The sequence below is a fragment of the Actinomyces respiraculi genome, from assembly GCF_014595995.2.
GTDB lineage: Bacteria > Actinomycetota > Actinomycetes > Actinomycetales > Actinomycetaceae > Actinomyces > Actinomyces respiraculi.
In genome coordinates this window covers 575201-690543 of sequence record NZ_CP063989.1, presented here as the reverse complement: position 1 = coordinate 690543, position 115343 = coordinate 575201, and the positions used below count along the sequence as shown (strand labels likewise).

The 115343-nt window shown below is 70.5% G+C and carries 92 protein-coding genes, 1 tRNA gene and 5 pseudogenes (1 of these 98 cut by a window edge); 59 read left to right on the top strand and 39 right to left on the bottom strand.

Going from position 1 to position 115343, the window contains the following annotated elements:
* Nucleotides 1-350: 350 nt before the first annotated feature.
* From ID810_RS02845 to ID810_RS02830, 4 genes are all read right to left on the bottom strand, one after another.
* Nucleotides 351-1622: an anaerobic sulfatase maturase gene (locus ID810_RS02845; RefSeq protein ID WP_235931580.1), complete on the bottom strand. Its 1272-nt coding sequence runs from the start codon at nt 1620-1622 to the stop codon at nt 351-353.
* A gap of 14 nt (nt 1623-1636) precedes the next feature.
* Nucleotides 1637-3148 carry a sulfatase family protein gene (locus ID810_RS02840; RefSeq protein WP_166855246.1) on the bottom strand — a complete coding sequence of 504 codons (1512 nt, stop codon included), beginning with the start codon at nt 3146-3148 and terminating at the stop codon, nt 1637-1639.
* An 80-nt stretch (nt 3149-3228) separates the two neighbouring features.
* Nucleotides 3229-4290 carry a LacI family DNA-binding transcriptional regulator gene (locus ID810_RS02835; RefSeq protein WP_166855247.1) on the bottom strand — a complete coding sequence of 354 codons (1062 nt, stop codon included), beginning with the start codon at nt 4288-4290 and terminating at the stop codon, nt 3229-3231.
* 57 nt (nt 4291-4347) lie between these two features.
* Nucleotides 4348-5790, bottom strand: coding sequence for an MFS transporter (locus tag ID810_RS02830; protein WP_166855248.1), 1443 nt, complete (start codon nt 5788-5790; stop codon nt 4348-4350).
* A gap of 198 nt (nt 5791-5988) precedes the next feature.
* On the opposite strand from ID810_RS02830, the gene ID810_RS02825 reads away from it, so the two are divergent.
* Together ID810_RS02825 and ID810_RS02820 are read left to right on the top strand one after the other, a co-directional pair.
* Nucleotides 5989-6064 (top strand) — tRNA-Arg (locus ID810_RS02825).
* A 1041-nt stretch (nt 6065-7105) separates the two neighbouring features.
* Nucleotides 7106-7348, top strand: coding sequence for a helix-turn-helix domain-containing protein (locus ID810_RS02820; RefSeq protein WP_166855249.1), 243 nt, complete (start codon nt 7106-7108; stop codon nt 7346-7348).
* A 17-nt stretch (nt 7349-7365) separates the two neighbouring features.
* Here ID810_RS02820 and ID810_RS02815 read toward each other — a convergent pair whose 3' ends face one another.
* Complete coding sequence (locus tag ID810_RS02815; protein WP_166855250.1) at nt 7366-7950, bottom strand: NYN domain-containing protein; 585 nt, start codon at nt 7948-7950, stop codon at nt 7366-7368.
* A gap of 143 nt (nt 7951-8093) precedes the next feature.
* Between ID810_RS02815 and ID810_RS12360 the strand changes: the two are divergent.
* The 3 pseudogenes from ID810_RS12360 to ID810_RS02795 all read left to right on the top strand — a co-directional run.
* Nucleotides 8094-8654, top strand: a pseudogene (locus ID810_RS12360) (transposase); the annotation flags it as partial.
* Between the two features lie 35 nt (nt 8655-8689).
* Nucleotides 8690-9575, top strand: a pseudogene (locus tag ID810_RS02800) (IS1634 family transposase); the annotation flags it as partial.
* 109 nt (nt 9576-9684) lie between these two features.
* Nucleotides 9685-10520, top strand: a pseudogene (locus tag ID810_RS02795) (IS5 family transposase).
* A gap of 317 nt (nt 10521-10837) precedes the next feature.
* On the opposite strand, the gene ID810_RS02790 reads toward ID810_RS02795, so the two are convergent.
* The 5 genes from ID810_RS02790 to ID810_RS02770 all read right to left on the bottom strand — a co-directional run bounded on the left by ID810_RS02790 (nt 10838) and on the right by ID810_RS02770 (nt 15853).
* The gene (locus ID810_RS02790; RefSeq protein WP_166855254.1) at nt 10838-11833 is read right to left on the bottom strand and encodes a zinc-binding dehydrogenase; all 996 of its coding nucleotides are present in this window, start codon (nt 11831-11833) and stop codon (nt 10838-10840) included.
* On the bottom strand, nt 11830-12645 hold the full coding sequence (locus ID810_RS02785; protein WP_166855255.1) for a carbohydrate ABC transporter permease: 816 nt from the start codon (nt 12643-12645) through the stop codon (nt 11830-11832). Before ID810_RS02785 ends, ID810_RS02790 begins: the two co-directional genes overlap by 4 nt.
* 34 nt (nt 12646-12679) lie before the next feature.
* Nucleotides 12680-13552 carry a carbohydrate ABC transporter permease gene (locus tag ID810_RS02780; RefSeq protein WP_166855257.1) on the bottom strand — a complete coding sequence of 291 codons (873 nt, stop codon included), beginning with the start codon at nt 13550-13552 and terminating at the stop codon, nt 12680-12682.
* Nucleotides 13553-13613: 61 nt separating this feature from the next.
* The gene (locus tag ID810_RS02775) at nt 13614-14894 is read right to left on the bottom strand and encodes an ABC transporter substrate-binding protein (RefSeq protein ID WP_166855260.1); all 1281 of its coding nucleotides are present in this window, start codon (nt 14892-14894) and stop codon (nt 13614-13616) included.
* A gap of 26 nt (nt 14895-14920) precedes the next feature.
* Nucleotides 14921-15853, bottom strand: coding sequence for a dihydrodipicolinate synthase family protein (locus ID810_RS02770; protein WP_166855262.1), 933 nt, complete (start codon nt 15851-15853; stop codon nt 14921-14923).
* Between the two features lie 305 nt (nt 15854-16158).
* Between ID810_RS02770 and ID810_RS02765 the strand changes: the two genes are divergently transcribed.
* Nucleotides 16159-16938 (top strand): GntR family transcriptional regulator, encoded by a 780-nt coding sequence (locus ID810_RS02765; protein ID WP_166855264.1) that lies wholly within the window; start codon nt 16159-16161, stop codon nt 16936-16938.
* Between the two features lie 921 nt (nt 16939-17859).
* On the opposite strand, the gene ID810_RS12355 is transcribed toward ID810_RS02765, so the two are convergent.
* From ID810_RS12355 to ID810_RS02740, 5 genes are all read right to left on the bottom strand, one after another.
* Nucleotides 17860-19650: a carboxylesterase/lipase family protein gene (locus ID810_RS12355; RefSeq protein WP_235931725.1), complete on the bottom strand. Its 1791-nt coding sequence runs from the start codon at nt 19648-19650 to the stop codon at nt 17860-17862.
* 67 nt (nt 19651-19717) lie between these two features.
* Nucleotides 19718-20554, bottom strand: a complete 837-nt coding sequence (locus tag ID810_RS02755) for a glycerophosphodiester phosphodiesterase family protein (protein ID WP_166855266.1) — start codon at nt 20552-20554, stop codon at nt 19718-19720.
* Between the two features lie 24 nt (nt 20555-20578).
* Nucleotides 20579-21583, bottom strand: coding sequence for a M23 family metallopeptidase (locus ID810_RS02750; protein WP_243856511.1), 1005 nt, complete (start codon nt 21581-21583; stop codon nt 20579-20581).
* A 130-nt stretch (nt 21584-21713) separates the two neighbouring features.
* On the bottom strand, nt 21714-22781 hold the full coding sequence (locus tag ID810_RS02745) for a hemolysin family protein (RefSeq protein WP_166855268.1): 1068 nt from the start codon (nt 22779-22781) through the stop codon (nt 21714-21716).
* Complete coding sequence (locus ID810_RS02740; RefSeq protein ID WP_166855270.1) at nt 22778-24106, bottom strand: hemolysin family protein; 1329 nt, start codon at nt 24104-24106, stop codon at nt 22778-22780. The genes ID810_RS02745 and ID810_RS02740 overlap by 4 nt, the downstream gene beginning before the upstream one ends.
* 328 nt (nt 24107-24434) lie before the next feature.
* Here ID810_RS02740 and ID810_RS02735 point away from each other — a divergent pair, with 328 nt between their 5' ends.
* Together ID810_RS02735 and ID810_RS02730 are read left to right on the top strand one after the other, a co-directional pair.
* On the top strand, nt 24435-28238 hold the full coding sequence (locus tag ID810_RS02735; RefSeq protein ID WP_279586924.1) for a multifunctional oxoglutarate decarboxylase/oxoglutarate dehydrogenase thiamine pyrophosphate-binding subunit/dihydrolipoyllysine-residue succinyltransferase subunit: 3804 nt from the start codon (nt 24435-24437) through the stop codon (nt 28236-28238).
* 155 nt (nt 28239-28393) lie between these two features.
* Nucleotides 28394-28984, top strand: coding sequence for a GDSL-type esterase/lipase family protein (locus ID810_RS02730; protein WP_166855274.1), 591 nt, complete (start codon nt 28394-28396; stop codon nt 28982-28984).
* Between the two features lie 157 nt (nt 28985-29141).
* On the opposite strand, the gene ID810_RS12765 is transcribed toward ID810_RS02730, so the two are convergent.
* The 3 genes from ID810_RS12765 to ID810_RS02720 all read right to left on the bottom strand — a co-directional run bounded on the left by ID810_RS12765 (nt 29142) and on the right by ID810_RS02720 (nt 31218).
* Complete coding sequence (locus ID810_RS12765; protein WP_396121345.1) at nt 29142-29216, bottom strand: 50S ribosomal protein bL37; 75 nt, start codon at nt 29214-29216, stop codon at nt 29142-29144.
* Nucleotides 29217-30172: 956 nt separating this feature from the next.
* Nucleotides 30173-30529 (bottom strand): mycothiol system anti-sigma-R factor, encoded by a 357-nt coding sequence (rsrA, locus tag ID810_RS02725; RefSeq protein WP_166855276.1) that lies wholly within the window; start codon nt 30527-30529, stop codon nt 30173-30175.
* The gene (locus ID810_RS02720; RefSeq protein ID WP_196781532.1) at nt 30529-31218 is read right to left on the bottom strand and encodes a sigma-70 family RNA polymerase sigma factor; all 690 of its coding nucleotides are present in this window, start codon (nt 31216-31218) and stop codon (nt 30529-30531) included. The genes rsrA and ID810_RS02720 overlap by 1 nt, the downstream gene beginning before the upstream one ends.
* Nucleotides 31219-31463: 245 nt before the next feature.
* Between ID810_RS02720 and ID810_RS02715 the strand changes: the two genes are divergently transcribed.
* The 6 genes from ID810_RS02715 to ID810_RS02690 all read left to right on the top strand — a co-directional run bounded on the left by ID810_RS02715 (nt 31464) and on the right by ID810_RS02690 (nt 38239).
* Nucleotides 31464-31871: a DoxX family membrane protein gene (locus ID810_RS02715; protein ID WP_166855278.1), complete on the top strand. Its 408-nt coding sequence runs from the start codon at nt 31464-31466 to the stop codon at nt 31869-31871.
* Between the two features lie 98 nt (nt 31872-31969).
* A complete protein-coding gene (locus ID810_RS02710; RefSeq protein WP_188232575.1) occupies nt 31970-34195 on the top strand; it encodes an NADP-dependent isocitrate dehydrogenase in 2226 nt (741 codons plus the stop codon).
* Nucleotides 34196-34206: 11 nt separating this feature from the next.
* Nucleotides 34207-35673, top strand: coding sequence for a 3-phosphoshikimate 1-carboxyvinyltransferase (locus tag ID810_RS02705; RefSeq protein WP_166855281.1), 1467 nt, complete (start codon nt 34207-34209; stop codon nt 35671-35673).
* Nucleotides 35673-36785, top strand: a complete 1113-nt coding sequence (gene rsgA / locus ID810_RS02700; RefSeq protein ID WP_166855283.1) for a ribosome small subunit-dependent GTPase A — start codon at nt 35673-35675, stop codon at nt 36783-36785. Before ID810_RS02705 ends, rsgA begins: the two co-directional genes overlap by 1 nt.
* Entirely contained in the window at nt 36782-37480 is a 699-nt protein-coding gene (locus ID810_RS02695) for a GNAT family N-acetyltransferase (protein WP_235931723.1), read from the top strand. The genes rsgA and ID810_RS02695 overlap by 4 nt, the downstream gene beginning before the upstream one ends.
* Nucleotides 37481-37489: 9 nt before the next feature.
* Nucleotides 37490-38239, top strand: a complete 750-nt coding sequence (locus ID810_RS02690; protein ID WP_235931721.1) for a helix-turn-helix transcriptional regulator — start codon at nt 37490-37492, stop codon at nt 38237-38239.
* 123 nt (nt 38240-38362) lie between these two features.
* Here ID810_RS02690 and ID810_RS02685 read toward each other — a convergent pair whose 3' ends face one another.
* Nucleotides 38363-39889 carry a multicopper oxidase domain-containing protein gene (locus ID810_RS02685; protein ID WP_166855285.1) on the bottom strand — a complete coding sequence of 509 codons (1527 nt, stop codon included), beginning with the start codon at nt 39887-39889 and terminating at the stop codon, nt 38363-38365.
* Nucleotides 39882-41300 (bottom strand): hypothetical protein, encoded by a 1419-nt coding sequence (locus ID810_RS02680; protein ID WP_166855287.1) that lies wholly within the window; start codon nt 41298-41300, stop codon nt 39882-39884. Before ID810_RS02680 ends, ID810_RS02685 begins: the two co-directional genes overlap by 8 nt.
* A gap of 96 nt (nt 41301-41396) precedes the next feature.
* Here ID810_RS02680 and ID810_RS02675 point away from each other — a divergent pair, with 96 nt between their 5' ends.
* The 3 genes from ID810_RS02675 (at nt 41397) to ID810_RS02665 (ending at nt 43302) form a co-directional block, all read left to right on the top strand.
* On the top strand, nt 41397-41720 hold the full coding sequence (locus ID810_RS02675; RefSeq protein ID WP_166855289.1) for a DUF2249 domain-containing protein: 324 nt from the start codon (nt 41397-41399) through the stop codon (nt 41718-41720).
* A gap of 112 nt (nt 41721-41832) precedes the next feature.
* Nucleotides 41833-42984, top strand: a complete 1152-nt coding sequence (gene moaA / locus ID810_RS02670) for a GTP 3',8-cyclase MoaA (protein ID WP_166855291.1) — start codon at nt 41833-41835, stop codon at nt 42982-42984.
* A gap of 48 nt (nt 42985-43032) precedes the next feature.
* Entirely contained in the window at nt 43033-43302 is a 270-nt protein-coding gene (locus ID810_RS02665) for a MoaD/ThiS family protein (protein ID WP_166855293.1), read from the top strand.
* 207 nt (nt 43303-43509) lie between these two features.
* Here ID810_RS02665 and ID810_RS02660 read toward each other — a convergent pair whose 3' ends face one another.
* Nucleotides 43510-43950 carry a molybdenum cofactor biosynthesis protein MoaE gene (locus ID810_RS02660; RefSeq protein WP_166855295.1) on the bottom strand — a complete coding sequence of 147 codons (441 nt, stop codon included), beginning with the start codon at nt 43948-43950 and terminating at the stop codon, nt 43510-43512.
* 159 nt (nt 43951-44109) lie between these two features.
* Between ID810_RS02660 and ID810_RS02655 the strand changes: the two genes are divergently transcribed.
* Genes ID810_RS02655 through mobA form a run of 3 tightly spaced genes read left to right on the top strand, consistent with a single transcriptional unit; the run spans nt 44110 to nt 46638 of the window.
* Nucleotides 44110-45471 (top strand): molybdopterin molybdotransferase MoeA, encoded by a 1362-nt coding sequence (locus ID810_RS02655; protein WP_166855297.1) that lies wholly within the window; start codon nt 44110-44112, stop codon nt 45469-45471.
* Entirely contained in the window at nt 45468-45968 is a 501-nt protein-coding gene (moaC, locus tag ID810_RS02650; RefSeq protein WP_268916232.1) for a cyclic pyranopterin monophosphate synthase MoaC, read from the top strand. The genes ID810_RS02655 and moaC overlap by 4 nt, the downstream gene beginning before the upstream one ends.
* A 4-nt stretch (nt 45969-45972) precedes the next feature.
* Nucleotides 45973-46638, top strand: a complete 666-nt coding sequence (gene mobA, locus ID810_RS02645; RefSeq protein WP_166855299.1) for a molybdenum cofactor guanylyltransferase — start codon at nt 45973-45975, stop codon at nt 46636-46638.
* 8 nt (nt 46639-46646) lie between these two features.
* Here mobA and ID810_RS02640 read toward each other — a convergent pair whose 3' ends face one another.
* Nucleotides 46647-47147 (bottom strand): MogA/MoaB family molybdenum cofactor biosynthesis protein, encoded by a 501-nt coding sequence (locus tag ID810_RS02640; protein WP_235931729.1) that lies wholly within the window; start codon nt 47145-47147, stop codon nt 46647-46649.
* Nucleotides 47148-47515: 368 nt separating this feature from the next.
* Here ID810_RS02640 and ID810_RS02635 point away from each other — a divergent pair, with 368 nt between their 5' ends.
* The 12 genes from ID810_RS02635 to ID810_RS02580 all read left to right on the top strand — a co-directional run bounded on the left by ID810_RS02635 (nt 47516) and on the right by ID810_RS02580 (nt 64042).
* Nucleotides 47516-48868: an MFS transporter gene (locus ID810_RS02635; RefSeq protein ID WP_166855303.1), complete on the top strand. Its 1353-nt coding sequence runs from the start codon at nt 47516-47518 to the stop codon at nt 48866-48868.
* A gap of 44 nt (nt 48869-48912) precedes the next feature.
* The gene (locus tag ID810_RS02630) at nt 48913-52674 is read left to right on the top strand and encodes a nitrate reductase subunit alpha (RefSeq protein WP_166855305.1); all 3762 of its coding nucleotides are present in this window, start codon (nt 48913-48915) and stop codon (nt 52672-52674) included.
* Nucleotides 52674-54239: a nitrate reductase subunit beta gene (gene narH / locus ID810_RS02625; protein WP_166855307.1), complete on the top strand. Its 1566-nt coding sequence runs from the start codon at nt 52674-52676 to the stop codon at nt 54237-54239. Before ID810_RS02630 ends, narH begins: the two co-directional genes overlap by 1 nt.
* Before the next feature lie 27 nt (nt 54240-54266).
* A complete protein-coding gene (gene narJ, locus ID810_RS02620; protein ID WP_166855309.1) occupies nt 54267-55013 on the top strand; it encodes a nitrate reductase molybdenum cofactor assembly chaperone in 747 nt (248 codons plus the stop codon).
* Nucleotides 55010-55801, top strand: coding sequence for a respiratory nitrate reductase subunit gamma (narI, locus tag ID810_RS02615; protein ID WP_166855311.1), 792 nt, complete (start codon nt 55010-55012; stop codon nt 55799-55801). The genes narJ and narI overlap by 4 nt, the downstream gene beginning before the upstream one ends.
* 28 nt (nt 55802-55829) lie before the next feature.
* Nucleotides 55830-56639, top strand: a complete 810-nt coding sequence (gene modA / locus ID810_RS02610; protein WP_166855313.1) for a molybdate ABC transporter substrate-binding protein — start codon at nt 55830-55832, stop codon at nt 56637-56639.
* Nucleotides 56636-58687 carry a molybdate ABC transporter permease subunit gene (modB, locus tag ID810_RS02605; RefSeq protein ID WP_166855315.1) on the top strand — a complete coding sequence of 684 codons (2052 nt, stop codon included), beginning with the start codon at nt 56636-56638 and terminating at the stop codon, nt 58685-58687. The genes modA and modB overlap by 4 nt, the downstream gene beginning before the upstream one ends.
* The gene (locus ID810_RS02600; protein ID WP_166855317.1) at nt 58684-59508 is read left to right on the top strand and encodes a HesA/MoeB/ThiF family protein; all 825 of its coding nucleotides are present in this window, start codon (nt 58684-58686) and stop codon (nt 59506-59508) included. The genes modB and ID810_RS02600 overlap by 4 nt, the downstream gene beginning before the upstream one ends.
* A gap of 109 nt (nt 59509-59617) precedes the next feature.
* On the top strand, nt 59618-60661 hold the full coding sequence (locus tag ID810_RS02595) for a zinc-binding dehydrogenase (protein ID WP_166855319.1): 1044 nt from the start codon (nt 59618-59620) through the stop codon (nt 60659-60661).
* Between the two features lie 92 nt (nt 60662-60753).
* Nucleotides 60754-62397: an HsdM family class I SAM-dependent methyltransferase gene (locus tag ID810_RS02590; protein ID WP_166855321.1), complete on the top strand. Its 1644-nt coding sequence runs from the start codon at nt 60754-60756 to the stop codon at nt 62395-62397.
* Nucleotides 62397-63203, top strand: coding sequence for a hypothetical protein (locus tag ID810_RS02585; RefSeq protein WP_166855323.1), 807 nt, complete (start codon nt 62397-62399; stop codon nt 63201-63203). The genes ID810_RS02590 and ID810_RS02585 overlap by 1 nt, the downstream gene beginning before the upstream one ends.
* Nucleotides 63204-63742: 539 nt before the next feature.
* Nucleotides 63743-64042, top strand: coding sequence for an ATP-binding cassette domain-containing protein (locus tag ID810_RS02580; protein ID WP_195858797.1), 300 nt, complete (start codon nt 63743-63745; stop codon nt 64040-64042).
* Nucleotides 64043-64054: 12 nt separating this feature from the next.
* On the opposite strand, the gene ID810_RS02575 is transcribed toward ID810_RS02580, so the two are convergent.
* A complete protein-coding gene (locus ID810_RS02575; protein WP_166858839.1) occupies nt 64055-65656 on the bottom strand; it encodes an IS1634 family transposase in 1602 nt (533 codons plus the stop codon).
* 115 nt (nt 65657-65771) lie between these two features.
* Here ID810_RS02575 and ID810_RS02570 point away from each other — a divergent pair.
* From ID810_RS02570 to ID810_RS12750, 8 genes and pseudogenes are all read left to right on the top strand, one after another.
* Nucleotides 65772-66269: pseudogene (locus ID810_RS02570) on the top strand (ABC transporter ATP-binding protein); the annotation flags it as partial.
* The gene (locus tag ID810_RS02565; RefSeq protein WP_166858826.1) at nt 66269-68737 is read left to right on the top strand and encodes an FtsX-like permease family protein; all 2469 of its coding nucleotides are present in this window, start codon (nt 66269-66271) and stop codon (nt 68735-68737) included. The pseudogene ID810_RS02570 and the gene ID810_RS02565, both read left to right, overlap by 1 nt.
* Before the next feature lie 513 nt (nt 68738-69250).
* Entirely contained in the window at nt 69251-69646 is a 396-nt protein-coding gene (locus ID810_RS12350) for a hypothetical protein (RefSeq protein WP_235931773.1), read from the top strand.
* Nucleotides 69647-69734: 88 nt separating this feature from the next.
* Complete coding sequence (locus ID810_RS12345; protein WP_235931771.1) at nt 69735-69959, top strand: hypothetical protein; 225 nt, start codon at nt 69735-69737, stop codon at nt 69957-69959.
* Nucleotides 69960-69976: 17 nt separating this feature from the next.
* The gene (locus ID810_RS12340; protein WP_235931769.1) at nt 69977-70309 is read left to right on the top strand and encodes a hypothetical protein; all 333 of its coding nucleotides are present in this window, start codon (nt 69977-69979) and stop codon (nt 70307-70309) included.
* 394 nt (nt 70310-70703) lie between these two features.
* A complete protein-coding gene (locus tag ID810_RS12760; RefSeq protein ID WP_413227909.1) occupies nt 70704-70877 on the top strand; it encodes a hypothetical protein in 174 nt (57 codons plus the stop codon).
* A gap of 119 nt (nt 70878-70996) precedes the next feature.
* Complete coding sequence (locus ID810_RS12755; protein ID WP_413227908.1) at nt 70997-71251, top strand: transposase; 255 nt, start codon at nt 70997-70999, stop codon at nt 71249-71251.
* Nucleotides 71252-71274: 23 nt separating this feature from the next.
* Nucleotides 71275-71706 (top strand): transposase, encoded by a 432-nt coding sequence (locus tag ID810_RS12750; protein WP_413227907.1) that lies wholly within the window; start codon nt 71275-71277, stop codon nt 71704-71706.
* A gap of 9 nt (nt 71707-71715) precedes the next feature.
* Here the strand turns inward: ID810_RS12750 and ID810_RS02550 are convergent, their stop codons facing one another.
* Nucleotides 71716-72927: a sensor histidine kinase gene (locus ID810_RS02550; protein WP_195858796.1), complete on the bottom strand. Its 1212-nt coding sequence runs from the start codon at nt 72925-72927 to the stop codon at nt 71716-71718.
* Between the two features lie 45 nt (nt 72928-72972).
* Between ID810_RS02550 and ID810_RS02545 the strand changes: the two genes are divergently transcribed.
* Nucleotides 72973-73653, top strand: coding sequence for a response regulator (locus ID810_RS02545; RefSeq protein ID WP_166858830.1), 681 nt, complete (start codon nt 72973-72975; stop codon nt 73651-73653).
* 139 nt (nt 73654-73792) lie between these two features.
* Nucleotides 73793-74825: pseudogene (locus ID810_RS02540) on the top strand (IS481 family transposase).
* A gap of 36 nt (nt 74826-74861) precedes the next feature.
* Here the strand turns inward: ID810_RS02540 and ID810_RS02535 are convergent.
* Together ID810_RS02535 and ID810_RS02530 are read right to left on the bottom strand one after the other, a co-directional pair.
* Complete coding sequence (locus ID810_RS02535; protein WP_166858832.1) at nt 74862-77354, bottom strand: FtsX-like permease family protein; 2493 nt, start codon at nt 77352-77354, stop codon at nt 74862-74864.
* Complete coding sequence (locus tag ID810_RS02530) at nt 77354-78142, bottom strand: ABC transporter ATP-binding protein (protein WP_195858795.1); 789 nt, start codon at nt 78140-78142, stop codon at nt 77354-77356. The genes ID810_RS02535 and ID810_RS02530 overlap by 1 nt, the downstream gene beginning before the upstream one ends.
* Before the next feature lie 344 nt (nt 78143-78486).
* On the opposite strand from ID810_RS02530, the gene hisN reads away from it, so the two are divergent.
* From hisN to ID810_RS02510, 4 genes are all read left to right on the top strand, one after another.
* Entirely contained in the window at nt 78487-79299 is an 813-nt protein-coding gene (hisN, locus tag ID810_RS02525; RefSeq protein ID WP_166858808.1) for a histidinol-phosphatase, read from the top strand.
* A gap of 156 nt (nt 79300-79455) precedes the next feature.
* Nucleotides 79456-80292, top strand: a complete 837-nt coding sequence (locus tag ID810_RS02520) for an undecaprenyl-diphosphate phosphatase (RefSeq protein ID WP_166858807.1) — start codon at nt 79456-79458, stop codon at nt 80290-80292.
* A gap of 182 nt (nt 80293-80474) precedes the next feature.
* Nucleotides 80475-81788, top strand: coding sequence for an exonuclease SbcCD subunit D (locus tag ID810_RS02515; protein ID WP_166858805.1), 1314 nt, complete (start codon nt 80475-80477; stop codon nt 81786-81788).
* Complete coding sequence (locus ID810_RS02510) at nt 81788-85165, top strand: AAA family ATPase (protein ID WP_166858803.1); 3378 nt, start codon at nt 81788-81790, stop codon at nt 85163-85165. The genes ID810_RS02515 and ID810_RS02510 overlap by 1 nt, the downstream gene beginning before the upstream one ends.
* Nucleotides 85166-85188: 23 nt before the next feature.
* Here ID810_RS02510 and ID810_RS02505 read toward each other — a convergent pair whose 3' ends face one another.
* The 3 genes from ID810_RS02505 to ID810_RS02495 all read right to left on the bottom strand — a co-directional run bounded on the left by ID810_RS02505 (nt 85189) and on the right by ID810_RS02495 (nt 88154).
* Nucleotides 85189-85656, bottom strand: a complete 468-nt coding sequence (locus ID810_RS02505; RefSeq protein ID WP_166858800.1) for a DUF6912 family protein — start codon at nt 85654-85656, stop codon at nt 85189-85191.
* 231 nt (nt 85657-85887) lie between these two features.
* Nucleotides 85888-87489, bottom strand: coding sequence for a CpaE/TadZ family protein (locus ID810_RS02500; protein ID WP_166858798.1), 1602 nt, complete (start codon nt 87487-87489; stop codon nt 85888-85890).
* The gene (locus ID810_RS02495) at nt 87486-88154 is read right to left on the bottom strand and encodes a hypothetical protein (RefSeq protein ID WP_166858796.1); all 669 of its coding nucleotides are present in this window, start codon (nt 88152-88154) and stop codon (nt 87486-87488) included. Before ID810_RS02495 ends, ID810_RS02500 begins: the two co-directional genes overlap by 4 nt.
* Nucleotides 88155-88259: 105 nt before the next feature.
* Here ID810_RS02495 and ID810_RS02490 point away from each other — a divergent pair, with 105 nt between their 5' ends.
* Nucleotides 88260-88481 (top strand): helix-turn-helix domain-containing protein, encoded by a 222-nt coding sequence (locus ID810_RS02490; protein ID WP_166858794.1) that lies wholly within the window; start codon nt 88260-88262, stop codon nt 88479-88481.
* A 100-nt stretch (nt 88482-88581) separates the two neighbouring features.
* Here the strand turns inward: ID810_RS02490 and ID810_RS02485 are convergent, their stop codons facing one another.
* The gene (locus ID810_RS02485; protein ID WP_166858792.1) at nt 88582-89100 is read right to left on the bottom strand and encodes a Fis family transcriptional regulator; all 519 of its coding nucleotides are present in this window, start codon (nt 89098-89100) and stop codon (nt 88582-88584) included.
* Between the two features lie 135 nt (nt 89101-89235).
* On the opposite strand from ID810_RS02485, the gene ID810_RS02480 reads away from it, so the two are divergent.
* The gene (locus tag ID810_RS02480; protein WP_166858790.1) at nt 89236-90129 is read left to right on the top strand and encodes a LysM peptidoglycan-binding domain-containing protein; all 894 of its coding nucleotides are present in this window, start codon (nt 89236-89238) and stop codon (nt 90127-90129) included.
* A gap of 37 nt (nt 90130-90166) precedes the next feature.
* Complete coding sequence (locus ID810_RS12335) at nt 90167-90910, top strand: Rv3235 family protein (RefSeq protein WP_235931764.1); 744 nt, start codon at nt 90167-90169, stop codon at nt 90908-90910.
* Between the two features lie 2195 nt (nt 90911-93105).
* On the opposite strand, the gene secA is transcribed toward ID810_RS12335, so the two are convergent.
* Nucleotides 93106-95919 (bottom strand): preprotein translocase subunit SecA, encoded by a 2814-nt coding sequence (gene secA, locus ID810_RS02470; RefSeq protein ID WP_166856174.1) that lies wholly within the window; start codon nt 95917-95919, stop codon nt 93106-93108.
* 337 nt (nt 95920-96256) lie between these two features.
* Between secA and ID810_RS02465 the strand changes: the two genes are divergently transcribed.
* Nucleotides 96257-97069, top strand: a complete 813-nt coding sequence (locus ID810_RS02465; protein WP_166856176.1) for a ComF family protein — start codon at nt 96257-96259, stop codon at nt 97067-97069.
* Between the two features lie 180 nt (nt 97070-97249).
* Nucleotides 97250-97891: a ribosome hibernation-promoting factor, HPF/YfiA family gene (hpf, locus tag ID810_RS02460; protein ID WP_166856178.1), complete on the top strand. Its 642-nt coding sequence runs from the start codon at nt 97250-97252 to the stop codon at nt 97889-97891.
* Between the two features lie 104 nt (nt 97892-97995).
* On the opposite strand, the gene mtrA is transcribed toward hpf, so the two are convergent.
* A complete protein-coding gene (gene mtrA, locus ID810_RS02455) occupies nt 97996-98676 on the bottom strand; it encodes an MtrAB system response regulator MtrA (protein WP_166856180.1) in 681 nt (226 codons plus the stop codon).
* A 167-nt stretch (nt 98677-98843) separates the two neighbouring features.
* On the opposite strand from mtrA, the gene ID810_RS02450 reads away from it, so the two are divergent.
* The 5 genes from ID810_RS02450 to ID810_RS02430 all read left to right on the top strand — a co-directional run bounded on the left by ID810_RS02450 (nt 98844) and on the right by ID810_RS02430 (nt 104269).
* Complete coding sequence (locus ID810_RS02450) at nt 98844-100040, top strand: DUF7847 domain-containing protein (RefSeq protein WP_166856182.1); 1197 nt, start codon at nt 98844-98846, stop codon at nt 100038-100040.
* 19 nt (nt 100041-100059) lie between these two features.
* Nucleotides 100060-100755, top strand: coding sequence for a DUF4129 domain-containing protein (locus ID810_RS02445; protein WP_166856184.1), 696 nt, complete (start codon nt 100060-100062; stop codon nt 100753-100755).
* Entirely contained in the window at nt 100752-101924 is a 1173-nt protein-coding gene (locus ID810_RS02440) for a DUF4350 domain-containing protein (protein ID WP_188232561.1), read from the top strand. Before ID810_RS02445 ends, ID810_RS02440 begins: the two co-directional genes overlap by 4 nt.
* Nucleotides 101921-102898, top strand: a complete 978-nt coding sequence (locus ID810_RS02435) for an AAA family ATPase (protein ID WP_166856186.1) — start codon at nt 101921-101923, stop codon at nt 102896-102898. The genes ID810_RS02440 and ID810_RS02435 overlap by 4 nt, the downstream gene beginning before the upstream one ends.
* Before the next feature lie 78 nt (nt 102899-102976).
* Complete coding sequence (locus ID810_RS02430; protein ID WP_166856188.1) at nt 102977-104269, top strand: DUF58 domain-containing protein; 1293 nt, start codon at nt 102977-102979, stop codon at nt 104267-104269.
* Nucleotides 104270-104394: 125 nt separating this feature from the next.
* On the opposite strand, the gene ID810_RS02425 is transcribed toward ID810_RS02430, so the two are convergent.
* On the bottom strand, nt 104395-105390 hold the full coding sequence (locus ID810_RS02425) for a stage II sporulation protein M (protein ID WP_166856190.1): 996 nt from the start codon (nt 105388-105390) through the stop codon (nt 104395-104397).
* A 14-nt stretch (nt 105391-105404) separates the two neighbouring features.
* On the opposite strand from ID810_RS02425, the gene ID810_RS02420 reads away from it, so the two are divergent.
* On the top strand, nt 105405-106277 hold the full coding sequence (locus ID810_RS02420; protein ID WP_166856193.1) for an RDD family protein: 873 nt from the start codon (nt 105405-105407) through the stop codon (nt 106275-106277).
* A gap of 110 nt (nt 106278-106387) precedes the next feature.
* On the opposite strand, the gene ID810_RS02415 is transcribed toward ID810_RS02420, so the two are convergent.
* Together ID810_RS02415 and ID810_RS02410 are read right to left on the bottom strand one after the other, a co-directional pair.
* Nucleotides 106388-106627: a Trm112 family protein gene (locus ID810_RS02415; protein WP_166856195.1), complete on the bottom strand. Its 240-nt coding sequence runs from the start codon at nt 106625-106627 to the stop codon at nt 106388-106390.
* 1 nt (nt 106628) lies between these two features.
* On the bottom strand, nt 106629-107069 hold the full coding sequence (locus ID810_RS02410) for a DUF3499 domain-containing protein (protein ID WP_166856197.1): 441 nt from the start codon (nt 107067-107069) through the stop codon (nt 106629-106631).
* Between the two features lie 67 nt (nt 107070-107136).
* On the opposite strand from ID810_RS02410, the gene ID810_RS02405 reads away from it, so the two are divergent.
* Nucleotides 107137-107589 carry a metallopeptidase family protein gene (locus tag ID810_RS02405; protein WP_235931556.1) on the top strand — a complete coding sequence of 151 codons (453 nt, stop codon included), beginning with the start codon at nt 107137-107139 and terminating at the stop codon, nt 107587-107589.
* Between the two features lie 37 nt (nt 107590-107626).
* Here the strand turns inward: ID810_RS02405 and ID810_RS02400 are convergent, their stop codons facing one another.
* From ID810_RS02400 to ID810_RS02390, 3 genes are read right to left on the bottom strand one after another with little or no spacing between them, the layout of a single operon-like run.
* On the bottom strand, nt 107627-109141 hold the full coding sequence (locus ID810_RS02400) for a DUF5719 family protein (RefSeq protein ID WP_166856201.1): 1515 nt from the start codon (nt 109139-109141) through the stop codon (nt 107627-107629).
* Nucleotides 109138-113013 carry a glycosyltransferase gene (locus ID810_RS02395; RefSeq protein WP_166856203.1) on the bottom strand — a complete coding sequence of 1292 codons (3876 nt, stop codon included), beginning with the start codon at nt 113011-113013 and terminating at the stop codon, nt 109138-109140. Before ID810_RS02395 ends, ID810_RS02400 begins: the two co-directional genes overlap by 4 nt.
* 26 nt (nt 113014-113039) lie before the next feature.
* Nucleotides 113040-113294: a WhiB family transcriptional regulator gene (locus tag ID810_RS02390; RefSeq protein WP_279586936.1), complete on the bottom strand. Its 255-nt coding sequence runs from the start codon at nt 113292-113294 to the stop codon at nt 113040-113042.
* Nucleotides 113295-113562: 268 nt separating this feature from the next.
* Between ID810_RS02390 and ID810_RS02385 the strand changes: the two genes are divergently transcribed.
* Nucleotides 113563-114303, top strand: a complete 741-nt coding sequence (locus tag ID810_RS02385; protein WP_166856208.1) for a TIGR03089 family protein — start codon at nt 113563-113565, stop codon at nt 114301-114303.
* Here ID810_RS02385 and manA read toward each other — a convergent pair.
* Nucleotides 114281-115343, bottom strand: partial view of a mannose-6-phosphate isomerase, class I gene (gene manA, locus ID810_RS02380; RefSeq protein WP_166856210.1) — the 3' portion only. The gene runs 128 nt beyond the window's last position; the window shows 1063 of its 1191 coding nt (coding positions 129-1191); its start codon lies beyond the right edge, outside the window; the stop codon is at nt 114281-114283. The genes ID810_RS02385 and manA overlap by 23 nt on opposite strands.

Below are 115343 nucleotides of genomic sequence, written 5' to 3'. Positions count from 1 at the left end.
GCGCTGGCCCGCCGTCGTCCCTGCAGGTGACCGGCTCGGCCGTAGGGTGCCTCGCCGCTGGTCCCCGGCCGACCACCGGTGAGCGGCCCCTCGGGCCCGGCCCCGCTCCCCACCCCGATCCGGATCCCCAGCCCCGCTCACCGTGCGAACGTCTGAACGAGGGTGAAGGCCGCCACAGCCAGAAGCAGCACTCCGAAGACCGTCGTCAGCGCCCACAGGCGCGCCCGGGTCGACAGCGGCCCGCCGACCACTCCCCCGGCTCCAGGGCCCCGACGACGAGCCCAACCGCCGTCCCGATGACCAGCGCCAGGCCGACGGCCTCCATCTTCTCCTCTTCCCAGGTTCGGGGCTCAGGCGTCGTCGGCCCCGAGCGCGTCCGTCACCGGCAATCCCCGTTGCACCGCCTCCGCCATCCGCAGCACCGTGGGGGCGGCGTGCGTGAAGAAGGCGTAGTAGCCGGCGCACAGGTGGTTGAGACCGCCCTGCCCGTCGCGCGTGACGTCGAAACGGTCCTTGGGGCAGCCGCCGTGGCAGGCCCAGCGCACGGGGCAGCGCAGGCACTGGCCCGGCAGTGCGCTGCGCTTGGCGGCGCCGAAGGCCCGCTGCCGGGGTGAGGAGAGCATCGCCTGAAAGTCGTCGGACAGGACGGAGCCCAGCCGGTAGCCCGGCTCGACGAAATGGTCGCAGGAGTAGACATCGCCATTGTGCTCCATCGCGGGGGCGTCACCGCACTCGGGTGCGTGGACGCATAGGCTGTAGCGGCCCAGTGCCGCGCCGAGCATGACCTCGGCGTGCTGAATGAACACCCGGCCGACGTCGTGGGCGAACCACTCGTCGAAGACCTCGATGAGGAAACGGCCCCAGGCCTCGGGCAGCACCGAGCGGCTCGTCGTGCCCGAGCCCTCCTGGCGGTAGAGGACGCGGCGCCCCTCGTCGTCGCGCCAGCCGGCCTCGGCAACCGCCTCCTCGCCGGTGCTCACGCGCTCGACGATCGGGATGAACTGGATGAAGGAGGCGTCCAACTCGTCGCGCAGGTGCCGGTAGACGCGCAGCGGTTCCTCGACGTTGCCCGCGTTGACGGTGCACAGGAGGTTGACGTCGACGTCGTGCGCCTGGAGCGTGCGCAGGCCCCGCACGACCTGCCGGTAGGTCCCGCGCCCAGCCCGGTTGACGCGGTACCGGTCGTGCAGGTCCGCCGGCCCGTCAACGGACACCCCGACGAGGAAGCGGTTGTCCGCCAGGAAGTCCGCCCACTGCTCGTCGATGAGCGTGGCGTTGGTCTGGACGGCGTGACGTACCCGCTGGCGGGGCCGACGCATCTCCTCCACAAGGGCGACGGCGGTGCGGAAGAAGTCCAGGCCCCGCATCGTCGGCTCACCACCCTGCCAGGCGATCTCGACCTCGCCGTCGGGCTGGGCGGCCAGGTAGCGTTCGATGAAGCGGCGCAGGACCGGCTCGCTCATGCGCTGTCCCCGCGGGTCCCACAGGGCCTCCTTGGACAGGAAGAAGCAGTAGGAGCAGTCGAGGTTGCAGGCAGCACCCGTCGGCTTGGCCACCAGGTGGAAAGGCCGACGCCGCAGCCCGGCGGGCGGCCGGACCGGGGCGAGGCCGAGGGCCGGCACCGTCCCCGCCCCGTTCAGGACGTCGCCTCGAGATTGGCGACGTAGGCGTTGATCCACTCGATGACGCCGGGGTCGTAGGGAGACCACTGCGGGTGCGGCGTACCGGGGCCCCGGTAGGGCTCGTCACGGTAGTACTCCTGCATCTGGGCCATCTTCGCCTCCAGGTCGGCCCGGATACCCGCGTAGGCGGGGTCATCGGCCACGTTGTCGACCTCCGTCGGGTCGGCATTGAGGTCATAGAGCTCCCACTCGGGCTCGTACAGCCGATCCGACGCCCCGGGTACCCCCAGGCCCGCCCCGTAGTAGTAGATGAGCTTGTAGTCCGCGGTGCGGATACCGTAGTGGCCGGGCGCGTGGTGGATGGGGTCGTCGTGCTCCCAGTAGCGGTAGTACACGGCGTCCGGCCAGTCCTCCACCTGCTCGCCGCGCAGGATGGGCAGGAAGCTGCGGCCCTGGTTGGTGGGCAGGACCTCGGCTGCGTCGAGGCCGCAGATGTCGAGGAAGGTCGCGGCGAAGTCGACGTTCGTGATGATCGCCTCGCAGGTGGAGCCGGCCTCAATGACGGCGGGCCAGCGGATGAGCATCGGCATCTGGAGCGACTGGTCGAACATGAGGCGCTTGTCGAACCATCCGTGATCACCCAGGAAGAAGCCCTGGTCGGAGGTGTAGACGACCATCGTGCTCTCACCCAGGCCGTGCTCATCGAGGTAGTCCAGCAGCCTGCCGACGTTGTCGTCGATGGACTGCACGACCTGGAGGTAGTCACGCATGTAGCGCTGGTACTTCCACCGCATGCGCTCAGTGCGGTGCTCGGCCCCCTTGACCTCCTCGGGGACCGGCTCCTTGAGGTCCTCGGCGGCGAGGTCGTCGGCGATGGTCATGCGGACGTTGCGCACGGCCCGCGAGCGCGTGGCGTAGTCGTCGAAGAAGGTCTCCGGCTCGGGGATGTCGAGGTCCGCGTACAGGTCCTTGTGCTTGTCGTCGGGCACCCAGGGCCGGTGGGGCGCCTTGTGGTGCACCATCATGACGAAGGGCCGCTCCCGGTCCCGGTTCTTAAGAAACTCCAGGGACAGGTCGGTGACGATGTCGGTGGCGTACCCCGGCACCCGGTGGGTGCCGGTGGCGTCGATCATCTCCGGGTCGATGTACTCGCCCTGGCCGGGGAAGACCTTCCAGCAGTCGAAGGAGCGGGGGGCGGCCTCCGGCCGCTCGCCCAGGTGCCACTTGCCGAACATCGCCGTCTGGTAGCCGTTGTCGTGAAGGACGTCAATGAAGGTCGGCACGCGGTAGTCCATCTCGGTCCAGATGGACGAGCAGCCGTTGACGTGGCTGTAGGTGCCGGTGAGGATCGTCGCCCGCGAGGGGGCGCACACGGAGTTCGTGCAGTAGACGCGGTCCAGGCGCATGCCTTCCTTGGCGATGCGGTCCATGTGGGGGGTCCGGTTGACCCTGCTGCCGTAGGCGGAGATCGCGTGGGCTGCGTGGTCGTCGGACATGATGAAGATGATGTTCGTCTTCTCAGTCATCGGGGTGTTCCTTTCGGGTCGGACGGAGGTCGGTGGGGTGCAGTGGTCGACGGTGGCCGGGGCGTGCGCCGTCGAGATACTCACAGCAGCGGGTCGCTCGCCCGCAGCACGGGGACGAGGACCTCGTGACGGTGGGTCGGTGGCTCGCGCAGCTCACCGACGACCGCCTCGGCACACAGGGCTCCCGCCTCACGCAGGGGGAGCACCGAGTGCACGAGGTTGGGCCACAGCGACTGCTCTAGGGGCCCTTGGGCGAGGCCGGCGACAAGCAGGTCGGGCGAGATACGGTGGGCGATCCACACGACGATCTCGAGGTCGGTGCCCCAGCTGCAGATGACGGCGGTGGTCGCTGCCTGCTCGCGCAGCGCACCCAAGACTTGGCCAAGGTCCGCGACGAAGCGAGGGCGGTCGAGCGGGAGGCTCGTGCCGTCCAGCTGGTCAGAGCGCATGAGGAGCTCGTCGTCGATGCCGTTGCGGACCACCTGGAGGGTGAGCCCGCTGTAGCCGGAGACGACGCGCAGGAGCTCGGCCTGGCGCTCGCGCTCGGCGCGGGCGTCGGCGGTCGGGCGCACGTGGACCAGGTGGGTGATCCCCCGGTCGTGCAGGTGGCCGACGAGCTCGCGCACTCCGCGGGCGTAGTCGAATTCGATCGTGGAGAATGGGGCGGCGCCCGCGCCGCAGTCCAGGGCGACGAACGGCAGCGAGTAGCGGGCCACCGCCTCGTCGATCACCTGGGAGGTCGCCACGTCGTCGTGCCCGACGACGACGAGGCCGTCTACCCGGCCGGCGCGGTAGTCCTCCACGGCGGAGTGCTCCACCTCGCCGCCGCGCGAGTCCATGAGGACGAGCCGGATGTCGTTCTCCCTCAGGACCCGCCGCATCCCCTCGAGGATCGTCGCGTAGCGCGGCAGGGTGAGCGGCTTGTCCAGGAGCACCCCGACGGCGCCCGAGGACCTGGACTGCAGTGCCTTGGCCCAGGAGTTGGGCACATAGCCGATCTCTTTGGCGATGCGGCGCACTCGGGCGCGGGTATCGGGCGACAGGGAGAGCGTCGAGGAGTCGTTAAGGGCGTAGGAGACCGTCGAGACGGACACGTGGGCCCGTTCGGCGATGTCCCTCATCGTCACGCGGCGCGCTGCCATGCGTGCTCCCTCCTCAGCTCGGTGTCGGTGCGTCCAGCGCGACGGCGCGATGGCCTCTCAGGCCTCGCCCGCCCGGTCGGCGTGGCGCCCGGCCAAGACAGTGGCATTGTCCTCCACGCGCCTGCGGCTGAGCGGGAAGGCGAAAAGGAGGAAGGCACCGACGACGAGGTAGAGCACCCCGGGCACGAGGGTGGCGAAAGCGTAGATGCCGTCGATGGTCTGCCCGGACTGGGTCTCCTGACCGGCCTGGAAGCCGACCCAGCCGAGAGCGTAGCCGCCCACGCCGCCGGCGATCGCCTGGCTCAGCTTGCGCGCCCAGGTGTTCATCGCGTATATCGTGCCGTCGTCGCGCTCGCCGGAGCGGATCTCCTCATCGTCGATGACGTCGGTGACCATGGCCCACACGAGCATCGTGTAGAGGGCGACGCCGAAGCCCGCGACTGTCATGAGCGCGAGGTAGACCCACGGGTTGCTCACGTGCAGGAGGTAGGCGGCGATGTAGAGGGCCCCGGCGACTGCGATGCCTGCACCGATGAGCTCCTTCTTGCCGATCCTCCTGGCCAGGACGGCGGCGAAGGGGACCAGGACGAAGATCGGCACCTGGGCGATGACCCCGTTGATGGAGGAGAGCTGTCCGTCGTTGAAGTGGTACAGCCACACGTAGGGGAGCATGGTGTTGTTGAGCATCGTGGCGAGGAACAGCACGATGTTGGAGGCGATGAGCACCAGCAGCGCCCGGTTGGACAGCAGGGACAGCAGGAGGGTGCCGAAGCCGCGCGAGGGCGAGGTGTCGGTGGCGGGCGTGGGCTTGCGGATGCGCTCGGTCGTCAGCCGGTAGCACATGACGTAGCAGGCGACGGCGCACACGCCGACGGCGATGGCGCCCCACAGGACGTTGTGGGGGACGACCTGGCTCACGCCGTCGACCTTGCGGTAGAGCAGGAGCGGTGGCACGCCAGTGACGATGATCGCGCCGAGCGCGGCGCCGAAGGCGCGGAACACGGACAGCTCGGAGCGCTGCCCCGGGTCCGCGGTGATGACGGAGGCCATCGACCCGTAGGGGATGTTGACGGAGGTGTAGAAGATCGACCCCCACACGAGGTAGGTGACCGCGGCGTAGGACAGCCGGGCGCCGTAGGACCAGTCGGCGATCGTGAAGAGGTACATGAGGGAGCTGGAGACGGCCACGGGCAGCGCCATGCGGAGGATCCACGGGCGGAAGCGGCCGGCGGCCGAGGGCGTCATCCGGTCGAGCAGACGGCCCCAGCCGACGTCGGTGAAGGCGTCGACGAGCCTGGCCACGAGGAAGAGGGTGCCCACGTGCGCCGGGTTGAGGCCGGCGACGTTGGTGTAGAAGACCATGAGGTAGGTCGAGGCGAAGATGAAGGTGAAGTCGTTGCCCCAGTCACCGAAGAGGTAACCGATCTTGTCCCGCAGGCCGAAGGGGGGTGCGGGGGCCGACGGCGTGGGGCCGCCGCCGGACTCAGTCGCGCTGCTCATGGGGGTTCCTGTTCTGCGTCTTTGCGTGCCTCGCGTCGACGGTGACGGGGCTCCCCCACAGTAGAAGTACTCAAACGATTGAACGAGGGGCTCAAACCCGTGAGCAGAGCAGCCTCGGTGCCGGGGCAGCGGGCCGTGCGGCGCCAGCGCCCCGCCCGTTTCCGCCCCGCCCCCGACGCTGGTAGAGTCGCGCCCCGGGCCCCGGTAGCTCAGTGGATAGAGCGTCTGCCTCCGGAGCAGAAGGTCGCAGGTTCGAATCCTGTCCGGGGCACCACCGAGCCCCCGTCCGGCGCACCGTCGGCGGGGGCGGAGTCGTCGGCGACCTTGCGAGGAAGCAGGTCGGCCACCTCCACGCCGAGGAACTCGGCCGTACGAATGAGGTCACCCACGCTCCAGGCCGTCGTGCCACGCAGCTTGCGACCCGCGGCCGGACCGGTGATCCCAAGGTGGTCACCGAGGCTCTTGCGGGTCTCATGCAACACAAACAGGGCCTGGTTCACGGTCACGCCGATGGCCTCATCGACGGTGTAGAGGTCACTGTCGGGTACCTGAACTGCACTCATGCACACAGTGTGACATCAGTACCAACACGCACGCAAACGACATTGACAACCGATCGGAACCAGACAACACGTCCGTCATGGCCGATACTTCTAACACCGATGGTGATGGCAGCGTTCAGTACCTGTACCGACGAGAGTCAGCACAACTGGTGTGCCTACCGGGCGTGACAGCCCGCACCCTGAGGGCATGGGCGGAGCAGGGGAAGTTGCCTGCGGTGGTGCTGCCCTCGGGGCGGACGCCTGGCCAAGCTCCAGCGGATGGGACTTTTGTCCGTGGAGCACAGGTCGCCGACGGGCGGTCGGCGGTCGAACCGGTACCGGCTGCACATCGGGGCCCAGGTCGACAGATCGTTGGAATCTCGGCAAGAGGACACCGTTGTCCGGTTGCTCCCAATATGGGAACCACTATTAGAACCACCAGACCAGACCGGACCTGAGCGTGAGGCGCCCGGCGCGTACGACGACGTCGTCGATGGTCGGGTCGGGTCGGGGCCGGCGAGGCCGCAGACGTCGGGACGACGATCCCAGGCTGTGCCGGCTGTGTCGCAGGCGGGTCGGCTGCTGGTGGCTGAGTGTCTGTCGGTTCACCTGCGGGCGCTGGACGCGGCTGGTGCGCGGCGGGTGGTGGGCCTGCTGGAGGAGCGGGTGTCGGCGGGGTGGTCGCCGGTCCAGATCCGGTTGGTGATGGACCAGCCCCTGTCGGCGAGGGTGGGCGGCTGTCCTCGCTGGTGGCCAGGCGGTTGGAGCTCAACGTGGACCCAGCGACGGCACCGCTGGCCGGGGCAGACCGGCAGCGGCTGAGCGAGCGGGAGCGCCAGGCCGAGGGCATCGCCGCCGTCAGGGCCCGCGACGTCTACCGCGGCCGCGCCCGCGCCCTGACCGACACCGACGTCGCCCAGGCCAGGGAGCGCGTGGCCGCAGGCGTGCCCAAGGCCGCCGTCGCCCGCGACCTGGGCGTGCACCGCTCCACCCTCCACCGAGCACTCGGCCGATGAGGCGTGGGAGTGAGGCGTCAGATGCTGGGGAGGTTCCGGTCCGCGTAATCGGTGGGGTCCTGGACGTGGAGGAAGTCGGCCTCGGTGAGGAAGTGGCACCAGGGGGTCTGGGTGCCGTCGATGCGGAGGCGACGGCCGCCGCTCCAGCAGGCGATCTCGACGTGGCAGGGGGTCTCGTTGTAGACGAGCTCGATCGCGGGGAGGATGTCCTTGTCGCTGGTAAAGACGATGGCAGCGTCGATGCTGCCCTTCATGGCGTGCTTGACGAGGTCGACGGCGAGGGCGACGTCGATGCCCTTCTCGGAGGCGGGCACGTCGGGCCACTGGGGCGGATACTGAAGGTTGCGTCGGATGACGGTGACGCCGGTTGCTTCCCAGTCGGCTGTCTGGCGGTCGTTGGCTCGGGCAGAGAGGGCCTGGCGGTTGGGGTTGGGGCGGCCGCGGTAGACGCGCGTGTCGACGAGCTGGCTGGGTCTGCGGCGGCGGCTGACGAGGAGGTCGGCGGTGGCCTTTGGCCAGATGTGGCCCTCGGCGGTGTTGAAGCAGCGCTTCGCCCAGCCGACGACGTTCTGGTAGTCGAAGAAGACGGCGACGCATTCCATGACGGGTACCTCACTCGGCCAAAAAAAACCCCGCCAATCCCGGAGGATGGCGGGGCGGAATGAGGCATACCGTATCGCGTCCGGGCGACAGCCGCAACGGTGCATGGGCGTGACGGCGTGCGTGGTATCGGCTGTCACTGGGCTCGATGGAGGCGACCTGGCCGCAGGCCACCGTCCAGACCTGCGTGGTGCACCATCCGGGCCGCCACAAGGCTCGTGTCCCACAAGGACCGCAAAGCCGTGTGCGCCGCGCTGCGGCCGGTCTACCAGGCCGCCAACGAGGAGGCCGCCACAAAGGCCCTGGCTGCCTTCGAGGCCAGCGAGCTCGGACAGCGCCACCCGGCGGCTCCCAGGACCCTCACCGACGCCTGGGAGCGTTTCACGCCGTTCCTGGCGTTCGCCGATGCTGCGCCGGGTCATCTGCACCACCAACAGTATCGAGTCGCTGAGCTACCAGCTGCGCAAGGTGTCGAAGAACCGGGGCCGGCTCCCCTCCGACGCCACCGCCATCACGCTGCTGTGGCTGGCCATCCGCAACATTGAGGACAAGCGCGCCAGACAGCGCGAGAAGGGACAGGAACCTACCCGCCAGCACACGCAAGGCCAAGGGCCGGCTCGTGGAGGCAGCGGTGGCCACCAACTGGAAACAACCCCTCCAGCAACTGGCCCTGGCCTACCCGGAACGAATCAACCCCCACCTATGACACAAACCACTTACACAAACACATCGACAGGCTCCGACCGGGCCGAGACCACCACGATTATCCCCGTCGTCGGGGCCTTGCAGGCCGCCCAGGCAGTCGAGGGGCTCGTCATCGTCGCTTGCGCCGGCATGCTCTTGGCAGCCAGCCTGACAGCCTTGGACAAGGCGCACCTGCGCTTCGTCGTCGGCGCCCGCCAGGTCCGCGCCCCAGGCGACCTTGGGGCCCACCTGCGCTGGGAGGGCGAGGCCTTCACCGACGGTCAGCCCATCGGCACCACCACCCCCAAGAAGGGGCTCCAGGAGCGAGCGCGACGTGCACAAGCGTCGTGAGCCGGTGCGGGACCCGGCCACCCATCCGGGCTCATGGAAGGCGGTGTGGGCCTGCTCCACCAAGCGCGCGGCCCGGGACACTCCGACCCTGACCGGCCAGGAGAACCGGGCCCGGGCCGTCGTCGCCGGCCACAAGCAACCCAGACGCACCCGTTTTGCCGCCACCCACGCCGCTGACGCCACCGTGGACGAGGCGTCCACCGCCCGGGCAAGGCCACTGGCAGGGCTCAAGGGCTATGCCACCAACATCCCCGCACGCCCGATGGACGCCAGCGACATCATCTCCTCCTACCACGAGCTGTGGCACGTCGAGGCCTCCGTGCCGATGAGCACGCACGACCTGACAGCCCGCCCGGTCTTGCACCACCAGCGCGACGCCATCGAGGCCCACCTGACCGTCGTCATGACCGCGCTGGCCCTGGCCCGCCACCTCCAGCAGACCACCGGGATCGGCACCAGACGCATCATCCGCACCCTCACGCCCCTCCAGGAGGTCACCATCAACATCAACGGCCATAAAACCACCGCCCAACCCCGAACCACCCCAACCACAGCCAATATCCTCAAGCCCCTCAGACCCCCAGAGCACTAAGAGGTTGTGCCGTTAGGTGGTGTGGGGTGTGTCGTTGAGGCGGTGCAGGCACGAGGACCGGTAGCAGATGGGGGTGTTCTACGTCGCCGTCTGCGTGGAGGTGGTTCTCGTGCCTGCCGTCCCATCATCTGTCATCGAGCCCATCTGGCGCCAGCTGGCCGCTCTGATCCCACCGGTGGCCGATAACCACCCGCTGGGCTGCCACCGGCGGCGTGTGCCTGACAGGGTCGTGCTCGACAAGCTCGTACAGGTCCTGGTGCTGGGCGCGGCCTACGCCAAGGTCGCCGACGCCACCTGCTCAGCGACCACGATCCGCAAGGCGGCGCGATGAGTGGATCGCCGCCGGGATCTTCGCCGCCCTGGAGCAAGCGTGCCTAGAGGCCTACGACAGGATCGTCGGCCTGGACCTGCAGGACCTGCGCGTGGACGGGTGCGTGGTCAAGGCCCCCCTGCGGCGGGCAGGCGGCGGGCCCCAGCCCGGTGGACCGCGCCAAGCAGGGCACCAAGCGCTCACTGATAGCCGAGGCCAACGGCACTCCCATCGGGTGCGTAGTCGCCGGCGCCAACCGCCATGACTGCCCACTGCCGGCCCCGGCCCTGGAGCGCTTGTCCAGGTCCGGCTTCGACCTGCCCGAACGCATTACCGCTCACCTCGACGCCGGCTACGACAGCCGGGCGACACGCGAGCTGCTCAAGACTCTGGGATGCGACCACGTCATCAGCACCAAGGGCGCGCCCCTGCAGGCCGGCGGACGTTGGGTGATCGAGCGCACGAGCTCCTGGCACAACCGTGGCTTTCACAAGCCTGCCATCTGCACCGAACGACGCATACGGGCCATCAACGCCCTCACCGCCCTGGCCAACGCAATCACCATCACCCGCCGGCTCATCCACCACGCCTGGACCACCCACCGCTGGGATACCCGCCCCACCCGACAACCATGACCTAACAGCGCAACCTCTAAACCTCGTACCCGACACCACCAAGGACACCACCACAACAGCTCTACCCGCCTTGAGCGCCTAACCGCCTCAACGAAGGACCGTGACACCACAACCGAGGACTTGCCCCATCAGCTCGGACTATCCAATCATCCCGCGTCGGCCCTCGCCCAGGTGACACCACAACCGAGGACTTGCCCCATCAGCTCGGGGCAGGCCAGGTGATGCGCGCCTCGATGGCATGAGATCGCGCCAACACAGTCCCGGTCGCGGCGTCACAACGCTGCTCACCTACCAACGAGTCTGTGCACTAAGGGAAGCTATTCAGTGGGCGCCTCCAGGCCTGGTACGAGCAGCACCTTGAGACGGCCTTGCTGGGGAACAGAATGCAGCTCAAATGCCTTCTGAGCGTCCCAAGGGTGGAACCGGTGCGTCACCCCGATCTCGTAGAGCTCTGGATGTTCTGCGACATAGCGTTGGCCCTCTTCAAGGAAGCGGATCCAGTCCGTCGTCGTGCACGCATGCATGGAGAGGTGCTTTTGGAGGAACTTCCTGAGGGGGAGGACCGCCCACTCCTCGGCGAGCCCAAACTCTACGAAGTGCCCGTGTGCGGCGAGCACCCCGATTGCAGCGATCACCAGATCCTGGTCGTGCCCGATGGCGTCGACAACCACGGCAGGACCCTCCATCTGGTTTACCTGCCGGGCCCAGTGCTCCACCGAGTCGTGTACGAAATGATCGATGCCGAAGTGCTCAACGACTTCGGACCGGTCGACTCGGTCGATGCCAGTCACCTCGAATCCCTTGGATTTGAGCACATGGCAAAAGGCCAAGCCGAGAGGTCCAAGCCCGAACACAGCGGCGCGCCGGTTGGGCAGCTCGGTGGGGATCCTGGCGACGGAGTTGAGCACGGTGGCGACCGGCTGCGCGGTTACTGCCTCAATCCGAGGAAGTCGTGGATCCATTCGAACAAGGTTGCTGTCCGGACATCGGAACTGCTCTGCAATTCCGATATACTGCGGCAGCGCTCCGACAACGAAGTCCCCGACTTTGAGCCTGGCGGATCGGGTGGCGAGAACTTTCCCAACGACTTCATGCATCGGGGCCCCAGGCACCGTCTCCCGGATTGATTGACCGCCCGATCGTCCGAAGAATGTAGGAAGGTCACTGCCGCAGAGGCCGCCCGCAACGAGCTCGGCGATGACCTCTCCTGGTCCCAACGTTTCTTGGTCAGGCGCATCGATCATGACGCGCTTAAACTTCTGTGGTGCCACTAGTTGCATCGCCCACATTGTAATTCCTATCTCCTCATTCATTTTACCGCACCGAGGAGGAGCCCTCTGGTGAGGAACTTTTGAACAAACATGTAGATGATTACGGCCGGCAGCACCGAGATGAGCGTGGCCGCCATGACGATCTCCCAGGGTGTCTGGTTGTCGAGCAGACGCGCGACTCCAACCGTGACGGGAGTATTCTTCGCCTGCCGTGTCAGCACCAGCGGATACAGATACTGGCCCCAGCCCGTGAAGAAGGAGAGAGCAAACGCGGTGGCGATTCCGGACTTTGAAAGTGGCAGAACAACCCGGGTGAGAATTCGGATTCTGCTCGCCCCATCGATCGCGGCCGCTTCTTCAAGCGATAAAGGGATCCCATCAAAAAAGCTCTTCAGCAGCAGCACGGTGAAGGCGATGCCGGTCGAGACGATCGCGAGCACCACCCCCAGGTACGAGTCGTAAAGGCCCATGTCACGAAGCATGAGGAACAGGGGGATAACTATGATCACCTGCGGGACCAGCTGAGACACAAAGATGATGGTCAGCATCGTTTGTTTTCCGACAAATCTGAACCTTGAAAAGGCGTAGGCCGCGAGTGTGCCGAGCAGAACACACAGAAGTGACGTCCCTATCGCGTAGATCAACGTGGCGCGTAGGAAACTCAGCAACGGGATCCTAGTGAATACGTCGATGTAGTTGCTCCACTGCCAGTCCGCAGGATAGAGGAAACTTTTGCCCAGATTTTCGTATTTGGTGAGCGATGCACAGAAGGCAGCATAAAGAGGCAGCAATGTAAAGGCGACCCAGAAGATGATGATGGCCCACCGAAGCGCTGCAGTGAAGAAGCGGCTCACTGGACCGCCCCTTGCCCGATTCCTATTCATTCCGCTACCCATCGTTCTGCTCCTGCTTTTTCAACGCAACCCATCCGATTAGTGTGACAACCAGGAGTGTGACTACCGCGATGGCGGCTCCACCGCCGAGGTCGTTCTCGATAAACACCTTGTTGTAAATGTCAAGGGCGATAATCCGCGTAGCACGCCCGGGACCACCATTAGTCATCACAAACACCGAATCGAAGATCTGCAGCGTCCAGGCGGTGATCATGAGGATGGAGATTGCCAGGACGGGACGGATCGACGGCAGCGTCACGTGGATGAAGCGGCGGATGGCACCGGCACCGTCTAATTCTGCTGCTTCGAGCAGCTCCTCAGACACGGTGCTCAGGGCCGCAGTCATTGTGATGATCATGAAGGGCGTTCCCTGCCAGATTCTCACAATGATCACCATGGCCAATGCTGTATCGGGCCCGAGAAAGCTGATGGGCGCATCGGTAAGACCCAACCGCAGTAGAAGCTCGTTCAGAATGCCAAACTGCGGATGGAGCACCCATGTCCACATGACGCCAGCGAAGGCATGCGGCACGACCCAGGGAACGATGACAAGGGCTCGCACGAATGACTGTCCTCGGAACGGCTTGTTGAGCGCCAAGCTGACGGACATACCGACGAAGACGACCCCGAATACGCCAAAGACGACCCACACGATGGTGATGATGAGCGTGCTCCGGAACTCATCCGTGGGTAGGTACTTATAGTTCTCGAAGTTGTTCCAACCCATATACCCTTGAATGACATTGGAGTCGCCAAACGAGAACTTAAAGAGGTTGACGATCGGCGTGCCTAGAACTCCGAATAAGAGCGCCGCTAAGGGCAGGATGAACAGGTAGGGCTCCAGCCCAAGAGCGCGAGACTTCTTCATTGAGGTCCTTCCGTGAGAAGTTGGCGGGTGACCCGGTGGGCCACCCGCCGACCGCTTCCTCCTACTCGTAGATTTCCTGGTGCCTCTCACGGATGGCCCGTAGGACCTCTTCCGGTGACCTCTGGGCGGTGAGTAGCCGCTGGAGCTCCTCCCCGTTGACCGTCCACAATGCACCGGTCTGGAGAGAGATGCCCTCCGCAACACCATGCTCCAGTGCAGCAGTAGCGACCTCCCACAGCTCACCCTCGTAGGTCGCAGCCTCACTCTTCAGGATGGGCGCCGAGCCATAGGTGGTGTGCTTGATCTGGTTTTCGGTCTCCATGAAGAACTCCAGCAACTTCAGCGCCTCTTCCGGGTGGGCACTATTCGTTGGGATGAACCAGCCACCAACATTGATAGTCGAGATCGAGGTCCGTCCTGTTGGGGCCGGTAGTTCAGCTACACGGAATGTCCCGTCTTTGAGACCGTCGCCGATCTGATTCTGCATATAGATCAGATCGATTGCCATCCCAGCATGGCCGTCCCTGAACAGGGTGCGAGTGTCAAATCGGCCGTACTCGACGACGTTCGGCTGCGAAATATCAACGAGTCCTCGCATGAACTCCAGAGTTTGGAGGGCCTCCGCGTCGTACTTCGGGTCATCGTAGAGATAGCGTTGCGAATTAGGATCCCAGGCAGAACCGCCTATAGCGCCAGCGAAGAGCGATTCGTAGAGGCCTGATGTCTCACCTGCGGCGGGCTTTGAGTACATGGCAACGCCGCTAGCATCGGTCTTCTCCGCGATCTGCCGACCGGCCGCAAGCAGCTCATCCCAAGTATTTGGGGGGTTGTCGGGATCCAAACCGGCTTTCTCAAAGAGTTCCGTGTTGTACCAGAGGAAGAGCGGTGACACGCTACAAGGCACAAGATACTGCCTGCCCTCGTACTGCCCAGCTTGCAGCAGCGCAGGGAAGATATCGTCTTTCAACTCGGGCGACAACTTGTCGGTCAGATCAGTCACCAGCCCCTTCGAGGCGAGATCGAAGACATCACTGGGAAGGTGATACATCAGATCCGGAAGAGTGCCAGACGAGGCCATCACGCCCATGCTTGCGGTGGCGTCGTTCCAGCCCAGGTCCTGCATATCGACCTTAATGCCAGGGTTCGCCTCTTCGAACTCCGCAATCATCGGCTCGAATATCGGTCGAAGTATCTCAGGGGTTCCGGTCCTCATCAGGGTGAGCGTGACCTGCCCCCCAGCCCCACCGTTTTCATCGTCGGCGGCTCTACCGCCGCATGCGGTGAGAGTGAGCGCTGCGGCTCCTAGGGCCGTGATAAAGCTACGCCTACGCCAATACTTCATTGTATTTCCTCTCAGTCTGCTGATCGTCAGATCAGGCCACAGTTGGCGATGGCCCTTTGGATTTCTGCTTTCTCCTCGTCCGTCAGCGTCGGGCAGGGGATCCGTGGGAATCCACCGACCGAGCCTACGAGATCAGTTGCGTGCTTCAAAAGACTGATCACCTTGTACTCGCCGCCTTCACCGGAGAAGCGGACCGCAAGATCCATGTATGGACGCAGCTGATCCCGGATCTCCTTGGCCGCTGCGAAGTCACCGCGGCTGCGGGCAGCCCAGATAGCGGCGCTTTGCCTGGGCGCGAAGTTCGCCATGGATGAGATGAAGCCCGTGGTGCCAAGCAGTGCCGCCATGGGCTCGAGGAACTCACCGTGGCCGTTGACGACCGCGAGACGGGCTCCTGCGATGTCGGCGCTGCGGCCCATCTTGTAACATGAGGGAGTGCATTCCTTGAGGCCCACGACGTTCTCGATGTCAGCGAGCTCGTCAATGATGTCCACTGGCATGTCTAGCCCCATGACCTCCACGTTGTTGTAGATCAAGATTCCGATGTCAACGGAGGCAGCGAACTTCTTGACAAATTCGAGGATGCTGCGTCGGTCCTTCGCGGGGTAGTAGTAGGGAGCGAGCACCATCGCACCTATCGCGCCGTTGTCCTGGGCGTACCGGGCCAGCGCAATGGCGTCGTCAACGTTGGTCGAGTTGCAGCCGGCGACCACGTTCAGCCGATCACCAAACTCGAGGGCCACATCGAGGACCCTATTGCGCTCATTGAGGCTCATTGCGCCACACTCACCGGTGCTGCCACCCACGACAATCACCGAGTTCGTGGAGTCCACCCCGTTCTTGATCATGTAACTGAGGTTTTTCCGATACCCCTTAGCATCGAACGTACCGTCTTCGAGGAAGGGGGTGATGCTGATCGCGCAGATTCCGTGAAGACCCTGCTGAAGATGTGCCGCCATTGCTGCTCCTATGCTAGCTTGAGCATCCATCTGGTTCGATCCAGATCCACCGTTGGACTAGACCTGAGTACCAGTCTAGCCCAGACCTGTGTGCTCCGCAAGGGGACCCAGATGTGTCTGACGATGAGGTAGAGTCTTCGGCGGCGCCGCACTCTAGCTCGGGTCAGGAAGCCTGACCTCTGTCCGCGCGCTTAGGGAGTCGTCCATGGGTTGCGCCAACGTGGCAGCGCCGTCTGAACAGCGGTGTGGGGACGCTGCCCCAAGACGTTCCCCTCACAAACCAACAGTTGAGAGAGTGGGAATCCATGAGCCTTCTGCCGAGCGGTGTCGAGCCTCGACTTCACGTCGTTGGTGGCAAGTCACCTAGCACCCAGAAGGCTCATTTACGCATCGCGGAAGCCATTGAGAAAGAGGTGCGCGAGACGCTCCTCCCCCATGACTGCATCCCGCCCGAGCGGGAGCTTGTGGAGCGCTTCGGCGTCAGCCGCGCAACCGTTCGCAACGCCATCGACACGCTGGTCCAGCGCGGACTCCTCTACAGAATTCCGAAGTCCGGCACCTATGTCAGCGAGCCCGGGCCCTCCATGTCGCCGCTGACCATATCGTCTATCTCTGAAAGCATGGGTGGGTTTGCCCAGGACACACGCGTCGAGGTTACCGAGGTCCTCACCGGCGAGGCCCGTGGAAACGCGGAGATCACCGAGGTGCTAAACCTTCGCCCATCCGACCTGACCATCACGATCCGCCGACTGCGTTACATCGATGATGAAATCGTCGCTTTCGAGTGCAGCGTCTTCCCATACGGACTAGTTCCCGGTATCGAGAAGGAGAAGCTCGACGGACCACTCTACGAACTACTCGAGAGGAAGTGGGGACTCCAGGTCGAGCGCCTTCGTCAGAAGGTCCGAGCCACAGCGTTGCGCGGGCGGTATGCGGAGTCCCTGCACGCCAAGACAGGGATGCCAGCACTGCACGTAGAGCGCATTGGCTATACCAGGTCCGGTATCCCGCTAGAGCGCTCGATCTTCATCTACCCGGGAGAGAAGCCGTCCATCGAAGTCAACATCATCGGCAACCAGGACTGATTCACCGGGCAACTGGCCAGCAGGTGACGGGAAGAATATCGCTTCGCGCGTTGGCGAAGAACCCTGGAGGGCACTCTCACGAGGTCGTAGATCCGGGACCGTGATCCACTGCTGAGCGCGGGTGGCGGCGGTAGTGAGTGTGTCAGGGCCTGATGACCCCGCGGAGCCGACACGACCTCCAGAGGCAGATGGCAATGTTGGCGCTGCCCGGCCCGCCAGGCCACCAGCAGCGCACCTGGGTATCACGTGGTGTATGACTCGCTGTGCACACCACTAGCAGCGCACGTGGACACGATCGCCAAGGCACCAGTGGCACCGATCGACGACACGACCGAATCGGACGCTGGTTGACCACCCCAAAGACGAAATCAACGATCCATATTTTGTTATCTGCCATCGACAGCGCCGACTGTCCACCCCGTTCGGGAACGGACCCAATGGCCCACGTTTTATTATCTGTCGTCAAAGTTCTGGCTGACTGCCCCGGGGACGGACTTAACGCCGGTCCCGTCCCACCCGGACAGGTGCGTACTGGGTGACTGCCCCGGGGACGGACACTTTGCTGCGCAGGCTCCAGCCCTTCTGGGACTACTGGCCCCTGGCCGCGGTGCGCAATGAGGGTGACCACGAAGGTGCATGTTGACGAGCCACTCCTTGGGTGGACAACTCTTTCGTAAGCCAGACAACCACAAACACCGTATCCGGGTCGTCCGTTTGACGAACAGTTGTCCGCCCAGCAGCGACTCCCCCATTCCACGCCCCATGAGTGCGCGCTGGCACCCGTTGGCACGCATCAGCCCGAGTAGGGCATTCCACAGATCCAAGAAACGCACCTACTGGACCGCCGCCCCAACGGGATAGGCAATCCCATGCCCCTGTAGCCCAAGAGGCGCGTCCCATCAGGTGAGCACACTCATGCCCCTACAGCACGAGGTCCCGATCAGTGTCGAAGATCACCCGATCCTCAACAACAACGAGCGCCCCGCTGCGGTTGTCCCCGAATCGCCGTCCCACCGACCGCGCCGGCCACTGCTCCCAGGAGCACTCCCCCGTCTCGATGAAACGGACCCATACACTGTGCATCGCGTCGGCCAAGGCCTGCGGGGCACGACCCGGCAGCGTGTGCCCCTCGCAGTAGGGCTCCAGGAGGCAGTCGAAGCTGAAGGGCACGTCCATGCAGTGCCCCGCCATCCCCATCCGCCCGCCGGTGTAGGAGAACTCGTAGGCCCAGGACCCGGCCGCCCCCACGCGGTCGGCCGGCTCACCCGCCCGACCGCCCGAGGCGGCCTGCTCCCCGCGCGCCAGGAACCAGGAGGCGAGCTGGCAGTGGAAGATCGTGTCGGAGATGAGGTCGCCGAGGATAAGATGACCGGCCCCCGCGTGCTCCGGGTGCGCGGCAAGCAGACGGTCCGCCAGGCCCTCATCCAGCCCGCCCTCAACAAGGACCGCGCGCACGTCCCGCCCGGCCATCGCCTCGGCGAAGGCGAAGCCCGCGAAGGCGAAGTCGTGGGTGGTGGAGCCGGCCAGGACCGCAACACCGGCCCCGCGCCCCTCCCGCAGCGCCTGCACGAGCGGCGCGGGGATGATCTCGCCGTCAACGGTGGGGCTGAAGGAGATTCCCGTGTCCGGCTTCCCGACGGCGGCCAAGCGCGCCGCCACGGCCGCCACCGGGTCCGGGCCGGCCTGGGTGGCCCCGCCGTCGTCGGACTGCTCACCCTGGGTGGCCCCACCGTCGTCGGCCTGCTCACCCTGGCTGGCCCCACCGTCGTCGGCCCGCTCGCCCTGGGCGGCCCCGCCGTCGTCGGCCTGCTCGCCCTGGGCGGTCAGCGCGTTCTGCGCGGCGAAGACCTCGTCGTAGGAAACGGCGCGCAGGCCCTCAAGAGTCGGCTCGACGCCGAGGGCGGCCGCCATCGCCCGCGCCCGGTCGCGGTTGAGCTCGGCAGGCATATCGGTCACCGCACCCGACTGGGAAATGACGGCGCGAAACAGGCCCCTGGCCCGAGGCACCGTCATGAGGATCATCGAGTTGCCGCCACCGGCGCTCTGCCCACCAATCGTCACCCGCTGCGGGTCGCCGCCGAAGCGGGCGATGTTGTCACGCACCCACTCCAGCGCCATCACCTGATCGAGCACGCCACGGTTGAAGGGCGCATCGGAGCCCTCGACGTAGCCGTAGCCGTCGAAGCCAAGGCGGTAGGCGACACTGACGGTCACGACGCCGTCGCGGTTGAAAGCGGCCCCGTCGTACCAGGGCGAGTTGTGTGAGCCGGAGGTCCAGCCACCACCGTGAATCCACACGAAGACGGGCAGGCGCGCCTCCTCATCCCCAGGCGCGGGGGTGAAGACGTTGAGGGTGAGGACGTCCTCGCCGGGCACTGAGGGCTCCGGGATGTCGGGGTCGGCGAAGATCGAGCCGCGCTGCGGTGTCGCCCCCGGCAGGAAGGCCTCGCGCTCGGCCTGCCAGGGGGCGCGGCGCACGGGCGCCATGAAGCGCCGCTGCCCCGTGGGCTCCTCGGCGTAGGGGATGGCGTAGAAGGCTGCGGAACGCGCGAAGCGGGGCGCAGGCCCGCTGCGCTCGGGGTGGGAGATGATCTCTCGCCACAGGCCCCGCACCGACCCGGCGCTCGTCTCGACGCGGACGGTGTCCTCGGTGGGGACGGCGATGGGCGTGGAAGCCACGTGCTCGGTGGCGCTGACGTTATGCAGGATCATGAAGACTCCAATAAGGCCGGGCTCACAGGATAAGGTCCCGACCCCGTCCTCCGGCAGTCCCCCGCCCTCAGACGACCTCCGGTCCCGCCTGCCGGCGACGCCCCAGAACCTCCATGGCCAAAGACGGCACATCGGTGACGACGGCGTCCACGCGCATGGCGACCAGGCGACGCATCTCGGCGGGGTCGTCAACCGTCCACACGTGGACCTCAAGCCCGGCCCGGTGGCTGGCGGCAACGAAGCGCTCAGTGACCACCGGCACCCCGTGGTAGGCGACGGGCACCTGCACCGCATCGGTGCGCGAACGGTCCCGCGACCAGCTCCAGCGGGTGCGCGGCAGGCCGAAACCCGTCTCCGCGCTAACCATCAGCCCGGCAACGTCGCTCACCCCCAGGGAGGTACGGGCCCGGGGCTCCTGGCGGCGCAGAACCGCCAGGCGGCGCCCGGAGAAGGAGGCGAAGCGCACCCGCTCGAAGGCGTCGGCGGCGCGCACCACCTGGATCGCGCCCTGCACAACGGCCGACTCCTTGAGGTCCACGTTGAGGCACAGGTCCGGGTGGGCATCGAGCACCTCGTCCAGGCGCACAGGCGCACGCCCGTCCCCGGCGTCGAGCCCGGCCAGCTCCTCCCACGTCAGGTCCGCGATCGCACGCGGATCCCCGGCCGTACGCGCCAGGTCCGGGTCGTGAGCGAGGACGACGACGCCGTCGCGAGTGGCCCGCACGTCCGTCTCCATCCACTCAAGCCCCAGCTGCGAGACATGCTCGACGGCGCTCCACGTGTTCTCGGGGACCTCAGCGGCACCACCGCGGTGGGCGATGACCCGGCAACGGCGCGCAGGGCGGGGGGCGTCATCCCACCCGTCGAGGGAGGCGCCAGCGCGCCCGGAATGCGCTGAGATCATGGTTCCCTCCGGTATCCGGCTGCCTCAGGAGCAGTCGGTGGTCAGGTCGACGGCGTTGTGCTCGACAAGCCAGGCCGCCGGGTTGACGGTGCTCTCGTCCATGGAGTCGTCCGCGGTGCGCACCTCGAAGTGCAGGTGCGGTCCTGTGGAGTAGCCGGTGGAGCCGACGCCGGCGATGAGCTGTCCCGCCGTGACGGTATCGCCCTTCTTGACGTAGATGCCGTCGGCATACATGTGCAGGTACGAGGTGTACCAGACCTCGCCGTCGATCTCGTGGCGGATAGTGACGGTGCCGGTGGAGCCGACCATGCCCGCGGTGGTGACAGTGCCCGCGGCGACGGCGTAGATGGGGGTGCCGACGCTGGCGGCGTAGTCCTGACCGGCGTGAAGCTTGAGGGAGCCCAGGGTCGGGTGGATGCGGTAGCCGTACTCGGAGGAGACCGTGTAGGTGCCCGCCACAATGGGGTTGAACAGCTCGGGGGCGGTGTTGAAGGCCGTGGTGTCCCCTGAGGCGCCCACGGGCGGGGGTGCGCAGGTGACGACGGCGTTCTGGCGGGCCTCGCGGATGCGCGCCAGGGTGGCGGCGTCGGGCACGTTGGCCAGCGGAGCGTCCGTGGTGGAGTCGACGTCGGCGTCGGAACCCAGGACCGCGGCGGCCACCGAGGTGGCGACGGGGACGGGGTCGGCAGTGGCCTCATCCGCCATGGTGACGACGCTCGTGACCCCGACAGCGGTAGGCGCGCCAAGGTAGTCGGACAGGGGTACCAGCACGGTGACGGCGGCGAGCACCGCGAGGACGGCGCCGCGCCCGACAGTCCCCAACGGTCCGGCCCCGGGCCGCACGGAGCGGGGGCGGTGACGGCGGTGAATCTCAGCGGCGACGGGGACGGTACCGGCGCTGGTGGCCGCGGGAGCCTGGGGAGGTTCGGGGACCCGCGGAGCCTCGTCCTTCTCGGAGCGTGCAGCAGCCCGGGCGGCGGCTCGTTCCGCCTCTCGCCTCTCACGGCGGGTCATGGGCTGCACTGTCACCTGAGGGACGATAGCCCCCACACGGGGGCGCGCGCCAGGACGGCGCTCACACGGCTGGCTCACAGTCCTGCGCGGTGGTCCTCATACTCTCGCACGGCGGGCGAGCCCGAGCGGCCCGGGCGACCGTCCTTTAGGACTCCTCGAGCTGGCGGCGCAGGTACTCCTCGCGCTGCATCGCGTCGTTGACCTCCCCAACGAGCTCTTCGAGAATGTCCTCAAGGAAGACCACGCCCATCAGGCCTCCGTCGGGGTCCTCCACACGCCCCAGGTGCGCGCCGCTGCGCTGCATGGCGACAAGCACCTCCTCGACCTCATCCTCGAGCTTGACGGGGACCATTGCCCGCTCCAGCCAGGAGTGGACCGGCTGGTCGCGCTCCTCTCCCTCGGCGTACAGGACGTCCTTGAGGTGCAGGTAGCCGCGGAGGTCGTCGTCGGCGCCCGCCACCGGGAAGCGCGAGTAGCCGGTGACGGTGACGGCGTGCTCGACGTCGGCCGGGGTGCAGCCCTGGGCAAGTGTGACCAGGCTCTCCAGCGGGACCATGACAGTGCCGGCGGTCTCCTCGGAGAACTCCAGGGCGCCCGTCAGCAGGCCCGTGTCGTCGTCGAGAACGCCCTCGGCCGTGGACCGCTCGACGATGGAGGCGACCTCCGCGGCGTTGAAGGTCGCGGAGACCTCCTCCTTCGTCTCGATGCCAGCCAGGCCCAGCGCCCAGTTGGCGAAGCCGTTGAGCGCGGTGATGACGGGGCCGAAGAGCGTCGAGATCCACACCAGCGGCGGGGCGAGCAGACGCGCCGCGCTCTCGGGCGCGGAGATCGACATGTTCTTGGGCACCATCTCGCCGACGACGACGTGGACGTAGACGACCAGCACCAGCGCGGTGATCACGGCGACGGCGTGCGCCCCCGCCGTCCCGACGCCCACGCGCTCAAGCAGCGGCTGGATGAGGTGGGCGATGGCCGGCTCGGCGACAACGCCCAGGCCGGTGGAGCACAGGGTCACGCCCAGCTGTGCGGTTGCCAGCATCCGTGAGACGTGCTCCAGCGCCCACAGGGCGGTGCGGGCACGCGAGTCCCCGGCCTCAGCCAGGGGCTCGAGCTGGGCGCGGCGCGCGGAGGTCACGGCGAACTCGGCGCCGACGAAGAAGGCGTTGCCCACCAGCAGCCCGACGGTGATGAACAGGGCGACGGGGGCGCTCATCGGGCCTCCTGCCGCTCGTCGTCGGACTCAGCAACAGGCGTCACGCGCAGCCGGGTCACGCGCCTGCCCTCCATGGCGACGACGGTCATGACGGCGCGCGGGGTGCTCACCTGGTCCCCGAGGGCGGGCACGCGACCGAGCTCGGACATCACCAGGCCGCCGAGCGTCTCGTAGGGGCCGTCGTCGGGCACGTGCAGGCCGCAGGTGCTGGCCAGCTCGTCCGGGCGCATCCACCCGGGCACGAGCCAGTCGCCGCCGGCGTCGCGGTGGGCGCCGTTGCGACGGCGGTCGTGCTCGTCGGCGACGTCCCCGACGATCTCCTCCACCGCGTCCTCCAGGGTGACGAATCCCGCGGTGCCGCCGTACTCGTCGACGACGAGGGCCATCTGGGAGCCCGCGGCCCGCAGCTCGACCAGCAGGCTGGCCAGCGGCATGGTCTCGGGCACGCGGGGCACGGGGGTCATGAGGGAGCTCGACGAGACCCTGACGGCACCGCGCCGCTCGTAGGGCACGGCGATGACGCGCCGCAGGTGGACGACGCCGAGGACGTCGTCAACATCCTCACCGGTGACGGGGAAGCGCGAGTGCCCGGTCGTGCGGGCCAGGGCGACGACGGCGTCGGCGGTGTCCTCGGCGTCGAGGGTGTGCAGGCGACCACGGTCCGTCATGACGTCGACGGCGGTGAGCTCGCCGACGCCGATCGAGCGGGTGAGCAGCGTGGCGGTGGAGACGTCGAGCGTGCCCTCCTCGGCGCTGTGGCGCACGAGGGCGGCGAGCTCACTGGCGGAGCGGGCGCCGCTGATCTCCTCGGCGGGCTCGATGCCCATCCGGTGCAGCACGGTGTTGGCCGTGTTGTTCAGGACGGTGATGAGCGGCCCCAACACCGTGGAGAAGGCCATGAGGAGGGGGGCCACGAGCCGGGCCGCCCGCATCGGGTCGGCCAGGGTCGCGTTCTTGGGGATGAGTTCTCCGAAGACCATGGAGAAGGCGTTGACGACGACGAGGGCCATGACGACGGCAATGCCGGTGGCCACGGACTCCGCCATCCAGCCGCCCATGAGGCGCGCCAGAATCTTCGCCAGCGCGTCCTGCATCGTGTAGCCCAGCAGGATCGTCGTCAGGGTGATGCCCACCTGGGCGCCGCTGAGCAGGGTGGACAGGCGCGACAGGGCCTTGCGGACCGTCCCGGCGCGGCGCTCGCCGGCGGCGGCGCGGGTCTCGACGGTGGAGGGGTCGAGGGCCACGAGACTGAACTCGCCGGCGACGAAGACGGCGGTGCCGACGGTCAGCAGGACGCCGACGAGGATCATGAGCCACTCGCTCATGCCAGCACCTCCCGGTGCGGGCGGGCGAGCGCGCTGGCGGCGCTAGGAGCGATGCGGCGGGCGGCCGCGGGGTGAGGACTATCAGGCTCTGCGGGCGGGGCGCTCGCTAATGCGGTGCGCCTGCGGGCCCGGCGGGAGTGTCGTCGCATAGTGGCGTGCACGCTATCACCCGGGGCTGGTCGTCCCGGGGCTACTCGCCCCGGGCGGAGATAGGTCGCGCGTCGGCCAGACACGGGCCCAACGTCCCACTAGCATGTTGCCCCAGGGCCAACGGGGCCTTCGCCCCGCCCGACCCGAGCAGTGTCACCGCGATGAGGAAGGACCCAGTGTGACGACCCACGACGGCCGTCTTGCAGACGCGAGCGGCCGGAGCGGCACCGGTGCCGCCCAGGACTTCGGCCCCAACGAGTGGATGGTTGAGGAGAAGCGCGACGCCTGGCGGCAAGACCCGTCCTCAGTCTCCGAGCAGTGGCGCTCGCTCTTCGAAACCGAGGCCCGCTCAGGTGGCGCCCCCAGCGCCGGTCGGACCCAGACGGGCAGCACCGCCAGCAGTACCGCGAGCGGCACCGCTCCGGTGAGCACCGTCCAGGACGTCACCCGCTCCGACCTGCCCCCGGCCCCGCCCTCCGACGTCGCCCCTCCGACCTCCCCCTACGCCCACCGGTCCGGCCAGGAGCACACCCACTCCCCCGCCGAGCCCGCCGAGGCCTCGGGCACACGCCTCAAGGGCGCGGCGGTGCGCACCGCCAAGAACATGGAGGAGTCCCTGTCGGTCCCGACAGCAACCTCAGCGCGCGCGGTACCCGCCAAGGTGCTCATCGAGAACCGGGCGATCATCAACACGCACCTGGCGCGCACGCGCGGCGGACGCGTCTCCTTCACGCACCTGGTCGGTTGGGCCGTCGTCGAAGCCCTGGTGGAGATGCCCGCCATGAACGCGGCCTACGGCACCGACGACGCCGGCCGCCCCCTGCTCATCCAGCCCGCCCACGTGGGGCTGGGCATGGCGGTGGACGTGGCCGCTCCGGGTGGCACACGCCGCCTGCTCGTGCCCTGCGTGAATCATGCGGACCTCATGGACCTGGCGGGCTTCGTGGCCGCCACCGACGACGTCGTGCGCCGTGCGCGCGAGGGTGCCCTCACCGTCGAGGACATGACCGGCACGACCCTGACCCTGACCAACCCGGGAACCCTCGGCACCCTGCACTCGGTGCCCCGGCTCATGCCGGGCCAGGGGGCGATCATCGGCGTCGGCTCCCTGGCCCTGCCCGCAGCCTTCGCCGGAGCCAGCCATGAGACGCTCGCGCGCCACGGGATCGGCAAGGTCCTGACCCTGACCTCCACCTACGACCACCGGGTCATCCAGGGCGCGATGTCGGGCGAGTTCCTGCGGCTGCTGGAGACCAAGCTTCTGGGCCTGGACGGCTTCTGGGAGCGCGCCTTCGAGTCCCTGCGCGTGCCGCACGCCCCCATCCGCTGGGAGCAGGACGCCGACTACGACCCCGAGGTCGAGACCGGCAAGCCGGCGCGCGTGGCCCAGCTCATCCACGCCTTCCGTCAGCGCGGACACCTCGCCGCGGACACCGACCCGCTGGCCTACCGCTCACGTCGTCACCCGGACCTCGACCCGGCGACCTACGGCCTGACCCTGTGGGACCTGGACCGCACCTTCCCCACCGACGGACTGGGCGGCACCGAACGGGCGACCCTGCGCGAGATCCTCAACCGGCTGCGCGAGGCCTACTGCCGCACGGTGGGCCTGGAGTACATGCACATTCAGGACCCGGCGCAGCGCCACTGGTGGCAGGAGCGCCTCGAGAGCAGTTGGACGGTGATCAGTGGCGGTGAGCGCCGTCGGATCCTCACCAAGCTCCAGCAGGCCGAGGCCTTCGAGACCTTCCTGCAGACCAAGTACGTGGGCCAGAAGCGCTTCAGCCTCGAGGGCGGGGAGTCCCTCATCGTGCTGCTCGACCGCCTGCTGGACCACGCGGCCCACGACGGCCTGGACGAGGTGGTCATCGGCATGGCCCACCGGGGCCGCCTCAACGTCCTGACGAACATCGCGGGCAAGTCCTACGGGCAGGTCTTCGACGAGTTCGACGGCAACAGCCTCATTGAGGGCGCCTCGACGGGCGACGTGAAGTACCACCTGGGCACCGCGGGCGTCTTCACCGGCACCGACGGCGTGACCACCCGGGTCTCCCTGGCCGCCAACCCCTCCCACCTGGAGACGGTCGACGGCGTCGTCGAAGGCATCGTGCGCGCCAAGCAGGACCGCATCGCCCTGGGCGAGCGTGGCTACACGGTCATGCCGGTGCTCGTGCACGGCGACGCCGCCTTCGCGGGCCAGGGCGTGGTCTACGAGACGCTCAACATGAGCCAGCTGCCCGCCTACCGCACGGGAGGCACGGTCCACGTCATCGTCAACAACCAGATCGGCTTCACCACCGGCGCCGCCTCGGCCCGCTCGACCACCTACGCCACGGACCTGGCCAAGGGCCTGCAAGTGCCGATCTTCCACGTCAACGCCGACGACCCCGAGACGGTGGCGCGGGCCGCCCTGCGGGCCTATGAGTACCGGGCGACCTTCCACAAGGACGTCATCATCGACCTCATCTGCTACCGGCGTCGGGGCCACAACGAGGGCGACGACCCCTCGATGACCCAGCCGGTGATGTACCGACTCATCGACTCCCTGCCCTCCACCCGGGCGGTCTACGTCTCGGCCCTTGTGGGCCGCGGGGACATCTCCTCCGAGGACGCGCAGGCCCTCGAGCACGGCTTCCACCAGGAGCTCGAGCGGATCTTCGCCGAGACGCGGGCGGCGCACGGCGCCGAGGCGGCCATCCGGGCGGAGGAGGAGGCGGCCGCGACCTCCCTGTCGGACCCGACGGTGGTGGGCCGCGAGCGCAACCAGCTGGAGATGCCGGCCGCCCAGCAGCCGGGCGCCGGCATGATGCTCGGCTGGACGAGCGCGGTCACGCGCGAGGTGGTCGAACGTGTGGGCGACTCCCAGACGGCCTTCCCGCCGGGCTTCGAGGTGCACCCCAAACTGCGCGCGATGCTGGACAAGCGTCGCAAGGCCTCGCGCGAGGGCGGGATCGACTGGGGGCTGGGCGAGCTCATCGCCCTCGGCTCGCTGCTCATGGAGGGCGTGCCGGTGCGCTTCGTGGGTGAGGACGCCCGCCGGGCGACCTTCGCTCAGCGCCACGCGGTCCTGCACGACCAGTCCTCGGGCGCGGAGTGGACGCCCCTGTCCTTCCTCACCCCGGACCAGGCCAAGCTGGAGATCTACGACTCGCTGCTGAGCGAGTACGCGGCCCTGGCCTTCGAGTACGGTTACGCGGTGGAGCGTCCGGAGGGGCTGACGCTCTGGGAGGCGCAGTTCGGTGACTTCGCCAACGGCGCGCAGTCGGTCATCGACGAGTACGTGACCTCGGCGGCCCAGAAGTGGGGGCAGCGCTCCGGATTGGTGATGCTCCTGCCGCACGGCCAGGAGGGGCAGGGACCGGACCACTCCTCGGCCCGGGTGGAGCGCTACCTGCAGATGTGCGCGCAGGACAACATGCGCGTGGCCATGCCCTCGACGCCGGCGAACCATTTCCACCTGCTGCGCGGGCAGGCCTTCCAGCGCCCGCGCCGCCCGCTGATCGTGTTCACACCCAAGCAGCTGCTGCGCCTGCCGGCCGCGACGAGCAAGGTGGAGGACTTCACCAGGGGCGCCTTCATCCCGGTCATCGGCGAGACGGACCCGGCGCTGGCCTCGGGCGCCGGCGTGGACCGGGTGCTGCTGTGCTCGGGGCGGGCGTACTACGCGCTCGCCGCTGAGCGCAAGCGCCTGGGAGACACCCGTACGGCGATCATCCGCCTCGAGCAGCTCTACCCGCTGCCGGTCGAGGAGCTGGAGCGGGTGCTGTCGACCTTCGACGGCGCCGAGCTCGTGTGGGTGCAGGACGAGCCGGGCAACCAGGGGGTGTGGCCGCACCTGCGCCTCAACCTGCCCGATGACGCCTTCGGTGGGCGCCGCCTGCGCCTGGTCTCGCCGCCGGCCTCGGCCTCTCCGGCGATGGGCTCCCTGGGGGCCTACCGCCACCAGCAGGAGGTGCTGTTCGCCGAAGCCTTCGGCCGCTGAGCCACGGTGAACGCCGGGCGCCTCAGCCAGATGCCCGTCGCGCCCCTCGGCCCGGCGGGCATCGCGCCCTCCGGCCCGGCGGGCGCACGAAGCGGCCGTGAGACGGTAGCGTCTTACGGGCAGGTGTGAGCAGGCCAGGGCACAGGGAGGCGCACGTGGAGCAGACACGTATCCACTTCGTCGGTGACGAGCTCGTCGCGGGCTACGGAGACGCCCGGGCCTTGGGCTGGACGGGTCGCGTCATGGCCCGTACCCGGGGTCTCGACGCGCTCGCGACGACGCTCGCCGTCCCGGGCGAGACGACCGCCCAGCTCGCCGAGCGCTGGGGGCCGGAGGCGGCGCGCCGCTCCGTCCACCCGGGCATCAACCGCCTGGTCATCGGGGTGGGGGTGGCCGACGTCGTCGCCGGGGTGTCGGCAGCGCGCAGCCGCCTGGCACTGGCCAACATTCTCGACAAGGCGGCCAGCGAGCACCGCAGCTGCCTGGTGGTGGGGCCTCCCCCGCTGTGGCACGCCGCGCCGGACGCGACGGCGGCCCTGTCGCACGCGCTGGGCGAGGTGTGTTCGCGGCGCGGCATCCCTTTCGTCGAGACCTTCGAGTCGCTGCGCCACCACGATCAGTGGGCGGCGGACGTCCAGCGTCACGACGGGCGTCACCCGGGGCAGGCGGGTTACGGCCTGTTGGCGTGGCTGGTGCTGCACCGCGGCTGGTACGAGTGGCTCGGCGTCGACCAGCCCACCGACTGACTCGGCACCTCTCAGCCGGGTGACAGGCGCAGCTCAGCCCCGGAACGTCGGGCGGCCGACCACCCGTGAAGGGTAGTCGGCCGCCCGTGCTGGTGCGCTCCGGCTGATTGACGCCGACACTCAGTCGGCTCGGACCCACCGGTGTGGCGGACCCGGCTCAGGCGTTGGGGCGCTTGCCGTGGTTCGCGCCGGACTTGGCACGGCTGCGACGCTTACGACCGCGCTTGCTCATCATGGCCTCCTCATGTCTGGACTGCCCCAGACGGGGCACTGAACACGCGCCATCCTCGCACACCCGGCGACGGCGAATCCACCTGGCACCGGGTTGCACGGGTCACGACCACCAGCGGCCTCAGCCCCGCCCGGTCTCGAACTCCTCGGTTTGCTCTCTCGAACATACGGTGTTGTGCCGTACTTTCGAGAGCAGACCGAGGAGTTGGAGGGTGGAGGCGCGCCGTGCGCCCGCCGAGGGGCCACGAGCACGCGCCAGGATGGGCGTGTCTGGTCGCGGCGCCCGGAGGACCCGACGAGGACCGGCGTCGATCTCGTTGCCCAGGTCTTGATCTCGTCCCTCGCACGTCGATCTCGTTCCTCACACGTTGATCTCGTTGCGTGAACGAACGAGATGGAAGACCGACGAACGAGATGGAAGGTAGAGGGACGAGATGGAGGGCTGAGGCTCGTTCCTGGCACGTCGATCTCGTTGTCCAGGTCTTGATCTCGCTTCTCGTACGTCGATCTCGTTCCGCACACGTCCATCTCGTTCCGTGAACGAACGAGATGGAAGGTAGAGGGACGAGACCGAGGGCCGAGGGACGAGATGGAAGGCTGAGGAACGAGGCGGACGGGCTCGGCGCGCGCCGTCCAGGCCCCTGCCCCGAAGACCATGACATCAGGCCATGAGCCGGGGTGCCGCCGGGGAGCTGACGCCCGTGTTCGCAGTGTGGTCACCAGCGGCGTGCCACCGGCGGCCCGGGCCCATCCACACCCGTGGGACAACGAGCTGGCGGCAGCACCAGGGCCTGAAGGCCGGCAACTGCCACGGGCCCGGTGGCCGGCCGGCCGGCCGGAGGAGACCCCCCGACACCAACCCGAAGTGTCACCCCCACAAACACCCGAAGTGTCACCAATGCCCTGACACAGAACTATCACCAATGCCCTGAGACACCACACCGACGTCCTGAGACATCACAACTGCGAGCGGGCGACACGCACGGTTCGGCTGCGCACCGTCGTCCCGTTGCTGAGAACAGTCGTGGAGTCAGTGACGACGGTTGTCGAGGAGGTCGCCGTCCTCGCCCGCAGGACAGACAGACGCCCGATGACCCGCTCACGCAGCTCAGGCGGGGCCTGCTCGGCGCAGCACGAGCGCAGGATCTCACGCAGGTGGTTCTCGGCGTCAGCCAGGCGCGAGCAGTGCTCGCAGTCGGCCACGTGCCGGGCCAGGCGCGAGGACAGGTCCCCGTCGCACTCGTGGTCGAGGAAGGCCTCGAGGTGGGCGCGAGCCTCCGCGCAGGAGCAGGCCGCGCCGACGTCGGTTCCCATCAGCCCTGACCTCCCTCGTCGTCGGTGGTGTAGCCCAGCTGGCGGGCGTGATCGGACAGCAGCTCGCGCAACTGGCGGCGCCCGCGGTGCAGGCGGCTCATGACCGTGCCGATCGGGGTGCCCATGATCTCGGCGATCTCCTTGTACGCAAAGCCCTCGACGTCGGCGAGGTACACGGCCAGGCGGCGCTCCTCGCTCAGCTCGCCCAGGGCGGCCTTGATGTCGTCGTCGGGCATGTCATCCAGGGCGAGGATCTCGGCGCTGGGCAGGCCCACGGAGTCGTGCGAGGCGGCCCGGTGCAGCTGCCAGTCCTCGACCGTGTCCGCGTCCGACTGCAGCGGTTCGCGCTGCTTCTTGCGGTAGGAGTTGATGAAGGTGTTGGTGAGGATCCGGTACAGCCAGGCCTTGAGGTTGGTGCCGGGACGGTACTGGTGGAAGGCCGCGAAGGCCTTGGCGTAGGCGTCCTGGACGAGGTCCTCGGCGTCGGCCTGGTTGCGGGTCAGGCGCAGGGCCGCGCCGTAGAGCTGGTCGAGGTAGGGCAGGGCGTCGACCTCGAAGCGGGCAGCGCGCTCAGCCTCCGTCTCGTCGGCGGGGGCACGGTCGGTGCCGTCGGTGTCCTCGGCGTCGTCAGGTCCGGCTCCGGGCGCGTCAGGCGCGTCAAGCCGCTCGAAGGTGGGAGTGTCCGTCATCGCCCACGAGCCTAGTCCACCCAGGGGGCGGGCAGGCTCCTCCGCCGGGACGAGGGCCACGGGGGCGAAGGGGCGCGTCGCGGTCTCCTCGCGGGCCGGGGCCAGGGTGTGTGCAGTCATCACCCGGGCCAACACGTACGCGTGCGGCCTTGTTCCCGACGGCGAGGCGGGCAGCGGGGCGGGCGGCACGGGCGCCGCCGTCGGGCAGTGCCGTCGCCGTCGGCGGCGTGCGGGAGGATGACGTCATGAACCTGCTGCCCGCCGCCCGCCTCCTGCTCGCCGTCCCCTTCGTCGTGGACGGGGTCGACGCCCTCCTGCGGCCCGACGACCACGTCGCGCGTGTCCAGCGGGCCTACGAGCCGCTCGCCGGCGTCGGCCTGCCGGGCCCGCCCGACGACCTCCTGCGCCCGGGCAGCCGGGCCATGGGCACTGTCAGTGCGGTGGCGGGCCTGGGCCTGGCGGTCGGCATCGCCCCGCGGGCCTGCGCCCTCGTGCTGGCCGGGCTCAACATGCCGGTCACCCTCGCCAACGCACCCGTGTGGCTGGCCGCGGACGCCGAGGAGCGAGCCCGGCACGTCAGCGCCCTGGCGCGCGGCGCGGCGCTGGGGGCGGGGCTGGCGCTCGCGGTCGGCGGGCACCTGCGAACCAGGTGACAGGAAGCCGGACGAAGGGCATCCGGATACCGGGAAGGCGTCGGCCCCAACCGATAGGCTGACCGGGTAGCGCCCGCACCCCTTCTGAGGAGCCGCCCATGAGCCGTCTGACTGACGCCGACGTCATCTACACCTGGACCGATGAGTCGCCGATGCTGGCGACCCACTCCTTCCTTCCCATCGTCAAGGGGTTCCTGGAGGCGTCCGGCATCAGCGTGGCGACGGCGGACATCTCACTGGCCGGGCGTGTCATGGCGGCCTTCGGCCTGATCGATGACGACCTCGCAACCCTGGGCGAGCTCACCGCCTCCCCGCGCGCCACCATCATCAAGCTGCCCAATATCTCGGCCTCCGTGCCGCAGCTCAAGGCCGTCATCGCCGAGCTGCAGGCCCAGGGCGTGGACGTGCCCGACTACCCGGACCAGCCCGCCACCGAGGCCGAGCGCGAGACGCGGGCCCGCTACGACGCCGTCAAGGGCAGTGCCGTCAACCCGGTGCTGCGCGAGGGCAACTCGGACCGCCGCGCCCCGAGCGCGGTCAAGGCCTACGCGCGCACGCACCCGCACTCGATGCGTCCCTGGAGCCCGGACTCGCGCAGCCGCGTGGCGACCATGGACGCGCACGACTTCCGTCACAACGAGCGCAGCGTCATCGTCCCCGAGGCGGGAGCGCTGCAGATCCGGCTCCTGCCTGCCGATGGCGCGGCCCCGGTGGTCCTGCGCGAGCGCCTGGCCGTGACCGCGGGCGAGGTCGTGGACGCGACCTTCATGAGCGCCACGGCGCTCGATGCCTTCCTCACCCAGCAGGTCGCCGCCGCCAAGGCCGAGGACATCCTGCTGTCCGTGCACCTGAAGGCCACGATGATGAAGGTCTCGGACCCCATCATCTTCGGCCACGCCGTGCGCGCCGTCCTGCCGCAGACCTTCGCCCAGTACGGCGAGGTGCTTGAGGCCGCGGGCCTGCGGGCCGACGACGGCCTGGGGGCGATCCTGGCGGGGCTGGACACGCTGGCGCAGGGCGAGCAGGTGCGGGCCTCGATCGAGGCCGAGCTGGCAGCCGGGCCGGCGATCTCCATGGTCGACTCCGAGCGCGGCATCACAAACCTACACGTGCCCAGCGACGTCATCATCGACGCCTCCATGCCCGTGATGATCCGCGGTGGCGGCACGCTGTGGGACAAGGACGGGTCGCGGCGCGACACGCTCGCCGTCATCCCGGACTCCTCCTACGCGGGCGTCTACCAGGCGGCCATTGAGGACTGCCAGGCTCACGGCGCCCTCGACCCGACGACGATGGGCTCCGTGTCCAACGTCGGCCTCATGGCCCGCAAGGCGGAGGAGTACGGCTCGCACGACAAGACCTTCCTCATCCCCGCGACCGGCACCGTGGAGGTCGTCGTTGTCGAGGGTGCGGGTGCTGAGCACGGCACGGTGCTGCTCTCGCACGAGGTCGAGGCCGGTGACATCTGGCGCGCCTGCACCACCCAGGACTTCCCGGTGCGCGACTGGGTGCACCTGGCCGTCGTGCGCGCCCGCGCCACCGGCTCCCCGGCCGTGTTCTGGCTGGACCCCGAGCGCGGGCACGACGAGGTCATCCGGGGCCTGGTCGAGCGTTACCTGGCGGAGGAGGACACCGAGGGCCTGGACATCCGGATCCTGGACCCGGTGGCGGCCACACGCCTGTCGCTGGAGCGGGCGCGCCGCGGCGAGGACACGATCTCGGTGACCGGCAACGTGCTGCGCGACTACAACACGGACCTGTTCCCCATCCTCGAGGTGGGCACGAGCGCCAAGATGCTGTCGGTGGTGCCGCTGATGAACGGCGGCGGCCTGTACGAGACGGGGGCGGGCGGCTCGGCGCCCAGGCACACGCGCCAGCTGCTGGCACACAACCACCTGCGCTGGGACTCCCTGGGCGAGTTCCTGGCCCTGGCCGAGGCGCTGCGTCATGTCGCTGAGGTCAGTGGCAAGGCGCGCGCGGCCGTCGTGGCCGACGCCCTGGACGCGGCGACGACGACGCTGCTGGAAGAGGACCGCTCGCCGGCGCGCGAGCTCGGCTCGGTGGACAACCGCGGCTCGCACGCCTGGCTGGCCCTGTACTGGGCGCGCGAGCTGGCGGCGCAGACGGCGGACGCCGAGCTGGCCGGGCGCTTCGCCCCGGTGGCCAAGCAGCTGGGGGCCGTCAATGAGGCGGTGCAGGCCGAGATGGCCGCCGCCCAGGGCTCGCCGGTGGACATCGGCGGCTACTACCGGCCCGACGCCGCCGCCACCGACGCCGTCATGCGCCCGAGCGCGACATTCAACGCCATCATCGACGCCCTCTGAGTGGGGTGCCCGTGACCAGCAAGGACGACCACAGCGCCCTCGCTACCGCCGCCCCCTGGGCCGCACCCGCGGCCACCGGCCCCCTCGACGCCGTCGTCACCCTGCCCGGCTCGAAGTCGCTGACCGCCCGCGCCCTGCTGCTCGCCGCCCTTGGAGACGCCCCCACCACCCTGGCGGGCGTCCTGCGCTCACGCGACACCGCGCTCATGCGCGCGGCTCTGACCGTCCTTGGTGCCCGCTTCACCGAGGCCGACGGCGACGCCTCCCGTCTGCACGTGACGCCCGCTCCCCTGCCGCTACCCGTGGACACCGGCCCTGACGGCGCCGGACACATTGACTGTGGGCTGGCCGGGACCGTCATGCGCTTCATCCCGCCGCTCGTGCTGCTGGCCGACGCCCCGGTCGTCCTCGACGGCGACGAGGGCGCCCGCCTGCGCCTGCTGGGCCCCCTCATGGCAGCGCTGGCAGCCCTCGGCGTCGGCGTGAGCTGGCTGGGCAGGCCCGGCTTCCTGCCCGTGCACCTGACCCCACCGGCCGGTCCCACGGACGGCCGCGCGAACAACTCAACAGACGGACGCGCGGGCGGCTCACAACCCACCACGGCAAGCCTCGACGCCTCGTCCTCCTCGCAGTTCCTCTCCGCGCTGCTGCTCACCGGCCCCCTGCTGCCCGGCGGCCTCGCCGTCACCCCCAGCGGCCCGGTCCCCTCCCTGCCGCACGTCGGTATGAGCGTGGCCTGCCTGCGCGAGCGGGGCATCGCCGTCGACGAGCCCTCCCCCGAGGACGGCGACGGCCAACGCACCTGGCGGGTCCACCCCGGCCGCCCCCGCGGCGGACGGGTGACGATCGAGCCGGACCTGTCCAACGCCGGGCCCTTCCTGGCAGCCGCCCTCGTCGCGGGCGGGCGCGTCACCGTCCCGGCCTGGCCGATGGCGACAACCCAGGCGGGAGACGCCTGGCGCGAGCTCCTGCCCCGCCTGGGTGGCATCGTGACCACCGAGCCCGACGGCGTCGGCACCCTGCGCCTGACCTGCCGCGGCACCGGCCGACTCAACGGGATCGACGCGGACCTGTCCGCCGTCGGGGAGCTCGCCCCCACCGTCGCCGCCCTGGCCGTCCTCGCCTCAGCCCAGGGGCACGCCTCCCGCCTCACCGGCATCGCGCACCTGCGCGGGCACGAGACCAACCGCCTGGCCGCCCTCGTCGCCGAGGCCCGCCGCCTGGGGGCCAGCGCCCGCGAGCGCGCCGACGGCATCGAGATCGACGCCCTGCCCGACGGCGAGCGCCTGGCCCCGGCCCTCCTGCACGCCTACGCCGACCACCGGATGGCGACCTTCGCCGCGCTCATCGGCCTCGCCCTGCCCGGCACCACCCTCGACGACGTCGCCTGCACCGCCAAGACCCTGCCGGACTTCCCCGCCCGGTGGGAGGCGGTGCTCGCCCAGGGCCAGGGCGGCGAGCACGGGAGGGGGCGTTGATGGCCCGCCGCGACACGGGCACTGACGACCCGCGCGTGCGCGTGCGCCCCGGTAAGGGCTCGCGCCCGCGCACCAAGCAGCGCCCCGCCCATTCCGACGCCCACCACGGCACCGTCACCCGCATCGACCGCGGCCACTACCGCATCCGCCTGGAGAACGCCGCCCTGACCGAGGACGGCTCGGGCGACATCACGGCGATGAAGGCCCGCGAGCTCGGCCGCGGCAAGGTCGTCGTCGGGGACCGGGTCGCCGTCGTCGGCGATGTCAGCGGCCGCAAGGACACGCTCGCCCGGATGGTGCGTGTCGAAGAGCGCCGCACGTTGCTGCGCCGCAGCGCGGAGGACGGCGACGCCGCAGGCACGGAGAAGCCGGTGGTGGCCAACGCGGACCTGCTCGTCATCGTCACCTCCGTCACCAACCCCGAGCCGCGTCCGCGCATGATCGACCGCTACCTCGTGGCCGCCTACGACGCGGGCATGGAGCCCCTGCTCGTGCTCACCAAGTCGGACCTGGCCGACGCCGCCCCACTGCTGTCCCTGTACGAGCCGCTCGGGGTCCGCTCGGTGGTCACCCGCCTGGATGAGTCGAGCCGGGCCGAGGCCTCGCGTGCGGGCGGCGACGGCGTGGAGGCGGTGCGCGAGGTCATTGGCGGGCGCACGAGCGTGTTCGTCGGCCACTCCGGCGTCGGCAAGTCGACCCTCATCAACGCCCTGGTGCCGGGGGCGGACCGGGTGACCGGGCATGTCAACGAGGTCACGGGGCGCGGGCGCCACACCTCGACAAACCTGCAGACGCTTGAGCTGCCGGGCGGCGGCTGGGTCATCGACACCCCGGGCGTGCGTTCCTTCGGGGTCGCCCACGTCTCCAGCGCCGACGTCCTGCGCGGGTTCCCGGACCTCGCGGAGGTGGCCGAGGACTGCCCGCGCGGCTGCACGCACGAGGCCGGGGTCATCGACTGCGCCCTGGACGCCTGGTGCGGCGCCGCGGGCCCGGACGACGATGGGCGCGGCCTGCGCCGGGCCCGGGTCGACTCCTTCCGTCGTCTGCTGGCCCCCTCCCTGGAGGCCGAGGACCCGGTGCCCGCGGCGCACCGTCGGCAGGGGGAGCGGTGAGCGAGCCCGTGGCCATCCGCCCGGGCGGGCCCGCGGACCTGGACGTCGTCGTCGGCCTGCTCACCGACGTGTTCCTCATCGACCCGCTCATGAGCGCCATCGCCGCGGCAGCGCCGTCGCCGCGCACCGCCCTGGAGCACCTGCACCGGGTCGAGCTCGCCGACCGCTACCTCAGCGCCGACGCCGCCCGGCGTGCGGGCTCGGTGGTGGACCTCGCCGTGGCCATCGGGTCCGACGGCGAGGAGCGGGTTCTCGGCGTCGCCCTGTGGGACGCCCCCGTGCCGCCTGGGGCCCAGGGCGACCCGGCCGGGCCACTCGGCCCGGGCGACGCGCCTCCTGCGGGGATCGACCGAGCCCTGCTGGGGGACGCCTGGGGACTGGTCCTGCTCGACGGCGCCCAGTGCGAGGCCGCTCGGCCCGAGCAGCCGCACTGGTACCTGTACATGGTCGCGGTCGCGCCACAGGCGCGCGGCTCCGGTACCGGCACGGCCCTGCTGCGCCACGGCTTGGAGAGGGTCGACGCCGGGGGCGACGTCGCTCACCTGGAGTCCACGTCTCCGGGCTCGCGCCGCCTGTATGAGCGCCTGGGTTTTCGCCGGGTGGCGGTGCTGGACCACGAGCCGCTTCCGGTCTACTGGGCGATGACGCGTCCAGCACATCCGGCTCACCCGGCGCGCCCGTCCGGCCGGGGCTAGGGTGAAGGCGTGCCCCTGTCCTCGTCTCATCGTGCACCCCGCCCCTCGTGGGCAGACCTGTCGACCCGCTCGGCGCTGCCGTCCACGCGCCGCCGGGTCCTTGAGCACGTCGAGTCCTGCGCCGAGGCGGTCACGGCCCTGGAGATCGCCACGGCTCTGGGCCTGCACCACAACACGGTGCGCGAGCACCTGGACGCCCTCATCTCGGCGGGATTCGTCACCTCGCGCAGCCGTGCGACGGGCCGGCGCGGGCGCCCCTCGATCCTGTACTCCTCGACAGCGCCGGACCCCGAGGACGTCCTGGACTCCTACCTCACGCTCCTCGACGTCGTGTGCGAGACGATCGGGACCGACGAGGCGGGGATGCGCTGCGCCCAGGAGATCGGCCGACGCTGGGCGGTGGTCACGGGCGCCCCTCCAGTCGCGCCGGTCAAGGGGCGCGCGGGCGACAGAACGGACGGCAGGGCTGACAGCAGGGAGCTGAGCGTCGCCGAGCGCGTGGCCGCCCTTGAGCCGCACCTGTCGAGCATGGGCTTCGCCCCCGAGACAGACGGCGACGGGGGTGTCCTGCTGCGTGCCTGCCCCCTGGTGACGCGCTCGAGGGTGCCTCACCCCCTGGTGTGCGCCATGCACGAGGCCTTCCTCAACGAGGAGCTGCGCCGTAACGACGCCGCTGGGGGACCGGGTGGGCAGAGGCCGGGGCGGGTTGAGCTCACGCCCCTGCAGCCCGACGGCTGCCACCTGCGCCTGGTTGACTGAGGCGCCCTGCGGGCCGGGACGGGTGCTGACCAGGGATGAGTGACACGAAGGGCGACTCCTGCAGCGAGCAGGTGTCCACGCGGCGGACATGACCGACAGCCCCCTCCCGGGCGGGCCCCGGGGTCAGTCGGTGGCCATGAGGATCGCCATGGCCCCTTTCTCCATGTCGGCGAAGGCGTGGGTGACCATCGGATAGCGGCCGGCCGCGGGCACGACCGCCTCAACGAACCCGCCCTGCGCCGGCTGCAGGCCCAGAGCCTGCGAGCCCCCGCCCCAGGCCTGCCCCAGGCCCTCGGGCCCGCCGAGCATGTAGGCACCCTCGAGGAAGACCGTGTCGAACTGCAACCCGACCACGTGGAAGGAGCAGGCCAGCGAGGGCCCGGCGTCGAGCACCCACAGGCGCACCCGCTCGCCCGCCCGAGCCTCCAGCGGTGCCAGGGCGTACTGGAAGGCGACACCGTTGAAGCACATGAGGTCCGGTGTCTTGGCCGCGACCTTGTCGGCGTCGGTCTGCCCGCCCTCGGGCCCGAGGTAGATTTCGGACTGGATGAGGACGTACTCGCGGTCCACCGGGGCCAGGCCGACGGGGTCGATGATGACGGCGCCGTGCATTCCGGAGGCCAGGTGCACGCTCATGGGGGCGGTGGAGCAGTGGTAGAGCCAGATGCCGGCGTGCGCGGCGGTGAAGGTGTAGACGAGGCTCTGGCCGGGGTTGATCGAGCGCATGACGTCGTCGGGCGCGACGCTCCCGGCGTGGAAGTCGATGGAGTGGCTCATCGTGCCCTCGTTGACGAGGGTGATCTCGAAGACGTCGCCGACCCTGCCGCGCAGGACGGGTCCCGGGCAGGTGCCGTTGAAGGTCCACCGGGTCTGGGTGACGCCTGCCCCCACGTAGGCGCCCTCGACCTCGGTGACGGTGAAGGTGTGGCGGTGGGTCGTCCCGGTGGGCGCGGGGGCGAGGGTGGCCTCGACGGGCTCGAAGCCCCCGGGCAGGGGTGCCTGGAGGTCGGGCACCGCGGAGGCTGAGCGTGCCGCGGAGTGGTGGTGGTCGGCGTGCCCGGCGGCACCGTCGGTGGTGATGCTCAGGACCATGCCCTGGGCGCGGTGGCCGGCGATGGAGCACCAGCCCTCGGTGGGGCCGGTGATGACGCCGGCGTCGAGCGTGGCCGAGGCCCCGGCTGCCACGCGCCCGGTGGCGGCGCCGGTGTCCAGGACGAGGTCGTGGACCTGGTCGGAGGTGTTGTCCAGAGTGATGAGGAGGCGGTCCCCGGGGGCGACGTCGATGGTGTCGGGCACGAAGCGCATGCCGTCGACGCGGACCGTGACCTCGATGGTGGTGCCGGTGGCCGCGACGGTGCCGTCGGTACGGCCGGTACCGGCGGTGCTGGTGGCCGGGCGGCGGTTGGCGGCGATAGAGCCGACGACGACGGCCGCTCCGGTGGTGAGCAGTCCCAGCAGGGCACCACGCCGGTCGGTGGGGCGCAGGCCCTGCGCCTGGCTGCCGTCCGTGCGACGGCCACTGATGGCGGTCGGCGCGGGAGCGGTGCCCGCGGTGACGTCGGCCCTCGGGGGTGCCGGGCGCGCGGCGGGCTGGGTCGGGGAGGCTTCGGCGGAGTTGTCGCCCCGGGCGGGCTCGGTGGTCTCACTCATCTCGGGCGTCCTTCTGCTCGGGGTCGGTCGGGGCGGGGCTGTCGGCTGCCGGGCGGGCGGGGACGACGACGTCGGCATCTGAGTGGGAGGGGACGACGGCGTGGGCTGCCGGCTGGGAGGTGGCGACGCCGTCGGCCTTCCTGCGGCGGAGCTCGGCCCAGGCGAGCACCATGCCCACCGGGACGTAAGCGGCGCAGACCCCGGCGACCAGGCCAGTGACCGCCCGCACGGGCCACGGCAGGGGCGCGAGCACGGCGAGCAGGAGGCAGGCGTTGGCGGTCACGAGCCGGTAAGTGGCGGCCCGGTCCATGATGGCGTTGGTTGCGCGGGTGACGGTCGGTCCCCCGCCGAGCATGACGGGCGTGAGGTAGGACAGGGCGGCGGCCAGGACCTGGAGGGCGAAACCGGCGGCGAGCGGCACGCGCACGGCGTGGATGACGTCGCGGGCGGCGCCCGGGTCCGCGTCACCGCTGCCGGCCACGCTCACGCCGACCCCGACCCACAGCAGGCAGGCGAGGAACCATGCGACGGCAGCGGCCGCGGAGGCGGTGGCGAAGGAGGTCGGGGGCACACGCTGGGCGGTCCTCCAGGCGGGCACGAGCACACCGGCGGCGCCGGCGAGGTAGGCGAGCGTGCCCAGCGCCGCCAGGGGTGCCCAGATGCCCGCGGCGGCCAGAAGGGCGGTTCCGGCCACGAGGAGCGGCAGCCCCGCTCGGGCCCACCGGGGTGCCTCGGGCTCCATCTTCGTGCGCAGCATCGTGGGCCACAGGACGGTGAGGGTGCCCAGGACGGTGGTGCCGACGAAGCCGAGAAGCATCGTCGTGGTGTGGGCGACGTAGAGGGCGTCGGAGAGGGGGGCGCGGCCATGATCGTTGGCCCAGTTGGTGAGATAGCCCAGGGCGGCGCCGACGGCGAGCAGCACGAGGGCGACGGCGTAGTGCAGGGCGAGGCCCGCCAGGCGCGGGGCGAGGGCGCGCCGGTACTGGAGCGCGATGGACAGGGCACCGGCCAGGGCGCTGGCAACGACGACGCCGACCCCGGCCAGAGTGAGGTCGTCGCGGCCCGCCGTGATGCCGGCCAGGACGAGGACGGCGCCGAGGCTGTGGGCATACAAACGCACGTCGAGCAGGGTGGCACCGCCGAGGGCGGGGCGGCGCAGGAGCGTGTCGGCGAAGTGCGCCGACCACACGGTGATGGCCGAGCCGATGCCACCCAGGAGGAGGGTGTGCAAGGGCAGCCATTGGCCCCAGGCGGCGAGGGGGCCGGTCAGGACCAGGAGGGCGAGGAGGGCGGCGGCCAGGACCCAGGCGAGGACGACGAGGTTGCGTCGCACCTGGGTGGTGCGACGCGGGTGCCTGCGGGTGTCGGGTGGGGGTGGGAGGGCGGGGCGCAGAGCCACCTTGTTTTTCACAGTTCACACCGTAATAAAGTAGGAGGTGGCCGCCAAGGCGCTGCCGTCCGCCCCGGAGCGGGAGGACGAGCACAAGCCCATGAGAAGGAGCTCACCGTGACAGAGTCCACCGACCCCACTGAGTCCACTGAGCCCAGGCTCATCCCCGTCCAGGAGACCCACTCCCATGCGGGCTGCGGTTGCGGCCACGCGGACGCGCCCCTCACCCTCGACGCCCGCCCCATCCCCCACCGCCTGCGTCACGCGGCTATCATCGGCGCCGCCTCCAGCCTGTCCATCGGCGAGGGCTTCGACCTGCTCGCCCCGCACGTGCCGAGGCCGCTGCTCGCCCAGATCGACCACCTGCCCCTCACCTTCGAGCACAGCGTGCTCGAGGTCGGTGAGGGCTTCGCCCGTGTCCACATCCGGCGCACCGCCTGAGCGCCCCAGACCAGCGGGACCCGGGACCGGTCCGGCCGCCGTCGTGACCGACCGGCCGCCGTCGTCGTTCCCTCCCGCACCGGCCGGCCGGGCCCCTGGTTATCCTCAAGACATGCCCACCCTGAGCCGCCTCCCGGTCGTGGACCTGCCCACGCCCGCGCCTCGCGGTGCGCGGTGCGGGCCGGTGGTCGAGTCCCCCGTGGCCCCGGCCTCCGGTCCCGTCACCCGGCTCGTGGACCGCTACGGGCGCACGGCGCGCGACCTGCGCCTGTCCGTCACGGACCGCTGCAACCTGCGCTGCACCTACTGCATGCCGGCCCAGGGCATGGACTGGCTGGCGACGCCGGAGCTGCTCACGGTGGCCGAGATCGCCCGCCTGGCCCGCCTGGCGGTGGAGCGCCTGGGCATCGAGAGGATCCGGATCACCGGCGGTGAGCCGCTGCTGCGCCGCGACCTCGAGGAGGTCGTGGCGGCCGTCGCAGGCCTGCGCACCCGCTCGGGCGGCGCGGTGGACGTGGGGCTGACGACCAACGGGCTGGGCCTGGACAAGCGGGCGGCGAGCCTGCGGGCGGCGGGCCTGGGCCGGGTCAACGTCTCGCTCGACAGCCTCGAGCCGGCCGAGTACACGGCGATCACGCGCCGCGACCGCCTCGAGGACGTGCTACGGGGGATCGTCGCCGCCCAGGAGGCGGGGCTGAGCCCGGTCAAGATCAACGCCGTCGCAGTCGCGGGGGCACTGGAGGAGCGGGCGCCGCGGCTACTGGCGGAGTCCCTGCGCCGGGGCTGGCAGCTGCGCTTCATCGAGCACATGCCGCTGGGGCCGCACGAGACGTGGCGACCGCAGGAGGTCGTCGGGCGCGACGAGGTGCTGCGGGTCCTGGCCGAGGCGGGCTTCCGGCTGACAGAGATCGGGCGTGCCAACCGTCGTCCGGCGACCTTGTGGAGGGTGTCCGCCGGCCGGGGCGCGCACGGGAGCCACCCGGAGGGTGTCGTCGGGGTGATCTCCTCGGTGACCGTCCCCTTCTGCTCGGACTGCGACCGCACGCGGGTGACGGCGGACGGCCGTCTCATGACCTGCTTGTTCTCCTCCCGGGAGACAGACCTCAGGGGGCCGATGCGCTCGGGGGCCTCAGATGAGGAGATCATCGAGCTGTGGGCCGCGGCGACGTGGGGCAAGCCCCTGGCGCACGGCTCGGATGAGCCGTGGGACGCCCCGGACGGCTTCGAGCGCCCCGCGCGCACGATGTCCGCTATCGGCGGCTGAGACGCGCGCGATTGCTACCGTGAACCCGCCGCAACCAGAGGAGCACACATGAGCCCGACCCCACCGATCTCGATCGAGGTGCACTACTTCGCCGCGGCGGCCGAGGCCGCCGGCCGCCCCCAGGAGCGCCTTGAGGTGGCGTCGGGGACGACGCTTGCGGGGCTGCGCGAGGCGCTGGCCGGACGTGGCCTGGAGATGGCGACGGTGGTGGGCGTGTCGACCTTCCTCGTCAACTCCCTGTCCACGCCGTCGGACTCGCTCACACCTCTTGAGGAGGGCGACCGGGTTGATGTCCTGCCGCCCTTTGCGGGCGGCTGAGCCCGCGGCAACACAGCGGGCGGCTGAGCCCGCGGCAACACAGCGGGCGGCTGAGCCCGCAGCAACACAGCGGGCGGCTGAGCCCGCAGCAACACAGCGGGCGGCTGAGCCCGCGGCAACACAGCGGGCGGCTGAGCCCGCGGCAACACAGCGGGCGGCTGAGCCCGCGGCAACACAGCGGGCGGCTGAGCCCGCGGGTCAGCGAGCTCAGGCGAGGTTGGACCACGTCCGGGTGCCGTCGGTGAAGGCCTGGTGCTTCCACACGGGCAGGCGCGTCTTGACCTCCTCGACGAGGTCGCGCACAGCCTCGAAGGCGGGGGCGCGGTGATCGGCGCTGACGGCGACGGCGAGAGCCGTCTGCCCGATCGTCAGGTTGCCGACGCGGTGGACGAGGGCGACGGCGCGCAGGCCCGGTCGTGCGGCGATCTCGGCGGCGATCTGGGCGATGACGGCGTCGGCGCTCGGGTGCGCCTCGTACGTCAGAGCGGTCACGGCCCGCCCGCCGTCGTGGTCGCGGACCACGCCGTCGAAGGTGACGACGGCGCCGGCAGCGCGGTGCTCGACGGCCTTGGCGAGCTCGGCCGCGCTGATCGCGTCGGTGGTGACCTCAGCGCGGACGACGACGGCGCTGGTGCGGGGCTGCGTCATGCTTCTCCTCGTCAAGGGGCGGCGGTCCCGGGCGCGGGACCGGGCCCACGCCCCCGACCGTACACGGAGGGTCGCTCACCTCCCACAGTGCCCCGCTGTCAGCCGGCACCCCGGGGCATGATGTCCTCAAGGCGCCCCACCGCGACGGAAGGACCCGAGATGGCTCACGCCCCGCAGATGCTCTCCCCCGAGGAGTACCTCGACGCACTGCTGAGCACGCTCGCGCCGCTGCCGGCCGGGCAGGTCCCGCTGGCCGACGCCCACGGGCTCGTCCTCGCCCAGGACCTCCGTGCCCGCCTGCCGGTGCCTGCGTGGACGAACTCCGCGATGGACGGCTACGCCGTACGCGCCGCGCAGACCGTCGGCGCTGACCGCGCCCCTGTGCGCCTGCCGGTCTCGGGCGACGTGCCCGCGGGCGCAGCGCCCGGCCCGCTCGCACCGGGCACCGCGATGCGCATCATGACCGGCGCCATGCTGCCCGAGGGAGCCGACGCCGTCGTCCGGGTGGAGGACACGGACCAGGAGCCCGGCCAGGCGCCGCTGCCGCGGGAGGTCGAGGTCCGCGCCCGGGCCCGCGCCGGCCTCAACGTGCGCCGCGCGGGCGAGGACGTCGCCGTCGGAGACCCGGTGGCGCGGGCGGGCACGGTGCTGTCGGCGGCGGTCCTGTCCTCCCTGGCCTCGGTGGGCCTGTCCGACGTGCGGGCCCACCCGCGCCCACGCGTCGCCGTCGTCTCCACCGGTACGGAGCTGGTCGATGCCGGCACCCCCCTGGCGCCGGGCTCGGTCCCCGACTCCAACGGGCTGCTGCTCCAGGGCCTGCTCGCCGAGCACGGGGCCCTGACGGTGGCGGTCCCGCGCGTCGGCGACACCGCCGCGGACCTCGCCCAGGTGCTGGGCGAGGCGGCGAAGGCCGCGGACCTCGTGGTCACCTCCGGCGGTGTGTCCGCGGGCGCCTTCGACCCGTTCACCATGCTGGCCGCCTCCCACGAGCACTCGAGTGGCACGCACGTGTCCTTCGCGAGGGTCGCGATGCAGCCGGGCAAGCCGCAGGGGCACGGCACGGTGCTCGCGCAGGACGGCCGGCAGGTGCCCGTCATCATGCTTCCGGGCAACCCGGTGAGCGTGCTGGTGTCCTTCACGGTCTTCGTCGCCCCCGCGCTGGCGGTCCTGTCCGGCCACGGCCGCCGGGAGGTGACCGCCTCGATGGTGCCGGTTGCTGCGCGCGCGGCGGTGGGCTGGAGGGCGGCGGGCGAGCGCCGTCAGTACCTGCCGGTGCGCCTGGTGGCCCCACCGGACGGTGAGGGCCGGGACCTGCCGGACGCGCCCCCGTGGGTGGCGCCGGTGCACCGCCTGGGCTCCGGCTCCCACCTGGTCGCCTCGCTCGGGGCCGCGCAGGCCCTCGCCGTCGTCGAGGCCCACACGCCCGCCGTCGAGCCGGGCCAGGAGGTCGGCCTCATCCTCCTGACGCACCCCGCCTCACCCCTGCCCACGTACCCGACCCGCGAACGGAGAGACCCGTGACTGACCCCTCTCAGATCCGCCTGACCCACCTGAATGAGGCCGGCGCCGCCTACATGGTGGACGTCACCGCCAAGCAGCCGACCGTGCGCACCGCGAGCGCGAGCGCCTTCGTCCAGTGCTCTCCACTGGTGGTTGCCGCCCTGCGCGAGGGCAGCGTCCCCAAGGGCGATGTGCTGGCCGTGGCGCGGGTGGCGGGCATCGCAGCGGCGAAGAGGGTACCGGACCTGCTGCCACTGGCGCACGTCATCGGCGTGCACGGGTGCAGCGTCGACCTCGCCATCGAGGACGGGGGCGTGCGCATCGAGACGACGGTGCGCACGGCGGAGCGCACGGGGGTGGAGATGGAGGCGCTGACGGCCGCGACGGTGGCGGGCCTGGCGGTGGTGGACATGATCAAGGGCGTGGATCGCTCGGTGTGCCTGCGCGAGGCGCGGGTGACGGCGAAGTCGGGGGGCCGCTCGGGTGACTGGGTCCGTCCGGCCGACGGCGAGGGCTGAGTCCGTGCACCGGGCAGGTTGCCCCGACCCGGCCGCGGCGGTCCCATCGGCCGCTGGGGCGGGGGGTCTCGACGTCGTTGTGCTCGCGGGTGGGACGGGCGCGCGTCTGGGTGGGGCCTCCAAGCCCGACGTCGTGGCGCGCGGGGCCCGTCTCATCGACCACGTGCTCAGGGGCTTGGACAGCCTGCGCGGCTCGCTCGCGCTGGGCGAGGTCGTCGTCGTGGCGCCTGAGGACGTGGCCCTGCCCGCCGGTGTGCGCCGGGCGCTGGAGGACCCGCCGCTCGGCGGGCCGGTGGCGGGGGCGGGGGCGGGCCTGCTCGCCCTGGGTGCCGGGGGGCGCACGTCGGTCCCGACGACGGCCCTGCTCGCCTGTGACGCGCCCGAGGCGTGGCGCGCCCTGCCGGGGCTCGTCGCCCGTCTGACCGCCTCACCGGGGGCGTCAGGGGCGGTGAGCACGGACGGCGCTCACCGCCAGTACCTCGTGGGCGTCTACCGCACGGGTCCTCTCCGTGAGGCCGTTGCACCCGGCGGGGCGCCGCTGCGCGACGTGGCTCTCAGGCGTGTACTCGGGGTGCTCGCGCCCCTCGAGGTGGACCTGGGGGCGCTGCGGGGCGCGGGGCGGGACCTGGACACGTGGGAGGAGATCGCCGCCTGGGAGCGGGACGGCTGAGGGCGCGCTCAGTGGTCACCGCCGCCGAGCTGCTCGAGGACGTGGGGCACGAGCGGGCCGATGACGGCGACGGTGTCCGTGACCCCGCCGCGCGAGCCGGGGGCGTTGACGACGAGGGCGCCGTCGGCCTGGCGGCTGGTGACGCCGACGAGGCCGCGTGAGAGCCCGGCCAGCGGGGTCTTGGTCAGGCCGTGGGCACGGATCTGGGCCTCCAGGCCCTCAAGGCGGGTGACGAGCAACGGGGCGGTGGCCTCGGGGGTCAGGTCGTAGGGGGTGACGCCGGTGCCGCCTGCGGTCAGGACGACACGGGCGCCGTCGGACACGGCGGCGCGGATGGCGGAGCGGACGGCCTCGACATCGTCGGGGACGATGACGACCGTGTCGACGACGACGCCGTGCTCGCCGAGCAGGCGCTGGGCGAGCGGGCCGGAGGAGTCCTCCCGCTCGCCGCTGGCGCAGCGGTCGGAGACGGTGATGACGGCGCCGCGGACGGGCTCTTCGAGGGGCATGAGGGCCTTGTGGACGACGGCGTCGGCGTCGGGCTGGGCGGCCGACCGGGAGGCGGGCTGTGAGGACGTGCGCATGGTCGCACCGTAGACGGCCAGGCTCGCGCACCCCGCCGTCAGCCGTCCCACCGTGTGTGCGACGTCACTTATTAGAGCATGAGCCTATGACTTAATGCGGTGCCGTCCGTGACAAATCAGTGTCCCGGAACCCGCACGGTTCCGGGACAGAAGTCCACCCATTCCACCCCAGCAGCACCTCGCTCATCATGACAGGAAGCCATCTCCCCTCCTGCCCCCGGCGCCCGGCACCGTGCGCAGCGTCAGAGCCACGTCAGACACACGTCCCCATGAGCAGTCAGACAGGAGTTCCCATGAGCAGCACCGACGAGCAGACCCTCCCCGCCCTCGACACCTCAGGCGCAGTCCTTCGCGGCTGGAGCCCCGAGGACCCCGAGCGCTGGAGCTCGCGGATCGCGTGGATGACGCTGGCCATCACGACCTTCTCGCTCATGCTCGGCTTCACCGTCTGGTTCCTGCCCAGCGCCATCGCGCCGCGCCTGAACGAGGTGGGCTTCGACCTGAGCAAGAACGAGATCTACTGGATCACCTCGATGCCGGGACTGTCCTGCGCTGCCCTCAGGCTCATCTACATGTTCCTGCCCGCCACCATCGGCTCGCGCAAGATGATCGGCTGGTCCTCCCTCCTCTTCGTCCTGCCGATGCTCGGCTGGTTCTTCGCCGTGCAGAACCCCGGCACCCCCTTTGGCACTCTCCTGGCCCTCGCCTTCACCTGCGGCATCGGCGCCGCCACCTTCTCGGGATACATGCCGTCCACCGGCTTCTACTTCCCCAAGCGCCTGCAGGGCACGGCCCTGGGCCTGCAGGGCGGCCTGGGCAACATGGGCATGAGCGTCATCCAGCTCGCCGCCCCCGTCCTGCTGAGCACCTCCCTGCTGGGCCTGACCTGGGTCACCCCCTTCGAGGAGGGCGCTCCGATGGTCGTCAACGCCACCGTCTTCTTCCTGCCCTGGTCCCTCATCGCGGCCTTCCTGGCCTTCCGTTACATCAAGGACGTGCCGGTCAAGGCCAACGTCAAGCAACAGCTCGACATCTTCGGCAACGTCGACACCTGGCTCATGACCGTCCTCTACATCATGACCTTCGGCATCTTCTCCGGATTCGCCGCACAGACCGCCAACATCATCAACAACACCTACGGCACCTCCTCCACCCTCGCCGAGACCTTCGCCGTCGACGCGCTGCCCAAGGGCGCCTCCTACGCCTTCATCGGCACCCTCATCGGCTCCTTCCTCCGCTTCGCCTGGGGCCCCCTGTGCGACCGCTTCGGCGGCGCCATCTGGACCTTCGTCTCCGCCATCGGCATGGCCGTCTCCATGGCCTTCTGCGGCTTCCAGGCCGCCATCGCGGACTCGCCCAGCGACTTCCCCGTCTTCATGGTCGGCCTGCTCACCATGTTCTTCTTCGCCGGGGTCGGCAACGCCGCCACCTTCAAACAGATGCCGATGATCATGCCCAAGCGGCAGGCGGGCGGGGCAATCGGCTTCACCGCCGCCGTCGCCTCGCTGGGACCCTTCCTCGTTGGCATCGCGCTGACCGTCATCGAGACCCCCGTCTTCTTCTACGGCTGCGCGGCCTTCTGCCTCCTGTGCGCCGTCATCTGCTGGGTCCGCTACGCCCAGCCCAACGCCAAGCGACCGGGCTGAGCCCAGCCGGCCCACCACCCCCGCACGCACGCCAAGGAACCAAGATGACCGCTCCCACCGACAACGTCGTCCCCAGCTCCGGAGCCCCCGTCGAGTCCGTGCCCGGCCTGCTCACGATGGGCTCCTACCTGCGCCGCGGCACGCCCTCCGCCGACGCCCGCCGCCTGTTCCTCGAGGGCGGGCGCGAGGCGGACACCTTCTACCGCCACCGTTGGAGCCACGACAAGATGGTCCACTCCACCCACGGGGTGAACTGCACGGGCTCGTGCGCCTGGGAGGTCTACGTCACCGACGGCGTCATCACCTGGGAGAAGCAGATCACCGACTACCCGACCACCGGGCCGGACATGCCCGAGTACGAGCCCCGCGGCTGCCCCCGCGGCGCCGCCTTCTCCTGGTACACCTACTCCCCCACACGCATCCGCTACCCCTACGTGCGCTCCGTCCTGCTCGACGCCTTCCGCACCGCCAGGAAGCGGCACGACGGCGACGCCGTCGCCGCCTGGGCCGAGGTCACCGGGGACCCCGAGACCTCCCGCACCTACAAGTCCGCCCGCGGCAAGGGCGGCATGGTCCGGGTCGGCTGGGACGAGGCCATGGACATCATCGCCGCCGCCTACGTCCACACGATCCGCACCTGGGGCCCGGACCGCTGCGCCGGCTTCTCCGTCATCCCCGCCATGTCGATGGTCTCCTACGGGGCGGGTGCCCGCTTCCACGAGCTCATCGGCGGTACCATGCTCTCCTTCTACGACTGGTACGCGGACCTTCCGCCCGCCTCGCCGCAGGTCTTCGGCGACCAGACGGACGTGCCCGAGGCCGGCGACTGGTACAACGCCCAGTACCTCATCATGTGGGGCTCGAACCTGCCCCTGACCCGCACCCCCGACGCCCACTTCATGACCGAGGCCCGCTACCACGGGCAGAAGGTCGTCGGCGTGTCCCCCGACTACGCCGAGAACACGAAGTTCGTCGACCAGTGGCTGCGCGTGGCCCCCGGCACCGACGGCGCACTGGCCATGGCCATGGGCCACGTCATCCTCAGCGAGTTCCACGTCGGGCGGCGCGAGCCCTTCTTCCTGGACTACATGCGCCGCCACACCGACTCACCCTTCCTCATCGAGCTCGTCGACTCCCCCGACGCCACCGGCACCGTCCCCGGCCGCTTCATCACCGCCGACGAGGTCGACGGCGTCGCCCAGGACATGCCCCGCAACAGCTTCCGTCCCCTCGTGTGGGACCGCGAGCGCGGCCCCCAGGACCCCGGGGGCACCCTCGCCGACCGCTTCACCCCCGAGGGCATGGGCCGGTGGAACCTGCTCATGGAGGGCCTGGACCCGGTCATGAGCATCGAGGAGCTGCGCGGCACCGGCCACACGGTCGAGAACGTCGAGATCCTGCTGCCCCGCTTCGATGTGCCCGGATCCCAGACGCCCACCGGCACCGTGGGCGGCGGCGTCATGCGCCGGGGCGTGCCCGCCACCCGCCTGAGCGACGGCCGCCTCGTGACCACCGTCTACGACCTGTTGCTCGCCAACTACGCCGTCAAGCGCCCCGGCCTGCCCGGCGAGTGGCCCGAGGGCTACCACGACGCGACCGTGCCGGGCACCCCGGCCTGGGCCAGCGAGCTCACCGGCGTGGCTGGGCCCGCGGCCATCCGCGTGGCCCGCGAGTTCGCCCAGAACGCCATCGAGTCCGGCGGCCGCTCCCAGGTGCTCATGGGCGCGGGCATCAACCACTACTACCACGCCGACGAGATCTACCGGACGATCCTGGCACTGACCTCCATGTGCGCCACCCAGGGCGTCAACGGCGGCGGCTGGGCGCACTACGTCGGCCAGGAGAAGGTCCGCCCCGTCTCCGGCTGGCAGCAGTGGGCCTTCGCCCTCGACTGGCACCGGCCCGCCCGACAGATGATCTCCACCGGCTTCTGGTACCTCACCACCGACCAGTGGCGCTATGACGACACCCCGGCGGATCGGCTCGCCTCCCCGCTCGGCGCGGGCACCCTGGCCGGCAAGACCGTCTCGGACACGATGGTCGAGGCGATGAAGCGCGGCTGGACGCCGTCGTACCCCACCTTCAACCGCAACCCCCTGCTGCTGGGCCAGCAGGCCCGCGAGGCCGGCATGGACCCCAAGGAGTACGTCGTCGACCAGCTGCGCGCAGGCGAGCTGCGCTTCGCCTGTGAGGACCCGGACGCCGAGGAGAACTTCCCGCGCATCCTCGCCTCCTGGCGCACGAACCTGCTCGGCTCCTCCGCCAAGGGCACCGAGTTCTTCCTGCGCCACATGGTGGGGGCCGACAACGACGTCAACGCCACCGAGACGCCCGAGGGCCGCCGCCCAGTCTCGATGACGTGGCGCGACGAGGCCCCTCAGGGCAAGCTCGACCTCATGTGGACCGCGGACTTCCGCAACACCTCCACCACCCTGCACTCCGACGTCGTGCTGCCCGCGGCGACCTGGTACGAGAAGTACGACCTGTCGACCACGGACATGCACCCCTTCATCCACTCCTTCAACATGGCGATCAACCCGCCGTGGGAGGCGCGCAGCGACTTCGACATCTACCAACAGCTGGCCCGGATGGTCTCCGAGTGGGCCCCGACGTACCTGGGCACCCAGACAGATGTCGTGGCCGCCCCTCTCAACCACGACACCCCCGACGCCCTGACGATGGCGCACGGCGATGTGTCCGCCATGCCCAATGACTGGGTCCCGGGCGTGACGATGCCCAAGCTCATCCCCATCGAGCGCGACTACACGCAGGTCCTCAACAAGTTCAACGCGCTGGGCCCGCTGGTGGAGAAGCTCGGCCTGCCCACCAAGGGCATCGCCCTGACACCGGACAAGGAGATGGGCCGCCTGGCGTCCGCCCACGGCACCGGCTGCGGCGCCGCCGAGGGCCGCCCGCTGGTGGACACGCCCATCCGCGCCGGCGACGGCGTCATGCACATGTCCGGCGCGACCAACGGGCGCGTGGCCACCGAGGGTTGGCGGACGCTGTCCAAGCGCACCGGCACCGAGATGGTCGAGCTGAGCGAGGAGGAGGCCGGCAGGCTCGTGACCTTCGCCGACACGCAGGTCAAGCCGCAGCCGGTCATCACGACGCCGGAGTGGTCCGGCTCGGAGCACGGCGGGCGCCGCTACAGCGCCTTCGTCGTTAACGTCGAGCACGCCAAGCCCTGGCACACCCTGACCGGCCGCATGCACTACTACCTCGACCACGACTGGCTGCGGGACATGGGCGAGAGCCTGCCGCAGTTCCGCCCACCGCTGGACTTCGCCAGCCTGTACGGGGAGGCCGCCCCCGGCGCCGTCTCCACGACGCAGGCGGGCGAGCTGCAGGTCGCGGTGCGCTACCTCACCGTCCACAACAAGTGGGCGATCCACTCCCAGTACTACGACAACCTGCACATGCTCACCCTGGGGCGCGGCGGCCAGACCGTGTGGATGAGCCCGGCCGACGCCGTCAAGATCGGCGTGCGGGACAACGAGTGGATCGAGGCCACCAACCGCAACGGCATCGTGGCGGCGCGCGCCATCGTCTCCCACCGCATCCCCGAGGGCACGGTCTTCATGCACCACGCCCAGGAGCGCACGATGAACACCCCCCTGACCGAGGGCTCGGGACGCCGCGGAGGCACCCACAACTCCATGACCCGCATCGTGCTCAAGCCGAGCCACTTCGCCGGCGGCTACGCCCAGCTGGCCTACGCCTTCAACTACATCGGCCCCACCGGCAACAACCGCGACGAGGTCACTGTCATCCGTCGTCGTACCAACCAGGAGGTGACCTTCTGATGAAGGTGATGGCCCAGATTGCGATGGTGATGAACCTCGACAAGTGCATCGGCTGCCACACGTGCTCCGTCACGTGCAAGCAGGCGTGGACGAACCGCGAGGGCACCGAGTACATGTGGTTCAACAACGTCGAGACCCGTCCCGGCGTCGGTTACCCCAGGGGCTGGGAGGACCAGGAGCGCTGGCGGGGCGGCTGGACGCGCAGCGCCAGCGGACGCCTCGTGCCCCGCTCGGGCGGGCGCCTGCGCCGTCTGGCCCAGATCTTCTCCAACCCGGACATGCCCACGGTTGAGGACTACTACGAGCCCTGGACCTACGAGTACGACAAGCTCCTGTCCGCCCCGAAGGACTCTCCCGCCCTGCCCGTGGCCCGCGCCCGCAGCCAGTTGACGGGCGAGTACATGCCCACCATCCAGTGGGGCCCGAACTGGGACGATGACCTGGGCGGTTCCACCGAGACCCTGCAGGACGACCCGGTCCTGAGGACCATGGGACGCAGGGTCGAGACGAGCATCGACCAGACCTTCATGTTCTACCTGCCGCGCATCTGCGAGCACTGCCTCAACCCCACCTGCGTGTCCGCCTGCCCCTCGGGCGCGATGTACAAGCGCACCGAGGACGGCATCGTGCTCGTCGACCAGGACGCCTGCCGCGGCTGGCGCATGTGCGTGAGCGCCTGCCCCTACAAGAAGGTCTACTTCAACCACGCCACCGGCAAGGCGGAGAAGTGCACCCTGTGCTACCCGCGCCTGGAGGCGGGCCTGCCGACCGTGTGCTCCGAGACCTGCGTCGGGCGCCTGCGCTACCTGGGTGTCCTGCTCTACGACGCCGACCGCGTCTCCCAGGCCGCCGCCGTACCGGACCCGCAGGACCTGTATGCGGCCCAGCGCGAGATCCTCCTCGACCCGCGCGACCCGCAGGTCATTGCCGCCGCCCGCGCTGAGGGCGTGCCCGAGTCCTGGATCACGGCCGCCCAGGACTCGCCCGTGTGGGACCTCATCTCCACCTACGAGGTGGCCCTGCCCCTGCACCCCGAGTACCGCACGATGCCGATGGTCTGGTACATCCCGCCGCTGTCGCCCGTGGTCGACGAGGTCGCGGCCGCCGGCCTGGACGGGGAGGACCATCGGGTCCTGCTCACGGCCGTGTCCGAGATGCGCATCCCCTTGGAGTACTTGGCCGCCCTGCTGACCGCGGGTGACACGAATCCGGTCGAGAGGGTCCTGCGCCGCCTGGCCGCGATGCGCTCGCACATGCGCGAGGTGCGCCTGGGGCGCACGCCCGATGAGCGGATCGCCGGTGCCGTCGGCATGAACGGCGCGCAGGTGGAGGCCATGTACCGTCTGCTGGCCATCGCCAAGTACGACGACCGCTACGTCGTGCCGACGGCCGCCCCGGAGGTGCCGCGCGGCATGACCGCGATGGGTGAGGACGTGCGCACGCTCCTGGGGGCGGGCGCACCCGAGGCCTGCGGCGGCGCCGTCGAGCAGGGCGGGCGGGTGAGCCTGCCACTGCCGCGGGTGCGGCGTGAGAGCGTCCCAGCGGTCGGTCCCGCCGGACGCTGAGCCGACGGCGAGACACGGGTGCCCGAGATGACCACCTTCGTCAGAGCCCCCCAGGTGGCGGCGCTGGAGCCCGTCACCCCCGTGGCGGTCACCGCCCGGCAGCGGGCGACCACCCACATGGTCGCCTCCCTCCTGCTGGACTACCCCGCCGAGGACACCTTCGCCTCCCGCCTGGAGGCATGCGCCCAGGCGCTGGCCACCGAGGATGCCTCGCTTCCACCCGAGCCTGTGGCGGCGGCCCTCGGCGACTTCATCGCCACCGCCCGCGCGCGCGGGCAGCGGGCCATGGCCGAGCACTACGTGGCGACCTTCGACCAGCGTCGACGCTGCTGCCTGTACCTGACGTACTACGCGGTCGGGGACACGCGCCACCGGGGCGCCGCCATCCTGGCCTTCAAGCAGGCGCTGGCCGCCGCCGGCTACGAGATGGTCGGGGACGAGCTGCCCGACTACCTGCCGGTGGTCCTCGAGCTCAGCGCCCGCAGCGGCGACGAGGTGGCCGAGGCCCTGCTGTCCTCGCACCGTGAGGGCATCGAGGTCCTGCGAGCGGCGCTCGCGGACGCCTCCAGCCCCTACAGGCGCCTCGTCGAGGCGGTGTCGATGACCTTGCCGCAGATCGACGAGGCGACGGCGGGGCGCATCCGAGCGCTGGTGTCCGCCGGCCCGCCCACGGAGACCGTCGGTGTCACCCAGACCCTTCCCTTCCCCTCCACCCCCGTCACGCGAGTCCCGGGCATGCCCGCCTGGGGCCCGAGTCAGGAGAGCCGCCCATGAGCACCTTCGAGTCCGCGGTCGTGTGGACCGCTCTGCCCTACGCCTGCTTCCTGCTGCTCGTCATCGGGCTCGTGTGGCGCTACCGCACGGACCAGTTCGGGTGGACGAGCCGGTCCTCGCAGTGGAACGAGAGGGCGATCCTGAGGTGGGCCTCGCCCCTGTTCCACTTCGGGATCCTCTTCGTCGCCATGGGCCACTTCATGGGGCTGGTCCTGCCCAAGTCGTGGACGCAGGCGCTGGGCGTGTCCGAGCACGTGTACCATCTCGTGGCCGTCATCCCGGGGACCATCGCGGGCGTCATGACGGTGGTGGGCCTGGCGGGGCTGCTCTACCGCCGGATCGTGATCAAGTCGGTCCGTCTGGCCACGACGAGGAACGACAAGGTCATGTACGTGCTGCTGCTCGTGCCGGTCCTGCTGGGCTTCGCCGCAACGGTGACGACCCAGCTCCTGGGTGGTGCGGAGGGCTATGACTACCGCGAGACGATCAGCCCGTGGTTCCGCTCGATCTTCCTGCTCAACCCGCAGGCGCACCTCATGGCTGAGGTACCGGTGGTCTTCAAGCTGCACATCGTGGCGGGGCTGCTGCTCTTCGCCATCTGGCCCTTCACCCGTCTCGTGCACGCCGTCAGTGCCCCGGTGGGCTACACGACACGCCCCTACGTCGTCTACCGCTCACGCACGGGCGCGACCTCGACCGTGGCACCGCGTCGCGGCTGGCAGCCGGTGAGCACGCAGGGCACGGGCAACTCCGGCGCGGACGACCTCACCCCCTCGCACGGGGCCTGAGCCGGGGCCCGCGCCAGGAGTGACCGCCATGCGCCGCGCCGCTGTCATCACACTCGCCCTCGTCTCCTGCCTCGTGCTCGCCGCCTGCGGCTCCAGGGCGTCCGACACCCCGGCCACCCCGGCCACCACAGCCGCCGGGTCCTCCGGCACTGTGGGCACCGTCTCCGGTGAGATCACCGTCTTCGCCGCCGCCTCCCTCCAGAAGGCCTACGAGGAGCTGGTGCAGGCCTTCACCCGCGCCCACCCCGGCACCTCCGTGTCCTTCGACTTCCAGGGCTCGCAGGACCTTGTCGCGGCGCTCGCCGAGGGCGCATCAGCCGACGTCCTGGCCACCGCGAGCACCTCCACCATGCAGGACGCCGTCGACCAGGACCTGGTCGGGGAGCATACGGAGTTCGCCACCAACGTCCTGACCCTCATCGTGCCCGCAGGTAATCCGGCCGGCATCACGGGCCTGGACGCCTCCCTGGAGGGTGCGGACCTCGTCACCTGCGCCCTCGCCGTCCCCTGCGGCGAGGCGACGGCGAGGCTCACCGCCGAGCTGGGGATCACCCTCAACCCGGTCTCGGAGGAGCAGAAGGTGAGTGACGTGCGCGGCAAGGTCGAGTCCGGTCAGGCCGACGCGGGCATCGTCTACACCACCGACGCGGCCGCCGCGGGCGCGGCCGTCGAGTCGATCGCACTGCCCGCCAACTCCGTCATCAACCACTACCCCGTTGCGGTCACCTCCCAGGCGGCGAACGCGACGGCCGCCCAAGCCTTCGTCGACTTCGTCCTGTCTGAGGCCGGCCAGGAGATCCTCGCCTCCTACGGCTTCGGGGCCCCGGCGGCCCCGTGAGCGCCCGCCATCCCCGGGCCGCCCGCAGCCCGCTGCCCGCCCCGGTCCTCCTGCTGGGGATCCTGGGTGCGGCGGCACTGACGCTGCCCTTCGTCGGCCTAGGCACGCGGGTGGCGTGGGCGGACGTGCCAATGCTGCTCGCCTCCGGCCCGGCGAGGGCGGCCCTGGGCCTGTCCCTGCGCACCTGCGTCATCGCGACGGCCGTGTCCGTGCTGCTCGGGGTCCCCCTGGCCCTGCTGCTGGCCCGACAGTGGCCGGGGGTCAGGGTGGCGCGCGTCCTGGCAGTGTTGCCGATGACGATGCCTCCGGTCGTCGCGGGCATCGCCCTGCTGTCGACCCTCGGCAAGCGCGGCCTGCTCGGCCCGGCACTGGAGGCGGCCGGGGTGCAGGTCTCCTTCACGACGACGGCGGTCGTCATCGCCCAGGTCTTCGTGTCGATGCCCTACCTCGTGGTGACGCTCGAGGCGGCACTGCGCAGCCGGGACGGGCAGGCGGAGACGGTGGCGCGCACGCTCGGGGCGGGCCCGTGGACGGTCCTGGGACGGGTCACGCTGCCCCTCGTGGCCCCGGCTCTGGCCCGGGGCACGGCCCTGGCGCTGGGCCGTAGCCTGGGCGAGTTCGGGGCGACCATCGCCTTCGCGGGCTCGAAGGAGGGGGTGACGCGCACGATGCCGCTGGCGATCTACCTGGAGCGGGAGAACGACACGGCAACTTCGCTGGCGCTGGCGGTGGTGCTCATCGCCCTGTCCCTCGTCGTCGTCGCCGCCACAAGCATCCCCTGGCACTCCCTCCCCCTCCCCCGCGAGAACTGGTGTTATCCCCCGCGAGAACTGGTGTTATCCCCCACGAGAACTGGTGTTATTCCCCACGAGAACTGGTGTTATCCCCCACGAGGTCAGGACGCGGCCGGTCGCAGCATCCACCTGTCCTTCACCTGCGCCGAGCGCGGCGTCGGCCTGCGCCTCGACGTCGAGGCGGGTCGCGCCGTTGCCCTCGTCGGCCCCAACGGCTCGGGCAAGTCGACGGCCTGCGCCGTGCTCGCCGGGCTGCTCGACGCCGAGGGAGGGAGCGTGAGCGTGGGGGGACGGCTGCTCGACGGCGGTGCCCCCGGCAGTGTCTTCGTCCCGGCCGGGCGGCGCGGGGTCGCCCTGCTGTCCCAGGCGCCGGGGGTCTTCGGCCACATGAGCGTCCTTGACAACGTTGCCTTCGGGCCGCGCTGCCGGGGGCTCGCACGCGCGGCGGCCCGCGAGCGCGCCCTGGACGAGCTGGTCGCCGTCGGTGCGGCGCACCTGGCGCACCGGCCCGGCTCGCAGCTCTCCGGTGGGCAGGCCGCCCGTGTCGCGCTGGCGCGGGCCCTGGCCACGGACCCGGCGGTCCTCGTCCTCGATGAGCCGATGGCGGCCCTGGACGTCACCGCCCGCCAGGACATGCGTCTGCTCGTCGCCCGCCGCGTGGCTGAGGAGGGTCTGACCCTCCTGCTGGTGACGCACGACGTCCTCGACCTCACGGCACTGGCCGACGAGGTCGTCGTCCTCGAGTCCGGCCGCGTCGTGGAGTCTGGGCCCACGGCCCGGGTTCTGGCCGCCCCGTCCTCCTCCTTCACGGCGCACCTGACGGGCACGTCGGTGCTCGCCGGGCGTCTCGCGGGCGACGCCGAGGCCCCGGTCCTGGTCCTGGCGGACGGCACCCGGGTCGCGGGGCGTCCCGGGGAGCCGTGGGAGACGCCCGGCGGGCAGGGTCTGGCCCTCGTGCCGCCCGACGCCGTGGCGCTCTACCCGGTGGACGGTGCCGCTCACGGCTCACCGCGCAACGCCCTGCCCGTCACCGTCACCGCTCTGGAGCGGGCGGGCGCCCTGGTGCAGGTGCGTCTGGCCCTGGGCGACGGGCAGGGGCTGACCGCCGTCGTCACCGCGGGCGCGATCGCGGACCTGGGCCTGGAGCCGGGCGGTGCGGCCACCTGCGTCGTCAAGGCTGTCCAGGTGCGTCTGCTCGCCTCGCGCGGCGCGCTGTCCAGCGAGGCCGCCGTCCCCCGCAAGGAGAAGTCATGACGCGCCGCGTCGGCATCTGGGAGCCGGTCGTCGACGACTCGCGCCGGAAGGCGCTGTCGGCGGCCGAGCGTGAGCGCTACGCGCGCAACATCCTCGTGCCCGAGGTCGGCACGGCCGGCCAGGAGCGGATCCGTGCGGCACGCGTCCTCATCGTGGGCGTCGGCGGGCTGGGCTCCCCCGTCGCCCTGTACCTGGCGGCCGCCGGTGTCGGCACGCTCGGCCTCGTGGACCCCGACGTCGTGGAGACCTCGAACCTCCAGCGCCAGGTCCTGCACAGCACTGAGGCCGCCGGCACTCTCAAGACCGCCTCGGCGCACGCGGCGCTGACCGCCCTCAACCCGGACGTGGCGGTGGTTGCGGTGCCCGAGCGGGTGACGGAGGGCAACGCCCTGGAGGTCCTTGACGGGTGGGACGTCGTCGTCGACGCCACCGACAGCTTCCCCGTCCGCTACCTGCTCGGCGACACCACCGCACGGCTCGGCGTGCCGCTCGTGCACGGGGCGGTCCTTGGCACCTACGGCCAGGTGGGTGTCTTCGACGTCGAGCATGGGCCCTGCTACCGGTGTCTGCGGCCGGTTCCACCGCCTGCCGGATCGGTACCGACCGGCGCAGAGGCCGGTGTCCTTGGGGTCCTGCCCGGGGTTATCGGCTCGGTGCAGGCCGCGGAGGTCCTCAAGCTCGTCGTCGGGGGTGCGCGGCCTCTCATCGGGCGCCTGCTCGTGTTCGACGCCTGGGGGGCACGCGTGGACGAGGTCCGGGTGACGCGCCACCCGGACTGCCCCGTGTGCGGACCGCACGCCACGCCCGGCCGTGGGGACTGACGGGAGGACCCGGCGGGGGCTTACGCGCCGACACGAAACTTCCTACCATGAAGTAGTTACGGCTCTCGGGCGCCGATACGGGAGCCGCTGCGAGTGAGGAGCTACCACGATGACTGCTGAAATCCCCCAGAAGATGCGCGCCGTCCTCATGCGCGCTCCCCGCGACGTCGTCGTCGACGAGATCGACGTGCCTCGCGTCGTCAAGCCCACCGACGCGGTCCTCAAGCTGGAGGCCGCCTGCATCTGCGGCTCGGACCTGTGGCCCTACCGGGGTCTGCAGCCGGTGGAGAACCAGTACATGGGCCACGAGTACGTCGGCACGGTCGTCGAGCTCGGGGACGAGGTGAGCACGCTCACGGTGGGCGACTTCGTCATCGGCTCCTTCATGCTCTCGGACGGCACCTGTGAGATCTGCCAGGCGGGCTACACCTCGCGCTGCGTCAACGCCGGCAGCTACACCGGCTCGCAGGCCGAGTACATGCGCGTGGAGCAGGCCGACGGCTCCCTCGTCGTCGTCCCCGGAGGAAAGCCCGAGGACCCGCAGAAGATCGCCGACTACCTCGCGGCCTCCGACGTGCTGGGCACCGGCTGGTTCGCCGCCGTGGCCGCCCAGGCCGGCCCGGGCAAGACCATCGCCGTCGTCGGCGACGGTGCCGTGGGTCTCAGCGCAGTGCTGGCCGCCAAGGCCCTGGGCGCCGAGCGGGTCATCGCCTTCTCGCGTCACGAGGACCGGGCGGCGCTGGCCCGTGAGTTCGGTGCCGACGTCGTCATCGCCGAGCGCGGCGCTGAGGGTGCGGCGAAGGTCAGGGAGCTCACCGGCGGCTACGGGGCGCACGGCGTGTGCGAGGCCGTCGGCACCCAGGAGTCCATGGACCAGGCGATCGCCTCCTGCCGGCCCGGCGGCTACGTCGGCTTCGTGGGCGTCTCCCACGACCAGACGATCGACGGCCTGGGGCTGTTCATGGCCGAGGTGCACCTGCACGGCGGGCCGGCGCCGGTGCGCGCCTACCTGCCCGACCTCATCCGCCGCATCCAGGCCGACGAGATCCACCCCGGCAAGGTCTTCACCTCGCGCATCCCGCTCGCCGACGCCGCCGAGGGCTACAAGGCCATGGATGAGCGCCGTGAGATCAAGGTGCTGCTGGAGGTCTGACACGGCTGGCGGCGTCCCCGCGCCAGCCGCCCGGGGACGCCGCGGTAGCATCAGCCGCACATTCGTGTCAGAGGTCGGGGGATCGTTGTCCTATGCAGTACGTCGACTCCCGGCAGGTCCGCAAGGGCCGCGGCGCCTTCTTCACCCCCGAGCCCATCGCCACCTTCATCGCGCAGTGGGCGCTGCGCTCGCCCACTGACGCCATTCTGGAGCCCTCCTGCGGTGAGGCCGTCTTCTTGCAGGCCGCTGCTCGACGTATCGAGTCACTGGGCGGCAGGCCGACACCCCATCAGCTGCACGGCGTGGACCTGCATGAGCAGTCTGTACTCCGGGCACGCGACGCTCTTGCCGCCCGCGGCGTCCAAGCGACTGTGTCCGTCTCCGACTTCTTCGACCACACGGTCGGAGCGCCGGTCGATGCCGTCATCGGCAACCCGCCGTACATTCGCTACCAGGATTTTCACGGCAGGTCGCGCAGCAAGGCTCGCGCCGCCGCCCTGGCCCAAGGGGTGGCCTTGACTGCGCTCGCCTCCTCCTGGGCCGCCTTCACTGTTCACGCGGCCTCATTCCTCACCCGTGGGGGCCGGATGGGCCTCGTCCTTCCCGCTGAGCTGCTGTCAGCGAACTATGCGGCAGCCGTACGGGAGTACTTGTTGCGGCGCTTCACCTCGGTACGCCTGGTGCTATTCGCCGAGCGCGTCTTTCCGGACGTCCAGGAAGAGGTCGTTCTTCTCCTTGCGCAGGGATACGACGCCGAGCCAGGTGGGACTGACCACTTCGAGGTCGTCCAGCTCCACAACATGGAGGACCTCAGTCACCAGACACCTTCTCGCCGGTGGACTCCCACCTTCCCGGGCGAGAAGTGGACAACTGCCTTAGCAAGCTCGCCTGCGTACACCCAGCTGACCACCCAGGCGTCGGCAGTCTTCACCACGCTGAGTCAATGGGGGCGTGTGTCCCTGGGGACCGTGACCGGCGCCAACACCTTTTTCGCGCTGACGTCAGCGCGAGTCACGGAGCTGGGACTCGCACCGGCGGACCTGGTGCGTCTGAGCCCACCCGGCTCGACCCACCTGCGTCGCCTTACCCTCACCTCCGAGGACATGTCCCACCTCGACGCCACAGGCAAGCCAACCTTCCTCTTCTACCCTGAGGATGAGCCTTCCGCCGCGGGCTACGCCCTCATCCGGGCCGGAGAGGCGGCGGGCGTCTCGGACGCCTACAAGTGCCGTGTCCGCTCGCCGTGGTGGCGGGTTCCTCTGGCTCCACGGGCCGATCTGTTCATCACCTACATGAACGACGACTGTGTGAGCGTGTGCGCCAATGAGGCCAACGTCTTCCACCTGAACTCCGTCCACGGTCTCATCCTGGATGAGGGGCTGCGCGACCTGCCCCTGTCGCTGCTCGCGCTCGCCTCGCACAACTCGGTGACGGCACTCGGTGCGGAGGTCGTCGGCCGCGCATATGGCGGCGGCCTGCTCAAGCTCGAGCCCGCGGAGGCGCGGCGTCTGCCTGTTCCGGCGCCCGGTCTCATTCGCGCCCGGCTCGATCCCCTTCAGGCACTGTGGTCCCACGCGCGCGAGATGCTGGTTGAGGAGGGCGCCACCGCCCTCCGGCACGCCGTCGATGATGCTTTGGATCTGCCGAGGGTCGTCGGTGCCTTCGCGCTTGAGGAGATGCGCGACATGCGCGAGACCCTGACCCAACGTCGCCACTGCCGAAAGAAGACGGTCTGATGACACAACCCCGTTGCGCGCCTGCCACCTCCACGGCGACAGGATTCGCCCGCTACGACCGCATCATCTCCGAGCGCACAGCCCTGCCCGCATGGCGGGGCACCGGCCACGACCGGCACTATGAGGCGGACCTGGACCTGCTGGGCTCCATCCTCACGATCCCAGTCTCAGAGGGGGCCTCCACCCAGTCAGGGCTCCTCGGCAAGGGGCTCGACGCCTGGTTCGCACACGAGTTCCGCCGCGCCGGCTTCGATCCAGACAGGATCTGGCCCAGAGCGCAAGAGCCCCGTGTGCTGCCAAGCGACGTCGCCGCCCTGCTGGCAGCCCTCCCGAAGACGATCGCGGTCGATCTGCGAGCCCGTCTGACCAGGATGCCTCGCGTCGCCCCTCAGGACGCGACGATTCTCGGACGGGCATACGTCAAGCAGGTTGATGTGGTCATGTCCTCCTGGCGCACCGGGCCGGAGATCCTGCTGTCACCCAAGTCCCAAAGCTCGTCCTACGGCAATAACCTGTCCAACAGGTTTGAGGAGACGTACGGGGATGCCGGCAACCTCAGGGCGCGCTATCCCTTAGCCGCAGTCGGCTTCGCCTTCGTCGTCTCGACCTCCATCGCCGATACGCCCGCCCAGCTCGCCAAGGCCATCGACATGATGCGCAAGCAAGCTGCGAGACCGCGGCGACGGCAACGGCTACACCGCCACAACGCTCCTCGCCTACGAGCCACGCGCAGAGGGAACGACCGTCGTGCCGGATCTGATTCCGGCAGATCTCGGTGTCAACCCCTTCATGGAGACCATCCATGATCGACACAGTCCTCGAGGCCGCGCCGGCCAGTGAGCACCAGCTCGCGCGTCACCGACGAGACGGCTTCGTGCCGACCCACTGACGTCGGGGCTCACGCGCGGCAACCGCGAGCGCACCCACCCCGCCGTTACGCTCACGATATGAGCCCCACCACCTCCCCGCCAGCGGCGCTCCGGGGGCGGGGTGTCAGCCATGGCTCGACCGTATCGTGCGCAGGAGCGCGGATCGGGGATTCCGGCCGGTGACGCGTGCGGACGGTTCTGGTGCGAGGACCCCTGACCGGGGCCGTCGTGCGTCCGGTCGCGCAGCCGGTGCCCTGCTCAGTGAGTGGTGGTGGTGCGAAGGCTCAGGGGCCGTGCGGTTGTGACCGCGGTCTCGCCCGGGGGAACGAGGCGGGATGGTACGGAGGTAGTAGAGGGTCTGCCATATATGTGCCCAGCGGCTGAAGAGTTCCGTCCTCAGGCGTATTCCCGGTGATTTCCCAGGCTTCTACTGTGGAACACGTTTGCTGGTACGAGCTGTGATGGAGGAACCCTTGATGCCGACTTCCACCGAATCCGCCTATCCGGGACTGTCCGGGGCCGATGCGGCTTCGCCGACCGTGGTCGAGGCCCGCATGCTGTGCAAGGTCTACGGCACCGGCGGCGCGCAGGTCACGGCCCTGGACCATGTCTCCCTGGCCGTCAGTCGCGGCCAGTTCGTGGCGGTGATGGGTCCGTCCGGCTCGGGCAAGTCCACCCTGCTGCACTGCCTGGCGGGCCTGGACACCCCGGACGCAGGCAGCGTGTTCATCGCTGGGGAGGACCTGGCCGGGATGAGTGACCGCCAACTGACCTGACTTTTGACACTGTTAGTGACCCGTTTTGTTGGTGAGGCTGGCCAGGATGTTGGCGGCTTGGCCTTGGGGTTGGCTGGTGGCTGTGAGCTCGTGTCCGTTGATGTTGATGGTGACGTCGATGACGGGTCGTAGGGCTTGCACGATCTTCTTGATGGAGACACCGGTCGCGGCCTGGAGGTGGCGGGCTACGGCTAGGGCGGCGGTGACCACGGTCAGGTGGGCCTCGATGGCTTGGCGGGTGTGGTGGAAGACCGGGCGGGCGCGTAGGTCGTGTTTGGACATGCGGAAGGACTGTTCCACCTTCCACAGATTGTGGTAGTCGGCCACGATCTCGCTGGCGCTCATAGTGCGGGCGGGGATGTTGGTGACATAGCCCTTTAGCCCTTCTAGACGCCGCGCTCTGGCCAGGGCCTTTTCATCCAGGCCTCTTCCTGAGGAGCTGGTGGTGACAAACCTGGCTGAGCGCATGGCTTTTTCCCCGGCAACGATGGCTCTGGCCCGGTTTTCCTGGAGGGTAAGGGTCTTGCTGTCCCTGGCGGCGCGTTTACGCGAGTAGACCCAGATCGCCCGCCACGAGCCCGGGTGTGTCTGTGGGTGCCAGACCGGTTCGTCCTTGAGGTGCTGATTGCGTTCTTGTTTACCACCGTGGCGTGGGGTGATTGTGTCAATGGTCTGCCCGTCGGTGAAGCAGTCCCCGTGCCAGAAGAAGTGCGCTTGGAGGTCCAGGGGTGCCTTGGTCTGTCTGGCCCCGACAATGAAGCCGTAGCCGGCTTGGTCAAGCGCCTGCAAGTTAGCGCTGGAGAGCATCCCGGCATCAGCTACGACTACTAGGTGCTCCGCCCCGGCGCGTTGCTTGAAGGCCTCGATGGTAGGGATGAGGGTGTGGGTCTCGGCTTTGTTGCCTTCCCAGCAGGAGACCTCCAACGGGAAACCGTTACGGTCTGCTAGCAGGCCGACCAGGATCTGGGGATCCACGCGGCGTTCTTTGGAGTAGCCGACCTTGCGCAGCGCGTCTTCTTTCTCTGCTTCGAAGTACAAGGTAGTCACGTCGTACAACACCAAGGACACATCCCCACAGGCCAGGCAATGCTCCAAGGCCGCACGAGCCAGAGCAGAGCGGTAATCACGCTCCACGCAACGGGTCAGGGCACGAAAGTGGGTGCGTGAGTCAAAGGACTCCAGCCCCAAGCTGGTCAACATCGCTGCTATAGCGCTCTTGCTAGTGGGTTCGATCAGCCGGGCCAGGACAATCTGCTTGAAGGCCTCATCGTCCACCGCTTGGTCAAAGCCAAGATCCTGCCAAGCATCGCAAAGGACTTGCCACAACAAGCCGCTGCGGTGGGAAACCAGGTGCGCTGCGCCAATGGCCGTCTGCTGGTAGTCCCCATGCACACCCGGCCTGGAGCCTGCCGACCCCGACGGGAGGTCCAGGTCCAGCTGGAGCTGGCCGGGATGGAGCTTTTCTTGCGCGACCTGGACCAAGGCAGCAAGCTCGCCAGGGGTATGAGCAGAACCGATGTGCTCAACAACCTTGTTACGTCGGCCTTCCTTGACCGCGATCTGCACGGCCGTGGCCCCCGAGGCGGTACGCACTTGACGGATGAACGGGCTCACAAACCCCATCATAACCAGCCTCCTTAGTGACCCAACCCGCCCCCTGCAGCCGCACAAAATCAACGAAAACCCAACCAAAACCACCCAGCCCCACACCAAGTGTCAAAAGTCAGGACTGACGGCGGTGCGCCGTGACCGGCTCGGCTTCGTGTTCCAGGCCTTCAACCTGCTGCCCCAGCTGACGGCGGAGGAGAACATCCTGCTGCCGCTGCGGCTGGCGCACCGCAAGCCCGAGCAGGACTGGTACGACGCCGTCATCGACTCCCTGGGGATCGGGGACCGGCTCGGGCACCGGCCCAGTGAGCTGTCCGGCGGGCAGCAGCAGCGGGTGGCGGTGGCACGCGCCCTGGTGGGACGTCCGGAGGTCGTCTTCGCCGACGAGCCCACCGGAGCCCTGGACAGCGCCTCGGCCGCCTCCCTGCTGGAGACGCTGGCCCGCATGTGCGAGGTGCTGGGGCAGACGGTGGTCATGGTCACCCACGATGAGAACGCGGCCGAGGCAACCAACCGGATCGTCCGGCTGCGGGACGGGCGGATCGTCGGCGACGACGTGCTCGCCCGCCCCACCGGCCAGCACGCCGCCCCGGCAGCCGCCGTGCAGGGGGTGCGCTGATGCCCGCCATGCTCGACCTGCGCCGCACCGCGGCCGCCCTGGTGGCGATCGCCATGAGCGCGGCACTCATAGCCTTTGCCTTCGTCGTGTCCGACTCTTTCACTGCCCAGATGCGCAGCAACGCCGAGCTGTCCGTCGGCAGCGCCGACGTGGTGGTGAATGCCGGACGCCGTGCTGACAGCGGGGAAGGCCTTAACGACACCTTGGTCTCCCGGCTCGCGGGCCTCGACGGCGTCGAGTCTGCCCGTGGCGAGCACTGGGACGTGATTCAGCTTGATCTGTCAGTGGGAGATACCGCGGTGGTGACGCGTGACGTCCCCACGCTCGGCGAGCGTACGTCACTGATCGCCGGTCGGCTGCCCGACGCCGTCAATGAGGTAGCGATCAGCACCCTCTTGGCACAGATGCAGGGCCTAAGCGTGGGCGACACGGTCCGCCTCAAGAACGACTACTACGGCGACGTGCACACGAGCCCCATCATCGTCGGCATTGTCTCGCCCGGGCCTGACGCGGGGGCGCGCGACGAAGGTACGCAGGGAACCGTGTACGCAGTGCCCGAACAGCTGGCCGCCATGGGAGCGGACACGTCTTACTACAACATTTATGTGACTGCGCGTGCCGGTGCCAATACCGGCACGGTGCTGGACGAAGTCACGAAGACGGTACAAGCCACCCTGCCCGGGGCAGTCGTCTTGAGCGCTGATGAAGCCATAGCGCAGCGGGCCGCCTCATCCACCGTCGGCGCCACCGTCATCACCACGACTCTGAATCTGCTGGCACCCGTGTGCGCGGTGGTGGCGGCGATCGTCATCGCCACCACATTCACCACCTTGATCGCCCGCCAGACCCGCACGATCGGACTGCTGCGATGCATTGGTGCCTCCCGCCCTCAGGTAATGCGCTCCGTCCTGCGCACCGCCGCTCTTACCGGGTTGATCGGCTCCTGCCTGGGGGCGGCAGTCGGAGTCGGCGTGGCAGCAGCCGTGATCCGCTCGGGGATCATCAGCGGTCTGAGTACGGACCAGCTCACGATCACGCCACGGGGCCTCGTAGCCACGATCCTGCTGGGCACGCTCGTCACCCTCATTGCGGTGCTCCGGCCCGCCCGCCGAGCCTCCCGCGTCTCCCCACTAATTGCGGTCACCGGACTGACAGCGGCGCCGCAGCGGCGTGGCCGCGGACGGGCATGGGCGGCAGCGGGCGGCGGCCTGCTGGTAGTAGGCGGCGCCGCGGTCCTCATCTTCGGAGCGAGCACACAGAGCTTCTACGTCATGGTCGGTGGCGCCGTGCTGATAGCGCTGGGCATTCTGCTCGCCCTGCCGTTCCTGGTCGGGGTGTTGGTGAGCCTCGTGGAACGAATCGGCTCCGACAGTAGGTACCCGACCCTCCATCTGGCGGCACGCAACTTGAGCCGCAACAGGGGGCGCTCCACTGCAACCACCGCCACTTTGTTCCTGTGCATGCTGGTCGGCTCCGCGGTGCTCGTGGCCTTCTTCTCCGTCAACGACTCCTACCAGCGAATCCGGGCGGAGAACTCACCGATTGACATCACGATCTTCGGGGTGGAACCAGATACGGATAAGGAAGCGCTTACTGCAACGGTCGAGGCAGTTGATGGGGTAGAGGGGACCACCTTTGTTCCCGGCATGTACGTAGACATGACCGTGGACGGCCGCACCCAGCCGATCGGAGTCAGTTTCTTCAGCCCTGCAGATGTCTCTACTGTCTCTCGCTCCACCTCCGGCATGGAGGACCTTGACGATGATGTGCTGGTCGTCAACGACCACCAGGGTATCGCCGACGGTGCTCGGGTGACGCTGACCGGTCCGGCTGGCAGTGTCGAGCTAACCGCTCGCCACAACAATGCATGGTGGACTCCGGCCATCACTCCCGCTACGGCGCAACGCCTGAACGGAGGCGCGTCCACCGAAGCGGTCATGTGGGTGCGCACCACCGGCGACGGCTCCTCCAAGACCGTCGAGGACGCGGTCAGCCAGGCCATCCGCGGCCAGAACCTCATGGCTCAGGGCAGCTCCGAGGACCGCGACGAGTTCACGGCACTTCTCCAGCGCACCGAGCTCACCATCGGCCTGGTCATGGTCGCCGCCCTCGTGATCTGTCTGTCCGGCATGGCGAACACGACCGACGTTTCTGTGGTGGAGCGAACCCGAGAGATCGGGCTTCTACGTGCCATCGGTTCTGACCGCTCTGGAATCCGCAGGCTCGTCGTCACCGAGGCGGTACTGCTGGCACTAATCGGCGGCGTCCTGGGCATCATCGCCGGAGCGCTGCTCGGAGCGGTCGGATCGCTTGCCGCCATGGGCAACTTCGGCCTCCGCGTGAGCCTGCCTTGGTTCCCACTGCTCGGCCTACTGGCGATCACGGCACTCATCGGAATTGGTGCATCCCTGCGACCTGCCGGCCGCGCGGCTGCCGTTCCTCCGGTCATTGCCCTCGCGCAAGAGTGACGTTGGCGGTCGGGAAGAAGGAGGACTGCCAGCCCTTCGTACACCGTCGTCCACCACGCAGAGCATGACAGACTTCCGGCTCTTCGCGGTTGAGGGGGTGGGTGGCTGAGCGTGTCGGTGGCGGGGTAGGGGGCGAGGTCTTCCGATGATGGGAGCTCTGACACACCCACCGGGAAGACCTCGACGTGCTTGATGCTACCTTCGCGACCCCTGACCTGACAGCCTTCGACGAGGTTCATCTCAGGTGCCCGCGAAAGTGGTTCGGTGCCTCATCTGGAACTGCCCGCGAGTGTCGCGGATCGTGGTGGGCATGGGGAGTGGGTTGTCAATGCAGGTCAGGGCGGAGATCACTAGGAAGTACGCAGGGGCGTGTGCCAAGGCGTCGAAGAAGGACAAGGGGAGGATGCTGGATGAGGTGTGCGCGGTGACCGGTTGGAGCCGGGATAACGCCAGGAGGCGCCTGAGGGCGGTGGCCAGGCGCCCTTCCAGGAACTGGCAGGTTAGAGGACCAGGGTGCGCAAGTACTCCTACGACGCCTTAAAGGTCTTACAGCGCGTGTGGGCGGCCAGCGGCGGACAGTGCGGCAAGTACTTGAAGGTATCAATGCCGCTGCTCCTGGACCTGCCGGAGGCCGCGGGCGAGCTCGTAGACGGTCAGGGCCGGCACAGCCAGGCCGTGCGCCGTGAGCTGGAGCAGATGAGCGCGGCGACCATCGACCGTTGTCCCGCCCCTGCCAGGGCCAAGGACCGGCTGCGCGCCAAGAGCACCACGAAGACCGGACCGCTGCTGCGCAGCCCCATCAGGACCCGCAAGGCCGACGACGAGGTCGAGCGGTCCCCGGGGTTCTTCGAGGTCGATACCGTCGCCCACTGCGGCCCGCTGCTCAAGGGCGAGCTCGCCGCACCCTGAGCATGACCGGCATCTCACCGGCTGGACCTTCACCCGATCCATCCGCAACAACGCCGAGACGCACATCAAGGCAGCCCTGGACCAGGCCGTGGACGATATCCCCTTCCTCACCACGGGAATGGACGTCGACAACGGCAGCGAGCTCATCAACCACGAGGTGGTCAAGTGGGCAGCGGACCTGGACATCTATCTCACCCGAGGCCGTCCACACACGAAGAACGACCAGGCCACCATCGAGTCCAAGAACAACCACCTGGTACGCCACTATGCTATTACCACCGCTACGACACCGACGCCGAGCGGGAGGTTCTGAACCGGTTGTGGGTACTGGTGGACGCGCAGGCCAGCTACCTGACCCCTACCAAGAAGCCCATCGGATGGGGGCACCGACAAGGCCGGCAAGCGCAAGCGCCTGTACGACGCCCCCGTGTCCCGCTGGACCGGCTGCTGGACACCGACGTACTGACCGACAAGCACAAGCAGGAGCTGACCGCCTACCGCAACCAGCTGAACCCGGCCGCCACCACCCGTCGCACCGGCCAGCCCCAGGACCTGCTCATCGCTCTGGCCAAGGACAAGACCGACCAGCTCCACCTCGCCCAGCTCCCCAGCGTCCCGCCCGACGCCCACAAGGGCACCCGCATCAAGAAAGCCACCTCCTAGACCCCCACAGCCTCGCGGGCACTTCCAGATGAGGCACCGAACCACTTTCGCGGGCACCTTGACATGAGGCACTCCGCCTTCTGCCGTCTCGACGAGCTCGGTCTGGTGGCCGTGGGCCGGCGTCTGGAGGCGGACCGGGCGGGGAAGCGAGTGCCGGGTTGCTCAACCAGATCCTTGGTGCCGGGGCTGCGGCGGCAGGGCGCTGTCGCGTGGAACCGACACGCGATGGTTCGTGCACGAGCCGTTGGGTCACCGCCCGACCGCGCTGCTGGTGCGTGTGCGGCGCTGCACGTGTGGTGGGTGCGGGCGCGCCTGGCGTGAGGACCTGACCTGTGCAGCAGCGCAGCGGGCGAGGCTGTCGTGTCGCGCGATGCGCTGGGCGTTGGAGGCGCTGGTGATCGACCACCTGACCGTCTCGCGCATTGCCGCAGGTCTGGGGGTGTCGTGGCACACGGTCAATGACGCGGTGCTGGCCGAGGGCAGGCGTGTGCTGATCGACAGGCCGGGCCGGTTCGACGGGGTGAGGGTCATCGGGGTCGATGATTGCCCCGCGCGCTACGCTCTCTAGCGGGAGGTGCCCCCTGTTGTGTGGCGCCACACGCTCAAGGGGGGCGGCAAGGTGCGTCACCATCGGTCGTCGACCTGACCCCTCTCAGGGACGGCACGGGCCCGGCTCGTCTGCTTGACATGGTTTCCGGACGCTCCAAGCAGGTGCTCAAGGCCTGGCTGGCTGCGCGCCCCCAGGCCTGGAGGCAGGGCATCGAGCCGGTCGCCATGGACGGCTTGACCGGGGTGCCAGGACCGCCGCCAGCGAGGAGCTGGCTGAGGCCAGGGCGGTGCGCGGCCCCCTTCCACGTGGTGCGCCTGGCCGGTGACGCGCTCGACTCCTGGCGCCGGCGTGTCCAGCAGCAGCTGCACGGCCGGCCAGGGGCGCGCTGGTGACCTGCTGCACACCGGCGCGCCGGATGCTGCACACCGGTGAGGACCTGCTCACCGGCAAGCAGCGCGCCCGCCTGGAGGAGCTGTTCGCCCACGATGAGCACACCGCGGTCGAGGTCACCTGGTGGATCTACCAGAGGATGGTGGCCGCCTACCGCCATCGTGACAGGGCCCAGGGCAAGACCCTCATGCACAAGCTGATCACCAGCATCTCGCACGGCGTGCCACCCGAGCTGAGCGAGGTCACCGTCCTGGGGCGCACGCTGCACACACGCGCCACCGACGTACTGGCCTGCTTCGACCACCCCCGCACCTCCAACGGACCCACCCAAGCCGTCAACGGCCGCCTGGAGCACCTACGCCCCGCCGCGCTCGGCTTTCGCAACCTCACCAACCACACCACCCGAGCACTGCTAGAAGCCGGCGGGTTCCGCCCCCTGCTACACCCTGGATCGTGAAGAGCCCTTCTACGCGTTCTGCCACGCACCTCGCACAGGTACAGTAAAAGTCACCGCCCAGCGCCCTCCACCCTGGTTAGTGACAAGCTCTCCGCCCAGAGTCTCTACCCGTCGGCGGGCACCCTCCAGACCGATTCCCGACGAGAGCGCGACATCCTTCGAGGGGTTCACATCAACGGGGTTCGTTACCATACATTCGAGTGCATGGCCATTGGTCTCAACCGTTATTCGGACTCGACCATCGGCGGATGTATACTTAGTAGCGTTATCAATAAGTTCGTTGACCACCCGCAACACCTGTTGCTGCATACCCGGAGTGAGGACTCCCTCACTCTGAAATAGTTCTGTCCCTTCAACCTCCAACGAAACTCCACGTGCCTCTAGCACGCGCCGCGCATCCGCGAGCACTGATGTAATAGGCCGCGGCGATGTGACAGACGAAAGCAGCACAGCGTCATCATTGTCCGTCGCGGTTATATTCTGCAGGCTGCGCCGTAGTTGGCCTACGGCCATGCGCACGGGTTCGATCACAGCATCAAGTCCACGCACAAGATCATCGTCTTCTGGGTGAGCGAGTTTCAATTGCTCGGCAGTCATTACCGCGTAGGCGAGGTCACGCGCGACCGTGTCATGTAGCTCGGAGGCGATAAGCCGACGCTGCCGCACCAGCGCCTGACGCCTGTCACGAACGTTTTCGTTGGCACGGTCGCGCTGACGGCGCAATAGTTCACCCAGCACCACACAGGGAATCCCAACAAGCACTATCCAAATAAAACCATTAACCCATTGCCCTTGACGTGCCGCGACCCAAACTACTGGAACAGCAACCAGATACGCGAAGCAATAGACTATCCACCTGGGGCAACCGCGAGCGATCAATACGCTAATGACACTCCATACCGCCAGAGTCGCAACGATACCGGTGTCCTGTTCAACAGATGAAGCAGCCCACGTCGCCGCGACGCCCAGCAACATGCCGACTACCGGCATCGCAGAGAACACAGGGAGCGCAATGCAGGAGAGCACCGTCAGCCCAACTGGCACCGGTTCGTGAGGCAGTCCCGTGAAGAGGTATGCGAAGACCAAAAGGAACACGGCCACACCCAGGTGCAGCAGGTGTGTCCGGCGGGTTGGTCGCCACAGACCCGGCTCCTCCTGCGCGGGCAGGAGGGATGAGTGCAACGAGACGAGGGACGAACGTAGCGAAGAAAACACGGACACGGTGACAGCTCCCGACGGGAACGGGTTCGCGCCTAACCTTAGGCCATGCCTACTCCTGACGTCCTCCCCTCGGCAGGCGGAGCCAGCGATGCCCCCATCCGGGTGGTCGCCGTGGACAACGACGTGTACGTCCTGCACGCGCTGCGCACCTACTTGGAGAGCGCGCCCCAGATCGAGCTGTTGCGCGCCTTCAAGTCCGCCACGGACGCACTGGCCTTCCTGCGCGGCAGGAACGTCGACGTCGTGCTCACCGATGTACGCATGCCCGGCATGGACGGCCTCGAGCTGCTGTCGCGCATCAAGCAGGAGTCTCCAGAAATAGCCGTGGTACTCCTGACCGGCTTCGACGATGACACCGCCATGTTGACTGCGTTGACTCAGCACGCCAACGGCTTCCTGTACAAGACCGATGAGCCGAATGAAGTCGTCCGTGCCATCGTCGCCGCGCACCACGGCGGCACCAGCATCTCCCCGGACGCTGCCTCCAGACTGGTCGCCGACCACCTGCGCCCGGTGCAGCGAAGGAGGGCTCCCGACGGCGTCACCCCGGCCGAGCAGAACGTCCTGGGCCTGCTGTGTGAGGGCATGTCCAACGCAGAGATCGCGGAGAAGCTGTTCATCGCCGAGAGCACCGTCAAACGCCACGTGTCGAGTCTGATGCACAAGTACGGCGTCGATTCACGCCTGCGGCTCGTAATTGAAGCCACCAAGGCTCAACATCCGTAGCCTGAGACCGTCATCACCTAGCTGTACTGACCGGGGATGTTGGTTGAAGGACTGTGATCCAGACGTGTGACGAGGGGAGGGCCTTGCTGGTTGAGTGGGACTCGCATCAGCGCCACGTCAAGCCAGGAAGGCCCTCCTTGTGTCCCACGCTGACGCAGCCCTGACCCCACGTCACCGTCTGAAGGTGGCCCGTCTGGTTGTCGACAACGGTGTGCCTGTCTGTGAGGTCGCCGCCAGGTTCCAGGTCTCGTGGCCTACCGTCAAGCGGTGGGCCGAGCGCTACCGGGCCGGCGGGCCAGTCGATGCAGGACCGCTCCTCGCGGCCCCACCGCAGCCCTACCAGGACCCCGCAGCGCGTTGTGCGACGCTGCGTGAGCCTGCGCCTGCGGCTGCGCGAAGGACCCGTCCAGCTCGCTGCCCGCCTGGGTATCGCCCCGTCGACCGTCACACGGATCCTGACCTCCTGCGGGCTCAACCGGCTGGCCCACGTGGACAACCGCCTGTCGGCCTGCGAGAGGGCCACCGGCCAGCCTGTGCGCCGCTACGAGCACGACCACCGGCTCACTGATCCACGTCGACGTCAAGAAGATCGGCAACATCCCCGACGGCGGCGGCTGGCGCTACGTCGGGCGCCAACGGGGCACACGCAACCGCGCCGCCACCACCAGCAGCCCCAACGGCAAACGCCGCGGGACAGGCCTGGGCTACGCGTGCGTGCACCGGCTCATCGACGACCACTCACGCGTGGTCTACAGCGAGGTCCACGACGACGAGATGGCAGCCACCGCCACAGCCGTGCTGGAGCGGGCCGTGGCATGCCTCGCCGCCCGGGGCGTGCGCATCGAGCGGGTCCTGTCCGACAACGGGCCGGCCTACAGGTCACGCCGGTGGCACGCGCTGTGCCGCCAGCACCCCATCACGGTGAGCAAGACACGGCCCTACCGGCCACACAGGGCGGCAAGATCGAGCGCTTCCACCGCACCCTGGCCGACGGCTGGGCCTACGCCCGCTGCCACACCAGCGAGCAAGAGCGCCGCGACGCCCTGCCCGGACGGATCCACCACTACAATCACCACCGACCCCACCAAGCCTGCAACGGCAAACCACCCATCACACGCTTGACCAACCTCCCCGATCAGTACGGTCTGGAGAAGTCTGTGTGTTCGATGTAGTGGACAGTGGGAAGGAGTAGGGCAGACGAGCCTGCTTCACTCCTGAGCAATCGCCGTGACTGCAACTACCGATGCGGCACGGTTGCTGGGGCGCAGTGCGGCGAGCACGCCGACCGCCGCGGCTACGAGCAGGATCGCCACCAGCCATAGCCAGGGCACCCGCAGTACCAGGTCCGACCCGGTGTCGGCGCCCATGGCAGCGGCTACGCCCGCCAGACCCAAAACCGTGCCCAAGAGGACTCCAATCACGCCGCCCAGCAGCGAGGTCAGTGCCGCCTCGGTGATGAAGAGTCCTCCTACCTGACGCCGTTGCACGCCGGTGGCCCGCAGCACACCGATCTCTCGGACCCGTTCCAGCACGCTCACGTCCGTGGTATTGGCCATGCCGGACAGGGTGATCAGGAGCGCGAAGGCCAGTACCACGACGATAACCGCGATGATCCAGTTGATGTAGTTAGTGAATGTGGTGCGGCTGGCTGCAGCGGTCGTGATGACGTAGCCTTCCCCCTGTAGGAGTTGACGCACCTGCGAACCCGTCGCGGCGTTACTGCCGTCGCCGACGGTACGCACCCACAGGGATGAACTCGTTAGGTTGTCTCCGACCAGTTTCTTTGCGACCGCGGGCGTAATGACCGGCCCGAAGCCGCCCTCCTCCACATGCACGGTCAGCTCGGCACTGCCCGCAGGCCCCGTGAGCGTCACGGGCGTACCCTCCGGAAGGTGATAGATCCCTCCAACGATCAGTGTGTTGTCATCAAGTCCCTCCAACCCCGTGTGGGAACGAATGACCGGAGAGACCTCAGCCACATCCACCGCGGAAACGGTAATCTCATTTCCTCCAATCGTCTCCGGAGAAATCCTCACATCCAGCATGGATACCAGCACCGTCCGGTCAACGTCGTCCACGTTCTCTACCCGGGCGGTCAGTGCTGACGTATCGGCATCGGCGGGAATTGCGTTGACCCGGATGTCTATGGGACTGCCGCTATTGACATAGCCATCCATTGATGCCCGTACGCTGGCAAGACCGGTGACCAGAGTGGAGGCCACGGCCACAGAAACCAGCAGCGAGGCGGTAGTAGCGGCTGCGCGCCCCGGGTTACGGGCCAGGTTACGGGTGGCGAGTTGCAACACTGGCCGACGCGCTCCGCCGACGAGTCGCTCCGTGGCACGGGAGGCACCAATAACCAGCAGCGGCAGCCCTGCCAGTACACCCAGCACCAGAATGACCGCGCCGACAGCCGTGTACTCAACGGCCCGCACTTGAATGCTCAATCCAGTAATGACCAAACCGATCACTACTACCACCAGTCCCACGATCGCGCCGATCACGCGCCGACGGCTGAGCGAGCGCTCATCGCTCACCTGTCCTGTCAGGGCCACCAAGGGGGAGACCCGGGTGGCGCGACGGGCCGGACGCAGCACCGCCACCAGCGTCACTACGGTGCCGAGGAAGACCCCTAGGAGAAGCGACCGTGATGAGACTGTGAAGTACCGCCATTCCAGGCCCTCAACCAGGCCTGCGCGTGACACCAGCGCGGCCAATCCAATGCCAAGCCCGGTACCCAGCACCGAGCCCACCAGCCCGGTGATCAGCCCGGTGCGCAGCACCGATCCGAGCACCTGGCGCCGGGTGGCTCCGATGCAACGCAACAGACCGGTCTGTCGCGCCTGCCGAGCTACCAGAGTGCTGAACGTAGTCGCAATCACTATTCCCGCAACCACAGCACACGCCGGTCCCAGCAACTGGAACAGTGTCATCGTCAGCGAATCCACCGCACTCTGTTCAGAGGTCCGCATTACCGCGATATCGGAAGCGGTGTAAACACCCGCGCCCGGCTGAGAATACTTAGCAGCCTGCTCGACCGAATTCATGAGCGTAGCGGAATTTGCGCCCACAGAGCCCGTCACATATAGAACAACAGGAGTCTCCGGCACCCCGAGTACCGCACGTTCTTCCGCAGTCGCAAAGACATACTCGCTAGCCGCACCGCGTCGGGTTATCTCAGCACCGGCTTGAATTATGCCCACAACCGTTGCGGTCGAACTATTCTCAGCTTCAGTGAACGCTTTTTTGAAGGATACGGTACTTCCAACTTCAAGGTCCTGGGCCTGCGCAGCGGCCGGGGAAAGGGCTACCTCTCCCTCCTTCTCCGGCAGACGTCCCGACATCAAGCGTGTCCCACCACCTATTTCGGGTACCTCGAGCACGAAGGGATGTGTGCTATATGCGGAACCCGCCGGGTGCACAATCCAAGTCGAGCCCTCAATGTAGGGACGCACGCTGGCCACGCCGTCGGCGGCGGCGACATCCCGGACCGCCTGTTCGGGCAGGGTCCCGTCCGTGGCGTCGTCATGGCTGTCGGCGATGACGACCACGTCGGCGTCGCCGACCGAGGCGCGAGCCGCCGCCGTCATCTGGGCGGTCGAAGAATCGGAGATGATAAGGCTGACAACTATGAGTGCGGCGCTCATGGCGATCGCCACCAGGGCGGCCGCGGTGCGGCGCAGGTCGAGCATGGCGGGCATCAGCGCACCCCCTGCACGGCGGCTGCCGGGGCGGCGTGCTGGCCGGTGGGGCGGGCGAGCACGTCGTCGCCGACGATCCGCCCGTCCCGCAGCCGGACGATCCGGTTGGTTGCCTCGGCCGCGTTCTCATCGTGGGTGACCATGACCACCGTCTGCCCCAGCACCTCGCACATGCGGGCCAGCGTCTCCAGCAGGGAGGCGGCCGAGGCGCTGTCCAGGGCTCCGGTGGGCTCGTCGGCGAAGACGACCTCCGGACGTCCCACCAGGGCGCGTGCCACCGCCACCCGCTGCTGCTGCCCGCCGGACAGCTCACTGGGCCGGTGCCCGAGCCGGTCCCCGATCCCCAGGGAGTCGATGACGGCGTCGTACCAGTCCTGCTCGGGCTTGCGGTGCGCCAGCCGCAGCGGCAGCAGGATGTTCTCCTCCGCCGTCAGCTGGGGCAGCAGGTTGAAGGCCTGGAACACGAAGCCGAGCCGGTCACGGCGCACCGCCGTCAGTTGGCGGTCACTCATCCCGGCCAGGTCCTCCCCAGCGATGAACACGCTGCCTGCGTCCGGGGTGTCCAGGCCCGCCAGGCAGTGCAGCAGGGTGGACTTGCCCGAGCCGGACGGACCCATCACCGCCACGAACTGGCCGCGACTGACGGCCAGGGAGACATGGTCCAGGGCCGTGACCCGCGCGCCGCCGGTGCCGTAGACCTTGCACAGCATGCGCGCCTCGACCACGGTCGGCGAAGCCGCATCGGCCCCCGACAGTCCCGGATAGGCGGATTCGGTGGAAGTCGGCATCAAGGGTTCCTCCATCACAGCTCGTACCAGCAAACGTGTTCCACAGTAGAAGCCTGGGAAATCACCGGGAATACGCCTGAGGACGGAACTCTTCAGCCGCTGGGCACATATATGGCAGACCCTCTACTACCTCCGTACCATCCCGCCTCGTTCCCCCGGGCGAGACCGCGGTCACAACCGCACGGCCCCTGAGCCTTCGCACCACCACCACTCACTGAGCAGGGCACCGGCTGCGCGACCGGACGCACGACGGCCCCGGTCAGGGGTCCTCGCACCAGAACCGTCCGCACGCGTCACCGGCCGGAATCCCCGATCCGCGCTCCTGCGCACGATACGGTCGAGCCATGGCTGACACCCCGCCCCCGGAGCGCCGCTGGCGCGACGACCTGCACCTGGCGCACACCATCGCGGACCAGGTGGACCCGCAGACCCTGGCACACTTCGACCACCAGGACTTCGCCGTCGAGACCAAGCCGGACCTCACCCCCGTGACGGACGCGGACCGTGAGGCCGAGCGGCTCATCCGCGACTACCTCGGGCGGGCCCGCACCCGCGACTCCGTGCTCGGCGAGGAGTACGGCACCTCGGGCCACTCCCCGCGCCAGTGGGTCATCGACCCGATCGACGGCACGAAGAACTTCGTGCGGGGCGTGCCCGTGTGGGCCACGCTCATCAGCCTCGTCGAGGACGGCGAGGTCGTCGTCGGCCTCGTCTCCGCACCCGCGCTGGGCCGCAGGTGGTGGGCGGTCGCGGGCGGCGGGGCCTGGAGCGGACGCTCCCTGTCCGCCGCCCGGCAGCTGCACGTCTCAAGCGTCGCCGGGATGGAGGACGCCTCCCTGTCCTACTCGTCCCTGTCCGGCTGGGCCGAGCGCCGTCGCCTGCGCGGGATGCTCTCGCTCATGCAGTCCTGCTGGCGCACGCGCGCCTACGGCGACTTCTGGTCCTACATGCTGCTGGCCGAGGGCGCCGTCGACCTGGCCGCCGAGCCCGAGCTCGAGCTGTACGACATGAGCGCCCTCGTGCCCATCGTCGCCGAAGCGGGCGGCACCTTCACCTCGCTGGCCGGTGAGCCCGGTCCCTTCGGGGGTGACGCGCTGGCCACCAACACGCTCCTGCACGAGGCCGCCCTGGCCCTGCTCGATCACGAGACCGACTGAGGCCTGTCGGTCCGGGGCCCGGGACCGCTGAGGGGCCGACGGCGGCCCACCGCGCGCAGCCCCACTGAGGGCGGGGCCACAGGGCCCGGCACCCGCCCATGCGCCGCGCTGGCGGTAGCCTGCCGGAAGAACCGTCCGCGCTAGCACTGGAGCGCCATGAACTGGCTGCACGCTGTCATCCTCGGCATCGTCGAGGGCATCACCGAGTTCCTGCCCGTGTCCTCCACCGGGCACCTCAACATCGTCGAGAAGCTCCTCGGCTACGACATCAACACGGTCGGGATGACGGCCTTCACCGCCGTCATCCAGGTCGGCGCGATCCTGGCCGCCGTCGTCTATTTCTGGTCCGACATCGTGCGCATCGTCGCCGCCTGGGGCCAGGGGCTGGTGCGCCGCGAGGCCCGCGAGAACCCCGACTACACGCTCGGCTGGGGCATCATCCTGGGCTCGGTGCCGGTGGCCGTCGTCGGCCTGGCGCTCAAGGACTTCATCGAGGTCACGGCCCGTTCCCTGTGGGTCATCGCGGGCGCCCTCATCGTCTGGTCGGCCGTCATGTGGTTGGCGGACCGCCGGACGGACCTGAGCAAGGGCATGCGGGACGTGACGGTCAAGGACGCGCTCATCATCGGCTGCTTCCAGGCGCTCGCACCGGTCCTGCCGGGCATCTCCCGCTCAGGGGCGACGATCTCCGCGGGACTGTTCCTGCGCTTCGACCGCGTGACGGCCACGCGCCTGTCCTTCTTCATGGGCATCCCCGCGCTCGTGGCCGCGGGCCTGCTCGAGGCGGTGGGCGAGGCCGACCACATCGCGGCCACGGTCGGGTGGGGGGCCACGCTCATCGCGACCGTGGTGTCCGGCCTGGTCGCCTACGCGACCATCGCGTGGCTGCTGAGGTTCGTCTCCTCCAACACATTCACGGGCTTCCTCGTCTACCGCGTGGGCCTGGGCGCGGCCATCATGGCGCTCGTCGCCTCCGGCCTGGTGACGGCCTGAGAGCAGCGGCGGCGCGAGGGGTGGGCCGACGGCACGGGACGTGTGGGGCGGTCACCAGCCCGCTGGTGCACCGTCGTCGGCCGTCAGTCCCAGGGACATCTCCCTCGCCCACTGGGGGTGATGAGCCCTCCGTGACGACTCGTGCGAGGATTCATGTCAGTGCCGCATGAGATCGTCTTCCCATGCGCATCCTCCACACCTCCGACTGGCACCTGGGGCGGACCTTCCATGGCCGTCCACTCGAGGATGCGCACGCCGTCTTCATGGACCACCTCGTCGAGCTCGTCCACAGCGAGAAGATCGACGCCGTGCTCGTGTCCGGTGACGTGTACGACCGCGCCGTCCCACCCACAGACTCGGTGCGGCTACTTGATGACACGCTGCGGCGTCTGACCGAGTGCACGCGCGTGGTCCTCACCCCCGGCAACCACGACTCCGCCCGACGCCTGGGCTTCGCCTCCGGGCTGCTGCGCGAGGGCCTGGTCATCCAGGCCCGCACCGACTCCGTGGGTCGCGCCGTGGCACTGCCGGAGGCCGACGGCGGCCCCGGGGCCCTCGTCTACGCCCTGCCCTACCTGGATCCGGACACGGCGCGCGCGGGATTGCCCCGGCTGCTCGCCGAGTACCTGGGCGAGCACGGTGAGGAGCCCGGGCAGGCGCCGACTGTGGCGCGCTCGCACGAGGCGGTCGTCTCCGGCGCCCTGCGACTTATCGCCAAGGACCTCGCCGCGCGGCGCACGGGTGCGTCAGTGCGCGTGCCCGCGGTGGTCATGGCCCATGCCTTCGTCTCTCCCGCAGGCGCCGGGGAGGCAGTGCAGACAGTGCAGACGACGGAGTCCGAGAGGGACATCAGGGTCGGTGGCGTGGACCTCGTCCCCTCACAGGTCTTCGCCTCCCTCGGCGGCTCCCCACTCGCCGGGCAGGCGGGTGCTCTCGACTACGTCGCCCTCGGTCACCTCCATCGCCCCCAGGTCGTCAACCTGCCCGAGCACGTGCGTGGGCAGGCGGCAGCGGACGGCCTCCCCCTCCCCGTGCTGCGCTACTCGGGCTCGCCCCTGCCCTTCTCCTTCTCCGAGGCGCCCTTCACCAAGTCCTCCGTCATCATCGAGGTCGGTTCCGACGGCGTGAGCAGCACCGAGCTCATCGACACGCCCGTGCCCCACCGGATCGAGACGGTGCGCGGAACCATGCAGGAGCTGCTGTCCCCCCACTACGACGCCCTGACCGACGCCTGGTTGCGCGTGGAGCTCACCGGGGAGCTGCCCGTCAGCGCGGTGGCCCGCCTCAAGCAGCGCTTTCCCCAGATGCTCGCCTTCAGCAGGGTCGCCCCGTCCGAGCGGCCGCGCGAGCACGCGGTCATCACCCGTCAGGCGGACCCGGTGGAGGTCGGTGGACGTTTCCTTGCCGCGGTGGGCGGTCGCGAGCCCAGCGAGGCCGAGACGTCCCTCCTGCGTGAGGCCTACGAGGCCGTTCGCGCAGCTGAAAGGAGCCAGTGATGCGCCTGCACCGCCTGACGATGACCGCCGTCGGCCCTTACGCGGGCACCGAGGTCATCGACTTCGACCGCTTCACCTCATCGGGCCGCTTCCTCCTGACCGGCCCGACGGGCTCGGGCAAGACGACGATCATCGACGCCATCGTCTTCGCCCTGTACGGGGAGGTCGCCGACTCCACCGACTCCTCGAAGGACCGCCTCCGCTCCCGCCACGCCCACCCGGGTCAGGAGAGCGTCGTCGAGTTGGTGTTCTCCGTCGGCTCCGGCCTGTTCAAGGTGCGGCGCACGCCCGAGTACGAGCGGCCCAAGAAGCGCGGCACGGGCACCACCACGCAGAACGCGACCGCTCACCTGTGGCGGTTGTCGAGCCTGGAGGAGCAGGCGATCGACAAACCCGAGGAGGAGCCCGTCGCGGTGGGGCCGCGCGAGGTCGGCCCGGAGGTGTCGCGGATCGTGGGGCTCACCCGCGAGCAGATGACCCAGACGGTCGTGCTGCCGCAGGGCAAGTTCGCGCGCTTCCTGCGCGCCTCCTCCCAGGAACGCCATGTGCTGCTGCGCGACGTGTTCGGCACGAACGTCTATGACCGGATCCAGGACGAGCTCGCCGAACGCTCACGCGAGGCCCGCCGCCGGGCCGAGGCCGCCCGCTCCGCCCTCGTCGGTGCGGTCACGCGCCTGCTCCCGCTGCTGCCCCCGGAGAAGTCCGACGGCGGGGCCGGTGTGGGCAGTGCCGACGGCGGGGCCGACGCGGGTGAAGGGCCCGGCGCGCAGGACGGCGTGACATCCGGGTCCGATCCCGGGGGCAGTCGTGCTGAGCAACTGGAGGCCGCCGTCAGCGGACCGGTCCCGGACGAGGTGGTCCTCTCCCGCCTCCTCGATGAGGCGGTCGCCGTCTCGCAGACCCGCGTGAGAGCCCAGGAGGCCGTCCAGGAGCAGGCCGCCGGGCGGCGGGACGTTGCCGCCCGAGACCTCCAGGCCACCCGGGAACTCGCCGCCCTCATCGACACTCGCGCGAGGCTCCTCGCTGAGCAGGCCCGGCTGGAGGATTCCGCCGAGGCCGACGACGCCGACGCCGAGCGCCTCGCCCTGGCCGAGAGGGCCGCGCGCGTCTCCTCCCCCGCAGCCGTGGCGCAGCGTCACGCCCGCAGGGCCCTCGACGCGCTCGACGCGTTGGAGCCGGCACTGAGCGCGCTTCCCAAGGCGGCGTCGGACATCCCGCCCGCCCCTGCGGAGCCGGGGGCGCCGGCATCGCCCGGGGCACCCGCGGATCCGGAGGCACCGGGGGCGGCCGGGACACCGCTGCCCCGCACAACCCTGCGCGGCGCACGCTCACTGAAGACGCTACGGCCCCTGCTCCTCCAGTGCGCCGACACCGCCGCGGATGGCAGCGCCGACGCCCCGGCGGACGGCCACGCTTCCAGGGCGATGGCCCCCTCAGACCTCGACGTCCTCACCGCTGCGTCCAGGGCCGGCGCCGAGGACCTGGACGCAGCGGCCGACTCAGAGAGGCTCGCCGCCGGAGCCCTGCAGGCCCTGGTCGAGTCCGAGAGCTCCCTGCCCTCCCGCCGAGACGACCTCGCCCGGGCCCGCACGGCTCACACCGCCGAGCTCGACGCGATCGCTCGGGACCGAGACGCCCTGGCCGAGCGGCCCGCCCACTACACCCGGCTCCAGGAGTCGCTCGCCGCCGCCCGTGCCGCCGAGTCACTCGTCCCGGCACTCGTCGCCTCGCGCGACGCCGCCCACGCCCGGCACGAGGCCGCCCTGCGCGTCGCCCGGCTCAACGAGCAGGCCCTCTCCGCCCAGGAGGCGGTCACCGCCGCACGGCGCGCAGCGGAGCAGGCAGCGGACGACCTCCACACCCGACGGTGGGCCTGGATCGCCCTGACCGCGGGCAGCCTCTCCGCTGACCTGCACGCCGGTGAGCCCTGCCCCGTGTGCGGCTCGACCGAGCACCCCCACCCCGCCCCGGTCGAGGAGGGCACCGTCAGCCGCGCCGACGTCGAGTCCGCCGAAGCCGCCGAGAAGCAGGCCGCCGCCGTTCTGGCCGACCGGGCCGGCGACCTGGACTCCCTCAACCGGCAGCGCGCCACCGCCAAGGAGGAGGCCGGCGGGCTCGACGTCCGCGCCGCAGCCGACGCCCTCGCCACCACCGAGGCCGAGCTCTCACAGCGCCAGACGCTGGCCGGAGACGTCGAGGCCCTGGCGGCCGCCGTCGAGGGCTTTGCCCAGGAGACCTCCGCACTCACCGAGGCCCTGGCCGCGCGCCAGGCCGCCGCCACCACCCAGGCCCAGCACCTCGCCGAGACCGAGCGCCGGCTGACCGCCGAGGCCGAACGCCTGGCGCGGGCGCGCGGGAGTGAAGCCTCCGTCAGCGCTCGCTTAAGCACGATGACGGCGCGCGCTGATGCGCTCGCTGCGGCCGCCCGCGCCCTACGCGGTGCCGTCGATGCCGTGCAGGCCACCGTGCAGGCAGGGGCCGACCTCCACACGGCTCTCGACAGCGCGGGCTTCGACTCACTCGCCGCAGCCCGCAACGCGACCCTCACCACGGTAGAGCTCAACGCCCTCCGGGACCAGGTCACCGCGGTGGCCGCTGCCCGTGAACGGGTGAGGCAGGGGCTGGCGGAGGCCCCGGTCGCCGCGCTCACCGGTCAGGAGACCGCCGACGTCGCGGCCGCCGAGGCCGCCTACGCCGACGCGGACGCCGCGCACACCGAGGCCGTGCGGGCCACCGAGCAGGCCCGCGGCGCCCACCGGGCCCTGGAGGAAGCAGCCCAGGGCGTGCGCGACGCCGCCGCCGACCTCGTGCGCACGGGTGAGGACCAGCGGTCCCTCCTGCGCGTCGCCGAGCTCGCCTCCGGGTCCAACGACCAGGCCACCCCGCTGGCGACATGGGTTCTCGTCGAGCGCTTCCGTGAGGTCCTGGTCTTCGCCAACCAGCGGCTGGCTGAGATGTCCGGCGGGCGCTTCGCGCTGACCAGCACCACCGAGGAGGCCGGCTCCGCGCGGCGCAAGGACCGGGGACTCGGGCTCGCCGTCATCGACCACCACGCCGGCGGAGGCCAGCGCGACCCGAGAACCCTGTCCGGCGGGGAGACCTTCTACGTTTCACTCGCCCTTGCCCTCGCCCTCGCCGACGTCGTCACGGCGGAGGCCGGCGGCATCAGCATGGAAACCCTGTTCATCGACGAAGGCTTCGGCTCCCTCGACCCGGAGACCCTCGACAACGTCATGGCGGAGCTCTCCCGGCTCCAGGCCGGCGGACGGACCGTCGGTATCGTCTCCCACGTCGAGGAACTGGGGCGCCAGGTCCCCGACCGCGTCGAGGTGCACCGCACTGCCGTCGGCTCCACGCTCACCATCCGAGCCGGATAGCATCCCGGGCCGGCAGTGCCCGCTCAGCTGATGTCGGCTGCCACAGCCCGCCTCTCGGAGGCGTCGAACCACAGCAGGTCCGCCTCCGCCGCCCGCTCGAAAGCCTCCTCGTCACCCGCGCGGGCAGCCGCGACATCCGCCTGCGCCTCAGGCTCGTCCACGAACAGCGCAGCGACGTTCTCCCACGTCACCGGGACCAGGAGCTCCACCGTCCCAGGCAATACCTCGTCACCGGCCTCGAGCTCGCGCACATCCCCGTGCTCGACGTCGGCGGCGATGACGACGCGTCGGCTCGAAACCGCCTCATTGCCCGGCTCGGCCAGGAGCACGAGGGAGGAGTCAGCCGCGCACAGGCTCGCGGAGACCTCCAGGCCCTCCTCGTCCTCCTCGGGCAGTGCCCGGGCGAGGGCCTGGGTGGCGGCGTGCGCCAGGCGCGGGGAGATCTCGGGGGCGGATAGATCGGCGGCCGTCGCCGGCAGGTAGATGCGCATGGGGCCAGTGTGCCCCAGGGCCACCCCAACCGGCCTACTTGGGCCCCGCCGTCGGCCCGGACCCGCCCACGTTGAGCCCCACCATCGGCCTAGCACCGCCCACGTTGGGCCCCGCCGTCGGCCCAGCCCCACCCACGTTGGCCCCACCGTCGGCCCAGCCCCACCCACGTTGGCCCCACCGTCGGCCTAGCACCGCCCACGTTGGGCCCCGCCGTTGGCCCGGATCCGCGCTCAGTGCCGGTGCCGACCGCCTCGTCGCCCGCGTTCCCGTCGCGTGGGTTCGGCCGCCCGGCTCGGGGATCCTTCCGGGACGGAGCCGGGCGTCGCGCGAGCCGAGCGCAGCCGCGACCACCAGCCGGCCCGACGGGCCGAGGCGGCGTGCGAGCGCGCCCCGGCCGCCGGGTCCACACGGTCCACGAGCACAGCCAGGGCCCGGCCCAGAGGCGTGGCCGGCGCACCATCGAGCACGCTGACGCCCGCCAGGAGGCAGGCGTCAGCGGCTTCATCCTGGGGCAGCAGCGTGACCTGCTTCAGAGACCCGAAGCGGAACAGCGCCTCCCTCACCGCCCGCTCAGGGGAGGGACCGGCCGCCGAGGCCCGCACCCGGTTGACGACAACCTCGAGCCGCCCGGTCACGGTCGCGTCCTCAGCGACATCCCCGAGCAGCTGCAGCAGGCGCCGGACCCCCACCGGGTCGGCACCACCCACGACCACGACGACGTCGGCCTCGCGCAGCAGCGCGGCCCTGAGGGCGCCGTGGCCCGGCTCCAGGGTGTAGGAGTCCACCTCGTCCTCAGGTGCCCCACCCGAGATGTCCGCCACCGTCCAGACGGCCCGCTCACGGCAGCGTTCCCACACCCGGCTCATGGCCGCAGGTGGCAGCTCGCGCCACCGGCCCGAACGCCCCAGCCCGGGAAGGACCTCGACCTCGCCTCCAGTTGGCAGGAGGAGACCGGCGAAGGTCTCAGCATCCAGGCGTGAGCGGGAGGCCAGGCGGGCGGCCGTCGCCAGGGCGGATGAACCGTCCGGCAGGGACAGCGCCTGGGCGAGGCTCGGCGCCTCGGTGTCAGCGTCCACGAGGATGGTGGGCCCAAGGCGGGACAGGCCCGTGGCGAGCGAGGTCGCGACCATGCTGCGCCCGGGCGCGCCGTGAGGCCCCCAGACGACGAGCAGGCGGCCGGGGACCACCTCGTGGGCGGCAGCGAGGTCCTCGGGTGTGGGCGGCGGGGGCGGCGCGGGTGGATGGTGTCCGTCCGTGTCCGCGCCGGCGAGTCGGGCACCGGCGCCCACCTCGCCCGGCCAGGCGGCGTCGGCCGGGGTCGGAGCACTCCAGGTCGACACACCCCAGGTCGGGTCGGCCTCTTCCGAGCCTGGCCAACCGCCGACCGTCTCCTCCGCCATGGTGCCCGATGCGCTCCACACCCCCTGGCCGTCCTCGGCCTCGGCGGCAACGGGCGTCGCGATGGCGCCGGGCCCCTGCCGATCGATCACCTGCAGGAGGGTGCGCACCCGGTCCGGCTCGGCGTCGGCATCGAGCACCTGCCATCCGGGGAAGGACCACCGCCCAGCCTCCTCGGGGCCGACGAGCAGGATGCCGCGCGTGCCGGCGTGGTCCAGGCGCTCGAGGACGGTGAGGTCGACGTCCTCGAGCTCGACGCTGACGACGGCGAGCCCGGCGAGCCCTGCCATGGCGGCGCTCAGCAGCTCGGCGACGTCACCGCAGCGGCGCACAACGACCAGCCCGGTACCGGCGGCATCGATGGCGCGCACGTGGGCGGCGTCATCCCCCGTGAGGGCGAGCAGGACGCCGGTGTCCGCGCGGGCGGCGCTCATGCCAGCTGTCCGGTGGGCACGAGGACGAGGGAGCCGCCCTGGCCGACGGCGGTGAGCACCGCACCCACCAGGTCTTCGGGCACCAGGACCTCGACACTGGTGGTCGTGCCCCCGAGGATCGCACCGTCGGTCTCACCGACCCGCGAGACGATGAGGCCCTGGGCGACGACGGCGGCCTCGTCGGAACCGGCCTCGGTGGAGGTGCGGGCCGCGGGCAGCGCCCACAGGTCGACGATGTCCCCGGTGCTTGTCCCGGCGGGCAGGCTGGAGGCGACGTTGAGGACGACGGCCCGCAGCGCGAGGTCCTGGCCGTTGGCGACGGCGGACGCGGGCAGCAGGTCGCCGGCTCTGAGGGCCTGGGCGGCGACGGCGTCGTCGGGCAGATTCCCCACGCCCACGTAGGAGCCGGTGCCGGGGTGGGAGTCGACGACGGTGAGGACGCCCTCAGCGGTGAGGTCGTCCCCGGGAACAACGTCCTGGGCGAGGACGTAGAGGGGCTGGGTGTCGGCAGCGAGGGAGACCGCCCAACCCCCAAGGACCACCGAGGCGCCGACGAGGGCGACTCCGGCGGCCAGGCGCGGGTCCTTCCAGGAGGCACGTCGCAGGGCGGGTCGGGGAAGGATGCGGGGGGCGCTGCGGTGTGGGGGTCGCGGTGTCGGGCTCATGGCCCTCCTCATGCGGGAACGGTATGGACGCTTTTCGTGATGGTCAGTTATCCACAGGACGTTTTAGGGATGGCGTGTATCGCTTGGCGATGACACCATGGTGCCATGAGCACCACCTTCCTGACCATCGCAGACGTCGCCGAGCGGCTCCAGCTTTCCGCCCAGGGTGTCCGGGCACTCATCTTGTCCGGCGATCTGCCGGCGATCCAGGTCGGTGCCCGCCACCTGTGGCGCATCCCGGAGGACGCCTTCGACGCCTATGTCGAGGCGCAGCTGGCGCGTACCCGCTCACTGGTGGCGGCCGGCAACCTCGACAACGAGAGCTGACCGGCACACCTCGGCCGGTCTCAACGGCTGCACACGCCGACCGGTCTCACAAGGGCCGCGCACGCCGACCGGTCCCGGCAGCTGCCCACGTCAGCCGTTCTCAACGGCTGCGCACAGCCTCGACGGCGCTGAGCGCGACGCTCACGCGCTGAACGCCCACAACCTCGGCGTCGGTCACGACGTCGACATGGTCGGCCGCGACGCGCACGATCCGCCCCGTCACCTCCGTCATCCCCAGGAGCAGACGCACCCGTGCGCCCTGGCGGGCGAGCGCTCGCAGGGCGGCGGCGAGCCCGGCCCGACCACTGCCGCGTGAGGGCGCGGGGCCGGGCAGCGGGTGGGCGGCGGCGAGGCGGGCGATGGGGACGAGCGCTTGCAGCGCCTCCCCCTCGTCGACGATGACGGCGTCCTCCATCACGCTCATGAGCCGACCGTCAACCCGGTGCCCGGCGGTGGTGAGCAGGTGGACCTGGTGCCCGACGGCGGCGCGGAGCCTGTCGACGAGGCGGACGGAGGCGATCTCGGCCTCGGCGAGGTCGGCACTCTGCGCGGCAATCCCGGCGCGCCGCTCGGCATCGAAGCGACTCTCCAGGTCCGCGATGAGACTGTCCCATTCCATGAGCACATGGGAGCACAGGACCATGGGTGTCGCAAGACACAGGAGCACCCGATCCGCGATCAGATACCTCTTGACATCTTCACGGCGAGTCTGACATTCTCAAATCACCTCAAACATCATCTTGGAGGTGATCGCATGTCAACGACGACACGACTCAGCCTGGTCACGGCCCTGTCCGCCCTCGTGGCGGCAGCCCTCGGCTCCAGCGCAGCCGCGGCCGCCCACTCCGTCCTGGCCCTGCCCCCGCACCAGTGGAGCGTCGGCCATGTGAACGCGCTGCTGGTCCTCCTGCTCGGCTCGGCCGGGACTGTGGGTGCCCTGTGGCACGCGCTTTCCGGGTTGCTCGCGCTGATCTCCCTAGGATCGGGGTTCCGACGTCGTGGTGGCGGCGCTGCGGCTCGCCTCCTGTCGCGTTGGGGCGCCCCCTACGTCAGGCGCGTCGCCGCCGGGGCGCTGGCGACCGCCCTCGTCCTGCCGGCCACCGCCATCGCGCAGGATCTCCCTCTCCCGCCCGACGACCTCGGCTGGGTTCCGACGGTCTCGGCCACCGCGGAGCCCGGGCACAGCGTGGCCCCCACCGCGGTTCCTCCTGAGGTTCCCGCGGCCGAGATTGTCCCGGACGAGGCGGCCGCGGGCGCGTCAGTGCCGGAGGCAGCCCCAGGCACAGGGGCTCCCCCTGCTACCCCGGCAGCGGCTCCCGCCGAGGCCATCCAGGACACAGCCCAGGAGGCGGCCCCGGACACGTCGGCCCTGGCGACAGCCCCCAGCACGCCGGCCCCAGGAGCAGCCCCGCACACGGGCCGCGCGACTGGGACCGTTCCAGGGACAGCCGCGACCTACGTCGTACAGGACGGCGACAGCCTGTGGACGATCACCTCCTCCTTCCTGCAGCGCGTCACGCCCGATGCGGTCGCCGCTGCCTGGCCCGAGCTGTACCGCGCCAACGACGGCGTCATCGGTCAGGACCCGGACCTCATCCACCCGGGCACGGTCCTGACCCTGCCCGCCCCACTCACCGACCGGGCGTGAGCCTCGAAGCGCCCGAGCCCACACGAAGGACCATGCCATGACGACCACCGCCCTCCCGGCACGCGCCACTGACCTCCACGCCCAGCGGGGTCCCTGCTCTCTGCCTCACGACATGCACCCGCCCACCGACGTGCACCCGTCCACCGCCTCAGCCGCGCTCGATCGCGCCGACCGCAGGCTCTCGGGCGGCGTGCACGCGGTCGCGACCGCTCGCCGGGCAACTCCCCCACGGTCAAGGCCGCACCGCCCACGGCAGGGCACCACCGCGACGGCGCCCGCACCGGCCGGTCAGGTCCTGCGGCGGCAGGTGCTGCGCAACGCCGAGCGCCCGCACACGTCATGGGACCGCATGCGCTTCCTACCCGCGCTGCCTGCGGAACCCGCCCCGGCGGAGCGCGATGCGCTGACCCTGAGCGCCATCCGCGAGGCCCGCGCACACGCCCAGAACCAGGTCCTGCCGGACCCGGTACGCACCGCGCAGGTGGTCGTCACGGCAGCGGCCGAGGTCCTTGCCGGCTGGCGGCCGGCCGAGCACATGGGACGGTGGGCCTCACCGGAGCTCTATGATGCCCTCGCGCGCCGTGCCGGCCTGGCCCGCAGGATCCTCGGCGAGACCCCGGACCCGCGTCCGCGGCTGCGCACGCTGCGGGTCCAGCTCACAGCAAGCGGAGCCTGCGAGGTCTGCGCGGTGCTGGACGACGGCGGACGCGTGCGCGGGGCCGGGGCACGGCTCGAGTCCCACCGGGGCCGCTGGCTCCTTACAGGCCTCGAGATCGCCTGAGTCCCAACTCCTCGGTTTGCTCTCAAACGCGCGGTGTTTGGTCGTTGTGATGTCTCAGGACGTCGGTGTGGTGTCTCAAGGCACCGGTGATAGTTCTGTCTCAGGGCATTGGTGACAGTTCGGGTGTTTGTGGGGGTGACACTTCGGGTTGGTGTCGGGGATGGTCTCCTCCGGCCGCCCGCCCACCGGGCCCGTGGCCGTCGTCGGCCTTCAGGCCCTGGTGCTGCCGCCAGTTCGTTGTCCCACGGGTGTGGACGGGCCCGGCCGCCGGTGGCACGCCGCTGGTGACCACACTGCGAACACGGGCGTCAGCTCCCCGACGACACCCACAGGTCATGGCCCGACGTCATGGTCTTCAGGGCAGGGGCCTGGACGGCGCACGCCAAGCCCGTCCACCTCGTCCCTCTACCTTCCATCTCGTCCCTCGGCCCTCCATCTCGTTCGTTCACGCAACGAGATCAACGTGTGCGGAACGAGATCGACGTACGAGAAGCGAGATCAAGACCCGGACAACGAGATCGACGTGCCAGGAACGAGCCTCAGCCCTCCATCTCGTCCCTCTACCTTCCATCTCGTTCGTCGGTCTTCCATCTCGTTCGTTCACGCAACGAGATCAACGTGTGCGGAACGAGATCGACGTGCGAGGAACGAGAGCAAGACCTGGGCAACGAGATCGACGCCAGTCCTCGTCGGGTCCTCCGGGCGCCGCGACCAGACACGCCCATCCTGGCGCGCGCTCGAGACCCCTCGGCAGGCGCACGCCGCGCCTCCACCCTCCAACTCCTCGGTCTGCTCTCGAAAGCACGGTGAATCGCCGTTGTTGTGTCTCAGGACGTCGGTGACACCTGGGGTATCTGCGTAGGTGACACGTCCGGGTGGCCTCGGGGGCGGTGTCCCCCGGCTTCCGGCCCACCGCGCCCGTGGCAGTCGCCGGCCTGAAGGCCCCCGCGCTGCCACCAGCTCGTCGCCGCGCAGGTGCGCACGGGCCCGGGCCGCCACTCGCGCACCGCGGTGTCCACACGGCCACCGGCACCCCAGAAGCGTCGAGACTCCGCTCAGACGGCCAAGGCCCTGACCGAACACACACCCAACCCGAACCCGTCACCACATACATGTCCACCCACACCCCCAACCCCCCAAGCGTCACCGATGCCCTGACACAGAACTGCCACCGATGACCTGAGACATAACAGTCTCAGGACGTCGGTGGCGCTTGGGGGTTGTTACTGTGTGTGCCCAGATCCGCTGCGGTGAGAGCGCCCTGGGGGAGATCCTGGTGATCACACCAGCGTGGTGCAGGCGGGCGCCACGGGGCCCGGCACCTGTCACTGATCCCTGGTCAGAGAGTGTCGCGACTTCTCAGGTCGTTGGGGTTCCGTGGTTTCTGCGGCGCCCAGACGGGTCGGGGCGGGCTGTGGCCAAGAGGTGCGTCAGGCGCCCCACCCCCTGGCGGGGCCGGGTGCCAGGCAGGCACGTGCCCCACACGACGCACACGGCCGACCTCGACGCTCATCCCGCCAGGAGGAACACGGCATGATCGCGGGAGCCCGGACGTCGGCGACCGGCACCGGCCACGGCTGGCGCCCGCCGCACGCACACCAGCACGGCGCAGGCGGGCGACGCAGTCAGAGCGCCCTGGAGGAGAATCCCGGTGATCACACCAGCACGGTGCACGCGGGCGCCGCGGGGCCCGGGGGTGGGGCTTGCACGCTCACACTTTTCGACACTCGTCGACAACGGCGCCATTCCTAGGGTTTGTCGACCGGTGCCCTCCAGCACGCCGACTCCCATGTGCACGAAGGCCGCCCACGCACATGGGAGCCCGGGCCACCACCGCAAACCCCAGTGCAACCGTTAACAACCGTCACATGAGCGTGCGAGCCCCCCTGCCGCCACCCTGCGGGGCACGCCCCGAGCCCCGCAGGCCGACCGCCGACGGATGCCGGCGCCGGGCTCGAGCCGTCACGGGCTCAGCACGGCAGGGTGTGCTGGGGGAGACCACCACCACGACCAGCCAGAAACCCCACCCCCACAAATCCCCGGAACTGCCACCAACGCCCTTGAGACAGAACTACCACCGAAGCCCTGGGACAGAACTGCCACCAATGCCCCACGACACCACAACGACACAACACCGCACCCCCGAGCGCAAACCGAGAAGTTCGGCAGGGTGGTCGGGCCGGGCCCGGCGCGGCTCAGCGGCGCTTCTTGCGCTGGGCGCGGCGCTTCTGCGCGCGGTTCATGGGAACGGGACCCGCAGCAGCAGCCGCCGCAGCCGCCGCGCCCTCGACCCTCGCCTCGCCGTCCTCACCGGGCGCCGAGTAGATCATGCGCCGGTCCATGCTCTGCTGGCCGGAGGTGCCCAGCACGGTGCCGCCTCCCGAGCGCCCCAGGCCGGCCACCGCCGTCGCATCGGCACCGGCCACGGCGGCCGCAGCCTCGGCGGTGCCGTCCTGCTCGGCGCGCTGGGCCGCGGCCTCGAAACGGGCGACGTTGGCGAAGACCTGCTCCACGGTCTCCTCGCGGATACCCTCCATCATCGCCTTGAACAGGCGCGCGCCCTCGTTCGCGTACTCGACCAGCGGGTCGCGCTGGGCCATGGCACGCAGGCCAATGCCCTCCTTGAGGTAGTCCATCTCGTACAGATGCTCGCGCCAGCGCTTGTCCACTACCGCCAGCAGGACGCGCCGCTCGAGCACGCGCATCGGCTCTGCGCCAAGCTGGGCGCGGGCAAGCACGTTCTCATCCAGGCTACCCTCCGCCTTCTCGTAGGCGACCGCAGCGTCCTCGCCGAGCTCATTGGCCAGGTAGTCGGCGGTCAGCCGGTCGACACCGCCGACCTCCTCAACGACCTCATCCTGGGTCAGTCCCACCGGGTAGAGGTGGCCGAGGTCGTCCCACAGGGCGTCCAGGTCCCACTGGTCGGGGCGGCCCTCGGCAGTGCGGGCGGCGACGACGCCGGCCACCGCACGCTGCCGGAAGGCACTCATCTGGGGCTCAAGGTCCTCGCCGTCGAGCACGCGGCGCCGCTCGTCGTAGACCCTCTCCCTCTGCTCGGTCATGACGTCGTCGTACTTCAGGACGTTCTTGCGGATCTCGTAGTTGCGCGCCTCCACCTGGCTCTGGGCCGAGGCGATGAGCCGGGTCACAACCTTGGACTCGAGGGGGACGTCGTCCGGGTAGGCGCCCGAGCGCATGATCCGCTCGGCCCCGGTGGCGGCGAACATGCGCATGAGGTCGTCCTCCATCGACAGGTAGAAGCGGGACTCGCCCGGGTCTCCCTGACGTCCTGAACGGCCTCGCAGCTGGTTGTCGATGCGCCGCGACTCGTGGCGCTCGGTGCCCAGGACGTACAGGCCGCCGAGCTCGACGACCTCGTCGTGCTCAGCCCGACAGGTCTCGCGGGCGACCCGCAGGGCCTCCGGCCACGCCTTCTCGTAGTCCTCGGCGTTCTCCTCGGGGTCGAGCCCGGCATCCTTGAGGGCGGTGACGGCGATGTGCTCGGCGTTTCCACCGAGCATGATGTCGGTACCACGGCCTGCCATGTTGGTGGCGACGGTGACCGAACCCTTGCGGCCGGCCATGGCGACGACGGCGGCCTCGCGCGCGTGCTGCTTGGCGTTGAGGACCTCGTGGGGGATGCCGCGCTCCTTGAGCAGGGCCGACAGCCTCTCCGACTTCTCCACGCTCGTCGTGCCCACGAGAACGGGCTGGCCCTTCGCGTGCCGCTCGGCAATGTCCTCGACGACGGCGGTGAGCTTGGCCCGCGTGGTGGTGTAGACCAAGTCCGGCTGGTCGACGCGGATCATCGGCATGTTCGTCGGGATCGGCACGACGCCGATCTTGTAGGTCCCGGCGAACTCGGCGGCCTCGGTCTCGGCGGTACCGGTCATACCTGAGCGCGAGCCCTCGGGGTAGAGGCGGAAGTAGTTCTGCAGGGTGATGGTGGCCAGCGTCTGGTTCTCGGCCTTGATCTGCACGCGCTCCTTGGCCTCGATGGCCTGGTGCATGCCCTCGTTGTACCGGCGTCCGGGCAGGACACGTCCGGTGTGCTCGTCGACGATAAGGACCTCACCGTCGCGCACGATGTAGTCCTTGTCGAGGTGGAATAGCTCCTTGGCCCTGATGGAGTTGTTGAGGAAGCCGATGAGCGGGGTGTTGACGGACTCGTAGAGGTTGTCGACGCCCAGGTAGTCCTCCACGCGCTCGATGCCGGCGGAGGTGACGGCGATGGTGCGCTTCTTCTCGTCAACCTCGTAGTCCTTACCGGCGCGCAGACGCTCGGCGATCGTGGCGAACTCCTTGTACCACTTGTTGACGTCGCCGGAGGCGGGCCCGGAGATGATGAGGGGCGTACGAGCCTCGTCAATGAGGATGGAGTCGACCTCGTCGACGATGACGAAGGCGTGCCCGCGCTGCACGAGGTCCTCGGGCCGCTGGGCCATGTTGTCGCGCAGGTAGTCGAAGCCGAACTCGTTGTTGGTGCCGTAGGTGATGTCGCAGGCGTACTGGTGGCGCCGCTCGGCGGGGGTCTGGCCGGCGAGGATGCATCCGGTGGTGAGCCCGAGGAAGCGGTGGACGCGGCCCATGAGGTCGGACTGGTACTCGGCGAGGTAGTCGTTGACGGTGACGACGTGAACGCCCTCACCGGTCAGGGCACGCAGGTAGGAGGGCATCGTGGCGACGAGGGTCTTGCCCTCACCGGTCTTCATCTCGGCGATGTTGCCCTGGTGGAGCGCGGCCCCGCCCATGATCTGCACGTGGTAGGGGCGCATGCCGAGCACGCGGTCGGCGGCCTCAACGACGGTGGCGAAGGCCTCGGGCAGCAGCTGGTCGAGGCTCTCTCCATCGGCGTAGCGCTTCTTGAGCTCGGCGGTCTGCTCCTTGAGGTCCTCGTCGGAGAACGCGCGGTAGTGGTCCGCGAGGGCCTCGACCTGGTCGGCCACGAGCTGCAGGCGCTTGAGGGTGCGCCCCTCCCCAATGCGAAGGATCCGGTCGATGATCGACACGCTGGCTTCTCCCCTGTTCGACGGCGGGCCCCGGGGCGGACGACGCCGCCGGGTGAGGGACCCCGCCCGGGCACACGGTCCCGGGCACATACGGGCACCATCGTATGCGGCAGCGCGAGCGGGCAGCACCCGCAGTCCTGTGCTACGGGCGACGTCGCCCGGTTTACGCGCTCAGCGTGAGCAGTCCGACGTCGATCCCGCAGCGCCCGGCCCGCCCACAGCACCCGGCCCGCCCCGGGCTCCACAGGGGCGGGCCCCGGCGACACCGTCGTCCTCTGTCCACAGGCCGCGACCGCCCGGGTGCACCCGACCGGGCCAGGTCGGCACCCTGGATCTCGTGCCTGCCGCCTGCCTGCCACCGTCCCCGCCGTCGGAGCCCCGTGCCTGCCGTGCCCTGTCCCTCCTGGGCCTGCTCGGGTCAGCGCTCCTGCCAGCGCGCTGCGCCGGCTGCGGGCGCTGGGAGACCACGCTGTGCCCGCAGTGCCTCGCCCTGCTCAACGGCCCACCCGTCCTCGTGAACCACCTGCCCGGCGCCCAGGACCTGGAGGCTCACGCGCTGAGCCCCTACGCGGGCCCGGTGCGGGCCCTGGTCCTGGCGTGGAAGAACGGTGCGCGCGAGGACGTGCGCGCGGTGATGGCACGGGCGGGTCGCCAGGCCGGGGCCGACTGGGCCGCGGGTCTGAGCCAGGAGGCTCGTCAGGCGCTGGCGGGGCGACGGGGGCTGCTCGTCGTGCCGGCGCCCTCGGGGCGGGCACGTCGGCTGCGGGGACGGCTGGTCGCGGCCGACCTGGCCGACGCCGTCGCCACAGGCATCGCCCACGGCCTGTCCTCAACCCCGGGCGAGCAGGTCGCCCTGGTGGCCTCGGCGGACGTGCTGCGCCGACGCGGCGGGCGGGCGCACCAGGTGGGTCTGTCGTCGCGCGCCCGACGGCTCAACCGCAGCGCCGCACCGCTGGTGCTCTCTCCCGTGTCCGGCTGGGCGGTGCTCCTCGTCGACGACGTCGTGACAACCGGAACGACGCTGGGTGCCTGTGCACGCGCACTGCGCGAGGCCGGCGCGCTGGTGATCGGGGCCCTTGCCGTCGCGGCTGCGCCGGCCCCGATCTCGCCCTCGGCTGACGCGCCCCCACAGCGTCCACCGGGGCCCTGACGATGGTGTAAGTTGTGTGTCACAGCACACACGGTGTGGGGGCTCAGAGACGAGCCCCCGGCCCCAGGCCCCGGACGGACGGAGGTGGTCACTGACCAACCAGAGCCCGCCGTGAGGTGCGGCGGGTGCCTTCCAGCCCGGCCCCCAGGGGCCGCCCTGAGCCTAGAAAGAGGTTCCACCATGGACATCACCGTCGTCGGCCGAAACGCTGAGATCAGCTCGCGTCTGCGGGACTACGTTGAGGAGAAGGCCACCAAGGTCGAGCAATTCGACCCCCGTGTCCAGCGCATCGAGGTCGAGGTGACCCACGAGCGCAACCCGCGCCAGGCGGACACCGCCGAGCGCGTCGAGATCACAGTCGTCTCCAAGGGCCCGATCATCCGGGCCGAGGCCTCCTCCTCCGATCGCTTCGCCGCCTTCGACATCGCCATGGGCAAACTCACCGAGCGCCTTCGCCGCGCACGCGACCGCAAGAAGGACCACCGCCGCTACAGCGTGGAGGTCAACGAGCCGGTCGAGGCCGTCGTGGAGGAGGAGGTGCTCCTGCCGGACACCGGCGACGCCCCCATCGAGGACTCCCCCTCAGCACCCACGCAGCACGGCGTCGCCGTCGAGTCCCAGCTCGGCGACTCCCCCGTGATCGTGCGCCAGAAGCTGCACGAGGCCGTGCCGATGACCGTGGACGAGGCCCTGTACCAGATGGAACTCGTCGGCCACCCGTTCTACCTCTTCATCGAGAAGTCGACGAAGCAGCCGTGCGCGGTCTACCACCGTCACGGCTGGACCTACGGTGTCATCCGCCTCGACGCCCAGGTCCTGTGACGCCGGCCCCTCACTGACCGACTCACCCGGTACGTGTCCCGGTCCTGCCCACCAGGGCGGGGCCGGGACACGTCGTCGTCGGGCAGAACCCGGGTGAGTGGCACTCAGCGGGCCCCGCCCGCCCGGTAGCCGACGCCGCGCACGGTGAGCACGATCGCGGGGTGCTCGGGATCGCGCTCGATCTTGGCGCGCAGGCGCTGGACGTGGACGTTGACCAGGCGAGTGTCGACGGCGTGCTGGTAGCCCCAGACCCGCTCCAGGAGCTCGTCGCGGGTGAAGACCTTCCAGGGGGCGCGGGCCAGGGTCGCCAGGAGGGAGAACTCGAGGGGCGTGAGGGTGATGAGGTGGTCGCCGCGACGCACCTCGTGACCAGTGACGTCGATGTCAAGGTCGCCGACGTGCACGTGCTGCGCCTCAACGGCCCGGTGGCGGCGCAGACGCACCCGGATCCGGGCGAGCAGCTCCTTGGGCTTGAAGGGCTTGGTCACGTAGTCGTCGGCCCCGGCCTCGAGAGCCGCGACGACGTCGTGGGTCTGTCCCCGGTCGGAGACCACGATGATGGGCACGTCCGACTCCAGGCGCAGACGTCGGCACAGCTCCAGCCCGTCGATCCCGGGCAGCGCGACGTCGAGTAACACGAGGTCCGGCTGGACGGAGCGCAGGACGTCCAGGGCGCGAGAGCCGTCAGCGCAGGAGCACAGCGTGTAGCCCTCGCGCTCAACCATCTGGCCGATTATCTCGGTCAGGGCGATGTCGTCATCTATGACCAGGACGACAGCGCTCATGCCTCTATTTTGACACACCGTCGTCTCATGTCTCAGATCCCGGGCACCGCCCAGGTCACCGCCAGGGCCACCACCCCGCAGGCTCTTGCGCTCCGACGACGCCCGCCCCGCGCCGATCCTCCTGAAGGCGGATGCCGCGCCCGAGGCGGGCGTGCCAGCATGAAGCCATGAGCAGCGACACCCCTTGGCAGTCCCCCTCCGGTCCTGAGGACTCGGGCACCGCTCCGGCCGAGCCGCGCTTCGGTGCCTATGGCACACCCCCCGCCGGGCAGCCCTCCACCTCCTCCCCCTCCTACGGGCCCGCCGACCCGCAGGTCGGCGTCCCCCCCACCTACCCTGCGTACCCGGGCGCCGCGCACCAGGCGCCGCCCAGCTTCTTCGTGGCCCCCAAGCCCGGCATCATCCCCCTGCGGCCCCTGAGCATCACCGAGATCATCGGCGGCGCCTTCGAGTCCCTGCGCGCCAACCCCAAGGCAATGTTCGTGCCCTCGATCGTGGTGATGTCGATCATCGGCCTGATCTCAGCGATCCCCACCTTCTTCACCACTCGGGGCTTGTACTCCTCCCTCGAGTCCACAGGTGACAGCGCCTTCCTTACTGAGGACCAGGCCATGTCGCTCGCGCTCGACAGTCTGAGCACCTTGGGCTCCTCAATGCTGACAGCGGCGCTGACGGCTCTCGCCTCGACCATCCTCACGGGACTGCTCATCGTCGCGGTCTCGCGCTCAGTGCTGGGTCGTGTGGCCAGCCCCGGCGAGGTGTGGCAGCGCACGAAGGGACGGGTGTGGGCCCTCATCGGCCAGAGCATCCTCGTGAGCCTCATCGTCGGTGCGGCCTCGGTCGTCATCGCGCTCGTGGGGCTGGTCCTCTTCGGCATCACCCTCGTGCCCGTGCTCAACGGCGACGAGCCCTCGGGGGCCATGGTGGCAATCGCAGTCATCGGTATCCTCGTCCTCGCCGTCATCGGCATCATCCTGGGCACTTTCCTGAGTGTGCGCCTGTCTCTGTCGTCGGCCACCCTCGTCCTGGAGAACGTCGGCGTCATCGAGGGCATCAAGCGCTCCTGGGTCCTGACCCGCAGCTACTTCTGGCACGTGCTCGGCGCCTTGCTCCTGGCCGGCATCATCACCGTGCTCGTCACCGGAGTCCTGTCGGGCGTCACCGGTGCCGTGGCCGGCGTCCTGTCCGTCACATCGGGGGGCATCATGCCCGCCCTCGATGCCGTGTCCACCTTCATCGGCTCCCTCCTGGGCGCACTCATCCTGCCCTTCTCCGCAGCGGTGACGGCCCTGATCTACATCGACCTGCGCATGCGCCAGGAGGGCCTCGACGTCGAGCTCCGCCAGGCCGCAGACACCCTGTGACCCCGGTCGACCTCCTCGCATGCTGACGCCCATCGTCCTGACCGCCCTCCTGGGCGCGGGTGTGCCCGCCACCCCCGACGCCGAGGAGGCGCGTGAGTCGGCGCAGCGCGAGCTCAGCCGACCGGTCTACCAGGAGCGGCTGAGCCTGTGGGCACGGCTATGGACATGGATCCAGGAGCACATCGACCCCTCCCGGGTGGTCCCTGGGGCACCGGCCTGGCTGTCCGTGCTCATCGTCGTCGTCGCGGCCGTCGTCCTGCTGGCCGTCGCGCTCCTGCTGCTCAGGCGCGTGACGCTCGGACGGCGCGCCCGCGTGAGCAGCCAGGTCCTCTTCGAGGGCGATGACCGCGACGCCGACGCGCTCACCCGTGACGCCGACGCCGCTGCCGCCCGCCAGGACTGGGCCGCCGCCGTCGTCGACCGCTTCCGTGCCATCATCCGATCCCTGGACGAGCGCGCCCTCGTCGAGGACTATCCCGGCATGACCGCGCAGGAGGCGGGCACCCTCGCGTCCCATGCCCTGGTGGACGACCAGGGACTGCACGCCAGCCTCCACCAGGCCGCCGTCCTCTTCGACGCGGTCAGGTACGGGCGCGTGCTGTCCACCGGGCAGCAGGATGAGTGGATGCGTCTGCTGGCCGAGCGCGTCGCCTCGGCCGCGCCCCGCTCGTCGGCACCGCAGGCCACCGTGGGTGGCCGGGGGGAGTTCCTGTGAGCGCCCCGGTCGAGGCCCCCTCATGGGCCCGGCGCCTGCGCTCCTGGCGGCCGCTGCTGCTGTCCCTGGCGCTGCTGGCCGCGGTCGCCGTCGCCACGAGCCTGCTGACCTCCCCCCAGACCTCCACCACCCCCTACGCGCTGGACAACCCCAAGGGCGACGGCGCCATGGCCCTGGGCGCACTCCTGCGCGACGAGGGTGTGGGCACCGCCTCGCCCACGTCCATGGCCGAGGTCGTCAGCCAGGCCGGGCCGGGCACCACCATCGCCCTGCTCAACGCCTCCCACCTCAGCAAGGAGGAGCGCCGCACGCTGGCCTCGCTGGGGGCGGACATCACCGTCGTCGGCACCCTCTACCAGGATCTGTCCGGTCTGCTCGACGACGAGGGCGAGCTACCGGTGCCCGCCGGCATTAGCGCCCCCAAGGGCACGGTGCTTCAGGCCCGGTGCGCGGATGCGGACGCGGCGGCCGCCGGCAGCATCGACGGCACCCGGGGCACACTCGTCCTTCCGACGGGGACTGAGGCCATCGGGTGCTTCCCCGTCTCCGAGGGGGGATCCGATTACGCCTACGCGGTCATCGAGCGCCCTGGCGGCGCCACCCTGCGCCTGATCTCTGACACGACCCTGCTCACCAACGGCCGGATCGCCACCGCCGGGCACGCCGCCCTGGCCATACGCGCCCTGGGCCACCACGAGCAGCTCCTGTGGGTCGACGGCTCCCGGCTGACGACTCACACCACCGTGTGGAACAGTGTCGCCCTGCCTCCCTGGCTGGCGCCCCTCCTCTTCCAGGCCATCATCATCGTCGCCGTCCTGGCCGTCGTGCGCGGACGCCGCATGGGCCGCCTCGCCCAGGAGGACCTGCCCGTCCTCGTGCGGGCCACCGAGACCACTCGGGGCCGCGGGCGCCTGTACCGCCGGGCCGGTGACCGCCAGCGTGCCGCCACCGCCCTGCGCGCGGGCACCGCCCTGCGCCTGGGTCGGCGCCTGGGCCTGTCTCCGTCCGCCGACGGCGCGCTGCTCACCGACGCGCTCGCACGCGCCACCTCCCAATCAGCCCCGGCCGTCCAGGAGCTCCTGTACGGCCCCGTCCCTTCCGACGACCGGTCCCTGGCGGACCTGGCCGTCCAACTCGACCATCTCGAGAGCGAGGTCACCTCACGATGAGCACCACCGAGACCACCACCCCCTCCGGGGACCCCCGCGAGCGGCTCGTCGCCGTGCGCAGCGAGGTCGCCAAGGCCGTCGTCGGCCAGGACGCGGCCGTCACCGGCCTCGTCATCGCGATGCTCGTGGGCGGGCACGTCCTGCTCGAGGGCGTCCCCGGCGTCGCCAAGACGCTCCTCGTGCGCTCCCTGGCTCAGGCACTGGACATTGACACCAAGCGCGTGCAGTTCACCCCGGACCTCATGCCCGGTGACGTCACCGGCTCCCTCGTCTACGACGCCCGCACCACCGAGTTCTCCTTCCGCCAGGGCCCGGTCTTCACCAACCTCCTGCTGGCCGACGAGATCAACCGCACGCCGCCCAAGACGCAGGCGGCCCTGCTGGAGGCGATGGAGGAGCACCAGGTCTCCGGCGACGGCGTCCCGCGCCCCCTGCCCTCCCCCTTCATGGTCATCGCCACCCAGAACCCCGTGGAGTACGAGGGCACCTACCCGCTTCCCGAGGCCCAGCTCGACCGCTTCCTGCTCAAGCTCGTCCTGCCTCTGCCCGATCGCGGCGAGGAGATCGAGGTCCTCACCCGTCACAGCTCGGGCTTCAACCCCCGGGACCTGGCCGCGGCGGGGCTGTCCGCGGTGGCCAGTGCCGAGGACCTCGCCGCCGCCCGCGAGGAGGTGCGGACCGTGGGGGCGTCCCCGGAGCTGCTGGCCTACGTCGTCGACCTCGTGCGCGCCACCCGCAACCACCCGAGCGTGTCCCTGGGCGTCTCGCCCCGTGGCGCCACCGCCCTGCTGGCGGCGGCCCGCGCCTGGGCGTGGCTGGCGGGACGCTCCTTCGTCACCCCCGACGACGTCAAGGCCCTGGCCGTGCCGACCCTGCGTCACCGTGTGGCCCTGCGCGCGGAGGCGCAGATGGAGGGTGTGACCACCGAGGCCGTCATCTCGGGCGTCCTGCGCTCGGTGACCGTGCCCCGCTGAGCACAGCCCGCCCCCGGCGGCCCGCCCCCACCTACTCGCCGCCCCTCGCCGCCCCTGAGCCCGGAAAGGAGAGACCCGGTGTACCTCACAAGCCGCAGCGCCTGGCTGACCGGTGTCGGCCTCCTCCTCGTCCTGCTCGTCCCCAGGCCCCTGACCGTCCTGACCTGGGGCGCCATCGTCGCGATCCTCATCGCCATCGACGTCCTGGCCGCGCCCTCCCCCCGCGCCCTGCACCTGGAGCGTCTGACCCCGCGCACCGTCCGCCTGGGCGAGGAGACGACGACGCGCCTGTCCGTGACCTCCACCTCCTCGCGCACCATGAGGCTGCTCGTGCGCGACGCATGGCCCCCGTCCGCCGGCGCCGGCGGGGAGCGCTCGGCGTTCACACTGCGCCCCGGACAGCGCAAGCGCACCCAGACCACGCTGCGCCCCACCCGTCGCGGTGAGCGTGTGGCGGACCTCGTCACCGTGCGTTCCAGCGGGCCCCTGGGCCTGGCCGGCCGCCAGATGAGCATGGCGGTGCCCGCACGTCTGAGGGTCCTGCCGCCCTTCACCTCCCGGCGCCACCTGCCCAGCCGCCTGGCCCGCCTGCGTGAGATGGACGGGCGCAGTGCCGTCATGGTGCGCGGCGCGGGCACGGAGTTCGACTCGCTGCGCGAGTACGTCGTCGGTGATGACGTGCGCTCCATCGACTGGCGCTCAACGGCCAGGCGCGGCGACGTCGTCGTGCGCACCTGGAGGCCCGAGCGGGACCGGCGCGTGCTGCTCGTGGTGGACACCGGCCGCATGTCGGCAGCCCGGGTGGGGGGTGCACCGCGCCTGGACACCGAGGTTGAGGCGGCCCTGCTGCTGGCCGCGCTCGCCTCGCACGCCGGGGACCGGGTGGATGCGGTCGCCGTCGATGAGCGCCTGCGGGCGCAGGTCAGCGGTGTGGCCGGGCCCGGGCTCATCAGCGCCCTGGCGGACGCGTTGGCGCCGGTGGAGGCTGCCGTGACGGAGACCGACTGGGCCCTGGTGGGGCGGGTGGTGGAGCAGCGCCTGAGCCAGCGGGCGCTCGTCGTCATCCTCACGGGGCTGGACGGCTCCTCGGCGGACGCCGTGATGACGCGGGCGATCACCACCCTGGCGCGTGAGCACACCGTGCTGCTCGCCTCGGTGACGGATCCCGACGTCGAGGCCCTGCGCCGTGCGCGTGCCGACGCCGACAGCGTCTACACGGCCGCGGCCGCCGAGCGTGACCTGCTCGAGCTGGCGGCGGTGCGCGAGCGGCTGCGGAGGGCGGGCGTGGAGGTCGTCGAGGCGGTGCCGGGTCGCCTGGCGCCGCGCGTGGCGGACACCTACCTCGAGCTCAAGCGGGCGGGGCGCCTGTGACCGGGTGCCAGATGGGACCGGCGTCGGCGGGCCCCACGCCGACGGGCGGCACAGGCGGCACGGGCCCCACGCCGACGGGCGGCACAGGCGGCACGGACCCCGCGTCGTCGGGAAGCACAGGCCGTTCAGCCGACCGCGACGGCGACGGCACCGGCCTCCTCCTCGTCAAGGTCCCCCGTGACGCCCGAACGCACCGCGCGCCCGCCGACCACGAGCGTGTAGGTCCACAGGACCACGAGGGCGAGCACACCCACGGTGATCTTCAGGCTCCAGGGCACCGGCGCCGGGGTCACGAAGGCCTCGATGACACCCGCAACCGCCAGCGCCCCGGTCATGCCGACGGCGACGGCGATCAGCGCCCGGCCCTCCTCTGCCAGGGCGACGGCGCGCGGCCTGGGGCCGGGCACCAGCATCGTCCAGAAGAGCTTGAGGCCCGCGGCCCCGGCAATGAACACGCAGGTCAGCTCGAGCAGACCGTGCGGGCTGATGAGGGCGAAGAACAGCCCCAGGAGGTCGTGGTCGACCATGATCGCCGCCGCCTGTCCCAGGGAGACGGCGTTGGCCCACATCACGTAGGCGGGCAGGACCCCGGTGATGCCGCCGGCGACGCAGAGCACCGCGATGCGCGCATTGTTGGTCCACACCTGGCTGGCGAACTCGCTGGGCGCGTAGGTGGAGTAGTAGGACTCGAAGGCGTCATTGGCGTAGGCGCTCAACTCGCTGGGGCTGCCCAGGGCGCTCATGGCCTGGGGGCTGTGCAGGGTCCAGACGGCCACGACGACGGCGATGGCGAGCTCGGCCAGGGTCACCCCGAGGGTCCACCAGCGCAGGCGGTACAGGGCCGCCGGCACCGTCTGGGCGAGGTAGCGGCGCAGGTCCGAGGCACGCACCTCCCGCGTGCCGGTCACCCGGGCACGGGCGGCAACAACGAGTCGCGAGAGCTCGGCGAGCACCTGCGGGTCCGGCGCCTGGGTGCGTGCACGCGACAGGTCCCGGGCCGCACCCCGATAGAGGGCGACGAGCTCGTCCGCCTGCGACCCGGTGAGCTGGCGTCTGCGGGTCAGCTCGTCGAGCCGGTCCCACTGGTCGCGGCGAGCAGCGCTGAAGGCATCGATATCCACACAGGGAGTGTGACATGGTGAGTGCGACCGCTTCATCGTCCGAGCGGATGATGACGCCGGACAGGCTCGTGACCGGCGAGGCCGTCGTCGTCGACATCGTCCCGGCGACGGTGGGCGTGCGCCTGCTGAGCGCCGTCATCGACTACGCGATCTACGCCGTGGGACTGCTCATGTCCTTCATCACCTGGGCGACGCTGGGACCCGGGGCCTCGGATGAGACGAGCACGGCCGCCGCCATCACGCAGATCTCGCTCCTGCTCGTGCTGTGGACGGTGGCGGTGCCGTTGACCGTGGAGGTTCTCTCACGCGGACGCAGCGCCGGTCGCCTGGTGACGGGCTGCCGGGTGGTGCGTGACGACGGCGGTGCGATCCGCCTGCGCCACAGCCTCGTGCGCACGCTCGTGGGCGTCGTAGAGATCTGGTTGACCGGGGCGCTGCCGGCACTGGCGGCGTGCATCATCACGCGCCGGGGCAAGCGGCTGGGGGATCTGCTGGCGGGCACGTACGTGGTCAACGAGCGGGCGGGGTCGGTGGACGCGCCGCCGCTGCTCATGCCGCCGGAGCTGGCCCAGTGGGCGCAGGAGGCGGATATCCGGTCGCTGCCGGGGGACCTGGCGCTCGCGTCACGGACCTTCCTGCAGCGGGCCTCGTCGATGCAGCCGGCGGCCAGGGCACGCCTGGGCTCACAGCTGGTCGAGCAGGTCCTGCCCCGCGTGGCGCCGGAGCCTCCAGCGGGCACGCACCCGGAGCGCTTCCTGGCGGCGGTGCTGTGCGAGCGGCGTGACCGCGAGCTCGCCCTGTCTCTGCGCGACCGGCAGGCGGAGGAGCGCAGCGTCCTCTCCCTGGACCGGCTGCCCCACGGGATCGGCGCCCCCGGCCCTTCCTGAGCAGTTCTCATCGCGTTTAACCCCAGTTCTCGCCGCGTCTAACCCCAGTTCTCGCCGCGAGAACTGGGGTTGTTGCCCACGAGAACTGGGGTTGTTGCCCACGAGAACTGTCAGGGCGTGAAGGGCTCAGCCTCGTGGGAGAGCAGGACGGGCACGCCGTCACGCATCGGGTAGGCCAGGCCGGCCCCCAGGGACAGCAGGGCGGGAGCACCATCGGGGCCGACGGCGTCAACAAGCGCCTCACCGGTCACGGGGCAGCGCAGCAGGGCGCGCACAACCGGGGCGAGGCCGCTGTTGTTCGCGCTGTCGTCGGAAGCGTTGCAGGCACCCGTCTCGCAGGTCTGGGTCATGTCAGTCCTCCTTCTCGCCGCGCAGCACCCGCAGGTGCCCGCGCCGCAGGATCTCGCCGTCGCCAAGCCCGGCGAGGTGGTCAGGCAGGGGTTGTGGGGCCGTGAGCGAGGCCGGCACGATGCCGCCGGGGCGCCCGGCACGCTCAGCCGGTTGGGGGCGCGGGCGGGGGCTGCGCGAGGCATCGCGGACGGCGTCGGCCAGGGCCGTGAGGTCGTCATCGCTGGGCGGGGCCGGCTCGAAGCTTGTCGCCAGGCGGATGACCTGCCAGCCGCGAGGCGCCGTGAAGGACTCCACGTGCCTGGCGCACAGGTCATAGGCCTCCGGCTGCCGCTCGGTGGCCAGGGGGCCGATGACGATGGTGGAGTCCGCGTACACGCTCGTGAGGGTGGCGACGGCGGGGTTCTCGCACCCGGGTCGGCGGCAGCTTCGGACTCGTCTCACCCGAGCAGGCTACCGCTGCCGCCCCGTGCCGCCGTCAACGCCACCCGCTCCTGCGTAGGCTGGGATGGTGACATTCTCCTCCCCCTCGCACCGCTCCCCCGCCCCGGTGCCGGCACCCGCGCGCCGTCGTGACCGTCACGGGCGCGGGCTGAGGGGCCCGATGCTGCCCCCGTACCTGCCCGCCTGGCGCACGCGCGCCGAGCGCTTCGACGAGCTGGTGGCCTCGACGGCGGACGCACTGGCCCGCCGGGTGCCGCAGGTGAGGGACGTTCAGTTCGCCGTGGAGGATGTCCCACCCTCGGACCCGGCGCCGTGGGAGCCCGGGATCGTGCTCGGCCGCGGTTTCGCGGCCGAGCCGCGCGCGGGGCTGCCCGCCCGGGTGGTCGTCTACCGCAGGCCGGTGGTCTCGAGGGCCGACGGCGATGAGGAGCTGGCCGAGCTGGTGCACCGGGTCGTCGTCGAGCAGCTCGCCCTCATGCTGGGACGCCGCCCCGAGGAGATCGACCCCGACCTCCTGTAGGACCGGGCCGGAGCCGATCAGGCCCGGCGCCACGCGCTCACCGCAGGAGCACCTGCCGGGCGGAGGCACGTGAGGCCTCGGTCACCGGGGTGAGCACCCCGATGAGCGTGCCCGCGGCCTCGCCCTCGACCTGGGTGGTGGTGACGAGGGCGGTGACGACCTCGGTGCCCTCCGGGGCGCTCAGGCCGATGACGCTCAGGGCGTCCGCCGTCTCACCGAGCTCGGAGACGGGCAGCGAGAGCGTCGAGGAGCCGGGGATGCTCACCTCGCGCAGGATGGTGCCGTCGTCGGAGGTCAGGGTGACGGTGGCGGGGGCGGGCGCGGTGTTGGTGAGCACGAGCTGGCTGGTCAGCGCCTGCCCATGGGGCAGGGCGAGGGTGCCGGCGCGCGTGGCGGCCCCGGTCTGCGCCTGGATCCAGGCGACGTCGTGGACCAGGGATCCGGAGCGGGCGGGGTACTCACCGGCGCTGCGCACGAGGCGCACCGCCCCGGTCACGGGGGCATCGGAGCGCATCCTCACCCCGTAGTCGCCGGGCGCCAGGCCCGTGAGGGCGACGTCGAACACGGCCCCGGGGTCGACGACGAGGGCCGTGGCACCGCGCAGGGGCTCCTCACCGTCGGCGCCCAGGGTGCTGACGGAGACGGTCGCGGGGCTCTCGCCGGGGTTGACGATGCGCAGGACGGGGGCGTCGGAGGCGGTGGCACCCGTGCTCTCGTCGGCCACCTGCCCCTGCTCTGCCGGGGCGACGAGGGCCACGCCCGGGATGGTGAGGTCGGTGGCGGGGGCGGCGCCGGAGGTCAGGACATCGACCCCGCCGGCGGTCTCTCCGTCCAGGGTCTCGGTCACGAGCACGGGCACGAGGAGGCCGCCGTCGGCCTCGACGAACACGGCCAAGCGCCCCTGCCCCGGGGCGGCCGCCTCGAGCAGGACGCTGACGGTCTCGCCCGCGGGCACGGCCACATGGTTGGCGGTGGTGGTGGCGACCGGACCGGTCGGCCCGTACAGGGAGATGGCGGCGGTGACGGTCGTCGTGCCGGGGTTGGTCAGGCGCAGCTCGCTGGAGGTGCCGGGGGCGCCCGAGCCGCCGACGATCCAGGCGGTGGCCTGGGGTGGCACGCAGGCGGCGGTGGTCAGGCCGCGCAGGTCGCCGTCGGCGGTGAGGGTGGTGACGGCACCGGCAACGGACACGGCGTCCTGGCCGCGCGGCCGGGCGATGAGGACGCCGCCGTCGGCGGCGTCCAGCACGGTGGTCGAGGGCGCGAGGCGCTCGCCGTTCCAGGTGACGGTGGCCGCGGGGTCGAGGGGGGTGAGTGCGGTCGTCGAGGTCGTCCGCCCGAGCTCGACGGCGCCGATGGTGTCCGCGGGAGCGGCGGGGCAGACGTAGACGGTGTCGGCGGCCGGGGCGGCCTGGGAGTCCGCCAGGACCTGGCTCATGGGCAGGGTCGGGGTGACGGTGCCCCACCAGGCGAGCGCGCCGGTGGCTGCGGCGAGAGCGAGTCCCAGGGTGAGGGCAGCGGTGCGGCGCAGCAGGGCGCGGGCGGTGGTGCTCATGTGGGGATCCTCCTGCGGCGCACGGGTAGGGCCGCGAGCGCGGTGAGCGCCCACACGGCGAGCAGAGCGGGTCTGAGGACGCGGGCGGGGCCGGAGGCGTGCCGGACGACGAGCTCGCCGGAGGCGCCGGCGGGCAGGGTGAAGGCCTGGTTCCAGCCGGTGTCGTCGGTGGCGGCCAGGGGCGCGCCGTTGAGCGTGGCGCTCCAGCCGGTGTCCGAGCGCTCGGCCAGGACGAGGGTGCGCTCGCTGGTGGCGGCGGAGACCTGGGTGCGCACGGTGCCGGCCGCGGAGGGCAGGACCTCGTTCGTGCCATCGGCGCTGCGCAGGAACACGGCCCCGACCTGGGCGGCGCCCGTGGGGCCGACCCTCCAGGAGGTGCCGACAGCCGTCGTGGCCAGGGGCTCGAGGCCGGGGGTGGCGTCGAGGCCGGCGCGGGCGGTGGCGGTCGTCTCGTCCCCCGGCATGTCGGTGAGCAGGACGACGGCGATGCCGTGCGAGGCCAGGACGTCGGCGACCTCACGGTCCTGTCCGGAGACGGCGCGGGCGACGGCTGCGAGGAGGTCGGCGTCGGCGGTGTCGGTGTGGCTGCCGGTGATCGTCGCCTCGGGCAGGTCCTCCGCAGGGGCGACCGGGCGGGTCTCGAGCTGCGCCCAACCGTCGGCGCGTGCGTGCAGCTGTGCCAGGAGGACGTCGGGGGCGGTGTCGGTGTAGGCGGTGCCGTCGCCGTGCCACAGGCTCGCACGCAGGCCCTCGTCGGTGGAGGTCAGGACCAGGACGCGGCCGGCGGTGTCGGAGGCGGTGATCTCGGCGGCGATGACGGGCACCTGCCGCCAGGAGGGCGTCAGCGCCATGACGAGCTCGGCCCGCCCGGCGGCGGAGGCCTGTTGGGCGGCCAGGGCCCAGGAGCCGCCGACGATGACCGGGACGAGGAGCGCGGCGGCGCTCGCGGTCGCCAGGGCGAGGTGGTGCCACCCGAAGGCGTGGTGGAGGAGCCGGGTGCGGACGGCGTCGGCCCCGGCCAGGGCGGAGGCGAGCAGGCCCGCGGTCATGAGGCTCAGGCCGGTGCCTGCCCAGCCTGCGACGAGGACGGAGCCGGTGGCGTCCACCTGGGTGCCCACGGCGGTGACGGTGCGGGCGGCGACGAGGGCGAGGGCGAGGCCCGCGGCGGAGGCGAGCAGGCCCGCCCGCGCCCGGTGCCCGCGGGCACCGCCGGCGAGCGTCCCCAGCAGCGCGCCCAGCGGGAGGAGGGCGAGTGCGGCGACGACGATCGCGGTGACAGTGTCGTGGACCGGGAACCCGGTGAGGGTGGCGAGGAGGGGGCTCAGGCGCACCGGGACGCCGAGGAGCATCTCGAGGCCGCCGGCGGCGGGGACGGCGACGGGCTGTCCCCAGTCGGTGAGCAGGTAGCGCAGGCCCTCGCGCCAGGCCTCCGGGCCGCCGTCCTGTAGGGCGAGCTCCGCGGCGCGCCACAGGAGGGGTGCGGCGGTCGCCGTGACGGGCAGGAGGGTGAGCAGCAGGCGGGCGCGTGAGCCCCGGCTCAAGGCGGTCAGCAGGACGAGGCCCGGCAGGACGACGAGGGCCGTGGAGGGGACGGCGGCCACGACGAGGCTGAGCAGGAGGCCCGCGGCCGCGGCGGCGGCGGGCGATCCGGGCCCGTAGGCCTCGGTGGCGGCGGCTCGGGCGGCCGCGGCGCGGGCGCCTCGCACGGGGGCGGGGGGTACGGGGGCGTCCTGCGGCTCGGGCGCGGCCGGCGAGTCCTCATCGTCGGCCTGAGCTGCGAGATCCTCCTGTGCCCCGTTCTCCGGCCCGTTTGGTGCGGTGTGCTCGAGGTCGGCGAGCTCGGCGAGGGAGCCGACGGTCTCGGAGGCGAAGCGGTCGAGCTCGGCCTTCTCCTGCTCGGAGACGTGGTGGGCACCGACGAGGCCGGACAGGACGACGTCGCGGCGGTCGGCCCCGACCGCGCGCGACAGGGCGGTCAGTGCCCAGGGCAGGACCAGGTGCACGAGGACCGGGCCGAGGCGCCCCTGCCCGACGGCGAGCAGGAGGGCGGGGGCGAGCGCCCACGCGAGCGCCGCCCAGGCCCGCAGGCTCGTGCGCCGGGTGACGGTGCCGGCCGCGAACCAGGCACCCGCGGCGGCCAGGGGCGGCGCCAGGACGAGCAGGACGTGGACGAGGGCGTCGCCGTCGAGGCCCACCCAGGAGCCGGCCAGCAGGGGCGGGACGAGGACGGCGAGGAAGGGCGAGGCCCCGGTGCGGTAGCCGTCGCCGGCGGCGGCCCAGGTGCTCCAGGCCGCCTCCCAGGTCTGCTGCCACCCGCCGAGGGAGGCCAGCGCCCCGCCGGTGACGGCGCGGGTGACGAGCACGCCCGAGGTGCCCACGAGGGCGAGGGCGGTGACGAGGAGCAGGCTCAGCCCCAGGGCGTGGCGCCGGCGGCGGGCGAGGGCGGCGAGCTCGCGCAGCTCGAGCTCTGAGGGGGCGGCGGCGCGGGCCTCGCGCTCGCGCTCCTGGCGACGCAGGTCACGGCGGGCGGCGCGGATCTCGGAGGCCGGCAGGTAGAGCTGGGCGAGGACGTCGCGGCGCGCGGTGGTCAGGGCGGCGAGGCGCCGGCGGTCCCGGCGCACCCGTGCGGCGTCTCGCAGGCAGCGGCCGGCGGCGGCCAGCTCGTCGCGGGCCAGGGCCGGGGACTTGGCCACCAGACGCCACAGGGCGCGCGCGCCGGCCAGGACGCAGAACCAGGCGAGCAGGAGGGGCAGCGGTGCGGGCGAGGCGGTGGCCCAGGAGCGCAGCTGGGCGGCGCGGCGGGCACGGAAGGAGCGATCGGTGTCCGGCCGGGGCTCGTCGGCAGGAGGCGCCGAGGCGGCGGGGCGCTCGCGCGGGGAGGCGGTGCGCGCGCTCTGGGCGGGGACGCCTGGGCCGCGCAGCCCGAGGTAGGCGGCCCGGCGGTGGCTCAGGCGCGCCGTCGGGACGACGATGACCCGGTGGCCTTGCAGGCGCAGGGCGCGCGACAGGGCCAGGGAGTCGCCGAAGGCGTCGACGTCGGCGGTCACACCGCTGCCGCAGGCGGCGACGGTGTCCCAGGCGGTGCGTGCCACGAGGGCGCCGGCGGTGCCGACGGCGAGGACGTCACTGCGGTCGTCGTGCTGGCCCTGGTCCACCTCGCCGTCGACGATGTCGTTGGCGCGGCGGGCGGAGGCGGTGGTGCGCAGCCCGACCTCGAGGAGGGTGTCCGGGTCCTCCCAGCCGACCTGCTTGGGGCCGGCGAGGGCGACGGAGCGGGCGTCCTGGGCGGCGGACAGGAGCTCGGCCAGGCAGTGGGGGGCGGGGGCGGAGTCGTCGTGGAGGAGCCAGAGCCACTCGTCACGGCCGGTGGCGGCGGCCTCGTCGCGGGTGATGGGTGAGCGGGCGCCGTCGGGGCCGGTGAGGGGGGCGTCCTCGCCGAGGGCGTCGGTCAGCGCGCGCGAGCGGCCGGCGGCGAGGCTGGAGGTCGAGCGGGTGACGGACAGGGACCCGGTGGGGGAGGAGGTGGAGCGGCGGCGGTTGCCGACGGCGATGAGCTCGCCGTAGCGGGCCAGCCCGGCGCGCACGGCGGCGAGGAAGGTGGGGGCCTCGGCGGCGCGCACGATGCGCACGTCGCTGACGGCGTCGAGACCGGACAGGTCGACGGCGTCCTCGATGGGGGTGCCGTCGCCCAGGCCGTTGGCTCGTGAGGCGACGTCGATGACGAGGACGACGTCGGGGATGCGACTCTGGGAGGCGACGGCTGTGAGGGTCCGGCCCAGGTATGGCGTGACCCCCGCTGAGACGATGACGGCCAGGGTCCGTGTGCCAGGGTCGGCTGCGCTGCGGGCGGCCCCCGCTGACAGAGTGGTCACTGCTCCTGCGCTCAGGGCGGTGCGGGTCAGACGGCGCGGCGCTTGAGCTTGCGGCGCTCGCGTTCGGACAGGCCGCCCCAGATGCCGAAGCGCTCGTCGTGGGCGAGGGCGTACTCGAGACACTCTTCGCGGACCTCGCAAGTGGAGCACACGCGCTTGGCCTCGCGGGTCGATCCGCCCTTCTCGGGGAAGAAGGCCTCGGGGTCGGTCTGGGCGCACAGCGCGCGCTCCTGCCATGCCAGGGGGCCGTCGTCGGCGTCGTCACCGCCGAAGAGGAGGATGAGCGCCTCGTCGTCGGCCTCGTCGGTCCGCTGGAGCGGACCGTCTCCGAGGATGTTCCACACGATGGCGTCCCTTCGTCTGACAGGTACTACTAGTCAAAGTTACACGGGTGTCACTCGGGTGCGTCAAGCGGAGGCACGATTACTCACCTGTTTGTGACCAGCCGCTCGTGCCTCGGCTGGCCCGACGGGCCTGCGGGAGAGAGCATACGGGCTCGCGTCGTCGGCGCAAGGACCCCGCGGGCACGCCCTCTGGTTGAATCCCCGCATGACCGGTGCGCGTCCCTCCTCACCCGACCCGTTGCTCGGGATCCTTCCCGGCCCCGGCGACTCCGACCGGCCCTGGCTCGTGTGGTACTCCCCTGATGAGCGCGTCGAGCTCACCGGGCATGTGCTCGGCATGTGGGCGGCCAAGTGCGCCGGACTGCTCAGCGCCGAGGCCGACGTCGGCCCGCAGGTCCACATCGCCCTGCCCGTGGGCTGGCGGGCGCTCACCTGGTGCCTGGGGACGTGGCTGGCGGGTGGCACCGCGCTGGTCGGCGAGGCGCACGCCCTGCCGGCCGCGCAGGTCTCGGTCGCGTCGGCACCGTCGTTGCTGTCCCCCGACACCGAGGTGCAGGTGCTCGTGCCCGGCGCCTCCCTGGCGATCCGTTACGACGGCGAGCTGCCGCCGCTCGTGCTCGACGGCGTCGCCGACGTCATGACCTACGCGGACCATTTCGCCGCCCTTCCCGTCGGCCCGGATGCTCCGGCGCTCGTGGCCGACGACGGCACCCGGCTGGGGCGAGGCTCCCTGGCCGCGGCGGCGCAACAGGCCACAGCCGCGGCGGGCGGAGCCGTGCTCGTGCACGGCGACACGGGGCCGGGAGCGGTGGCCCGCAGCGTCGTCGGAATTCTGTCCGCCTGGGCGGGCGGGGCGACGGCGGTGTTGGTCGACGCCGCCTGCCCGGCGGATCGTACGGCGCTGGCCGTGCGTCAGGAGGGGATCACGGCACGTCGGCCTGGATGACGGTCCCGGCGCCCGCGACGGTGAGCGTGCGCTCGTGAGCCCCGACGAAGACGGCTTCGCCGCGACGCAGGGTCTCACTGCCCTCAGGCGTCGTGATGACCACGTCGCCGTCGGTGGCCAGCAGGATGCGCGGGCCGTGGCCGACGACGGCCAGGCGCCCGTCCTCGGGGACGACCGTGGTCACCAGCAGCTCGAAGTCATCCACGGGGGCGTAGTAGGCGCGCGTGGCGCGTGAGAGGTACTCGGGTGCCGGACGCACCGGCGGTGCGGCGACGTAGTCGACGCAGGCGAGCATCTGGGGGACGTCGATGTGCTTGTTCGTCAGGCCCGCGCGCAGGACGTTGTCCGAGGAGGCCATGACCTCCACGCCCAGGCCGCTGATGTAGGCGTGGACCGAGCCCGCGGGGACGAACAGGGCCTCACCGGGCTGGAGGGTCACCGGGTTGAGCAGGAGGGAGGCGGCGATGCCCGGGTCGGCGGGGAAGGAGCGGGCCATCTCCAGGGCGTTGGCGTCCACGCGGGGCGAGGGCGACAGCCCGGCCGCGTGCCGGGCGGCGATCTCCTTGACGAGCTCGCCGAGCTCCTCGGGGGTGGGGCGCGTGTCGGCGGAGACGATGTCGCTGAAGGCCTGGCGGATGCCGTAGCGGGTGGGGTTCAGGCGCAGGGTGCGGCGCATGCGGCGGGCGACCGGGGACTCCAGGCCCGCCAGGACCTCCCAGGCGCGGCGCGGGGCCCTGAATCCCGTGACCGCCTCGAAGCGGGTGAGGGCCAGGACCATCTCGGGCTTGTGGTTGGAGTCCTTGTAGGAACGTGCCGGGGAGGCGAGGGGGACGCCGCGCTCGCTCTCGAGCTCGAAGCCCTCTGCGGCCTGTGCGAGCGAGGGGTGGACCTGGAGGGACAGGACCTTGGCGGGGGCGATGACTTTGAGCAGGAAGGGCAGGTGGGTGCCGAAGCGGCGCACGACGTCCTCGCCCAGGACCCGGCCGGGGGCGGAGTCGACGAGTGAGGCGAGGGTCGGGCCGGAAGCGAGGCGGGTGGGG

Bases quoted from the DNA above. Each gene is read 5' to 3' on its own strand.
- ID810_RS02840 (WP_166855246.1), bottom strand. From the start codon at position 3,148: ATGACTGAGAAGACGAACATCATCTTCATCATGTCCGACGACCACGCA.
- ID810_RS02835 (WP_166855247.1), bottom strand. From the start codon at position 4,290: ATGGCAGCGCGCCGCGTGACGATGAGGGACATCGCCGAACGGGCCCAC.
- ID810_RS02830 (WP_166855248.1), bottom strand. From the start codon at position 5,790: ATGAGCAGCGCGACTGAGTCCGGCGGCGGCCCCACGCCGTCGGCCCCC.
- ID810_RS02815 (WP_166855250.1), bottom strand. From the start codon at position 7,950: ATGGAATGCGTCGCCGTCTTCTTCGACTACCAGAACGTCGTCGGCTGG.
- ID810_RS02790 (WP_166855254.1), bottom strand. From the start codon at position 11,833: ATGAATGAGGAGATAGGAATTACAATGTGGGCGATGCAACTAGTGGCA.
- ID810_RS02780 (WP_166855257.1), bottom strand. From the start codon at position 13,552: ATGAAGAAGTCTCGCGCTCTTGGGCTGGAGCCCTACCTGTTCATCCTG.
- ID810_RS02775 (WP_166855260.1), bottom strand. From the start codon at position 14,894: ATGAAGTATTGGCGTAGGCGTAGCTTTATCACGGCCCTAGGAGCCGCA.
- ID810_RS02770 (WP_166855262.1), bottom strand. From the start codon at position 15,853: ATGGCGGCACATCTTCAGCAGGGTCTTCACGGAATCTGCGCGATCAGC.
- ID810_RS02765 (WP_166855264.1), top strand. From the start codon at position 16,159: ATGAGCCTTCTGCCGAGCGGTGTCGAGCCTCGACTTCACGTCGTTGGT.
- ID810_RS12355 (WP_235931725.1), bottom strand. From the start codon at position 19,650: ATGATCCTGCATAACGTCAGCGCCACCGAGCACGTGGCTTCCACGCCC.
- ID810_RS02755 (WP_166855266.1), bottom strand. From the start codon at position 20,554: ATGATCTCAGCGCATTCCGGGCGCGCTGGCGCCTCCCTCGACGGGTGG.
- ID810_RS02745 (WP_166855268.1), bottom strand. From the start codon at position 22,781: ATGAGCGCCCCCGTCGCCCTGTTCATCACCGTCGGGCTGCTGGTGGGC.
- ID810_RS02740 (WP_166855270.1), bottom strand. From the start codon at position 24,106: ATGAGCGAGTGGCTCATGATCCTCGTCGGCGTCCTGCTGACCGTCGGC.
- rsrA (WP_166855276.1), bottom strand. From the start codon at position 30,529: ATGGGAACCGACGTCGGCGCGGCCTGCTCCTGCGCGGAGGCTCGCGCC.
- ID810_RS02720 (WP_196781532.1), bottom strand. From the start codon at position 31,218: ATGACGGACACTCCCACCTTCGAGCGGCTTGACGCGCCTGACGCGCCC.
- ID810_RS02715 (WP_166855278.1), top strand. From the start codon at position 31,464: ATGAACCTGCTGCCCGCCGCCCGCCTCCTGCTCGCCGTCCCCTTCGTC.
- ID810_RS02710 (WP_188232575.1), top strand. From the start codon at position 31,970: ATGAGCCGTCTGACTGACGCCGACGTCATCTACACCTGGACCGATGAG.
- rsgA (WP_166855283.1), top strand. From the start codon at position 35,673: ATGGCCCGCCGCGACACGGGCACTGACGACCCGCGCGTGCGCGTGCGC.
- ID810_RS02685 (WP_166855285.1), bottom strand. From the start codon at position 39,889: ATGAGTGAGACCACCGAGCCCGCCCGGGGCGACAACTCCGCCGAAGCC.
- moaA (WP_166855291.1), top strand. From the start codon at position 41,833: ATGCCCACCCTGAGCCGCCTCCCGGTCGTGGACCTGCCCACGCCCGCG.
- ID810_RS02665 (WP_166855293.1), top strand. From the start codon at position 43,033: ATGAGCCCGACCCCACCGATCTCGATCGAGGTGCACTACTTCGCCGCG.
- ID810_RS02660 (WP_166855295.1), bottom strand. From the start codon at position 43,950: ATGACGCAGCCCCGCACCAGCGCCGTCGTCGTCCGCGCTGAGGTCACC.
- ID810_RS02655 (WP_166855297.1), top strand. From the start codon at position 44,110: ATGGCTCACGCCCCGCAGATGCTCTCCCCCGAGGAGTACCTCGACGCA.
- ID810_RS02640 (WP_235931729.1), bottom strand. From the start codon at position 47,147: ATGCCCCTCGAAGAGCCCGTCCGCGGCGCCGTCATCACCGTCTCCGAC.
- ID810_RS02635 (WP_166855303.1), top strand. From the start codon at position 47,516: ATGAGCAGCACCGACGAGCAGACCCTCCCCGCCCTCGACACCTCAGGC.
- ID810_RS02630 (WP_166855305.1), top strand. From the start codon at position 48,913: ATGACCGCTCCCACCGACAACGTCGTCCCCAGCTCCGGAGCCCCCGTC.
- narH (WP_166855307.1), top strand. From the start codon at position 52,674: ATGAAGGTGATGGCCCAGATTGCGATGGTGATGAACCTCGACAAGTGC.
- narJ (WP_166855309.1), top strand. From the start codon at position 54,267: ATGACCACCTTCGTCAGAGCCCCCCAGGTGGCGGCGCTGGAGCCCGTC.
- narI (WP_166855311.1), top strand. From the start codon at position 55,010: ATGAGCACCTTCGAGTCCGCGGTCGTGTGGACCGCTCTGCCCTACGCC.
- modA (WP_166855313.1), top strand. From the start codon at position 55,830: ATGCGCCGCGCCGCTGTCATCACACTCGCCCTCGTCTCCTGCCTCGTG.
- ID810_RS02600 (WP_166855317.1), top strand. From the start codon at position 58,684: ATGACGCGCCGCGTCGGCATCTGGGAGCCGGTCGTCGACGACTCGCGC.
- ID810_RS02595 (WP_166855319.1), top strand. From the start codon at position 59,618: ATGACTGCTGAAATCCCCCAGAAGATGCGCGCCGTCCTCATGCGCGCT.
- ID810_RS02590 (WP_166855321.1), top strand. From the start codon at position 60,754: ATGCAGTACGTCGACTCCCGGCAGGTCCGCAAGGGCCGCGGCGCCTTC.
- ID810_RS02585 (WP_166855323.1), top strand. From the start codon at position 62,397: ATGACACAACCCCGTTGCGCGCCTGCCACCTCCACGGCGACAGGATTC.
- ID810_RS02580 (WP_195858797.1), top strand. From the start codon at position 63,743: ATGCCGACTTCCACCGAATCCGCCTATCCGGGACTGTCCGGGGCCGAT.
- ID810_RS02565 (WP_166858826.1), top strand. From the start codon at position 66,269: ATGCCCGCCATGCTCGACCTGCGCCGCACCGCGGCCGCCCTGGTGGCG.
- ID810_RS12755 (WP_413227908.1), top strand. From the start codon at position 70,997: ATGGTTTCCGGACGCTCCAAGCAGGTGCTCAAGGCCTGGCTGGCTGCG.
- ID810_RS12750 (WP_413227907.1), top strand. From the start codon at position 71,275: ATGCTGCACACCGGTGAGGACCTGCTCACCGGCAAGCAGCGCGCCCGC.
- ID810_RS02545 (WP_166858830.1), top strand. From the start codon at position 72,973: ATGCCTACTCCTGACGTCCTCCCCTCGGCAGGCGGAGCCAGCGATGCC.
- ID810_RS02535 (WP_166858832.1), bottom strand. From the start codon at position 77,354: ATGCCCGCCATGCTCGACCTGCGCCGCACCGCGGCCGCCCTGGTGGCG.
- ID810_RS02530 (WP_195858795.1), bottom strand. From the start codon at position 78,142: ATGCCGACTTCCACCGAATCCGCCTATCCGGGACTGTCGGGGGCCGAT.
- hisN (WP_166858808.1), top strand. From the start codon at position 78,487: ATGGCTGACACCCCGCCCCCGGAGCGCCGCTGGCGCGACGACCTGCAC.
- ID810_RS02520 (WP_166858807.1), top strand. From the start codon at position 79,456: ATGAACTGGCTGCACGCTGTCATCCTCGGCATCGTCGAGGGCATCACC.
- ID810_RS02515 (WP_166858805.1), top strand. From the start codon at position 80,475: ATGCGCATCCTCCACACCTCCGACTGGCACCTGGGGCGGACCTTCCAT.
- ID810_RS02510 (WP_166858803.1), top strand. From the start codon at position 81,788: ATGCGCCTGCACCGCCTGACGATGACCGCCGTCGGCCCTTACGCGGGC.
- ID810_RS02505 (WP_166858800.1), bottom strand. From the start codon at position 85,656: ATGCGCATCTACCTGCCGGCGACGGCCGCCGATCTATCCGCCCCCGAG.
- ID810_RS02500 (WP_166858798.1), bottom strand. From the start codon at position 87,489: ATGAGCGCCGCCCGCGCGGACACCGGCGTCCTGCTCGCCCTCACGGGG.
- ID810_RS02495 (WP_166858796.1), bottom strand. From the start codon at position 88,154: ATGAGCCCGACACCGCGACCCCCACACCGCAGCGCCCCCCGCATCCTT.
- ID810_RS02490 (WP_166858794.1), top strand. From the start codon at position 88,260: ATGAGCACCACCTTCCTGACCATCGCAGACGTCGCCGAGCGGCTCCAG.
- ID810_RS02485 (WP_166858792.1), bottom strand. From the start codon at position 89,100: ATGGAATGGGACAGTCTCATCGCGGACCTGGAGAGTCGCTTCGATGCC.
- ID810_RS02480 (WP_166858790.1), top strand. From the start codon at position 89,236: ATGTCAACGACGACACGACTCAGCCTGGTCACGGCCCTGTCCGCCCTC.
- ID810_RS12335 (WP_235931764.1), top strand. From the start codon at position 90,167: ATGACGACCACCGCCCTCCCGGCACGCGCCACTGACCTCCACGCCCAG.
- hpf (WP_166856178.1), top strand. From the start codon at position 97,250: ATGGACATCACCGTCGTCGGCCGAAACGCTGAGATCAGCTCGCGTCTG.
- mtrA (WP_166856180.1), bottom strand. From the start codon at position 98,676: ATGAGCGCTGTCGTCCTGGTCATAGATGACGACATCGCCCTGACCGAG.
- ID810_RS02450 (WP_166856182.1), top strand. From the start codon at position 98,844: ATGAGCAGCGACACCCCTTGGCAGTCCCCCTCCGGTCCTGAGGACTCG.
- ID810_RS02445 (WP_166856184.1), top strand. From the start codon at position 100,060: ATGCTGACGCCCATCGTCCTGACCGCCCTCCTGGGCGCGGGTGTGCCC.
- ID810_RS02435 (WP_166856186.1), top strand. From the start codon at position 101,921: ATGAGCACCACCGAGACCACCACCCCCTCCGGGGACCCCCGCGAGCGG.
- ID810_RS02420 (WP_166856193.1), top strand. From the start codon at position 105,405: ATGGTGAGTGCGACCGCTTCATCGTCCGAGCGGATGATGACGCCGGAC.
- ID810_RS02415 (WP_166856195.1), bottom strand. From the start codon at position 106,627: ATGACCCAGACCTGCGAGACGGGTGCCTGCAACGCTTCCGACGACAGC.
- ID810_RS02400 (WP_166856201.1), bottom strand. From the start codon at position 109,141: ATGAGCACCACCGCCCGCGCCCTGCTGCGCCGCACCGCTGCCCTCACC.
- ID810_RS02385 (WP_166856208.1), top strand. From the start codon at position 113,563: ATGACCGGTGCGCGTCCCTCCTCACCCGACCCGTTGCTCGGGATCCTT.